We start from the raw sequence: 115,343 nt of genomic DNA, 5'->3' as shown, positions 1-115,343 counted from the left end.
CCTATTGAAGGTTTAATCATTGCTAAGGGTTTGACTAAAGATAAGGACGACAACACCTACGAAGGAGGCACTATTTTTGACCCAGAAAAAGGAAAGGAGTATAAATGTAAAATGTGGATTGATCCAGCGGAACCCAATATGTTAAACGTGCGCGGCTACGTTGCATTTTTTTACAGAACCCAAAAATGGTATCGTGTAACAGATTGATCTGGCGTTAGCGGTTAAAAACAAAGTCACTTCATAATATTGAAGTGCTTTATGAATAAATGCTAATGTGATTGAAATTCTAAGGTTTCAACACTTGAAGACTGCAACAGCAATTTCCTCAAAATCCCTTGAACTTCCGTAGTTTCTTTCTGAGGAATTAGGAAGGTTTCCAGATCTTCGGTATTTACAATCTGCTCTGATTTCTCAATAAACCCATAGCCAAGATAGAGTCCGTTTTTGATGAGCACAAAAGCCTCTTCTTCGACATGACGCCCTTTTTCCTTTAAAACCAAATTCTGATTGGAATTGGCCATATAATCAATTGCCAAGCCCACCCTTTCATTATAGGCCATAACCGATTCTTCATCTCTACAGACGCCTTTGCAAGTGGTCAATTTGTAATGTGAGCAGGTCCAGACATTTTCCTGCAAATGGCAATATTTTGGGCACAGTTCAAATTGTTCGCATACTTGCTCCAAATACAATCGGCAGTCCCGAATACTATGGAAAATCTGTAACGGATTGGGTGTTGCCTTCAGCGTATTGAATGCCAAATGTTGAATTCCTTGTCGATCTTCATAACTAAACACGGCATACGGTTTTGGCACGCGCTTGGCCGCTTGATTATATATTGGAAAATGATGTTTAATGGCTGCATCTTCCATCAGTCGCGCCACGAGATCACTTCCCGAAAGTTCAAAATCAATATGGGCCGTTTCCCGGCAAAGATTGAGTTCCTTTTCCTTTTTATCGTAGAAATGTCCTAAGACCCGTTTTTTAAGGTTGATGGCCTTTCCGACATAAATGATCTTTCCCTTTTTATTTTTGAAATAATAAATCCCCGGACCATTGGGAATACCTTCAAAAATCGCACTTGGCAAATGTGAAGGTAGCGTCGCTTCTTTAGAACCTTTTTTGAGGAAATCGGCAAAAACGGTATCCGAATGTTCATGGCCCAATAATTTCTCAAACAACGTCACGGTTGCTTCAGCATCGCCTCGTGCACGATGTCTATCCACCAAAGTAATTTCTAAGGAATTGCACAATTTCCCCAAACTATACGATCGAAACCCTGGAAACAAGGTTCGGGATAATCGTACTGTGCACAATTTCCGCCGCCTGAAATCACCACCAATCGCTTTGAATTCATTACGGATCACGTTATAGTCAAAATTGACATTATGTGCCACAAAAATACTGTCTTCAGTAATGGAAAGAATGGCTTCTGAAATCTCTGCAAAAGTTGGCGCATCAGCAACCAACGCATTATCAATTCCCGTCAATGCCGTAATATAATCTGGAATTAATGCTTGCGGATTAACGAGCGAGGTGAACTCCTCAAGAACCTTTTCGCCATCATGTTTAAAAATGGAAATTTCAGTAATCTTGTTGCCACGCCCAGTGGTTTCCACGTCAATAATGGTATAGGTCGTTTTGGGTTTTGCCATTATGCCATTTTTTGAACTGCCTCCAATTCCACCTTCAATTCTTGGAACATCGCCATAATACTGCTCATTTTTAGTTCTTTTTCGTCGTATTCCTGAGTGTTGATACAACAGGTAAATTCCCAAAGCTCCAATACATTTTCAATAGGAACCTCATAAGGTTGATATACTTTATTGTCGCTGCTCAATAACAAAACCTTCTTATCCTCTATCAAATTATAAACACGTTTATACACTAGGCCATCATCTTTGGTCAATACAACATAGGTACGTCCACTTTTCACATCTTGGATATCTTCCACAAACTTCGCAACCACAAAAGAACCGTCTTTCACGGGCAACATCGAATCGCCTTTGATAGGAAAAGCCCGATGGGTTCCGGTGGGAAGGAAGGGCAATTTAATTTTTTGTAACTGTTCAATATATTCCGGATCATCATATCCAGACAAATACCCTGCCGAAGCTTTTGCCGGGATAATCTCAATAAGGTCTTCATTATCTTCATTGACCGTAATCGGAAAGAGGACACGCTTACTGCCAATGTCAATAAAGGAGGTGTCCTTGGCTTTGCGCAAATCATTTCTAACCAAAATGTCAATCGGAATTTTAAAGTAATTTGATAAATCGATCAATCGATCAATGGGCGGCTCGGAACGTCCTTCTTCATAAGATCCTACGATGGATCGCGACCAGCCCAACTCATCGGCAAAACGTTCTTGCGAGAGCTGCCTTAAAGAACGCAGGTGTTTGATATTTGCTTGGATATGTTTCATTTCTTATTTCTTATTTCCCCCCTCCGCTTTGCTACGGACGGTCAGGCTTATTTCCTGAATCTTGAATCCTGAATCCTGAATCCTGAATCCTGAATCTTGAATCTTGAATCTTGAATCTTGAATCTTGAATTTACTACAAATGTAAGCAATCAATACTACATATAATAGCTAACTTTGAAAAATATCAATAAATAAGAAAAAATGTACCTCAACTGCCACACTTACTATAGCCTTCGCTACGGCACTATTAAGCCCGAGCAGTTGCTTGCCATTGCTTCAGAAAACGGCTTGCAGACCTTAGCGTTGACGGATATCAACAGCACTTCCGCCTGCTTGGATTTTGTGAGATTATCCTCAAAATATAAGATCAAACCCGTTTTGGGCATTGATTTCAGGAATGGAGTGCAACAGCAATTTATCCTCATTGCCAAAAACAACAATGGGTTTAAGAACATCAACGATTACCTATCAGAATTCTTACATAACCCTGAATTGGAAATCCCTGAAATTGCTCCCGAATTGGAAGACGTCTTTGTGATTTATCCGTACATCCATAAAAAAACATACCAACTCAAAGAGAACGAATTCCTGGGCATCAAACCAAAGGATTTGAACCATCTCAAATTTTCCAAATGGAATACCTTACGGAACAAATTGGTCGTGTTAAAAACCGTGTCATTTCAGAATAAAAAGGATTTTAATACCCACCGTTTATTACGCGCTATTGACAATAACACCTTGTTGAGCAAACTTGCCAAAAGTGAGCAGGGAGAGGAGACGGACAGAATGTTGCCCTATCAGGAATTATGCGACACTTATAATGAATTTCCAGAGCTTTTAAAAAATACAGCATCCATTCTCGAAAAATGCCAGATCGATTTTGATTTTTCACATGAAAACCCCAATAACCAACGTTGTTACACCAACAATGAGGCATTGGATTTTAGACTGCTTAAAAAGCTCACCTACGACGGCATCCATTACCGCTATAAAAACCCTGGGGAGCGCATTTTCAAACGTATCGAAAAAGAACTGTCCATCATTGAACAAAAAGGATTCGTGTCTTATTTTTTGATCAACTGGAAGATTTTAAAATATGCCCGCAGCAAGAATTATTTCTACGTTGGTCGTGGCAGTGGCGCCAATAGCATTGTGGCTTATTTGCTTCGGATAACGGATGTGGATCCCGTGGAACTCGATCTCTATTTTGAGCGGTTTATTAATGTGTTTAGACAAAATCCACCCGATTTTGATCTTGATTTCTCGTGGAAAGACCGCGATGATATTACCGATTTTATTTTCAACCGATTTAAAAACACCGCTTTGATTGCCGTTTACAATACCTTCAAGTTTAAAGCCTCCGTTCGGGAATTGGGAAAAGTGTTTGGTTTACCAAAATCGGAAATGGACATGCTCTCCAGAGGAAAATACCATATTAACCAATTAGACAACCTGTCTCAACTCGTCATTAAATACAGTACGTATATTCAAGGTTTTCCGAATTATTTGGGTATTCATGCCGGTGGTATTATCATTTCCGAAAAACCCATTCATTACTATGGCGCTACTTTTATGCCCCCAAAAGGCTATGCCACCACTCAATTTGATATGGTCGTGGCAGAAGATATCGGTCTCTATAAGTTTGATATTTTAAGCCAACGCGGTCTTGGTAAAATCAAGGAAGCTACAGAGATTGTCGCTTATAACCATCCCGAAAAACCACCCATTGACATCCATGACATCAAAAGGTTCAAACAAGATGCACGCATCAAATATTTGCTTAAAAACGCCAAAGCCATCGGCTGTTTTTATGTGGAGTCTCCAGCCATGCGCATGCTGATGCGAAAGTTACAAGTGGATAGCTATTTGGGCTTGGTGGCGGCAAGTTCCGTAATTCGTCCTGGCGTCGCCAAAAGTGGCATGATGCGCGAATATATACTGCGGTATCGCAATCCACAACGCCGCAAGGATGCCCCAAAAGTATTGCTTGAAATTATGCCAGAAACCTTTGGCGTGATGGTCTATCAGGAAGACGTTATAAAAGTAGCACACTATTTTGGCGGCCTCACGCTTGGAGAAGCCGATATGCTACGTCGTGGCATGTCCGGAAAATTTCGATCGCGTGATGAGTTCCTAAAAGTGAAACAACAATTTTTTGACAACTGTAAAAAATCAGGAAAACCTGATGGTTTGGTATCCGATATTTGGCGACAGATTGAAAGTTTTGCCGGATATGCGTTTGCAAAGGGCCATTCGGCGTCCTACGCGGTGGAAAGTTACCAAAGTTTGTTTTTGAAAGCCTATTTCCCATTGGAATATATGGTGGCGACCATCAATAATTTTGGCGGATTTTACAGCACAGAACTCTATGTCCATGAAGCACGGATGGATGGCGGCCTCATAGAAGCGCCTTGTATCAACACGAGCTTTACGCAAACGGTCATTCAGGGTAAAACCATTTACCTCGGATTTATGTTCCTACAGTCCTTGGAGTCAAAAACCATCCAGCGCATCGTGAAAGAACGCCAGATGCACGGCAATTTTTTAAGCTTGGATGACTTTATTGAACGGATTCCGATTTCCATAGAACAGGTTTCGATCTTGATAAAAATCAATGCCTTCCGATTTACCGGAAACAACAAACGCGAACTACTCTGGGAAGCCCATTTAAAAATCAGCAAGCATGCGGCACAAGAGCAGGTGGTCACTTTATTTAAGACTGAACGTATCCATTATAAAACTCCAGAATTGCCAAGTACAGCCTTGGAAAATGCTTTTGACGAAATTGAATTGTTAGGTTTTCCACTTTGTAACCCGTTTCATCTCTTGGAAAAACGTTCGGCAAATCCGTTACGAGCAACAGATTTGCAAGCCCTGGAAGGAAAGACGGTCACCATTGAAGGTTACCTTATCACCCTCAAAAACACCAAGACCAACAATGGCAAAATCATGCATTTCGGGAATTTCCTGGATCGTGATGGCGATTTTATAGATACCGTCCATTTTCCACCGGTGGCCGCCAGGTTCCCCTTTAGAGGCAAGGGCATTTATAGCATTACGGGCAAAGTGGTGATTGAATTTGATTGTGTCACCATTGAAGTGAGCAGTATGGAACACTTGGCGGTGATTGAAGATCCGAGGTATAAAATCCCATCCTCTAAATCCCTTTCCCGAGAGGAAGAGGATTTTCAGAACGGAATGATGCCGAGAGTGAGATTAAAACCTAAAAGATCACCTATTCAAATATCCGCTTCCCGATAGGTAGACAACCATTAAGAATACGTATAAATATATTAAATAATACACGTGCATCTATTTTTTTATTATCTTTATAAAAAACAACAAGTTATGAGTACGAAATTGACATTGACAATCGAAAAGGAAGTCATAGAAAAGGCAAAAAAATATGCAAAAGAGAAAAATCGTAGCCTATCCGATATTATTGAAAATTATCTCAAAATATTAACCATGGAAGAACGTCAACAAAGCGAGAAAACTCTTCATTCAATTGTAAAATCCCTAAAAGGCTCTTTTAAAACATCTAAAAAAATAGATTACAAGAAAGAATTAACGAAACGATTAGAAGAAAAATATTTATAGAATGGACCATGTACTTATAGACACCGATGTCATATTGGATTTTTTCTTTGATCGAGAACCCTATTCCGAATATGCCGCAAAAGTTTTGAACGTATGTGAAGAACAAAAAATAAAAGGATTTATAACTCCTGTAGCAATTTCAAATATTTATTATTTATTGAGAAAAATTGGAAAGCATGACATTATTATTGAAAGATTAAAACAGCTTCTAACCATTATCGACATTGCTGAGATGGATAAAACCGTCGTCTTAAATGCGTTAAATTCTCAATTCAAGGATTTTGAAGATGCTTTACAAAATTTCTCTGCTATAGGAAAAGGAAAAATTAAAGTCATTTTAACAAGGAATATAAAAGATTTTAAAAAAAGCACATTAGCCATAATGACCCCTGAAATGTATTTGAAAGGCAACTCTAACATCAAATAAAATATCTAAAAACGTTATTCATTAATGAGTCGAAAGCAAATCTTGATTTCCTTTCGTAAAAGCACCCTTCTTAGAAACAGTCTCGATTCTTTGTTCCTTGTTCTTGATTCTTAATTCTTAATTCTCAATTCTTTAAAGAAAAAATGCCCCACCAACGCTCCATAGTCCACATGGATTTAGACACTTTTTTCGTGTCCTGCGAACGCCTGCTCGATAGTCGCCTGATTGGGAAACCTGTTCTGATTGGCGGCACGAGCGATAGAGGTGTTGTGGCCTCCTGTAGCTATGAGGCACGGAAATTTGGCATCCATTCCGCAATGCCCATGCGCATGGCAAAACAATTATGTCCCGAAGCCATTATTCTTCGCGGCGACGCCGGCACTTATACTAAGTTTTCACAAAATGTTACAGATGTGATCAAAGACAGCGTTCCGCTTTATGAAAAAACATCGGTTGATGAATTTTATATCGATTTGACGGGGATGGACAAGTTTTTCGGTTGCCACAAATTGGCTTCTGAATTGCGTCAACGCATCATCAAAGAAACCGGATTGCCCATTTCGTTTGGATTGTCGCTCAACAAAACCGTATCAAAAATTGCCACTGGAGAAGCCAAACCCAATAATGAAATCCGTATTCTCTCAGGCGATGAAAAACCTTTTTTGGCACCTTTGTCCATTAAGAAAATCCCTATGGTTGGTGATGTCACCTATAAATCTCTATGCGACTTGGGCATCAAACAAATCAGGACCGTTCAGGAAATGCCCATGGAACTCATGTACAAAGTCCTTGGAAAAAACGGCTTGAGCATTTGGAACAAAGCCAACGGTATCGACAATTCGCCAGTGGTTCAATACCAAGAGCGCAAATCCATCTCCACAGAACGCACTTTCAATAAAGACACTACAGACGTGACCAGATTGAAAGGTATTATCATTGCCATGGCTGAAAATCTGGCGTACCAATTGCGCCGTGGCAATAAACTGTCGGCATGCATCACCTTTAAAATCCGCTATTCTGATTTTCAAACCTATACACAACAGCAACGCATTCCGTACAGCGCCATGGATCACAATATCATTCCAGTCGTGCTCGATCTATTCGAAAAACTTTATAACCGGCGACTTTTGGTACGGTTGATAGGCGTTAAATTCAGCCATTTGGTAGAAGGCGGACATCAGGTCAATTTGTTTGACGACGACACCAAATTCCTCAACTTAAACACCGCTATCGACAAAATGCGCGAACGTTATGGTGACAGAGCGGTAATCAGCGCTGCCGGAATGGAAGCCCGCACCATCGGCCGATGGAACCCATTTAACGGCGAACCGCCTCCGCTGTTACCGCATCGGAAGTCCTAGTTAAGTTTCAGGTTCAAAGTTCCTTGTTTCCCCACTTCAACTTCAACTTCAATTTCCCATCTTCGCTTCGCTGCGATCGGGCAGGCAATTTGAGTTTAGGAGTTTAGGAGTTTAGGAGTTTAGGAGTTTAGGAAAAATAAATTTTTGAAATACCATACGCTATTAAATAGTGAAGAAGAAATTTAGCATTCAAATACCGCATCAAACCACCAATCCCTCTGTACTCTCTATTCCTCCGTGGAACTCTGCAAAACTCCGTGTAATATTCACATTAAGCACATCCCAACGCCCAAATCAAATTATCTTTTGTAATTTTATGAACTTCAAAAAAACACATCCATGTCAGAAAAAAAACGACTGTTTTTAGTCGATGCCTATGCCTTAATTTTTAGAGGCTATTACGCCTTTATCAAGAACCCACAAATCAATTCCAAGGGTGAAGACACCTCAGCCATCATGGGGTTTATGAACTCTTTGTTGGATGTCATCAAAAGAGAGCGCCCGGACCATTTGGCCGTATGTTTTGACAAAGGTGGCAGTGTGGATCGGGTAGAAATGTTTGAAGACTACAAGGCCAATAGAGACGAAACGCCTGAAGCCATTAGAACTGCCATTCCGCATATTTATAATATACTTAAGGCCATGCACATTCCTATTATGGTCAAGGAAGGATTTGAAGCTGATGATGTGATTGGAACGCTCTCCCGACAAGCAGAAGCTCAAGGCTACACCACCTACATGGTCACACCAGATAAGGACTTTGCTCAATTGGTCACAGAAAACATATTCATGTACCGACCAAAATCTTTTGGTGGTGGCTATGAAACCTGGGGCGTTGAAGAGGTGAAGAAAAAATTTGAAGTTGAAACGCCATTACAAGTCATCGATTTTTTAGGAATGATGGGCGATTCTTCCGATAATATTCCTGGATTACCGGGCGTTGGCGAAAAGACCGCAAAGAAGTTTATTAAGCAATTTGGAAGTATGGAAAACCTTTTGGCAAGCACAGATCAGCTGAAGGGTAAAATGAAAGAAAAGATCGAAGCCAATAAAGAATTGGGAATGCTCTCCAAAACTTTGGCCACCATTATGCTTGATGTGCCTGTGGAATTTAATGAGGCAGACTTTGAAATGTCGGAACCCGATATTGAAGCGGTCAAAAACATTTTTCAAGAATTGGAATTTAGACGTCTCACCGATAATTTCCTAAAGGCCTTTACCGCAGAGGCGATGGCTAACGGAGGTACGGAACGCAACAAAGTAGCAGGCGCTGGCATTTCGCAAAACACGTCTATAGGGAAAGCTCCCGCCGAGCCAAAAGGATCAGCTGGATCTGGACAGTTCTCTTTATTTGGCGGGACGCCCTCTGAAGATAACAACCAATCTGAAACCGTTTCAGAATTTACCCGTAAAACCGCAGCAACCTCCTCACATTTTTATCAAAGTGTGGCGAGTGGAATGGCCACAAAATTATTCATCCAAAATCTGATGAAACAAACCAGCGTTTGTTTTGATACGGAAACCACTGGCTTAGATCCGATCACTGCCGAATTGGTCGGGATTGCATTTTCGTGGGAAGTAGGCAAAGGTTTCTACATCCCATTTCCAGAAGACCAAGAGGAAGCACAAACGCTCATTGAGGAACTACGTCCGTTTTTTGAGTCAGAGAGTATCGAAAAAGTGGGACAAAATTTAAAATATGATATTAAAGTTCTTCATAAATATAATATTCAGGTCAAAGGCAAATTGTTTGATACCATGCTCGCCCATTATCTGATCAATCCCGATATGCGCCACAATATGGATGTCTTGGCGGAAACCTATTTGAATTATACGCCAATGCCCATCGAGGCGTTGATTGGCAAAAAAGGCAAAAACCAATTGTCCATGCGAACGGTTCCTTTGGAAAAACAAACCGAATACGCCGTTGAAGATGCCGATATCACCTTACAGCTCAAAGAACATTTTGAAAAAGAACTGGGCGAAGCCAACACCCAAAAATTATTTGATGAGATTGAAATTCCATTGTTGCGAGTACTTGCCGCTATGGAATTGGAAGGCATCAATTTGGATGAGAAATTCCTGAATTCCTTATCTGAAAAATTAGACAACGACATCAAAACTTTGGAAGCTAATATTTTCAAGGAAGCGGGCGAAGAATTCAATATAGCATCGCCGAAGCAGTTGGGGGATATTTTATTCGACAAACTTAAATTGGTCGAGAAACCTAAAAAAACCAAAACCGGTCAATATGCCACTGGCGAAGAGATTTTATCTGTTTTGGCTAAAGATCATGATATTATTCAACATATATTGGACTATCGCGGACTGGCAAAACTGAAAAGCACTTATGTTGATGCCCTACCAACCCAGGTAGAACCAACTACAGGCCGTGTTCATACCGACTATATGCAAACCGTGGCCGCTACGGGACGTTTGAGCAGTAACAACCCGAACCTTCAGAACATTCCTATTCGTACAGAGCGTGGCCGTCAAGTGCGTAAAGCCTTTGTGCCAAGAGATGAAAACTATGTGTTATTAGCCGCGGATTACTCCCAAATTGAATTACGCATTATTGCAGCCCTGAGTCAAGAAGACAATATGATCAATGCCTTTAAGAAAGGCGAGGACATTCACGCCTCTACCGCCTCAAAAGTGTTTGGCGTGCCCTTGGAAGAAGTATCCCGTGAGCAACGTAGTAATGCCAAAACGGTCAATTTCGGAATTATTTATGGGGTCTCTGCCTTTGGACTGAGCAATCAAACTGATTTATCGCGAAGTGAAGCCAAAGATCTGATTGACACCTATTACGCTACCTATCCAAAACTGCGTAATTATATTAGCGATCAAATAGAAATTGCACGAGAGAATGGTTATGTACAAACGGTTTTAGGCCGTCGCCGCTATTTAAAGGATATCAATTCCAGAAACGCCGTGGTGAGAGGTGCTGCGGAACGTAATGCCGTGAACGCGCCGATCCAAGGCAGTGCTGCGGACATTATCAAAGTGGCGATGATCAACATCCACAAGAAATTACAGGAAGGACAATTTAAATCCAAGATGCTCCTTCAAGTGCATGATGAGCTTGTCTTTGATGTGTACAAATCGGAATTGGAAGCCATCAAAAAAATGGTCAAATCGGAAATGGAAAGCGCTTATGAATTAGCGGTGCCTTTAGTGGTCGATTTGGGTGTTGGCCAGGATTGGTTGGAGGCGCATTAACGTTTCTAAATTATCGAATTGGGGAGAAAAATAAGAGAATCAAGACCGCTTCGCTTTTAGAATCAAGTATCAAGATTTAGTGGCGTCATATAATTACTTAAAAAAGTTAGTTTAACCTAAAACCTATGTTGTAAGCAATTTGACGCAACCATTTAGAATTTCAGCATCTATAAAGAAACCTCAATTATGAAAAAATTAATATTTACTTTAATTACAGCTGGAATTTTATTTTCCTGTAATAATGATGATGATTCAAATCCAAATACCGACTTAATTGGAAATTGGCAATTAATAGAAGTTTTATCAGACCCTGGAGATGGAAGCGGAACTTTCACTTCTGTTGAAAGCGACAAAACTATAACTTTTAAAAGTGGAGGAATAATAGCCTCAAATGGAAATTTATGTGATATGGGGATAAATTCGGGTAACCCGACTTCTGGAACCTACTCTACCTCTAAATGGACTTTTAATTCACCTGACTGTGACAATCCAGAATATGATTTCACATTTGAACAAAATGGAAACATACTAATTATTAATTATCCATGTATTGAACCTTGTAAAGTGAAATATAAAAAGAAATAAAAGCTGCTTACAACAAAGTATAAGCAATGGCTCGTCCTTACCTACTTGGAAAACCCTTCGGATTTCCCCCTGGCAAGTACCTGTTTGCAATTGTTCGTGACGAACCACGCCACTGCCCATACACGAAACAAAAAAGCACTTAAATTTTTCAAAACAGACTAAAGCTCAGTGTTACTTGTGAAACTAAAAATCTACCACCAACCACTATGTTTATAAAAAACCTCGGGGTATTTAAATCCACTGTTGGAAATAAAAATAATTGGGCAGTCAACTTTTAACTGTCCTAAAAATCAAAAAATTAGAGGTCAGTACTTAAATACATATCTTTAAAGTCAATAAAAATAGGAGTAATATGGATATTTTCAAGGGGCAAAACCTTCTAGAGTTCTCTGATCGGTTTAAAACGGACACAGATTGCAAGAAATACTTAGCCGACATTAAGTGGAAAGACGGTTTTGAGTGCATTAGATGCGGGCATAAGAAAGCCCAGACACGAAAGGATTACTCTCGCACTTGTAATATATGTTCCCATCAAGAATCTGCGACTTCCAACACTTTATTCCATAAAGTAAAGTTTGGTGTTCGCAAAGCGTTTTTCATCACATTTGAAATGGGAACAAGCACTAAGAGTCTTTCTGCCAGTTATATGGGAGTTCGTTATGGTGTGACTGAAAAGACAGCTCGATTGTGGATGCACAAGGTAAGAGAAGCCATGGAATCCAGTGGCAATAATCCAATGCAAGGAAATGTCCACGTAGATGAATTTGTACTGGGCGGACGAGAAAAGGAAAAAGTTGGTAGGAGTTACAACGCCAAGAAAAAGAAAGCCATTACTGCCGTTGAGCTCACGGAAGAAGGTAAAGTAAAAAGAATGTATGCAATGCGCATTGAAGATTTTTCAGCGCAATCCTTACAATATATTTTTATAAACCATATAAGTCGAGATGCAAAAGTAACCACTGATAAATGGCGAGGTTATAGACCCATTGCCAAAGCCTATAATATAACGCAGATTGAAAGTAACTCTGGCTTAAATTTTAAAGCGTTGCACACAATGATTCATCAAGTAAAATCTTGGATAAGAACAACATATTCCTGGGTCAGCGATTTCAACATAAACAGATATTTTAATGAATTCTGTTTTAGGATAAACCGTTCACAGAGCAAGGCAACAATCTTTAATAATCTAATAACTAAGATGGTCAACAAGGAAAAAGTATATCACAATCAAATTATATGCAACTAACTACTGACCTCTACAAAAAATAATAAAAAAATGAAGTTCAAGAAACTTGTTGGAATAGAGCCGTTGGAATTGATCCCTTCGGCTAATAAAAAATTAGAATCTTTTGCGGAAACGCTTATTTTACATGAAGACCAGCCCTCAACCGCTGAAGAAATCGTTAAGCGCATTGGCGATGCCGATGGCGTGTTGGTCAGTCATAGAAGTACCATAGGCAAGGATATCTTAGAGCAATGTCCAAATATCAAATACATTGGGATGTGCTGCTCCCTATATTCTCCGGAAAGTGCTAACGTCGATATCCTTTATGCCAATTCACAAGGCATTACGGTCAAAGGCGTCCGCGATTATGGCGATGAAGGCGTGGTGGAATACGTGATCAGTGAATTGGTGCGGTGTCTGCACGGCTTTGGCACCACTTCTGATGGCAAACCGAGACAGCCTTGGAGTACGATTCCACGTGAGATCACTGGATTGAAAGCCGGTATCGTCGGCTTGGGCAAGTCGGGTGGCATGATAGCCGATGCGCTAAGCTTTTTTGGTGCTGACATCACCTATTTCGCACGAAGTGAAAAAGAAGATGCCAAGGCCAAAGGCTATCAGTTTTTACCCTTAAAAGAAGTATTGGCCACAAGTGAGGTTGTCATTACCTGTTTGAACAAAAACACCGTTTTGCTGCACGAAGCCGAGTTTGAAGCTTTTGGTAACCGAAAGATATTATTCAACACAGGATTGTCCCCTTCCTGGGATGCCGAACCTTTTGAAAAATGGCTGACTGCGGGCGATAATGTCGTGTATTGCGATACGCTCATTGCATTGGGCGACAAACGCTTTTTAAAATACCCCAACGTCAATTGCCTGCAAGTGTCTACCGGTAGAACCCAACAAGCATTTAAGCGACTGAGCGATAAAGTATTGGCGAATTTAACAGACTATACTAAAATACAATAGGCGAAACAATATTCCGCAAGGTATTCACCACGCTCCAACCTGCAATTTTTGCATTTTTGCTATAGACATCCACCACCGCGTGGATGTTTTCACTTTTGACCTCAATACGGTGATCGTCACCTACAAAACCTGGGATGGAATTGATAGATACTTTTATATTTTCAGGACCCACCGAAGCCAAAGCAGCAGCCACCGATACATTGACGTGGGTTGGAAAAAGAGCAATGGCACCTATGGCATCACCATTAAAAACCTCACGTTTTTCGGTTTGAAGTGCCTCGTCATAAACCGAGGTTTTTCTTAGCGAGTTAGGACTTTTTTCGGTCGTAAAGGTCACCTCACTTTCTTCCATCAGGGCGACGGTTCGCATGACATCAAAACCACCAATTGCACCAGATGCCAAATGGACTCGGGTGCCATTTTCGTAAGCTGTTTTTTGTACGGCTTTATAAAAGTCAGCATCAGCCAGTGCACCAATAGACAAGGTCACGATGTTGGATCCGTTTTTTAGGGCAGGCAAGGCCAATTCCTTAAATCCGGTTGGAGAAGCGGTCTCCACGATATAATCCGGTTTTAGTTGCAACAGTTCCTGAATACTATGGCATGGGGTACAGGTGTAGCCCGAATTTGAAGTGTCAATAATTTTGGCAATTTCCTCAGCTTTTTCAAAAGTTCTGGAGTAGGCACCAATCAGTTTATAATTTGGCAATAAGTCTTTCAATAAAGCTTCCACAACAATATGGGCCAGTTTTCCGCAGCCAGCAATGGCAAGTGTGTATGATTTCATAGGAGCTAATTTAAGGAATATTTTGGGGATTGAGGGCGGGAAACTCGAAACCTCGTAAAGCATTTGAATCTATATGTTCTTATAAAGTTATTATAACTTCTATTGATATTTTTTCAATTATGTGGTAAATCTTAATTTTCCGGGAGTATTAATTTAATTCACCTCCTATGTCAAATGTTAACCAACACGCAGTTTTGCACTTTCCTTCCAGAGATAGTGAGGAATGGGTTCATGAAGTTCCCATTTTACGGACATTGGTTTTGAACCTTCGTGTTCCACATATCTTGCAGGGCCAATGAACACATATCCCTGCGTAAAGCCATCTGCATCGCGATTGCTTTCGCGAACAAACAATAAAATAGTTTTATTGTCTTTTTCTTGATTAATGTATGAGAGACCTTTTGGACTTTCGGACGAAGTCTGATTTTGAGACTGCCAGTGAAATAGAGTTTCATTGATGGCATAATCATCGTACATGGTAGTGGGTGAAAAATCTTCCTCCGATTTATGTAGGTTGATAAACAAGGCTTCTGTATTGGTTTCTTTATTCAAAGCGGCTCCTTCGCGATTCGGGTTTTTCTTGTCTATGGTACTCAATCCCATAGCAACTAAAATTTGATCACGAGTATATCTTGAATGAATTTGTAAGGGAAAAAGCGAACCATCATCCAAAGTGAATGGAATTTCTTCAAAGCCAATTTTATCAATTTTAATCGATAAAAAAGATTTCAACTCCTTATTCATCTCTTTGTTTTTACCAATCCTTTTTAAACCTTCTTTTAAAGACAATTCTGAGATCGCATCTTTATAAAAATCGTAATATAACATCAAAGCCATTTTCTCATTCTGTTGTGAAGTCGGTAACGCGTCTAACTCAAAATCGACATTGATTAATTCCAGAAGGAATTTAAAATAAGTCAAAGATTCCGTCACCATCCATTTTTTACCCATCATTGATTTGAAGTTATCAAAATACAGAGTGTCAAATTTCTTATTAAAAGCTTCAGAATATAGAGAGTTAAATGTGTGGTGTTTGTAAATATGTTTTAGTTCGAGATTGTAAATATGTAGAAAGTTTTCAAGGTTTAAAGGAAGATGGGTGTGGTTTCCATAGTTTTCCAATAAGTTGATCAACTTCCGTTTATTCATATCAGTCGCCTGACGTATATTTTCTAAAATATGTTCCTTTGCTTGTTTCTCCAAGACAATGGCGCTGCCGAGTGGTAGATTGGGAAAGTCCTTTTCTATTTCATTTTGGACAGTGGTATTAGTTTTACCAATTAAAGCACGAAATTTATTCTCATAATCATATTCCTTTCTTGCGTGACCCACAAAATCCAATACAGTGAGTACATCCTTTCCTTGGTGGAGTCGAAGACCCCGGCCTAATTGCTGTAAAAAGATGGTCAAACTTTCTGTTGGTCTTAAAAATAAAACCGTATCAATTTCAGGTATATCAATGCCTTCATTAAAAATATCAACAACAAAAAGATAATTGATTTCCTTTGATTTGAATTTATGAATAATATCAACCCGATCTCTGGTATTTTCCGAAGTCAGGCACTCGGATTTTAGACCTGCCTCCGAAAATTTCTGCTGCATATATTTTGCGTGGAGGATACTTGCACAGAATCCAATGGCACTCACAGAGTTTATGTCTTTTGTGTAATTTTTTAAATTGCGTATAATATCTCCTACACGAATGTCATTTGCCGTTAACAAGTGCGTTAATTCACTTATATCATATCTTCCGTTATTCCACTTAATTCTTGAATAATCCACTGAATCTGAAATTCCAAAATATTGAAAAGGGCACAAAAGCTTGTTGTTTAACGCGTCTGGTAATCGAATTTCCGCCGCCGTTCGAAAATTGAAATCTTTTAAAATGCTCTTTCCATCCATTCGTTCCGGAGTAGCCGTTAAACCTAATAGCACTTTTGGGCGATAATAATTAATGATTTTTTGATATGAATCGGCCGCCGCGTGATGGACTTCGTCTAAAATTATATAATCATAATATTCAGGTGAGGAAAAAGAATTTAGTTGGTTGGCCAAAGTTTGAATGGTAGCAAAAACGGCATTCTTTTGTGTGGGAACGTAACTATCACCAAATAACTCTCCAAAATTTTGATCTTTTAGAACATTTCGAAACGCATGAAGCGATTGTCGTAGAATTTCAATCCGATGTGCAATAAAAATAAATTTTGTTCTCGGGTTTTCCTGTTTATAAGCGTTGAAATCAAAAGCAGAAATCATTGTTTTTCCTGTTCCTGTTGCAGCTACAATTAAATTTTTCCAGGAATCATGAACGTTTCGTTCAACCTTTAATTTTTCCAAAATCTCAGATTGGAAATGGTAAGGTTTTAGATCGAAAAAGTTCACGATTTCTTCCGTTCTCTTCCCAAATTGACTTTGCAAAAGGATTTTTCCGAGATTATCAAATTGACTGGAATCATACAATTCAAATTCTGGATCATTCCAATAGCTTTCAAAGGTTTTTTGAAACTTATCGATAATATGAGGTATCTCCTTGGTGGTCACTTTTACATTCCATTCCAATCCATCAGTTAATGCAGAGCGAGAAAAATTGGAAGAGCCAATATAACCTGTGTGGTATCCGGTATTGCGGTAAAAAAGATAAGCTTTGGCGTGAAGCCTTTCATTTGAATTGTTGTAGGAAACTTTAACCTGCGTATTTGGCAGATGGCTTAAAAAATCAATAGCTTTTGCATCCGATGCGCCCATATAGGTGGTAGTAATAACTCTTAATTTTCCTCCACGAGCCGTAAATTCTTGAAAAGCCTCTTGTAAAATAACAATAGCTTTCCATTTAATAAAAGAAACTAATAAGTTAATTCGATCTGCAGAACGAATTTCCTTCTTAAGTTCAGAGTCAAGAGAAACCCCCTGATTGCCTCCTACGAAAAGCTCGCTTTGGACAAGACGAGTAGTAGGCATTATTTCTTTTAATTGCAAAGAGACATCTTTATAATCGGAATTTAATTTATCCAAAATGCCCTCAAGAATAAAACCTCCATCCGCGATAAGGTCTTCTGAAAATTCATAATCAGAAATATTTTCTGATAAATAGCCTAAGAGTTTATTCGTAATCTCAATCTGACGTGAAACAAATTTTTTCTTGTCGGCTTTAATCAGATTTAAAGCATTTTTCAAAGCCTTGGTAAAATGAATTGTCAGAAAATGAATAGCCTCTTCTTTATCCAATTGCTTCTCATCGGCTACAAAAAATTGATTTCGATCTAAGGAAGACAACTTTTCTTTTAAAGTTTCTGTGATCAGACTTTCGTAAACTCCCTCAACCATTACATTTTATTTATTTCTGTTATTAATTTTTTCACCACTGGGACATCCGCCGCCGCCCAGTCATACTTCTTTAGATTCTCAATCTTTTCCCAGCGGATTTCCCGATGCTCACGTTTTATAAATTCTTTAGTTAAGGCACCACAGACATACGGATAGAGTGTTATGGAAAAGTCTTGATAATGATAGATTACAGGCTCTAAGGCTTTCCCAACTTCAATCTCCATAGCTAATTCCTCTTTTATTTCGCGTCGTAGGGCCGTTTTTTTATCCTCGCCTTTTTCTACCTTTCCTCCAGGAAACTCCCACTTAAGAGGCAAAGCCATTTTGTCGTTGCGTTGAGCTATAAGAATCTCATCATCGTTATAGATGATGGCACAAACTACGTGAAGCATTTTCATATTATCGCATTTTATAACAACATTTTTTTATCACACCTGATTTTTGTCAGCAACTAAGTCTTTAGCAAAGTCAATATATAATTTATAAGCTTTGGTAAATGAATAATTACCGTTTGTATGTTTAACAGCTATGTTCCTTTTTACCATTGTAGAACTAACTAATCTTTTGATATTAAACATCTTTTTGTCACACCAGGTTTCTTTGTCATGCTATATGTTGTTTTATAATGCCTATTATAGTAAAATCACATTTCTGTTTACCTAGAGTAACTCCCGTACTCCGCACCGAAAATCCTCAACATTATCAGACCAATATTGTTCTCACCTTCTCTATCCATCAATCGGAAATTGGCAAGTCGTTCTCATATTTTTCCTTTTCAAATATACTCAATTTTCCAGGTGTTAAAAATCTACAAAATGACCGAAACTGCCTTCTTATACTTTAACTGTACAGCAAGCTAACTATGCGGTTATTATAAGCTTTGAATTAGTGTGATAAATTCACCTCACCCAAAAACCCATCCAGCTCCAGCTCCGTTCCAAACTCATAATCGGCTTCAGCCTTATCCTGAAAGAACAGTATCAAATCCAAATGATTTTTAAAAACTCTAAAAGAGTTTCCTTCATAATTATAAACAAAGAATACTTGACTTAATTTTTCATTCGATACGAGAACTGTCTCAATAGTTCTTGACGGTCTCAAATATTCTGTATGAACGGCTTTAAATGTATTCATGAGAAGTATAATTTTATGGAAAGATACTATAAAAATCAATTCTCATTTACTTGTTTTGATGCCAAATTCCCATTAGCACACATATCCAGTTTTATTTTCACACATAAGAATTCATGATACGCATCGCTAAGTCGAAATTACCACTACCACAGTGCTATTAGCGACATCTCATTGCTAAATTGGTTTTAAACACTTCTTAAATACAGCTTCGCAACGTGAAAATTTAGCAAACAAAAAATTTCAAGTTTTAGAAAAATGATACCCCTAATGAAATTACTGAACCAATTCCTGAGTATTTAAATGATGATAATACACAGGCCCAATATAATTGGATTTCAAAAAATGGAACGTATAATTTCCGAATGGATTAAGGTCGGGAATCTTTAGTTTTAGACAAAGAAACAGTTTCAGCAAAATATCTTCTTCTTCGCACTCATAAATCAAGCGGTTCATATGATTTATGGAAAATTGTCAGCAGAGGTCCACAAGTATATAATAGATTAAATTTAGAAAAAACAGGTTATCCAAAATCAAAAAGTACCTCTGATTTAAAGAAAAACTACTTGGTCATTAAAATAGAAAAGTTGATAAGAATCTTTTTGGGAACAATACATGGGATTTTAATAAATTACCGAATTACAAAACTGGGAATGCTTCTGCATTTCCATTCACTTGCACACTGAGTGAGTTGATGAGCACAAAAATTTCTTGAGTTGAAGTTAATCAATATACATTGGGTTTTCCACTATACACAAATGGCAGATAATATGATATATTGGGTATAAATCAATTAAAAGATGAGAAGAACAGGCGCTTTTAACCTGAATAATTTTAATTCGTCACCTATTTATCTGTCATATTTTAGGTAGATTACGAGTAATTTCGTTAACTCAAGAAAAGTTGGATCCATTTTTTTTAAATAAATCAAATCATGAAGACGCTAACCAACAACCCTTTAAGAATTATAATCACTGGATTGTTTTTATTTATATCCTTTCTTGGAAGCTCAAAAGAGTTGAATGCTATATATGTCAAAAATTATGAGCAGTCTAAAAGCCTAATGGTAGAGATGAATCCTTTGATGCCTAATTGTCAATTGGCAGATCATTTGATTTCAATGCATGATGTTATGAAGATTACCTCAGATTTATATGAGGTGATTTTATCTCCCGTGGGGCATGGAAAATCAGAAATTACGCAATTTTTAATAAACTATTTAGGAGAGGGAAAAATAGAACAGATAAACAAATTAGTAAACTATGGCGGCATCGTAAAAACTGATCTAAAAATTAATGAGGCAAATGTTCTCGCCAATCAACTTAAAAAATTGGGTGCGAAGGTTAAGATCAATGTACTCCAACCTAATTTGTCCGATGACAAGTATTTGGTAAGGTTATTAAGTGTAGGAACCAATAAAACAAGAGTAATTAAAGTTGTACGAGAAATTAGAGGCGGCGGATTGAAAGAAGCAGAACAAATTGTGAATCAACTTGATGTCGTTCAAGAAGACATCGATTTAAGAACTGTCGAAAGAATAAAAAGAATGTTAGAATCGGTCGGAGCAAGCGCAAAAATTGAAAAAATGACTTCTCCAAACCTTCAAAATTCCAGTGTGAATTTATATGAAAAGCTACCGGACAGTCCTATCAAACCAGCTATATCCAATAACAACCAAGAAATATCCGATGGAGACTATTCAGTCAAATTAACGAGTGCAGGAATTAATAAAACAGGAGTAATTAAAGCTGTACGAGAAATTAGAGGCGGCGGATTGAAAGAAGCAGAACGAATTGTGAATCAACTTGACGTCGTTCAAGAAGACATCGATTTAAGAACTGCCGAAAGAATAAAAAGAATGTTAGAATCAGTCGGAGCAAGCGCAAAAATTAATAAAATGACTTCTCCAAACCTTCAAAATTCCCGTGTGAATTTATATGAAATGCTACCGAACAGTCCTATCAATCCAGCTATATCCAATAACAACCAAGAAATATCCGATGGAAACTATTCAGTCAAATTAACGAGTGCTGGAATTAATAAAACAGGAGTAATTAAAGCTGTACGAGAAATTAGAGGCGGAGGATTGAAAGAAGCAGAACAAATTGTGAATGAACTTGACGTCGTTCAAGAAAACATGGATTTAAGAGCTTCTGAAAGAATAAAAAAACTATTAGAATCAGTTGGGGCCAGCGCAAAAATTCAGAAAAAGACAACGAAGCTGAATAAAAGAAATCATAAGATTAAGAGTAAATCTAAAAGGACCATTAAGAAAAGGTCAAACTAACACAACTACCAACATAGGATATTGAGCATATATGTATAGCAGAACTCTTACTGCAAGTAAAAACGTAAAATTAACTCATGTTTCTAATCGTAAGATGATTTGTAAAAGCATGTTGAAACATTAATTTATAATTCCTTTAGAGTCATAATAATCTCTACTACATCAACGCTATGCAATAGACTCTACTTTAATAATTTTGCAAGATTTTATTACCATAGTGCAAATCAAAAAACAAAACCTCCTCATCCTCATTCTGGGCCTGCGCTCTGAATTGAAACCATTATCAATAGAACTATACTTGCCAGGATTTCCCGAGATAGCGCATGGTCTTAATAGTTTGGGAAGGTTTTTAGGTATTCTTCGTGGATGGCTTTGAAAGTATTGATTTCAAAATGTAAAAATATAAACGTGACTGTTTCTGTTCTCAGCGTGATACTATTGTTATTTTTTGGAATTCATGATACCGCATCGCTAAGTTGCACTGAAAGCGCTCGCATTTCGACCTTTGCGATTCTCTTTTATATACTGTGTCATAGCCCTATCAAAATTAGATATCACCTATTTTCTGAAATGCTTTTCCGTAGGTCATTTGGATAAAGCTTAATCAAATAGTAATACAGGCCAATAACAAATCCGTCTTTTGTAATTTTGCAAACTGTTATAAGCAAAATGCAAAAGAAAAAACGAAATCTTATCATTCTCATTTTAGGCCTGCTCTCAGCCCTTGGACCATTTTCGATTGACCTCTATTTACCAGGATTCCCAGAGATAGCGCGCGATCTAAACTCTACTACGGGACGCGTGGCGCTTTCTTTATCCAGTTATTTCGTTGGTGTGAGCCTTGGACAAATGATCTATGGGCCCTTGCTGGATAGGTTCGGGAGGCGGACCCCGCTCTTGGTTGGGCTGTTTATCTATTTATTTGCATCTGTTTATATTGTGTATGTGACTTCAGTAGATTCCCTGATTCTCGCCCGATTTATACAAGCATTGGGGGGATGCGCCGGGATGGTGGCTGCCCGAGCTTTGGTCCGCGACCTCTTTCCGGTAACTGAAACCGCAAAAATATTCAGTCTGCTGATGTTGGTGATTGCTGTTTCGCCAATTGTTGCCCCTACTCTGGGTGGTTTCGCCACAGCTCATTGGGGCTGGCATTCCATATTTATAATTTTGGCGGTGCTCGTGGCACTTAATATTCTTCTCGTTTACTTCTGGCTTCCTTTAGGAGCACCACCTGACACAACGATGTCATTAAAACCGAAACCAATCATGACCAAGTTTTGGAATGTATTGAAAACACCTCAATTTTATACGTACACCCTAACGGGATCTTTTGCCGCCAGTGGCCTATATGCTTATATAGCCGGTTCACCTCACGTATTTATGGAACTTTACGGAGTTTCTGAAAAACAATACGGATGGATTTTTGGGATTATTGCCATGGGTTTGGTGACCGCCAGCCAGGTAAACACGTTTATGCTAAAAAAATACACAAGCCAACAAATTGTAAAAGTCACCCTGTTATGCCAAGTCGTAGCTGGGGCACTGTTATTTTTCGGCACCATATTTCAGCTTATTGAAATGTATTCCATGATCGTTTTGGTGTTTCTATTCTTGAGCACCCAAGGTTTTGCCTTCCCAAACACTTCAGCCTTGTCGCTTGCACCCTTTGAAAAGAGTGCAGGAACGGCTTCTGCTCTTATGGGCGCGCTACAGTTAGGAATCGGTGCCATAATTACTGCACTAGTCTCCACACTTAGTAACGAAACGCCGCTTCCCATGACAGGAATTATGTTTTTATGTGCTAGCGTTTCTGTAATCATACTCTATTGGGGCAACCGAAAGATTAAGACCTTAGAGCGGGTAAGCACTCCCTAATCGAAATTTTGGGTTGATCTATTTCAAAGGAGAGGCTTAAGGATTTTTTTTATGAGGTCTTTTGTGTGAAGAAGTCAATTGTACCTATTCAGGTTAATCAGGTCTATATTTTGATTTTAAAAAAAATGAGTGGAAAGGTCTTCGACCAATTCGAATGATCGCATCCAATGAGTTTTAGGTTGAAGAATCACTTTTTGACGGGATTTAGATGTTAATAACTCAGATAAAAAACAATTTTTATGTGGAGATTAGGTTATAAAACGCTTCACTAAATTCTTCTCATTTAGATCTTAAGTAACCCAATCATTCATAAAGCATTAGGCACATTTAAATCGCTTCCTGCATTTTAAAATAGCGAAAAACTATCCCACGAATAAGACAAACCCAAAACCGCGAAATTTTATCAACAAATTTCGCATCATACTATTTGGTAATCACATAGATTATCGTAAATTTGCAAACTCTTTTTAAGAGAGGAATGTTTAACTCGTCACGCCAACAACGTGACAAATAAAAATTAATTAGTGTGAATACATTAAGCTACAAAACGATTTCAGCTAACAAAGCTACTGTGGATAAGCAGTGGGTTTTGGTGGACGCTGAAGGGCAATCACTAGGTCGTTTAGCTTCAAAAGTTGCAAAACTTTTAAGAGGCAAACACAAACCTAACTTCACACCACACGTTGATTGCGGAGATAACGTCATTGTTATCAACTCTGAAAAAATCAACTTAACAGGAAACAAGTGGAACGATAAAACTTACATTCGTCACACAGGGTATCCAGGTGGTCAGAAATTTTTAACTGCTATGGAACTATTCGGAAAGGATCCGTCTAGAGTAGTAGAGAAATCAGTAAAAGGGATGCTCCCTAAAAACAAATTAGGTGCAGAATTATTCCGTAACCTAACCGTTGTGGTTGGTACTGAGCACACACATGCTGCTCAAAAGCCAAAAACAATTAACTTAAACGAATTCAAGTAAATGGAAGTAATTCACAAAATTGGCCGTAGAAAGACGGCTGTTGCTCGCGCGTATGTTGCCTCAGGAAAAGGGAACATCACAATTAATAAAAAAGACATGCCGGTCTACTTTCCAAGTGCTGCACTACAGTACAAAGTAAACCAACCTTTGGTCATGACTAACAATGAAAGCAACTTTGATATTACAGTAAATGTATATGGAGGTGGTATTACTGGTCAAGCAGAAGCAATCCGTTTAGCATTATCTCGCGTTATGTGTGAGATTGATCCTGAAAACAGATTGATCCTGAAACCAGAAGGATTGTTAACAAGAGACCCAAGAATGGTTGAACGTAAGAAATTCGGTCAGAAGAAAGCACGTAAGAAATTCCAATTCTCTAAACGTTAATCTTATTATTACCATCTTGATTGGGAATAGTATCAAACGTATTTCCAATCGAGTTTTTTAAAAAAAACAAACAAAATAACCAGTTAATGTTGTCTATCACGTTACCTCGTGAGGATTTAGTTTAGCATCTAAATGGTAAAGGCGCTCCGCCACGGTGGAAACCACTTTATCATTGCTAATTCAACAGAACGTAAACTATTACAAAATGGAAAGTATAGAAGTTAAAGAATTACTTGAAGCAGGTGTACACTTTGGTCACTTGACAAGAAAATGGGATCCAAATATGGCTCCTTACATTTATATGGAGCGTAATGGCATCCATATCATCAATCTTTACAAAACAGCCGCAAAAATTAAAGAATCGTCTGAGGCGCTTCATAAAATTGCAGCTTCAGGAAAGAAGATTTTATTTGTAGCTACAAAAAAACAAGCTAAAGACATCGTTGCTGAGAAAGCAGGTGCTGTAAGCATGCCTTACATTACTGAAAGATGGCCAGGCGGAATGTTGACCAACTTTGTAACTATCAGAAAAGCCGTTAAGAAAATGGCTATGATTGATAGAATGAAGAAAGATGGTACATTCTTGACATTGTCTAAAAAAGAACGTTTACAAGTTGACCGTTTAAGAGCTAAGTTAGAGAAAAACTTAGGTTCAATTTCAGAGATGACCCGTTTGCCAGGTGCTTTATTTGTAGTGGATATTAAACGTGAAAGCATTGCTATTAGAGAAGCCCAGAAATTAAACATTCCAATCTTTGCAATGGTGGACACGAATTCTGATCCACGTCAGGTAGAATACGTAATTCCTTCAAATGATGATGCTTCAAAATCTATTGATAAAGTTTTAACGCTTATCACCTCTGCTATCGCTGATGGTTTATCTGAACGTAAATCAGAGAAAACCGACAAAGAAGGCAAAGAAGAAAAAGTTGTAAAAGCTGAGAAAAAAGAAAAAGTAGAGAAAGCAGACAAGGAAGAGAAAAAAGAAAAGAAAGCAGTTGCAAAGAAGGTAGCCGCTGACGAAGAAGAATAAACATATTAATATAACATCTTAAAGTCGTTTGGTTCTTTTCTTTGTTGAAAATTAATTGAACGACTTTTTTAATAAAATACACTTAGAAATTATGACAAAAATAACAGCTGCAGAAGTTAATAAACTTAGACAAACTACAGGTGCCGGAATGATGGATTGTAAAAAAGCTTTGGTTGAGGCTGAAGGAGATTTTGACAAAGCAATTAGCATATTGCGTAAAAAAGGTCAAAAGGTTGCCGATCAAAGAGCTGACAGAGATTCTACTGAAGGTGCTGCTGTTGCTAAAATAAATGATGACAACACTGTTGGTGTAGCCATTGTGGTTGGATGTGAAACTGATTTTGTTGGTAAAAACGAATCTTTTATTGCCTTGGCAAATGAGATTGCTGATATTGCTATCAACTATAATTCTAAAGAAGAAGTACTTGCTGCTGACTTTGGTGGAATGACTGTTGCCGACAAATTGATTGAGCAAACAGGTGTGATTGGTGAAAAAATCGACTTGAATGCATTTGAGAAATTGGAAGCGCCTTATGTTGGGGCTTATGTTCACATTAATAAAATTGCTGCTCTTGTTGGCTTCTCTGCTAAAGTTGATAAAGCTGACGAATTAGCGAAAGATATCGCCATGCAAGTGGCTTCTATGGGTGCTACAACATTATCTTACAAAGATTTTGATCCTGCATTCATTGCTGCAGAAACCGATGCGAGAATTGCTGTTATTGAAAAAGATAATGAAGAGCGCGCGCGTATGAACAAAACTCCTAAAAACGTACCTCAATACATTTCTATGGCTCAATTGACCCCAGAAGTATTGACAAAAGCTGAAGAAGACGCGAAAGCTGAATTGAAAGCTGAAGGGAAACCAGAGCAAATCTGGGACAGAATCCTTCCAGGTAAAATGGAGCGTTTTATTTCAGACAACACCACATTAGATCAAGAAAAATGTTTGTTGGACCAAACGTTCATTAAGGATGAAAAAATAAATGTTGCTAAATATGTGGAATCTTATGGCGATGTTAAAGTAACAGACTTTAAACGTGTGTCTTTAGGGTAGCCCCATTCCTGCGAAGGCAGGAATCTCATACTATAAAAGCCTCTACTTCTTTCCAAAAGAGGTAGGGACTTTTTTTTGGGTTATGTGTTTAGGATCTGTTACCATTGCATTGTCGTTGAAAAACACCAACAACGACGTTAATTTTAGTCTGAAAACATCTTGCCCTGAGAAAGATGTCGCCCTCCTGGGGCTATAGATTTACGCACCCTGTTTCTACTAATATTTCGCCCCGCTGGGGCTCTGATTATATATTCTCATTAGTTCTTTAGGACAGCCCAATTCCTGCGAAGGCAGGAATCTCATACTATAAAAGCCATTTTATCTTTATAAAAAGATATGGTGGCTTTTTTTATTGGTTCTCATTTTTAACGTTCACATTTAATTAGATTTTTCGGTGAATTGTAGGTGAAAAACACCAACAATAGCGTTTGTTTTCGTCAAAAATAAAGCACTATCAATATGTCGCCCCTACGGAGCTTTGAAACTAACTATTGATCATTTCTACTAAGATGACGCCCCGCTGGGGCTGTGGTAATTAATTCCTGCGAAGACAGTAATCTCATACTATATATAAAAGCCCCGACTTCTTTCCAAAAGAGTTAGGGGCTTTTTTTTGGTTTATGTGTTTAGGATCTGTTACCATTGGATTGTCGTTGAGAAACACCAACAACGGCGTTAATTTTCATCAAAAAAATGTCGTTCCGATAAAGATGTCGCCCCTATGGGGCTTTGGCTATGTATTTACCTAGGTGCTATCAAGATATCGCCCCCTACGGGGCTCTTGGAATTAATACAGGGGACTTCTTGAGAATGTGCCCTAGGAAGCTCCGTCAAATTCTATTGATCAAAATTAAATAGAGAAGCTCAAAAAACCCTTCAATATAAAACAAGTACATAGTGTGAGGCACTACTTTACACTCTACGGCTAACAAAGCCTTGTAACAGGCCGATTACAGTCAAATTGACGAAGAGCTGCCGAACCTCAAATTACAACCTTAGAAGTGTTTAAAATCCTTTAACACAGATGCTATTTGATTTAGATTTCATATCCTATGGGCATCAAGAAATCTATTGAACATTATCCATAAAAAAAGCGTCCATCAATTTGATGGACGCTTTGGTATAAGTCAACAACGGGTAAACGTTGCTATCTTTTGAACTATGTGATTAGAATGAATATTTAACACCTACTTGAAGTTTCCATGTTTCACCATAGAAATAGTTATAATCAAATGAATCAGTTATATAATCACCGCTAGATTTTGCAAAAGAATACGAAGGGACGTTATTGGCATCTTTTCCTTCATACTTCAGAATTTGGCCTCTATTCGCGATATTGTTTCTTTGACTAACACCCCATTTTGAATTAATAAGGTTCCCTACATTCAAGAAATCCAAACTAAACTGTAATGTATTTCTAGTATCTAAAACGTTGAAATAATACTCACGTGTTAACCTCAAATCGAAAGTGTGAACCCACGGCGTGCGAACGGCATTGGCTTCAGCATATTTACCTTTATTGTTTTTAAGGTATTTATCTTGTGCCATAAAATTAAAGAACGCATCTTCATCAGCAGTACTGACAAACTGAATATCTCCTCTACCTTTAGGAATATAAATTAAATCTGTATTATTTCCATCGCCATTCATATCATTTGAATAGGTATAGCTATATCCGTTAGACGAAGAACCTGAATAGAACACATTGATGAAAGTAGCCGATTCCAATAGGTTGTTAGACCAAGGAAGTTTGTACCCCGCTGATCCAATTACTCTACTTGGCACAACATATTGTGAACGTTGAAGTTCTGGTAAGTGTGGTCCGTTAACACCAATCAATCCACCGTAAGCAGATCCGGCATTACTACCAGGCATGCCTGTAATTTCTTGTGACTCGGTATAGGTATATGCAGCCATTAATCGCAAATCTTCAACAGGCTCTGCGTTTACTGTAATATTACCAATAGCACCCCATCCTTCACTGGTATTTGTCAATACGTAAGCATCTCTACCAACATGGGTCAAATCACTTCTATCAGGATAAATATATCTGTTGTCAGACCCTGAGAAACGTTCCCATGAGCCATCTACTTCTTTCAAGTCATAGTTTTTAAGCATGACACCATTAATGTTTTTTGTGTATATCCCTTCCAATGTAACTGACAATGGGAAAGAAACAGGAATGTCATAATCAAATGCTAAAGACGTTTTCCAAACTTGTGGCATTTTGAAATTAGGATCTACACCATTAACGTCACCAGGCAACTCTCCATCTTCTGGTCTAATTGTACTTGGTAGACCCAATCTATCAATCATTTCAGCTACATCAGTAATCATTGGTCCAGCTAATCTATCTAAAACAGCTAAATCAGAACCTGCTGTATTTACTGTACCATCGGTGTTATATCTTGTAACGGCAGCATAACTTCCTTGTACCATTCCTGAGTTGGTTGGCATGTTTGTGAAGAATACCAATGGCAACCTTCCTGAGAAGATACCTGTTCCACCACGAAGTTTCATCGATTGGTCACCTTTAATATCCCATGAGAATCCAACTCTTGGAGACACTTGAACGTTAGCATCTGGCCATTTGCCGGTATCAACACGTTTCCCACCAAAATCTATATCATAGATGGCGTTGTTTCTTAAGATATTGTCCTCATATTTCAAATAATCAGCACGGATACCATAAGATAATTTGAAATTAGCATTCACATCCCAGTCATCCTGAAGGTAAATTCCAAACTGATTAAAAGCAACTTCAGCGGTTGGATTTTTCTCACCATCGTAACCATAAGTTAGTGCAAAATCAGTAGGAGCGGCTTGATTAAGGAAGTCATCAATACTGGCATAACGATAGTACCCAGTACCATTTCTCATATAAGAGTTGTTTGCCAATTGGTGCTCATAACTTAAGCCTCCAGTTATTTTATGATTGTCTAAATAATAGGTCAAATTATTAGTAATCGTGAATGTATTATTGTTGACCGCATTATTCCAGGTGAATAACTCATAACCTGCAGACATATAAGGCTCTTGACTTTGCGTTCCACTTGGTGTAGTACCATTCAATATATCAATAAATGGGAAAGGTGAGGAATTTGTTCCACGTGCATCTTCTATTTTTGAAGAGGTAACAAGCAACTGATTTGAAAGCTTGTCTGAAATTCTACTGTTTAAATCCAAAGACAATGAATTCACAATATTATCCATGGAGTACGTAGAGTTTGAGAATGCCATAGAATGTTCTGAAATACGGTTCATCCCTCTGTTACGAAAACCTGCATTATTTGAGTTGCCGTTGGTTGCATTCCATCCTTGGTTTTTAGCGTAGTTATAACGTACACTCAATTTGTTGGTAGGATTGATGTTCCAGTCCAAACGTACAAGGAATTTTTTATTGCTTTCATCGGAAGGATAATTACTGTACGATCCTGGATTGTAACCGTAATTGGTAATTAAATGTTGTTTTACGCGTTCCATATCAGCAATACTGGTACGGGAAAGTGACAAATCAAGGTCGGCTACACCATCTTCAGATGGTCTCCAACTTACAACCTGTCCTGGACGTACTTCTTTTTCAGCATTCACAAAAAAGAACAACTTATTTTTAATGATCGGACCACCTAAAGTCATACCATAAATTGTTTTTGACTCATCGTCACGATCACCAAACTGAACATCACCAATGCGGTTACCTCGCATATCTTGGTTGTTGAAATAGGTGTAAGCAGAACCTTTAAATCTGTTGGTTCCTGATTTAGTAATTGCGTTAATACCACCGCCAATAAAATTCGTTTGACGCACATCAAATGGCGCAACGACCACTTGAACTTCTTCAATAGCATCCAATGAAATTGGACTTCCACCAGCAGGCAGACTTGAACTCAATCCAAAGTTGTTGTTAAAGTTTGCACCATCTACCGTAAAGTTAGTAGAACGACCGTCACCACCAGCAATACTCATCCCATTTGAATAAGGAGAAAGTTTGGCAATATCAGTAATACTTCTGTTAATGGTTGGCATTGCAGTCAACTGTGCATTTGAGATGTTGGTTACTGCACCAGTTTTCTCTGTTGAAAACCTTGTTCTTTTGGCAGAAATGACCACCTGACTTAAAGAAACACTTTCTTCACTTAAAACCACGTCATGAAGATAACCGGCACCCAAGCCAATTACAATATCACTCGTTGTGTTTGTCCCATATCCAATATATGACACTTCTACAGTGTATGGTCCGCCAACACGCATCCCAGGTAAATTGAATCGACCATCATCATTGGTAATCGATCCGTAAGTCGTTCCTGAAGGTACGTGGGTAGCAATGACTGTTGCCCCCATAACTGGACCTTCAGCATCTGTAACCCGACCACTCATACTGGAAGAAGTTACTTGAGCCGTCATGACTGCAGTAGTTAGTAATGCTACAGCCATCATTAAGAATTGAGTAAGTTTTTTCATTTTTAATGTTTAAAATTAGATTTTAAATTTTGCGCAAAATTAAGCCATTATTATGATTTAATATTACTAAAACGTTAAGAAATTTTAACAGTGCGAAGTTAATAGATTTATAGGATACAATGCATGCATAATAAAATAAGTTTTACAAAAGTTTTAAACAAACTTTAACTAAAATTCTTATAATGCTCTAATAAATTGCGTGTAGAACTATCATGATTCACAATAGTCTCGGTTGTTGAGATCTCTTTTAGAATATTAGTGGCCAATTGCTTTCCGAGCTCAACCCCAAATTGATCATAACTATAAACGTTCCAAATCACCCCTTGCACGAAGATCTTGTGCTCATAAAGGGCTATCAGCTTCCCTAAACTTTCAGGTGTCAACTGATCAATCAATAAAGTATTGGTTGGCTTGTTACCTTCAAATACTTTAAAGGGCATCAACTGTTGTATGGTGTCTTCGGAAGTGTTTTGACTTTTTAACTCAGAAACGACCTCATTTTTTGATTTTCCATTTAAAAGCGCTTCAGTCTGCGCGATAAAATTGGACATCAATTTATCCTGATGGTCCTTATTGCCATGCAACGATTTCCCAAACCCGATAAAATCGGCCGGAATGAGTTTGGTGCCTTGGTGAATCAATTGAAAAAAGGCATGTTGCGAGTTTGTGCCTGGCTCTCCCCATACAATATTGCCTGTTTGATAGGTGACCTTGTCGCCATTTCTATCCACACTTTTGCCATTACTTTCCATATTGGCCTGTTGTAAATAGGTGGCAAACTGATTTAAATATTGTGAATACCCAATGACGGCTTCACTTTCAGATTTAAAGAAGTTGGTGTACCAAATGCCGATCAATGCCAAAACAACTGGTAGATTCGTATTAAAATCTGCCGATTTGAAATGCTCATCCATGTCATGGGCACCAGCTAACAACTTATCAAAATTGTCATAACCTGCGCCCAGACTTATTGATAATCCAACGGCGCTCCACAACGAAAAACGACCGCCAACCCAATTCCACATCGGGAAAATATTATTTTCATCAATGCCAAAGTTTTTGACATTTTCAATATTTGTAGATACGGCCACAAAGTGTTTGGCAACATCATTTTCTGACGCCGATTTTAAGAACCAGTCTTTTATGGTGTTGGCGTTGGATAAGGTTTCTTGTGTGGTAAATGTTTTGGAAACTATGACAAACAACGTGGTTTCTGGATTGAGCTTTTTTAAAACCTCGTTGACGTGATCGCCATCCACATTGCTCACAAAATGCGTAGTCAAGTGATTTTTATAATACTGAAGCGCATCCACCACCATGGCAGGCCCTAAATCAGAACCACCAATGCCAATGTTCACCACATCTGTAAATGCTTTATTGGTATACCCTTTTCTTTTTCCATCGACAATGTCAGTCGTAAAGTCTTTGATTTTTAATTTTACCTCATGGATCTCAGGCATAATATCCTGACCTTCCACCGTTACTTTAGCAGATTTTGGACTTCTTAAAGCGGTGTGCAAAACTTCCCTACCCTCTGTTTCATTGATGATATCGCCTTGAAACTGCTTATCAATTGCAGTTCTCAACTGGGTTTCATCAGCGAGCTCCAATAGCAACTCCATGGTTTTAGCGTCCATTCTATTTTTAGAATAGTCCACATAAAAATCTTCCCATCTGATGGTCATATCAGAGGCACGGTTTTTATCTTCAGAAAACCATTGCATCATGTGCACATCTTTTATGCCTTTAAAATGTTCCTGAAGCTTTACCCACGCTTTAGTATGGGTTGGGTTGATTTTTGGTAATGCCATGAGTTAGTTTTTAGTGATCGAATAGCCTTGTTCTATCGTCGTTTCGTTCTGATATTCGTAAGGGATCTTATCCAAACGCTCTCTTAAAGGTATTATGAAGTCTTGGTATTTAACCACCAGATGATTTGGGATGGACTCAGCGGTTGGCAGTTTTTCCTTAAAAGGATCCACTTGTTGCCCGTTTTTCCAAAAGCGATAGCAGACATGTGGTCCACCGGTATTTCCGGTCATGCCCACATAGCCAATCACATCGCCTTGCTTCACATATTGCCCTTTTTTCACGGCTTGGTTACGCATGTGCAAATATTGGGTGCTATAGGTGTCACTGTGTTTGATCTTCACGTATTTTCCATTGCCACCTCTTTGAGTGGATTCCGTGACCGTGCCGTTGGCCGTTGCCAAAATGGGCGTTCCAATGGGCGCTGCAAAGTCGGTACCTTTATGTGGCCGCAGAGCATATCCATAATAGGCAATCCGTCGATTTAAATTATAGCGCGATGAAATACGGCTAAACTGAACGGGCGCTTTTAAGAAGGCACGCTTTAAACTTTTGGCCTTTTCATCAAAGAAATCGGCGTTTTTTGTAAGGGAGTCCGTTTCAAATTTAAAGGCGTAAAAGTCTTCATCCTTATGTTGAAAATAGGCGGCATCAATACCTTCCAGCCCTGCGTAGATTGAATCTTCAATAAAACGTTGTCTGTAAATGATCTTAAACTTATCGCCTTTTTGCAGTTTCCAGAAGTTGATGGTCCATGCATAAATATCCGCCATTTCGCCAATCAATGCTTGTGGTAAGCCTTGAGAATCCATGGTTACTGATAAATTATTGTTGATCACGCCAGAAGCTTCTTTGGTCACAATAGTTACCGGTTTTTTCTCTTTGTAGGTTACAATCGAATCCGCAAAATGGATCACGACATAGTCTATATTATTCTCCTGATAAATAAAACATTGCGGGGTTTGCAGACTGTCCTTTGACAACAGCAAGGTGTAAGGTTTTCCTATTTGAAGTTTTCTGATATCGTAAGAATCCTTAGCACTTTCGGCAATTTGATAGATTTTGGGATAGTTCATGTTATTTCTTTGCAAGATGGTCCCAAAACTATCTCCTGACCTAATGGTGTCCCGTTTGACCACATAGTCATTCAGGTTAAATCCAAATTCTCTTAACTCAACAGGCGCTATATAGGTTTGAAAAGGCTCTGGATTGATTTTTTCAACATCCTCTTTGCACGACCACATCACCAATCCCAATAAAACTGCTACTACTAAACTTTTTTGATACATTAACTCTTTCAATTTTATAATTCCGTTCCCCAATTTTCCAATTCCTTTTCCGTCCAAAGTTGAGGAAAAAATATGCGTCTTTGGTATTTTGGATGCATGTATTTTTTCCAATCACTTCCTCCAGTAGCTTCACCATCACCAGAACCACTTTCAATATAGTGTTTGGCTGCATTGTAATGCGCAAATACCCATGTTATATTGACGGTATGGTCATAATGACGCATGGCTTTCACCAAATCTTCATTCTCTTGATCAGCTTTCGGAAGTTCTTTAAATCTGGTCCATAGATTTTTAGTGTTGTGAGCTTCCATGAATCTTAAGAATTCCTCTTTATAGCGTTTTTCAAAATTGATCAATAAAATCGATTTTTTTCCAGTTTGGTAATCTTTACCCGCAGCTTGCCAGTACAAATGTTCAAAAGCGTGTGTATAAGGCGTATTGCGGTCAATGTCTTTACGGAAGCGATAGTCGATAAGATTGATCAGTTCTGTAGATGCAAATTCGATCAATCGGTATTGGGCACTTTGAAAGCCACTCGCTGGTGTTAAGGTGCTTCTGAATTTCATGTACTGATCTACATCCATACCTTCTCTCATGATGTTGAAAGAGGTGGTCAGCATGTCAAAATACCTACTGACCCGCATCAATTTTGAGGCGAAGAATTTTGCAGTCAGTGCAGTGCTTTCAGAAACCTGTTCTATTTCCCAAAGAATCATTTTAAAAAGTAATTCGTTGATTTGGTGGTATCCGATAAACACCATTTCATCAGGAAGCGTCGTTCTTTGGATTTGTAAATTTAATAAGGCATCCGTTTGGATATAATCCCAATACGTAATAGGCTTACTGTAGAGTAAGCCTTCTAAATACGTGTGGGTATCCTGCTCAATTGCAGTGTATTTTTTCTGAAGTTCCTTTAGGATAGGATCTAATTTTTCTGGATTGGACATGCGTTCTAAAACTGTACTTTAAATGAATGTTTTAAGCCTTTGAAGGCTTCTAAATCTGCTCTCAAGGAGCCCACAGCCAAATCGGCCTGGATTCGCAACGGAATTTTATTGTCGTCAGCACTGACCCATAAAGTCAAACTTTCTTTTTCTTTAAACACACGTCCAGCCATAACATAAGGTCTGAACTTAAGGGTCTTGATGGTGCCAAATGTTGTTTTCAGTTCCTCTCTTCCTAAAAACTTGAGCTTGAAATTATAGTTTTCTTCATCAAAAAACATGTTTAAGCTCACCACATCACCTTCACTGATCGTATTTGTATTGTAATTGTTTCTTAAATAATAAAACGCCGAAACCATGTCTTGAACATTCTCTTCAATGGTGAAGGAGGCTTTCTTTTTTTCCTTTTTATTGTTGACATGCGCCTTTGAAGCAACGTGGTCAAATTCTATTTCAATATCCTTGGTGTAGCCACCTTCATCAATATTCCTGATAAACTTATACGGCATCCCTGTTTGTTTATCAAAATAGGATTCATACCGGTCTTTCACTTTGAAAAACCATCTGATCGCTCCTGTGGTCCAGCCCTTGCCCACAACATGAAAGACATCTCTTCCGTTCAACCGAGATTCCTTGACTTCCAAAGTAGCATTCCCAGCTTTTAAGAATCCACTGTAACTCATCCGGAACTTGAACCACTCCCCTTCCTGAAAGGCGTGTTTTTCTTGAGCAGTGACGCTGAGGATTACGAAGAATAGTGCTATAACTAATTTTACTTTTTTCATAATTTAAATAATTGTAAGTATAACCTTAATTACTAAGATTTCGTATATATCCTCAAGAATTACAATTAGCGTTCCAAAAGTATTAAAACAATAAAACTCCGTCAAATTAATGCGGAGTTTTAATAGTTAAATATTTGTTAGCGTTTGGCTTATAATGTGCCTCGCAATTCCTGTTCTCTTTCAATCGATTCAAAGAGCGCCTTAAAATTTCCTGCTCCAAAGCCTTTTGCTCCCATTCGCTGAATGATTTCAAAAAATAAGGTTGGCCTATCCTCCACAGGTTTTGTGAAAATCTGCAACAAATACCCTTCTTCATCGGCATCAATCATAATGCCCAGGTTTTTCAGTTTTTCAATATCTTCGCGTAATTCATGGCTATACGTTTCCAATCGTCCCGGCACTGCATTATAATATTCCTCTGGTGGTGTGGACAAAAATTCAACACCTCGAGACTTCAATTGCGCAACCGTCGTTATGATATCATCGGTTGCAACGGCGATGTGCTGCACTCCCGGACTTTCATAAAAATCGAGGTATTCTTCAATTTGGGAACGTTTTTTACCCTCAGCAGGCTCATTGATCGGGAATTTGATACGGCCGTTGCCATTGCTCATCACCTTACTCATCAAGGCTGAATATTCGGTATGGATCTGCTTGTCATCAAAAGATAAAAAATTAACAAAGCCCATGACCTCTTCATACCATTTGACCCAAGTATCCATTTCACCCCAACCGACATTGCCGACCATGTGATCAATAAATTTTAATCCCGTAGGCTCTGGATTGTAATCCGATTTCCATTCTCTAAACCCAGGCATAAAAGTGCCCTTATAGTTTTTACGCTCCACAAACATGTGAACGGTTTCGCCATAAGTATAAATACCCGCCGTGACCACTTCACCATGCTCATCTTTTTCAACTTTAGGTTCCATATAGGATTTGGCACCGCGCTTGGTGGTTTCCTCATAGGCACTTCGGGCATCGTCCACCCAAAGGGCAACAACTTTGACGCCGTCGCCATGTTTGACGATATGGTCATTGATTGGCGATTTGCTATTTAACGGTGTAGTCAATACCAATCGGATCTTATCCTGTTTGAGCACATAACTCACCTTATCTCTGGATCCCGTCTCCAAACCTTTATAGGCATAGGATTGAAATCCGAAAGCCGTTTTATAAAAATGTGCCGCTTGTTTCGCATTTCCTACGTAAAACTCTACGTAGTCTGTTCCAAGAAGAGGCAAAAAATCTTCTGCACCTTCAAAAATTTTTTCTAGTCCGTATTCTACGGAAGATATGTCTTTACTCATGATTGTTTTTTTAGACCATAGAAAAAAGAGAATAGAAAAGAGACCTACCTGATCTTTATTCTATGTTTCGATTTCTTCTAATGGTTGTTAGTTTAAAATATATGCGGCAATGGCCTCACTTTTTGTTTTAGTTTGATTCTTGTTGAACTTATCTGATAATTCCACCTTTTGGTTTTGGCTGTCTTGACTCTTGACTCTTAAATCATGGATCTTTTTTTTATTTATGAATATTAGTTTAAACTATTGACGACACTAGCCTGATTTTTTCCATTTTAGTGCTGACTTTTATTGAGCTTCCCTAATAATGCCATCTATTAGTTTTCCCTGTCTTGGCTCTTGAATCATGACTCTTGACTCATTATCAATTCTCTATATTCTTTTCTCTATGCTCTATTTTCTTAATTCTTATTTAAAGCCACGACTTAAAATACTCCTCATCCGCTATCTTTAAAGCCTCTTCCGTAATTTTCAAAGGCTTGAACGTATCGACCATCACGGCCAATTCATCGGTTTTGGTTTTCCCGATGCTGCGCTCTACCGATCCAGGGTGTGGTCCATGTGGAATGCCCGCAGGATGCAACGAAATATGACCTGCTGCAACGTCATTTCTACTCATAAAATCGCCATCCACATAATACAGCACCTCATCACTATCAATATTACTGTGATTGTAGGGTGCAGGAATGCTCAACGGATGGTAATCATACAAACGTGGCACAAAACTGCACACCACAAAAGCATCGGTTTCAAAAGTTTGATGCACTGGTGGCGGTTGATGGATGCGTCCCGTTATCGGCTCAAAATCATGGATTGAAAACGCATAAGGATAATTGTAGCCGTCATAGCCCACCACATCAAAAGGATGTGAGGCATAGACCATCTCAAAAATATCGTCCTGTTTTTTAACCTTGATCAAGAAGTCTCCGGTTTCATTATAGGTTTCCAGCTCCTCTGGCTTTCGGATATCGCGTTCGCAATAGGGTGAATGTTCCAACAATTGACCAAACCAGTTTCTGTAACGTTTGGGCGTGTAAATTGGTCGGCGCGATTCGACGATAAACAAGCGGTTGTCTTCGGTATCAAATTCCATTTTATAGATGATGCCTCTTGGTATTAACAGATAATCGCCGTATTTGAAGTCGAGGTTCCCCAAATGTGTCCTTAACTTTCCACTGCCTTTATGGATGAAGATCAATTCATCGGCATCGGTGTTTTTGTAGAAATAGTTCTTTGTGGACTGTTTTGGTGCGGCCAAAATGATGCTGCAATCGGAATTGGTGAGAACGGTTTTTCGGCTTTCCAAATAATCATTTTCGGGTTTGACCTCAAAGCCGCGCAAACGATACGATTGGATGTGATTGGCCTTGGCAATCTTTGGCGCCACATTATATTGCTTTTGAATGGCTTTTACCTGTGTTGGGCGCTGTTCGTGATAGGAGTTGGTGTACATCCCATCAAAACCGATCGTCCCGAACAACTGTTCAGCATACAAAGTCCCATCCGGTTTACGGAATTGGGTATGTCTTTTTGGGGGAATTTTCCCGAGTTTATGATAAAATGGCATTTTTTCTTGGGTTATGGAGTTATCAGTTCAGAGTTATAAGTTAATCATTTGAGCATTCAAAGTTCAAGGTTCAAAATTCAAGGTTATACTTTGAATTCTCCCGATACCTTTTGGAATTCAATTTCAACTTTAATTTCAACTTCAATTTCCCCTTTTGGGGACATGCTTAGTTAAAAGGCAATTGAATGTTCACTTATAAAGATACGAAATTGATGAGATTAGCTTTCGCTGAACCTAAAAGGTTTCCTGCCTGCGCAGGAATAAAAAAAGACGTGCTTATTCAGGATTCCTTTTCATAAGGAACTGAAGATAAAGAAGTAAACCATTCCAGGATTGTGTGGTCATGTCACAAATATAGAAAAAAGAATTTGAATTGTAATGTATATTATTTAACAAAGAATCATCACGTTGAATGCTGGTTATACAATCAAAAAGATTCAAATTAAAAATTCCAAATTCCAATTTGTTACACTAATACGTTGTGAAAGTGGCAAATTCCATATATTATATACAATTGGTACCTATCTAAAAATCCATGTTTAAAAGAGCTTAGACAATACCACATAACCATTAAAACCCATTTTCTCTCCGTGTACTTTTAGATTAGAAAAGTAATAGATAAATAGATATTACATACGGATTTCCACAGATTCAATAAATTCATCAATTCTATCTTATATCAGCAAAATCTCTCCGTGTGTCCTATGTGCTTCCTCTGTGAAACTCTGGGCAATTCTATATAACTACGCGAAAAAACTTTCGAGTACAGGCTTCCTATTTCAAAAGTAGCAATGCTGAACCCGAAGGCTTCCTGCCTCCCCATCTGCCGACGAGGCATGCGCAGGAAAATGTTAAAACCAAAACCCCAAATTAAACAGCCAAATACTTTCACCAAGTTCAGGCGAATAGGTGTATTTTGCTTCCAATGGTCCTAAAAAGGTTTCCAGTCCATAACCAAGCGCATACCCCGAATAATTAGGCGATGAGAACCAAGTGCCTGAATCAAAAAGACCATATCCAATATTGGCATAATTGGCAGCAAAGGTAATATGGTGCTTTTTAAAAAGCTCGTAATCCAAACTCAAAGTGCCTTTTACAAAACTATCTCCAGTGATGCTTATATAGTCATAGCCATAAAAGGAAATGAAGTTATTAATGAAGTTATTACCATAACCGCCCAAAGCAAAATCAAGTGACTGTGTACTATTATCGCCAATTTTAAATCCGCCCTGGGTAAAAATATTGGTAGACAATTTATCAGAAAACTTAAAAGCATAGCCTATATCTGCCTTAGCTATAGAGAATTTTTCGAACTCTTTATTGAAGTGGGATGCGTGCAGATACAAATGAAAATCACCACTGAAATAAATCCCGGTTTTTGGATAGTATTTATTATCATAGGTATCGAATCTTAAAGTTCCAAAAAGGGATAAATAATCGGTATTTTCAAAATATTGTTTCTTGCCTGGAACATTGACAAGAACAGTTTCTGATTTTATTTTCAAACGTTTATGTTCTCCACCTAAACCTAGCGCAAAATCCTTTCTAAACATGGTTTGTAAATAAATCTGGTTGGTTTGATCCTGAAGATCAACGCCAATCTTGTTCAGTCCCGTTAGCGATTGCTCATAATCATCCAAAAACAACTTGACATTTACATTTCTGCTAAATTGATTAAATCGCGAACGCAGGCCTATACTCCAATAAAAACCCTTGTCAATATAATATTCAAAATTATAACGTACATGGTCTCCCAATATCAAATCTAAAGAAACCACATCATCATCCAACAAGGCTCGTTTTTTAGTAAAGTTTACCAATGCCGCACTTTTGTACAGATCATCATAATGTAATCCAAATTTTAAAAAACTGGTAACGTCACTTTCATCAACCGTAGCCAATATATTATAAACATTTGGTCTTTCGGTCTTTTCGAATTCATAATAAAAAGTGGTGAAATTATTGGTGGCAACCAGATTGTTCACACCTTCATTAAAATCGGGATAACTCACTTTAGAATCTTCAACAAGCTTCATTTTTCCTAAAATGTAGGCACGTGTATATCTGTTATTTCCATAGATTTTCACCTCGTTGATAGCAATACTATCTTTAGAGGTGAGGTCCAACTCTATGCCTCTTGAGCTCTTATATTTTGGAAGTTGTTCCAAATCATCAAGTTTCACGAGTGCTGCTCTTAATCCACTTTCAATAATTTTTCTTCCTTCGCTAAAGGAGACCACTGTATAATCCGTAATATCTGGTTTAATGTAGATGTCGGTTTTTTCGACTTTCTCGATCATATCATTAATCGTACGATAGTTATTGATCTGGAGTAAAATTGAGGGTGCTGAATTCAAGTCTTCCCTTTTGGCCAATCCATCTTGCACATCCACGCCAATAATCACATCCATTCCCTTGGCCTTGAGCTCGTCAATAGGATAATTATTGATAACACCGCCGTCAATAAGCACTTGGTCGTTAATAATCACCGGCTGAAATAAAGAAGGAAATGCACCACTTGCAGTAACGGCTTGAGCTAAATTTCCTTGATCCAAAATAATAGCTTTGCCCGTTTCAACATCGGTAGCCACACAAAAGAAAGGAATTGGCAACTTGTCAAAATCAGGAATATCGGTGACATGCAGGGTCAGTTTTGATAACAGATTAAATACATTCTGACCTCTGGACAAGGCAGAAGGCAGCTTCAACTTAAAATTAGTGAATGGCAAGGTCACGGCGTACCGTTCTGAATTGTCCCGTTCATAAAATGTTTTGGCAGACCTTGGAAGATTATCGTTTATAACGTCATCAAAATAGAGCGAACTAAAGATGGAATCCAATTGTTTGCCCGAATACCCAGAGGCATACAATGAACCTATGATAGCGCCCATACTGGTTCCTGCAATATAATCGACCTTAATATTCAAGCTGTCAATCACTTTTAACACCCCAATATGCGCAAACCCCTTGGCCCCACCGCCACTCAACACCAATCCTATTTTAGGTGTTTTTTGAGGCTTCAGCGGAATGGTGTCCTGACCGTTCATTGACAGAGAAATAAACAGCGTAAGAACGATGATATAAGTGAATTTTTTCAAATTTTCTTGTTATTTAAACCTACAAGTCCAAATGCTTTGAACTGAGAATCTTGTAGATTAATTTCCCTCCCGATATTTCGGGATTTGTAGGCTACTTATTATAAAAACCGAGTATTTTTTTTGCTCTTGATGCACCGACAACTGGCTCCAGCTCTTCAAAGTTCGCTTTACTGATTCTTTTGACCGTTTTAAAATGTGTCATCAATTGCACTATGGATTGTTCTCCAATGCCTGGTATCAACTCCAACTCAGTGGTCAAAGCGCCTTTGCTGCGTCTGTTACGGTGGTGCTCGATCCCGAAACGATGCGCTTCATTCCGCAATTGCTGAATGATTTTTAAGGTTTCGCTTTTTTTATCTAAATATAGCGGAATTGGATCATCTGGATAAAATAATTCTTCCAAACGTTTCGCAATTCCGATAATCGCAATTTTCCCTCTTAAACTTAAAAGCTCCAGACTTTTTAAGGCGGAAGACAATTGGCCTTTGCCACCATCAATAATTATGAGTTGCGGTAAGGGCTGCTCTTCTTCCAACAAGCGCTTATAACGACGGTACACCACTTCTTCCATGGAGGCAAAATCATCTGGCCCGTCTACGGTTTTGATATTGAAATGTCGGTAATCCTTTTTACTCGGTTTTCCGTTTTTAAACACTACACAGGCCGCCACTGGATTGGTGCCCTGAATATTGGAGTTGTCAAAACATTCAATATGCCGTGGCTCTTCCTTGAGACGCAAATCGACTTTCATTTGCGCCATAATCCGATTGGTATGACGATCGGGATCAATAATTTTGACTTGCTTGAAACGTTCCATCCGGTAGTATTTGGCGTTGCGCTCTGATAGGTCTAAAATTCGTTTTTTATCGCCCAATTTCGGAACGGTGACTTTAAGCTCTTCACCTAAATCAACTTCAAAAGGCACATAAACCTCTTTACAAATAGAGTGGAACCGCTGTCTGATTTCAGTAATGGCCAATTGCAACAATTCTTTATCAGTTTCATCCAGTTTCTTTTTGATTTCCATAGTATGCGAACGAATTATGGAACCGTAAGACAGCTGCAAGAAGTTAATATAAGCATAGCCTTCATCAGAAACTATTGAAAATACGTCAACATTGCTAATTTTGGGATTGACCACTGTAGACTTTGCCTGATAATTCTCAAGAATATCTATTTTATCCTTGATGCGTTGTGCTTCTTCAAACTCCATAGCCTCAGCATGCGTCCTCATTTGTTGTTTGAATTGTGACAATGAATCTTTAAAATTTCCTTTTAAAATTTCTCTGATTGCTGCAATATCTTCTTGGTAATCAGCTTCAGATTGATACCCTTCACATGGACCTTTGCAATTGCCCAAATGGTATTCCAAACACACTTTAAATTTACCGGTATGTATTTTATCCGGAGCCAAGTCATAATTACAGGTTCTTAACATATACACCCCTTTGATCAGTTCGAGAAGCGTTTTTACCGTTTTCATGCTGGTATAGGGTCCAAAATACTCAGAACCATCCTTAATCATTCGACGTGTCGAAAACACACGCGGAAAGCGTTCTTTTTTGATACAGATCCACGGATAGGATTTATCATCTTTTAGCAAGACGTTATATCGTGGCTGATACTTTTTAATGAGATTGTTTTCTAAGAGCAGTGCATCCGTTTCAGTCTCGACCACAATATGTTTGATGGTGACAATTTTTTTGACCAGTACTTTGGTCTTGCCATCCCGATAGTTATCGGGATGATTTTTGGTGAAATAAGAACTGACCCGTTTCTTCAAGTCCTTTGCCTTGCCTACATATAAAATCTTATCGTTGGCATCAAAATATTGATACACTCCAGGTTGATGGGGCAATGTCTGCAATTGGATTTCTAAAGTAGGCTTACTCATAAATCAAAGATACTATATCTTCAAAACTTTTCAATAGAAAGCAATTTAAGACTTTATATAAAGGCATGATTTTTTATTATCTTGCGACCCAATTGTAATTTACACCGATGCCCAAAAAGACTATAGGCAGAATTGACAAAGCAGATTTCCCGTTGCTTGATCTTTTTGATATTGACATCAAAATAGATACAGGTGCCTATACCTCTTCCATCCATACGCATAAAGTATGGATAGACAATGAAGAGTTGGTGTGTTTGTTTTATGATAAAGGCCATCCTCATTATAACGGAAAGGAAATCAGATTTAAAGAATACACCTTGGCAAAAGTCAAAAGCAGCAATGGCCTTGTCCAAGAACGGTATAAAGTAAAGACTACCATTATTCTATTTGAGAAAAAATACCGAATCTCGCTTACTTTAAGCACGAGAGAAGACATGAGATTCCCGATTTTAATTGGTCGGAAATTCATAAGTAAAAAATTTATCGTGGATGTAACCCAAAAAAACATATCTTATAACAACAAAAATAAATAAGCATTGGGTGAGCACTTTTATGTTTTCACATTAATTCTTATCGACTAATAATTTAAAGCAAATTAGACCCAATGAACATTATTATTTTATCCAGAAACCCTCATTTATATTCTACCCAACGCCTTGTGGAGGCAGCCAGACAGCGCAAGCACACTTGCGAGGTGATAGATCCTTTAAAATGTGATATCATTATTGAAAAGAAAAACCCTGCCATTTTATATAAAGGCCGTATTTTAGAGAATGTTGACGCTATCATTCCCAGAATTGGTGCCTCGGTTACTTTTTATGGCACAGCTGTAGTGCGACAGTTTGAGATGATGAAAGTGTTTTCGGTAGTAGAATCTCAAGCCTTGGTAAGATCACGCGACAAATTGAGAAGTCTTCAAGTGCTTTCACGCGCAGGTTTGGGAATGCCTAAAACGGTCTTTTCAAATTACACTAAAGATGTGTCTGAAGTCATCGCTTCGGTTGGAGGAGCCCCCTTAGTCATTAAGCTATTGGAAGGCACGCAAGGTCTCGGCGTTGTTTTGGCAGAAACTAATAATGCGGCAGAATCCGTAATTGAGGCCTTTCATGGGTTACAGGCACGTGTCATTATCCAAGAGTTTATCAAGGAGGCCAAAGGTGCAGACATCCGAGCCTTTATCGTAGATGGGAATATTGTAGGTGCCATGAAACGCCAAGGTAAAGACGGGGAGTTCAGATCCAATCTTCACAGAGGGGGCAGTGCAGAAATCATTCAGTTGACTGACGAAGAAGAAAACGCAGCCTTGAAAGCTGCAAAGGCACTTGGATTGGGTGTTTGTGGAGTGGACATGTTACAATCTGCCCGTGGACCACTTATTTTAGAGGTTAACTCCTCTCCAGGACTTGAAGGCATTGAAGCGGCCACCAAAAAAGATATCGCCAAAAGCATCATAAGATATATTGAACGTAACGTTTAACTTTAATTATGCTGAAAGAAAATAAAGAAGTAATCACCATTTTAGGGGAGGAAATTCCATTGGGCGCATCGCGGGAAATCAATTTTAATATTGCTAAACTCCATACCGCTACAAAGATCGAAATTCCGATAATTATCGAACGCTCCAAAATTCCGGGACCGACCATTTTATTTTCTGCAGGTATCCATGGTGATGAAATTAATGGTGTTGATATTGTCAGACAACTAATTGCCAGACGTATTAATAGACCAAAACGAGGCACCATAATTTGTATGCCCATTTTGAACATTTTCGGATTCTTAAACAGCAATCGTGCATTTCCAGATGGTCGAGATTTGAATAGAATGTTTCCAGGATCTTCTAATGGATCCTTGGCAAGCAGAGTGGCCCACCGGCTCATGCATGAGATTATTCCAGATGTGGATTTGATCATCGATTTCCATACAGGCGGGGCCAGCCGATTTAATGCCGCACAGATAAGAATTGTTAAAAATCACCCAGAGCTTGATAGTTTGGCGCGTATTTTTGGAGCGCCATTCGTGTTGTATTCCAACCATATTGCGAAATCCTTTAGAAATGCCTGTTTTCAATTGGGGAAACCGATTTTACTTTATGAAGGTGGAAAATCATTTTTTGTGGATGACAACATCTCTAAAGTTGGCGTGGAAGGTGTGAAGCGCATTTTGGCACATTATGGCATGTTGCACCATCGCATTAAAGCCAATGCGCCAAAGCTGCCCACTGTATTTATTGAAGAAAGTAAATGGATCAGAGCTAAACAATCTGGGATGTTCAAATCGGTAGTCTCCGTAAACACCAAAGTTAAAGTTGATGATGTTTTGGGTCAAATTACTGATCCTTACGGCAAAGTGTACCATGAAGTCAAAGCGACCCTTGATGGCTACATTATTAATGTAAACGAAGCTTCATTGGTCTATCAAGGCGATGCACTTTTTCACATAACCAAGGTGGTTAGCAATTAATACAATGACCATGACGAAGCAAGAATTAAGACGTCTCTATAAACAAAAGCGAAATGAACTTTCTTCAGAAGCCATTGAAACCAATAGTTTGGCTATTTCTAACCAATTGCTGCAACTGCCAATTTGGGATTTTTCGTTTTATCATGTTTTTCTGAGCATTACGGAACACAAAGAAATTAACACTGATTATATTCTGAATATTTTATCGGGGAAAGATAAGAACATTGTGATTTCAAAGACCCATTTTGAAAGTTTGAGCATGATTCATTATCTCTTATTGGATAATACTGTGATCAAAAAAAACTCTTGGAACATTCCTGAACCGGTTGATGGTATTGAAATTGGTTCTGATAAAATAGATGTGGTATTTGTGCCGCTTTTAGCCTTTGACAAACGAGGACATCGCGTTGGTTATGGAAAGGGCTTTTACGATAAATTCCTTTCAGAATGCAAACCTCAAACCTTAAAAATAGGGCTTTCACTATTTGAAGCGGAAGATAAAATTGAAGGTGTTTTGGACAGTGATGTGGCTTTAGATTATTGCGTGACCCCAAATACGGTTTATTCTTTCTCCAATTAAGCAGCGTCCGTGATTTCCTCTTCTTCTTGATGGAATGCTTTTTTATTGAAGACGATCAACATTCCAATTCCTGTACTAATGGCCATATCGGCCACATTGAATACGGGTTCAAAAAAGGTAAAATAATCACCTCCAAAAAATGGAATCCAATCTGGTAGAACGCCCTTCCAAATTGGAAAGTGAAGCATATCTACTACCTTTCCGTGAAATAAAGTGTCATAACCCAATTTTGGAAGAAACGACGCCACCTGACTATAGCTATCGTCGAATACAATGCCATAAAAAACCGAATCAATGATATTGCCCAAGGCACCGGCAAAAATCAGGGCGATGGCCACAATTAGAATATTGGGACCTTTTTTCCTTACTGAATCAACCAACCAGTAGCCAATTCCTATCACCGCCACAATCCGGAAAATCGTCAGTGTCAATTTTGCCGTACGATCGGATATACCAGTAATAAAATCACTTAGTTTTGTGCCCCAAGCCATCCCATCATTTTCCACAAATAAGATGTGGAACCAATCGAACACTTCAACCCTATGGTGTAAGGCAAAATGGGTTTTAATGTAAAATTTACTAATTTGATCAATCAATAAAATGATGATAATTATAAGGGTCGCTTTTTTTAAGGACATAATAGTTCCCACGCAAGTGGGCGTCTTTTTTAATGATGATTATTCTTGAAATTTTTATAATTCCAATTCTGGCGCTCTAATTCCAAACAAAGTGTAAAAATAATATTATAATCGAAACCCTCACATTAATAACAAAATCAACAAAAAAAAAACACTCCTGTTTAAGAAGTGTTGTTTGTTTAAAAGTCATCTAAATGTTTTCTTGGAACGAACCAAGCTGCATCCTTGATTTCCCATTTTCGGGAGATTAACTGCGTTGAATCTCCGATTTACCATTTTCATGGGAATTTTACTGTTGCATATTTTTTGCTTCAATACTCAAGGTAGCGTGAGGCACAAGCTTTAAACGTTCCTTACCGATTAACTTACCGGTCACTCGACACACGCCATAGGTTTTGTTCTCTATTCGTATCAAAGCATTTTTGAGGTCACGAATAAATTTCTCTTGACGGATTGCCAATTGCGAATTAGCTTCCTTACTCATCGTTTCACTGCCCTCTTCAAAAGCCTTAAAGGTAGGCGACGTATCATCAGTACCATTATTTAGGTCATTCATATACGCACTTTTGATCAGGTCTAAATCTCGTACTGCTTTTTCAATTTTTTCTTGAATCAATACTTTAAATTCTGCTAAATCTTTATCAGAATATCTAACATTTGCATCTACAGCCATAATTTTAAAATTTTTTAATAAACAACTTGGTATTTACATCGTCAAAAGCAATTTCTATACCGTCATTTAAGTGTTCCAAAATTTCCAACTTTTCGGTTAAGGTTTCGGTTTTTATGTAATCTAAGTTCTTGTTTATTGCGTTAATAATATGTTCATCTTTCTGGAAGTGAACTACAATCCGATCAGTAAGCTCATATCCCGAATCCTTTCTTAAATTTTGGATGCGGTTTACCAATTCTCTTGCAATCCCTTCTTTTCTTAATTCATCTGTAATAGTCACATCTAAAGCAACGGTTAATGGACCTGAGCTTGCAACAAGCCAACCTTCAATATCTTGTGAGGTAATTTCTACATCAGAAAGCTCCAATTTAATACTTTTTCCATTAACTTCCATATCGAAAGTACCGTTTTGTTCGATTTCTCGGATATTTTCGGCGTCAAAACCTGCAATTGCCTGAGCTACTGCCTTCATGTCCTGTCCAAAACGAGGTCCAAGCACTTTAAAGTTAGGTTTTATCTGCTTCACCAAAATATCGGAAGCATCTTCCAATACTTCAATTTCCTTGATATTAACCTCAGATTTTATTAAATCTGACACGGCTAAAATTTCGTTTTTCTGAGCTTCATTTGATATTGGAATCATAATTTTTTGCAGAGGCTGTCGTACCTTGATTTTTTCTTTAGCTCTTAACGATAGTACTAAAGAAGAAATGCTTTGTGCAGCTTCCATTTTCCGCTCCAACTCCTTATCAACAAGTGTCTCATCATAGATGGGGAAATCTGACAAATGAATGCTTTCAAAAGTCTCCTTTTTAGTCACTGCATTTAAATCGAGATAAAGCCTGTCCATATAGAACGGTGCAATGGGGGCGCCCAGTTTTGCGATGGTCACCAAACAAGTGTACAAGGTTTGATAAGCCGAAACTTTATCTTGTTGATAATCGCCCTTCCAAAAGCGTCTTCTGCTCAATCGCACATACCAATTGCTTAAATGGTCCTGTGTGAAGTCTGAAATAGCACGAGCAGCTCTTGTCGGTTCGTAATCTGCATAATATTCATCAACTTTTTGAATCAATGTATGTAGTTCCGATAGAATCCAACGATCAATCTCTGGCCGATCTTCCAAAGGTATTTCAGCTTCAGAATAATTGAAATTATCGAGATTGGTATACAATGAGAAGAAGGAATACGTATTGTAAAGCGTTCCAAAAAACTTGCGCTTCACCTCTTCAATGCCTTCCAAATCAAATTTTAGGTTATCCCACGGATTGGCGTTAGAAATCATATACCAGCGCGTCGCATCTGCACCGTAATCATCTAAAGTGGTAAAAGGATCTACAGCATTCCCCAAACGTTTGGACATTTTCTGTCCGTTTTTGTCCAACACCAAGCCGTTAGAAACTACGTTTTTATACGCTACCGAGTCAAAAACCATGGTAGCAATAGCGTGTAGTGTATAAAACCAGCCACGGGTTTGGTCAACACCTTCTGCGATGAAATCAGCAGGGAAAGCCCCTTTTAATTTCCCCAAAGGGGAAAAACTCATACGCAAGGCTTCTTTAATTTTATTTAATACGGATTCAATGTCACCAATAACTTCTTCATTTGAAAATCGGATGACCTTATATCCCAAATCATTTAGGATTTCAGTTCGTAACTGATCGGATTTTTGAACCTCGGGATCGTTATGGTATCCACCATCAACTTCTACTATCAGACGTTTTGATAAGCAAATGAAATCGACGATAAACTCATCGATGATATGCTCTCTTCTAAATTTATTTCCGTCTAATTGTTTTGTTTTTAAACAATCCCAAAGAATTTTCTCTGCTTCTGTAGGATGTTTTAATCTATCCTTTTTAAGTTCATTGATTAAATGATACGATGATTTACGCGCCATTTGATATCCAGGAGTAGCTGAAAGTCCTCCTTTGGAGGATTTAGGAGGCAATTCAAAAGGATAATGCCACTGCGCATACGGCATCGCGCCAGAATCAAACCACACATCAATCAAGTCGGCTTCACGCTGCATTGGTTTCCCTGATGGGGACACCAAAATGATGTCATCGACAATATTTTTATGTAAATCTATTTTTGCATAGTTTTCTTCCGATTGGTTTCCAACTTCAAAATCTTCAAAAATGTCAGATGGCATATATGCCATCTCTACGGCTTTTTTCATTTCATCTTTCAATTCTTCAACCGATCCAATACAGATTTCCTCCTTGCCATCTTCGGTTCTCCAAATTGGTAATGGGATACCCCAATAACGTGAACGTGATAAATTCCAATCGTTCGCATTGGCCAACCAATTTCCAAAACGGCCTGTTCCCGTAGATTTGGGTTTCCAATTGATGGTTTCATTCAGTTCAAACATTCTATCCTTGACATCGGTCACTTTAATGAACCAAGAATCCAATGGATAATACAGAATTGGTTTGTCCGTACGCCAGCAATTTGGGTAGCTGTGCTTATATTTCTCGACCTTAAAGGCCTTGTTTTCATTTTTTAATTTGAGTGCCAAACGTTCATCTACACTTAAATACTCCTTAAGATTGGAGATCACAGATTGTAGACTCACTTTCTGCTTTTCGTATTCAGAAACTAATTCGTCATCATTTAAGTATTCTGATTTGACGTACTCTCCAGCAAAACCGTAAAGTTCATCCTTGACCTCTTTTCTAAATCGTCCTTGGAGATCTACAAGTGGCACCAAATTTCCGTTTTCATCCTTTACCAACATTGGCGGCACTTCAGGAACAGCCTGTTTGGCGACCAAGGCATCGTCTGCACCAAAAGTTGGGGCGGTATGGACAATTCCAGTACCGTCCTCTGTGGTTACGAAATCGCCAGAAATCACTCTAAAGGCATTTTCTGGATGGTCGTTCGGAAGTGCGTAAGGCAATAATTGCTCGTAGGTAATTCCGACTAAGTCTTTTCCTTTGAATTCCTTGACAATGAAATATGGGATTTTTTTATCGCCTGAAGTATACTCCAACAACTCTGGTTTCGTTTCAACCTTTTTGAACTTCCCATCAAATTGATTGTTCACCAAAGGCTTGGCAAGGATGACATTTAGTGGCTCAAACGTATATTGGTTATAGGTTTCCACCAATACATAATCAATTTTTGGCCCAACGGTCAATGCGGTATTACTTGGTAATGTCCAAGGCGTGGTTGTCCAAGCTAAAAAGTAGATATCACCTTCATCTCGTAAAAAATCTGGAAGTGAATCTGCGTTGGCCTTAAATTGGGCTACAGCAGTTGTATCAGTCACATCTTGATAAGTGCCTGGTTGATTGAGCTCATGACTGCTTAATCCAGTACCTGCTTTTGGTGAATAAGGCTGGATGGTGTACCCTTTGTAAATAAGTTTTTTATCATAGATTTGTTTGAGCAACCACCAAACGCTCTCCATGTATTTTGGCTCATAAGTAATGTACGGATTGTCCATATCTACCCAATAACCCATTTTTTCAGTAAGATCATTCCAAACATCAGTGTAACGCATCACCGCTTTACGGCAGGCAGCGTTATAATCTTCTATGGAAATGGTTTTACCGATATCTTCCTTGGTAATACCAAGTTCCTTTTCCACACCAAGTTCAATTGGCAAACCGTGCGTGTCCCACCCTGCTTTTCGTTTTACTTGAAAGCCTTTCATGGTTTTGTAACGTGGAAAAATATCTTTAATGGCGCGTGCCAAAACATGGTGTACTCCAGGTAGTCCGTTCGCCGAAGGAGGTCCTTCAAAAAACACAAATGGCGTTTTGCCTTCCCTTGTGGTCACACTCTTATCAAAAATGTCGTTTTCTTTCCAATAATTGCCGATTTCCTCTGCAACTTTTGATAAGTCAAGTCCTTTATACTCAGTAAATCTCATTATTTCCTTAATTCTAATCGAAGTGCGAAATTAATGATTTTTGAGAAATTAGAAGTCCTAAATGTCGGAAAAAGAAGTCCGAGAGATTTGATATTAAAAAGTAGCTATCGAGGCTTTAGGTTGGTTGGTGGAAAACATCAACAATGGCAGTTCATTAATGCTCATTATTAAAATTTTTATGAAAACGTTTCGCCTTTTCCAACAATAACTTTTGAGTTTCGGCATCTGTTTTGGTATCGGAAATGACTTTGTCCTTCTGAACATACATTTTATGTGAAGTACCGCTAAGATTGGTAGTGATAAGCACGACATCCCTATCTTTAAAATAATACGTCTCAGAAATGGCTTTATCGGTGGTTTCAATGTTCTTGATTTTATAGAGTTGATTGGATTGCCCATCGAAATACACAGTATACTTGAATTTTCCAATATCTTTAAAACCTTCGTTATCCGTTAACGCACCCTCGATGGTCTCTTCTTTCAAGTTGGAATTGGCATCAATTGTTGAACTGTACGTATCGATTTCTGTTATAATCTCAGCAACGGATTTGCTTGGCTTTGGTCCGCAGGAAGCGACTAAGAAGAATGCACATAAGATTTGAATGGCTTTGATTTTCATTTAGTGGATGTTTAATAGTTTTTTTGAAATTTGAATTTTATTCTTGATTGTGATAAAAAAGGATCCAATGAGTTTTTTGATTATGGTTTTAATTTCCTAAACCAAAAAACTCACCAAATCTTCAATTTTAGAGATCAATTGGATCTTGATTCCCGTGTTTTTAAGAGATATTTTATTGTATTTTGAGACAAAAATGGTTGAAAAGCCCAATTTCTCTGCTTCTAAAATCCGTTGTTCAACACGTTGTACAGGTCTTATTTCACCAGAAAGGCCAACCTCAGCGGCAAAACAATAATCTTTAGGAATGGCCACATCTTCATTGGATGATAATACTGAAGCAACCACGGCCAAATCGATAGCGGGATCATCTACCGAAATGCCTCCGGTAATATTCAAGAAGACGTCTTTTGCGCCCAATCTGAATCCAGCGCGCTTTTCTAAAACTGCCAAAAGCATATTTAACCGTTTGGCATTAAATCCTGTCGCCGATCGTTGCGGTGTCCCGTAGACTGCTGTACTGACCAAGGCCTGAACTTCAATCATCAGCGGACGCATCCCTTCCAGAGTGGATGCCACGGCGTTGCCGGAAAGCTCCTCGTCTTTCTTGGAAATTAAAATTTCGGAGGGGTTGGACACTTCTCGCAATCCCGAGCCTTGCATTTCATAAATACCCAGTTCATTGGTCGATCCGAAACGGTTTTTATGCGCTCTTAAAATCCGAAAGACATGGTTGCGGTCGCCTTCAAATTGCAGGACGGTATCGACCATGTGCTCCAAAATTTTTGGTCCGGCGATATTGCCATCCTTTGTAATATGTCCGATTAAAATAACGGGGGTCGCGGTTTCCTTAGCAAATTTTATGAGTTCCGTAGTACATTCCTTGATTTGTGAAATACTCCCAGAAGACGATTCTATATATTCCGTATGAAGGGTTTGAATGGAATCAATCACCACAATATCCGGCTCCAAAGCTTCAATTTGCTTGAAGATATTTTGGGTCTTTGTTTCGGTCAGAATATAGCAATTGGCACTGTTGGGATTGATGCGTTCTGCCCGCATCTTGATTTGCTGCTGGCTTTCTTCACCAGAAACATACAAGGTTTTATAAGGTAATTTTAAGGAGATTTGAAGTAGAAGCGTACTCTTTCCTATTCCTGGTTCACCTCCGAGCAAAATCAAGGATCCTGGAACAATGCCGCCACCAAGCACCCGGTTGAATTCCTGATCTTCGGTATTCATCCGTGCTTCTTGCGAAACGTCAATTTCATTGATCCGTAAAGGTTTGGAGGCCCGTTTTACTGCTGAGGTAGGCATTTTCCAACTGGACTTCTCTTCCTTTTGGATGACTTCCTCAACAATGGTATTCCATTCTTTACAGGCTGTACATTGACCTTGCCATTTAGAATATTGACTGCCACAGTTTTGACAGAAAAAAGTTGTTTTAATTTTAGCCATCCTTTAAAGTTTGAGCTAAATTAAAACTATTTGCGGTATTAGTTCTTATTATAAATCGTAATTACAAGGATATTTAGTCAATATCACTTTCTTTATCATCACCAGCCACAGTAAGTCCTTCTACTTTTAAAAGAATAAGATCTTTGTTGATATGCGGTGTCGATTCCAAGTCTAATGCAGATTCATATAACTTTTTAGCACGTTTGGTTTTTCCAATCCGTTCAGCATGAAGCGCCATATAGTAGGTGCCATAAGATGTTGTTGGATCTTGTTTGTTGGCCAATTTTCCAATTTTCTCAAGAGACGCAACATCATCACGTTGTTCGGCAGCTTTTATGATTTTCTCGAATTCATCCTCTGAAATAGGTTTGTGGATCCCAAATAAATCTTCGATTTTTTTGTAACGCTTGCTGATGTAGGTATCTAATGTGCCTTCGTAAGTAAGAATGTCCTCTTTAAATTCCCGATCACTGATCGGCTTATAAAGCTCAAATATTTTATCCAGGGCTTGAGATAAACCCCCTGTAACCAAAGTGTAATGAGAATGGCCCTCAAAATCATCGAAATAGTATTTCAAGGCTTTATTCTCTATTTGATTCAGTTTTTCATTGGCATCAAGAATACCATTACGAAGCGGCGCAACATCATCACTACTGGTTACCATATAGTAAAACACATCTTCTTTTAACCATTTTAATCGGCTGCTGACATTATCATCCATTTCTCCTTTAAAATCAGGACTCAAATTTACATAGGCCTTAAAGATTGGATCATCTTTTAATAAGAAGGCATTCATGAAATTAGCCATAAGATCATGACCAACAGCCACTTTAAACTTGCTGGTTTTATAATTCCTATCAATATGTGGAATTAGCTCTGTACTGATAAATTGATAAAACCGTGCTCCCAACTCTATAGGCAATCCTGTTACCTCATCGTGATAACTGTCATAAAATCGATCTTTCCCTTGTATCAATCCGACGACAATGGATTCAGGCATTTTGTCAAAATAAGTTTGAAAAGCGACCTGCCCAACGACAGGCTCGAACAAATAATCACCATCAAAAACGATAATCACAGGGTACTTTAAATTGGATTCAGGATCGTAGTTATTCGGAAGTCGGATTTTTAAATCTCTAGTAGTATTTAGTTTTCGGGATTCGAAACTTTCATAAATTGTTTGTGCATTAATAGACATAGCGCACAGCATGATGAAGAGAAAAAGTAGGGCTTTTTTCATCGTAAGTAGGTTTAAGGTTTGGGATGGTAAATATATACAAATATAGTTGATCTGTATAAATTATTCGATGAAATGCACAATTGTGCTAATTTTTATCCTTTATAGAATAGATTTTGTCCAATAGCATATCCTTATCGATAAAATCAGAAGCATTCAATAGCAGCCCAGATTGATAGTTGTGCAAGGCTCTTTTCAGATTGTTTTCATTTTCATAATACATGCCAGTGTAATAAGCACTGATCATGGAATCTGGAAATTCCTTTCTTGTCAATCTTGACAAATCTCTCAAGGCGTCACCATCATCATTCTTCATAGCAGCAGCAGCCACGGCTCTTATATCGTTCTCCACAATCTTCTTTTCAAATCCGTAAAAGAACTTAATGTCGGCATACTTCTTTTCGAGATATTTAAATGGGCCTTCAGGATAGGTCAAAACATGGTCTGTATATTCTTGCTTGTTGATGGGCTTGTATAAAGAAAATATATCGTTCAATGCTTTTGGAATGCCCAATCCCACCAATGAATAATGGTCGGCACCCTCAAAGTTATTAAACGTGTAATGTGCTTTCGGATTATTAAGCATTGCCAGTTGTGCATTATGCCCATTAATCCGTTCCTTTAAACTATCAATATCATTATCGGCGGTTGCTACATAATAGAAGGTGTCGGTTTTGATAGTCGAAAGACGCTCTTGAACTCTAACTGTCATTTCTGGAGCCAAGTCTGGGCTTAGCAAAATAAACGCCCTAAAAATGGGATGGTCCTTAAATAAATAGTAATTGATAAAATTTGCGCTTAGATCATGGCCTGCGACAATCCTGAAGTTTGAAACATTATACTTGCTTTCAATATATGGAATGAGCTCCATCCCTATAAACTCAAAAAAGGAAGCCCCTTCATGTGCAGGAAAATAAATTTCCTTGTCGTAAAAAAGGTCTTTCTCACGACTGTTTTTTTGATTGACACCTACCACTACTGCTTTAGGCATTTCCCCCCAATACGCTTGATAATCTGCATTGCCTGCAAAAGGCTCAAACAGATAGTCGCCGTCCAAAACAATAATCAAAGGGTATTGCGATTTATCTTCAGGATTATAATTTCTAGGCAACTGAATCTTAAGTTCTCTCCTTTCGCCTAATTTTTCGGAATCAAAAGGTTGATAAATAACCTGAGCCCCCATTGAGGTACTGATGAGAAACACGAGTATAAGCGTAATCTTTTGCATATAATTAGGGATTAATATTAGCCATGGCAAGGTAAAAAATAATTCGGATTGTTCCACCACGCCTTTTTAAATGTTTAATAAAGACCTAATCCTTCTGTTTTACCTTTTGCTTAGTATTATAGATAGGCAAAAACAAGAAAGAAAGACTCCCAAGAACAATAATCATGAGGGTTTGGGAAGCCCACATAATCCATCCAAAAGCAATGCTCGGATTTTCTGGAATATCAAAAATAGAAAAAGCAGCTCCAATGGCCAATGGATATACAAAAATACCACCATTTGTAGCCGCTATGGTAAAACTACCTGCAATAAAGGCGATTAGTAACGCTCCTATAGACACGCCATTTAAATCATCTACCGCTAATGTGGTGACATAAAACATCAACACGTACATGGTCCAGATAAAAAAGGTATGGAAAATAAACAGCCATTTATGCTCCATCTTAAAAATACTCAGAATTCCTTCTAATAAACCACGAACAAAATCTCTTACTTTTAAGGCTATCTTAGATTGGCTTTTTTTAAGATATAAAAAAATAAGAACTGAAAAGATGATACCAATAGCCCCAAACAGAATAAGCTTATTTGGTTGAAAGGAAGTCTGTAAAAGTTCAAAAATAAAATCAAACTGGATCAAAAGTGTGATGGCAACAATACTGAGAAGTATAATCATATCTGCCATCCGCTCTGCTATAATAGTACCAAAACCCTTCTGAAATGGGACATCCTCATAATTTGTTAAAACTGCAGCTCTTAGGACTTCTCCAGATCTTGGGATCCCATAATTAGCTAAATAAGTTATAAAAACAGCCATGATGCTGTTAGGAAATCTTACGCTGTAACCCATAGGTGCCAGCAAATACTTCCATCGATAAGCTCGAGATAAATTACTGAGCAAACCAAGGAACATCCCTAAACCAATCCAACCATAATTGGCTGATTTGAAATATGGAATGATTTTATCAATGGGTAATTTTGAAAAGGTGTACCAACCAAAAAAAGCGGCCAATAAAACCGGAAGCCCGATCCTTAATATCTTTTTGGTCTTGGCGTTCAATACTACTTGAGTAAGTTGGTCGCTTCATCAGGAAAAACCAATGAAGGCTTAAAGGTTTTAGCCTCTTCCAATTCCATAAAAGCATAGGTAATCAGAATCAGGGTGTCTCCAACAGCTACTTTTCTTGCAGCGGCTCCATTTAGCGTTATTTCACCAGAATTTCTTGGTCCAGGAATCACATAAGTGTCCAAACGTTCACCATTGTCATTATTGACAATTTGCACTTTTTCGCCTTGAATGATATTGGCCGCATCCATTAAATCTTCATCAATGGTAATGCTTCCTATATAATTTAGCTCAGCACCTGTACATTTGACACGGTGTATTTTTGATTTTACAACTTGTATTTGCATTTGGCAAAGGTAATTAATTAAGCGCTATATTATCTATAAGTCGGATATCTCCCGCAAATACAGCAATAAACGCTCTGTATGATTTAGTTTTAGTTTTTCTTTGAACGGTTTGTAAGCTTGCTTCATCAGCAATGGTGAAATATTCCAACTTCAGCAAATCGTGCTGAGCAAACTGTTTTTCAACCCATTCTATTACTTTATTCGCACTTTCCGTGCCAAAACGATTTTTGGCAGCTTTTAGTGTTTTGTATATGAATGGCGCTGCTTCTCGCTGAGCTTTACTCAAGCGTTCGTTTCTTGAACTCAGGGCCAAACCGTCTTTGTCTCTAAAAATCTCAACACCTTTCACCTCAACAGAAAGTTGATGCTTTCTTATTAACTCTTGAATGATTCGAAGTTGTTGAAAATCCTTCTTTCCAAAGTAAGCAGTATCCGGCTGTACAATTTCAAACAGTCGCTTTACAACAGTACCAACGCCATCAAAGTGGCCTTTGCGAAATCGACCTTCCATCTGATCTTCCAACCCGTCGAAATCAAAACGTTCTGATGAGACGGTGCCTCCATAAATATCATCTGCTGCTGGTGCATAAACGATCAAATCTTTTGATAGCGTTTGTAATAGTTCCAAGTCACTTTCTATGGTTCTTGGATATTTTTCCAGGTCTGAGGTATTGTCAAATTGCGTCGGATTAACAAAAATACTGACCACCATTCGAGAGTTTTCCTCCAGTCCCTTTCTAATTAATGACAAATGCCCATCATGCAATGCACCCATTGTAGGCACAAAACCAATGGTTTGGTTTTTAAGCCTCAGCCCATCTACAACCCGTCTTAAATCTTCTTTTTTATGGCAAATTATCATTATATAACAAAAAATTAACAGCGTGCAAACTTAAGATTTTACTATCAATCTGCATAAAATTTTGTACTTTTGCGTGTTTTAATTTTAATTTTTTTTAAACTCCGTGATTTATGAAAGATAAGAGGATATTGTACGTGTCTTCCGAGGTTGTACCTTATTTACCTGAAACTGAAATTTCTTCAATGTCATTTGAAGCTCCGAGAATGGTGAATAAACAAGGTGGACAAATACGGATATTCATGCCTAGGTATGGAAACATAAATGAGCGTAGACACCAATTGCATGAAGTCATTAGACTATCAGGAATTAATTTGGTCATCAATGACTTGGATATGCCTTTGATTATAAAAGTGGCCTCTATTCCCAAAGAAAGAATTCAGGTATACTTTATTGACAACGAAGAATATTTTAAGAGAAAAGCAACATTGACAGATGAAGATGGAAGTCTCTATCCTGACAATGATGAACGTGCCATATTTTTCGCCAAAGGGGTGATTGAAACTGTAAAAAAACTTAATTGGGCACCAGATATCATACATGTCAACGGCTGGTTAGCGTCCCTATTGCCGGTTTATCTCAAAGAGTATTATAAAAACGAGCCTTTGTTCACCGATAGCAAAATTGTGACTTCCATATACAATCAAAGCTTCGAAGGAACGTTAAATACGGACATGATCAAGAAAGTGAAATTTGACAATATTGATGAGTCAGCAATCAAGATTTTAGAAAAGCCTAGTTTCATCAACATGATGAAGATTGCGATTGATTACTCCGATGCGCTTATAAAAGGCTCTTATGAGCTGGACCCAGAATTGGAAGATTATTTAAAAGCATCAGAAAAACCGGTTTTGGATTATTTTTCACAAGAAGATTTTGCTGAGCCTTACGCTGAATTCTATAACACCAAAGTGCTCAAGTAATACAAAAACATACTATTCGCTTCTAAATCCACTTACACATAGTAATGAAAAACAAAAAATTCGCCTTGAAAAACCTATTTATCCTTGCCATATTGATGACAGCATTCATTGCATGTGATAAGGATTTTGTGTCTCTTGATTCAGATATTTCTGGTCTAAATAATTTTGGTGTGGCTGACGCCAAGTATGATGTCATCGCATATACCAACAAGCTAAAGCCTATTCAGACCAACAATTTACCATCCAATTTATTTGGTTTTTATAAAGACCTGATTTACGGAAATAGCACTGCTAGTTTGGTCACACAACTCTCGCCAAATACATTGGACCCAACATTTCCCGATGATGTCAGATTGGATTCCGTAGTCCTGACTATTCCCTATTTCAGTAGAGCTACGGGTATTGAAAATGAAGTTACCTCTTATAAATTAGACTCTATTTATGGCGATGGAATTATTAACTTTAAACTTTATGAGAACAATTATTTTCTAAGAAATTTTGATCCAAATTCAGGTTTTGACCAACCTCAAAAGTATTATTCTGACCGTTCGGTATCTGCTTCAAGTCAAATACCTTTAGCTTCTTTGCAAGGCACAGTTTTGAAAGCCGTTGATAGCTTTAAGCCAAGTAACAAAGAAATCATTCTTAAAAAAGGTGAAGAAATCACACGATTAGCTCCAGCATTGCGCTTTAAAATGGACACTACATTTTGGAAAAATAAAATCATGCTTAAAGAAGGTGATCCGGTATTGAGCAACGTGAATACCTTTCAAAACTATTTTAGAGGCATCTATTTTGAAGCTGAAGGCATCAACGACAATGGCACTATGATGTTGCTTAATTTAGGATCCACCAATGCCAATATTACCATACACTACAGTTCTCCTCCTACAGGAACAGCAACTGATGCTGAGCGTATTGCTGGAACCTACATGTTGAAATTTCCAAGTTATAATCCCAGTACAATTAGTGCATCAAGCAATATCATCAACTTTTTAGATAATGATTTCACATTAACAATTCCTGATGGCAACCCAACTACTGGCGATGAGAGATTATATCTTAAAGGTGGACAAGGTGCCACGGCTGTAATAGATCTATTTGGAGGCACTGATATTGATACGGATGAAGGTACAATGACCGCTTTTGAAGCGTTCAAAAACGACTATGTCCAAACGGATGCTTCGGGGAAATTCGTAAAAGCGAAAAGATTGATCAATGAAGCCAATTTGATCTTTTATGTAGATCAAAGCCTTACACAAGGTCAAGAACCTGATAGAGTCTATATCTACGATGCCAAAAACAATAGGACCTTGTTAGATTATGACTTCGACTCTGCTGATAATTCAAGAATTAATCATCTTGGAAAATTACAACATGTCAGCGACGACGACAATTCAAAAGGTGTCAAATACAAAATCAAAATTACTGAACATATTAAGAATCTTTTAATGAACGATTCCACAAATGTCAGTTTAGGATTGGCTGTGTCCTCAAATGTTAATGTGGAAGGTTCTGTTGCGCAAGGTTCGATTTTAAACTCAGGAAGTAATGCAGTTAAAAAATTGCCTGTAAGCTCCATTTTATCTCCAAAAGGCACTGTCCTATACGGAAATAACACATCGGCTACAGATGAAAATAAAAAGTTATATTTAGAGATATTTTATACTGAACCAAATAATTAGTACTCAACTTAAAACCTAATACAACATGTGCGGAATTGTCGGATACATAGGCCATAGAGAGGCTTATCCTATTGTTTTAAAAGGATTGCAACGCTTAGAATACAGAGGTTATGACAGTGCTGGCATTGCTCTATATGATGGCAAAGATCTCAATTTATGCAAAACAAAGGGCAAGGTTGCTGACTTAAAGGAACTCTTGGAAAAAGAAATGTCCACCAGCGGAAAGCTAGGTATTGGACATACGCGTTGGGCTACCCATGGTGTTCCCAATGATGTGAATTCGCATCCTCATTATTCCAATTCAGGTAATTTGGTGATCATTCATAACGGGATCATTGAAAATTACGATTCTCTAAAAAAAGAGCTCATAAAACGCGGCTATACCTTTCAATCAGATACAGATACTGAAGTATTGATCAATTTGATTGAAGATGTCATGACCAATGAAAAGATCAAACTTGGAAAAGCAGTTCAGTTAGCTTTAAACCAAGTCATCGGAGCCTACGCAATTGCAGTATTTGACAAAAACAAACCCAACGAAATTGTTGTAGCTAAGTTAGGAAGTCCTTTGGCGATAGGCATTGGCGAAGGCGAGTTTTTTATCGCTAGTGACGCCTCTCCTTTTATTGAATTTACTGACAATGCCATCTATCTTGAAGATCATGAAATGGCAATCATCAGATTGGATAAAGACATCAAAATCAGAAAAATAGAAGATGACTCCTTGGTCAATCCTTATATTCAAAAACTTCAGCTCAATTTAGAACAAATTGAAAAAGGTGGCTACCCTCATTTTATGTTAAAGGAAATCTACGAACAACCTTTAGCCATAAAAGACACCTATAGAGGCCGATTATTAGCCGATGAGGGCATCATCAAAATGGCTGGGATTGAAGACAACATGAAGCGGTTTTTAAATGCGGACCGCATTATAATTGTAGCTTGTGGTACCTCATGGCACGCGGGATTGGTTGCTGAATATATCTTTGAAGATTTAGCAAGAATACCTGTTGAAGTAGAGTATGCATCAGAATTTAGATACAGAAACCCAGTCATTACTGAAAAGGATGTTGTGATTTCAATTTCTCAATCTGGTGAAACCGCAGACACCTTGGCAGCTATTAAATTGGCAAAGTCAAAAGGAGCGTTTGTATTTGGCGTTTGCAATGTTGTAGGATCATCCATAGCAAGAGAGACAGATGCTGGAGCTTATACGCACGCAGGACCAGAAATTGGGGTCGCTTCTACAAAAGCGTTCACCACCCAAATTACAGTTCTAACCTTGATAGCCTTGCGATTAGCAAGAGCGAAAGGCACCATGTCCAGTTCGGATTATCGTAGGCATTTGCATGAATTGGAACTCATCCCTGAAAAAGTAGCAGAAGCTTTAAAAGCAGATAAACACATCCAAGCGATATCCAAATTGTATAAAGACTCACGCAACATGCTTTATTTGGGTAGAGGTTACAATTTCCCTGTAGCGCTAGAAGGCGCCTTAAAACTAAAGGAAATCTCTTATATCCATGCCGAAGGCTACCCAGCCGCAGAAATGAAGCATGGTCCTATTGCCCTAATCGATGAAAACATGCCTGTCATTATCATCGCCACCAAAAAAGGACACTACGAAAAAGTAGTCAGTAATATTCAAGAAATTAAAGCCAGAAAAGGTAAGATTATTGGTATTGTAACCGAAGGTGATGTCAGTGTAAGAGAACTCGCTGATCACGTGATCGAAGTTCCTGAGACTTTAGAAAACTTATCTCCTTTATTAACTACCATTCCATTGCAACTATTATCTTACCATATTGCAGTCATGTTAGGAAAAAATGTAGATCAACCAAGAAATCTCGCAAAATCAGTCACTGTAGAGTAAAATTTCACAAACGTGACTTTTACAGTTATCCCATGATTCAAGAGGCTAAAAACTACTTAAAAGTAGATTTTAGCCTCTTTTATATTGAATTACACAAATAACCATACCATTTTTTGTCAAATAATACTATGCATGCATAATTTTTTATAAAAAACAATTCAAAGTATCATTTTATTATTTATATTGGTAACCAAAATTAACTAATCTCCTAAAATGAAAACAATTCTTAAGATTATGATGCTGTTAAGTGTTACGCTCACTTATTCGCAAACCACAGTATCCGGAAAAGTAACCGATGGAACTGGTCAACCCTTACCAGGGGCCAATGTTATTATTGTAGGCACTTCCACTGGGACTATTTCAGACTTTGATGGAAACTACACCCTAACTTCTTCTCAAGCCCCACCATTTTCTATTCAAGTAAGTAGTGTTGGTTTTGAATCGGTAACAAAACAAGTGACCTCAACACCTCAAACCCTCGATTTTATGCTCCGTGAAGGAACGTCTCTGGATGAAGTGATTATTTCAGCCTCCAGAACACCTGAACGCGTTTTTGAATCGCCGGTAACTGTTGAAAGATTTGGTCTTAAAGAAATTAAGAACACCGCATCTGCTGGATTTTATGATGGACTGGAGAATTTAAAAGGCGTTGATGTCAACACCAATAGTTTAACGTTTAAATCTATTAATACCAGAGGCTTCGCAACCTTTGCCAATACACGTTTTATGCAACTTGTGGATGGCATGGACAATTCCTCTCCTGCTCTGAATTTCCCAATCGGAAACTTAGTTGGTATGAATGAGACCGATGTATTGAGCGTTGAGTTGTTGCCAGGTGCAGCATCTGCTTTGTATGGCGCGAATGCATTTAACGGTATTCTTTTTATGCGAAGTAAAAATCCTTTCGATTTTCAAGGGATCAGCGGCTACCACAAACAAGGTATCACTTCTCAAGATGCCAGTGGAGATAACACCTATAGAGATTCGGGGCTAAGAATGGCTTACAAATTCAGCGATCATTTTGCTGCAAAAGTAAACTTTGGATGGTTAAAAGGAACCGATTGGACCGCCAATAACTATGGTGGAAAACCTAGCGGTGGTGCCACTAGAGCCAGTATAGATTACGATGGTTACAATATTTATGGTGATGAAGTGTCTACCAATATAAGAGCTGCTTCTGGAGGATTAGGAGTCATTCCAGATGTTATAGTGAGCAGAACAGGATACGAAGAACGCGATCTAACCGATTATAATGCGGAAAGTGTCAAAGCAGACTGGGGATTATATTTCAGACCTTGGGCCAACGATTTTGAAATCCAATATGTAGGTAAAATTGGTACAGGTTCTACTATTTACCAAGGAACCAATAGATATGCTATTACTAACTTCACACAGCAACAACACAAAATTGAAGTAAGGAATGACAATTTCTTCGTAAGAGGTTATGTTGTTGCCGATAGTGCTGGTGATTCTTATGACATGGTTTTTACTGGAATTAATATTAACCGTGCCTGGAAACCAGATGCACAATGGTTTGGAGAATACATTCAAACGTATGCCGGTGCAACTTTTAGCGGTGCAACGGAAGCAGAAGCACATGCCGCAGCAAGAGCAGTTGCAGAAACAGGAAGATTGGTACCAGGCACTCCTGCCTTCCAATCAACTTTCGACAGAATTATTAAAGACCCTGATTTTGCTACCGGTTCTCAATTTAAAGATCAATCCAAATATTATCACGCTGATGGTAACTACAACTTCAGCCACTTATGGGATGCCATTGACATCCAAGTAGGCGGATCTTACAGAAAATATGAATTGAATTCCTCAGGAACTATCTACACAGATTTCGACGGCTCTATTCCTTATTCAGAATTTGGTATCTATACCCAATTGCAAAAAGAATTTGACTTAGGCGCAGAAATGAAATTGAAATTGACAGGTTCGGCACGTTATGACAAATCTGAATTTTTTGATGGATTCCTTTCACCAAGAATCTCAGCAGGTTTTACAGTGAACCCAAATCATAATATTAGAGCATCTGTACAAACAGGTTTTAGAAACCCAACGACCCAAGATTTATTTATTGGACTGGATGCCGGTCGTGCCATTTTAGTTGGATCTGCGCCAAGTAACTTAGATCGTTACGTCAGAGATTATGATATTAGCGCTGCAGGTCAGATAGGATTTGGACAACCTGCTCAAATAACCCAAACTGGAGGTGCAGCCTATACGAATTCATATTTAGCATCCTCGGTGACTGCTTTTGCACAATCTGAAAATCCAGCGGATTTAAAAATTGGAAATTCAGCACTTGTAACTCCAGAAAAGATTACCACTGCAGAAGTTGGATATAGAGGTAAACTCAATAGTGTAATCGTTGACATGAGCGTTTACTACAACAAGTACCAGGATTTCATTTCCGGTGAAGTTGTGGTAGCACCTTTCTACGGAACTGCTGGCGACAATGCCTTATCGATAGCCGCTATTGCCAATGGAGATTATCAAGTTTATCAAACTTACACCAATTCCAAGGCCGATGTAAACTCCTATGGTGGATCTATTGGGATATCAACAAAGGTTTTTGGAAATTTTGATTTGGGAGGTAGCTATACTTATACAAAACAAGATTTCGATCAGGCTGCATTCCCTGATTTTAAAACAAGCTTTAACACCCCAGAGCACAAAACTAAAATCAATTTCGGAAATACGGAGTTGTTTAAGAACTTTGGATTTAATACAGCTTGGAGATGGAGTGACGATTACTACTGGCAAGCTACCTTTGGAGATGGTGCAATCCCAGCTTTCCACTCTCTTGACGCACAGATTAACTTTACCGTTCCTTCGTTGAAATCTACATTTAAGGCAGGTGCAACCAACGTTCTTGGTAAGGAGTACTTTACGGCTATTGGTACGGGGTCTATCGGATCGATGTATTATGTATCATGGACTATCAACAACCTATAAAAAACTATATAATGAAAAATATAAAATATTTACTACTGTCCGCTATCCTAGTTGCTTTTACAGCCTGTAGTGATGATGACTATGATTACAACCCAGCGCCCGAACCATTACCGGAGTTAACCGCTGGTTCTGTTGACTTTTCAAAATATGTAGCGGTAGGGGCATCTTTCTCTGCCGGATATACAGACAATGCTCTTTTTATCAAAGCGCAGGAAAACTCCTTCCCTAATATTCTGTCTGGAATATTTGAAAATGTTGGTGGTGGTGCATTTGCACAACCATTAATGAAAGATAATATTGGAGGATTTGTTTTAGGTTCTAATGTTGCGGTACCACCGAGATTATATTTAGACTTATCAGGAGCCAGTCCAGCGCCAAAATTGCTTAATGCTGTACCAACAACTCAATTAACAGATGTTTTATCCGGTCCGTTTAACAATTATGGTATCCCTGGAGCAAAAAGCTTTCATTTAGGAATCCCTGGATATGGTGCTTTAAATCCTTATTTTGGACGTATGGCGTCAAGCGCAACCGCCACAGTTCTTGGTGATGCTGTCGCACAAAACCCAACCTTTTTCACACTTTCAGAAATCGGTGGAAATGACGTCTTGGCTTATGCTACTTCTGGAGGGACTGGAGTCTATCAATTGGGCAACTTAGATCCTTCAACTTATGGCAGTAACGACATTACAGACCCAAATGTATTCGCTGCTTCATTTTCAGCGGCAGTCAACGCATTAACAAGTAATGGCGCAAAAGGTGTCGTGACTAATGTACCATACATCACTAACTTAGCGCATTTTACGACAGTGCCACATAATCCATTAAGCCCTGCGAATCCTGCTTTTGGCCCTCAAATTCCAATGTTAAATAGCATTTTTGGAGCTCTGAATCAAATTTTCACGGCCATTGATCCATCTAGAGTGATTATCTTTTCAGAAACAGCCGCAAGTGCTGTGGTCATTAATGATGAAAGTTTAACTAATATTGCGCCACAAATTGCAGGCGCATTAAATGCCAGCCCAACCTTTCCTGCATTTATCGCACAGTTTGGTTTGCCTGCTCAAGCAGCACCATTAGTAGCTAATTTATTAGCGACGACTTATGGACAAGCTAGACAAGCTACTGCTGATGATCTTTTGGTTTTACCAAGTAGCAGTGTTATTGGAACTGTAAATATGGCATCTGTAGCTGCTTTAATGGGTCAAGGACTACCTCAAGAACTTGCAGGACAGTTTTCTGTAGAAGGTGTTACCTTGCCTTTAGCTGACAAATGGGTGCTTATCCCAAGTGAACAAGCAGAGATCAAAGCCGCTACTGATTTATACAACCAATCTATTGCCGCTATCGCTGACCAAAAGGATTTAGCTTTGGTAGATTTTAAAGGTATTTTACAAACCGCAACAGAAACTGGTTTTTCTGACGGTGACTTTATTTTCACTACAGCATTAGTTACTGGTGGATTAATAAGTTTAGATGGCGTCCACTTGACATCAAGAGGTTATTCGCTCATGGCAAACGAATTTTTAAAAGCTATTGACGCCAAATATGGCTCCAATTTTGTTGCAGCTGGCTATAAAGCGAAACCAGGAGAATATCCTACAAACTATAACCAAGCATTAAGATAATTCAGACATAGAGTCAGAGATTAAAACACCTTTCCAAAGAAGGTGTTTTTTTTGCTTAAAAAAGCTCAAAAAGCACTTTATAATTAGTTAAATAATCATATCTTTGCAGCGCGAAAAACGAAGTACTCAACTTGATTAGAGGACAATGTTTTCGTATTATATTTAATTCAACATTAAACAGATAAGTAATGTCAAAAGTTACAGGTAAAGTTGCACAAATCGTTGGCCCAGTAATCGACGTAGCGTTTGAAGCGGGTTCAGAGCTTCCAAAAATCTATGATTCCTTAGAAATTAAAAGACCTGATGGTTCTTTATTGGTATTGGAAGTCCAGTCTCACATTGGTGAAGATACAGTTAGAACCATTGCGATGGATTCTTCCGACGGACTAAGTAGAGGTACTGAAGTTCATGCTACCGGTGCTCCTATTCAAATGCCAATTGGCGAAGATGTTTACGGTCGTTTGTTTAATGTTATTGGTGATGCTATTGATGGTTTAGGTGATTTACCTAAAGCTGGTAATGCTGGTTTACCTATCCATAGACAGGCACCTAAATTTGAAGATCTATCAACTTCAACAGAAGTTTTATTCACAGGTATCAAAGTTATCGATTTGATTGAGCCTTATGCAAAAGGTGGTAAGATTGGTTTATTTGGTGGTGCTGGTGTTGGTAAAACGGTTTTGATCCAGGAGTTGATTAACAATATTGCAAAAGGTCACGGTGGACTTTCAGTTTTTGCTGGAGTTGGAGAAAGAACTCGTGAAGGAAATGACCTTTTGAGAGAGATGTTAGAATCTGGCATTATAAGATATGGTGATGACTTTATGCAATCTATGGAAGATGGCGGATGGGATTTATCCAAGGTGGATAAAAACATCATGAAAGAATCTAAAGCAACTTTCGTATTTGGACAAATGAACGAACCTCCTGGGGCTCGTGCTCGTGTAGCATTATCAGGATTGACCATTGCTGAGTATTTCCGTGATGGTGCTGGTGAAGCGCAAGGAAAAGACGTGTTGTTCTTCGTTGATAATATATTCCGTTTTACACAAGCGGGTTCTGAAGTATCCGCATTATTAGGTCGTATGCCATCTGCAGTAGGTTACCAACCAACATTGGCAACTGAAATGGGTGCCATGCAAGAGCGTATTACTTCCACAAAGAGAGGTTCCATTACATCTGTACAAGCGGTCTACGTTCCTGCGGATGATTTAACGGATCCTGCACCTGCAACAACCTTTGCCCACTTAGATGCAACCACTGTATTATCTCGTAAAATTGCTGAGTTAGGTATTTATCCTGCTGTGGATCCATTGGATTCTACATCACGAATCTTAACCGCTGAAATCTTAGGCAATGAGCACTACACATGTGCACAAAACGTAAAAGAGTTATTGCAACGCTATAAAGAATTACAGGATATTATTGCTATTCTAGGAATGGAAGAGCTTTCTGAAGAAGATAAAATGGCTGTTGGACGCGCAAGACGTGTGCAACGTTTCCTATCACAACCATTCCACGTTGCTGAGCAATTTACAGGAATTCCTGGAGTGTTGGTTGATATTAAAGAAACGATCAAAGGATTCAACATGATTATGGAAGGTAAATTAGACCACCTACCAGAAGCTGCTTTCAACCTTAAAGGAACAATTGAAGAAGCGATCGAATCTGGAGAGAAAATGCTTGCTGACGCCTAAAAATAAGTTCAGAGTTATGAGTTATGAGTTCAAAGTTGACTCATAACTCATAACTTATAACTCATAACTATAAAAAATGTATTTAGAAATTGTATCCCCGGAAGCCTCACTTGTTAGTGGTAATGTTGAAAGCGTTACTGTACCAGGGATTGAGGGTGAATTCCAAATGTTGAACAATCACGCTGCTATTGTCTCTATACTTGGAAAAGGGCCAGTGAAGTTCAAAGGCAACGCAACAATTGCGCAAGGCCAAGAATCAAACTTCACACAAGAAGACGGAAGTTGGGTGATGTACATCAATAGTGGTACTGTAGAAATGAAAGATAATAAAGTGATTGTATTGGTTGACTAACCAAAACTCACTTCTTTTGAATAAAGAAAATCACGCCCGAAAGCGTGATTTTTTTGTTTTACATCCATTATATTTTAGAATTTAACCAACTCCTGCGGTTATCTTTTATCTTTTTGTCCAATTCCTTAGAGTTTTCTTCCATCAGTTTCAGATCATAAGATACATCGGTTGCAACGGTGAGCATTCTTTCGTTTTGCGATCCGAAACGCTCGTATATTACAGTAATCTCCACTCCTGCTTTAAAAGTACTTAGTACCGAATTGATGCTTACATTCCCGTCCAGCGCGATCTCTCCTATTTTGTGTATCTTATCGCCCTTTTGAAAACCAGCTTTATAGGCAGAAGATCCTATTTTAGGATTATTCACTATTCTCTGATTTCTGACCGACGCACCAAAATCAATGTCGTTTTTGGTTACAAGAGTCACGCCTACCAGTTTCAATAATTGCTGGTAATCTGGCATTCCACTTTTAAAAATATAATTGTTGAAAAAATGATCGCCAAATTCCCTTCCCGCATAGGTGTTCAAACTTTGGTGCAGATCTTCTACCGTATATGGAATCTCCGTTCTACCATAAGCTTTCCAAACTATGGTCATATAGTCATCAAGATTTAAATTCTTTTCTCTTAAGGATAGATCCAAGGCCAATCCTAACATACTTCCATAAGAATAGTAGGAAATAAAAGTGTTTTCTCTATTTGTGTCATCCACCGATCTCGCGGCATCTACGAAAGGCGCTTGGTAGCTCATTTCTATAGGCGTGAAGTACTGTCTTCCAGGAGACGTCCATACATAGTTAAAAGTTCTTGTAAGTCCTTCAATATACTTCTCTTGACTCATAATCCCGGATCTTACCAAAGACAAATCATCATAATAACTCGTGAATCCTTCGGCAAACCACAAATCGCCACTCACATTGGCTCTCGAAAAATCAAAAGGTTCCAAGGATTTTGGACGCAGGCGTTCCACATTCCAAATATGGAAAAACTCATGGGCTACCGTACCAATATTTAGTTCAAGACCGCCTTTGGATAAACTCCTTGAACTCGGAATGGACGTAGAGTTTCGATGCTCCATCCCATCGCCAGTAGCATTTGGCATATAACAGGCCAAGAAAATATACTCGCCATAATCAAAACTTGGCAGTTCGCCAAAAACCTGGATTTGCTCTAAAACCACTTTTTTGACTTTTTGAAAATACGCATCCAATTGTTCTTCGCTAGCCGCATCGTCGTGCAATGCAAAGATTATCTTTTGGTCCTTGACCATAAAAGAACGTTTTCTGAAATCCGCAACCTCCACCGGACTGTCCATGAAATATTGAAAATCCTTTGCATAATAAGTGTTGTCATGGTGGTGTTTAAGTTGGGTGGCAACCTTCCAATCCAAATCCTCCCGAACATCAAACGTCACCTCTATTTCTTGTTCCTCAAGTTCTGGAACATAGATAAAAGTCGCTGGTAAATTCAAATGGGCGTGGGTTTCGTCAATCTGTGCATACGTACCATCGCCGTGGTTGGCAAATAATGTATAGCTGACGTGTATGGTGCCGTCATGACCTTTAACCCTCCAGGAATATGGATCTGGTCGCGTGGCAATAAGTTCGTTTCCTTTTCCGTCGGTTACCTTTACATTGTAAACATTTTTCGCAAACTCATGTAAGGCATATCGTCCTGGAGAAGAACGGCTCATGGCAAATTCAGCCTCAGCCGCTTTTAGATTGGTGAATGTGGCGTTGATAGTGGCTTCGTGATGAATGGCATTTTCAAATGAAATGTTATATTTTGAAGAGATTTGGGCCTGAAAAACGAAAGAGCACAGAAAAAAAGTCAGAGAGAAAACAATTCGGATCATGGGTTTAAGATTTTGATTCGTAAATATACGATGATTTTAAAAAATTTTAAGATCTAACAATTCCTATGTTTTATATACAAAATATTTCAGCCTATAATAGACCTCACAGGTTTCTAAAACTTGTGAGGTCTTCGTATATTTACGAAATGATTCCTATAAAACAGTAAATAATATAGATATCCAATAACTTGACATACGTGTCTTTTATTAGGTAGGCTTCATGAATTTGTAGATTATACTACCCTTGCCTTATGAAAACCGAAACCTTTACAACTGTTGCCGTATTTCAATATTCTACAGAGGCTCAGATTATTAAAGGCCGACTGGAATCTGATGGTATTGAAGTTTTTCTGTCTGACAATCTTACGATTGATACAGATCCATTAGTGAGTAAAGCTATTGGTGGGATCAAACTGAAAGTACTCTCCTATCAGGCGGTAGAAGCCCAAATGATTCTAAGTTCCATTCAAAAATATTCTTTAGATGATGCAGGGAATTCCATCCGTTGTCCCAATTGCAAGAGTACTTACATCGAATTATTCTCCACAATCAAAGATCTGAAATCACTATTTTGGTTTCTTTTTGGAGTCCTGTTTTCTTCACTCCCATTTTATACAAAACATAAATATCGGTGTGAAATGTGCGACACAGAATTTGATTTAAAATAAGGCCCCTATCTTTCATCCCGACATTTGGAATAGAAAAACAATATATTTTGTAACAAAAACCTTCATTTGCCTACAAATAATTAAAAGGTTGACCACAATCTTATATCATTATACTTAATGCGTATTATATATTCGTTTTAATGCAACAACCTTTTATCTAAAAAAATGGTCTAAGATTTTTAAAGGTCTTATATTTCGTTTTTAAACTATAAATTATCCGATTATGATGGAGTGGTTTTCAGATTTAGAATTGTTTGCCAAATTTTATTGGGTGATTGCCCTTATTGGCTCGCTCGTGTTTCTGATCATTGTCATAATGACACTTATAGGCATTGAAGGTGGTGAGGACTTTGATGATGTTGACACCTCGATTGATGCCGATACGGGCATTGAATTTCAATTCATTTCACTTAAAAACCTCATCGGCTTTTTTACGATTTTTGGATGGGCGGGAATTGCGTGCATAGGCGAAGGTCTTTCCAAACCAATCACCGTTTTAATTTCAGTAATATCCGGTATGGCCATGATGACCATTATGGCGGCCATGTTCCATTATATGAAAAAACTCACCGATAGTGGCACACTCGATTATAAAAATGCCATCGGCGCCATTGGCGAAGTCTATTTGACCATTGGCGAAAACCGTTCAAGAATGGGCAAGGTGAGCGTGCGTGTTCAAGGCACATTGCGAGAGCTCGACGCCCTTTCAGATTCTTTTACAGAATTAAAGTCTGGAACCATTATTAAAGTTGTAGATGTCACCAGCAACGGCATTCTAATTGTCGATCAAACCATTAAACCAATAGAACCCTTTAAACCAATAACCTATGAGATCCCTGCTGACACAAGAGACGTTTAATTTAGGGCTGCCCATTGCAGTCATTGTTGCGATCCTCTTTATTTTTGTATTTTTAATTATCCTTATCAAACGCTACAAACGCTGTCCTTCCGACAGAATTCTGGTAGTTTACGGTAAAGTTGGCGGTGGCCAATCAGCCAAATGCATCCATGGTGGTGCTGCCTTTATTTTTCCAGTGATCCAAGACTATTCATTTTTGACCTTGACACCAATGTCCATTGAGGTCAACTTGGTCAATGCACTTTCAAAACAAAACATTCGGGTCAACGTGCCTTCCAGATTTACAATTGGTATTTCAACAGAGCCAGGAGTGATGCAAAATGCGGCTGAACGTTTGTTAGGTTTAGCGATGGGCGACATTCAAGAATTGGCAAAAGAAATCATTTTCGGTCAATTGCGTTTGGTTGTAGCTTCCATGGACATTGAGGAAATCAACAACGATAGAGATAAATTCTTGACAAACATTTCACAAAGTGTGGAGTCAGAACTGAAAAAAGTAGGTCTAAAATTGATCAACGTCAATATTACGGATATTGTTGACGAATCTGGATATATCGAGGCCTTAGGTAAAGAAGCTGCTGCACATGCAATCAATGCCGCCCGTAAGTCGGTTGCTGAAAAAGTTAGAGACGGTTCCATCGGTGAGGCCAATGCGGTGCAAGATCAAAGGTCGCAAGTAGCTGCTGCCAATGCACAAGCGGTTGAAGGAGAAAACACAGCCAAAATTGCGGTTGCAAACTCCGATTCCTTAAGACGTCAACGCGAAGCGGAAGCAGAACGTGTGGCTACGGCATCAGAAAAAGTGCAAACAGCAAAAGGTTTGGAAGAATCTTATGCTGCCGAAAAAGAAGCAGAAATAGCAAGAGCTGAACGAGTGCGTTCCTCACAAATGGCCGACATCATCGTGCCTGCAGAAATCGACAAACAAAAAGTAGAAATCGATGCTGAAGCGGAAGCCGAACGCATCCGTAGAAGAGCAAAAGGTGAAGCCGATGCAATTCTATTTAAGGCACAAGCAGAAGCGCAAGGCCTTTATGAAGTCTTGACCAAACAAGCAGCAGGTTTAGACCAAATTGTGAAAGCTGCCGGTAACAATTCAAAAGATGCGGTATTGCTGTTGATTGCAGATAAACTACCAGAATTGGTGAAAACACAGGCAGAAGCCATTAAAAATATCAAAATTGATAAAGTAACCGTGTGGGAAAACGGCGGCACTGGTGATGGGAAATCATCAACGGCCAATTTTCTGTCTGGAATGTATAAATCTGTACCACCGTTACAGGACATGTTCAACATGGCCGGAATGGACCTACCAGAATATCTAAAAGGTAAGGATACTGCAGCGATTCAAAAGGATAGCTCCCAAACTAAGAGTGCTCCGAAAAAGGATGACTAGTCATTCCCGTATTTTTGAGGAATGAAGTCTTAGGTCATGATAGGATTATTTAATTCTTTGGGATGTAACATTATGAATCCAGTTAAAACGCATTGTCCATTGATGATGTCAAAATAAATAAAGTAATGAAAGACCTGCCTTCGCATGAAGTGCAGGTTTTTCTATTTGTATTAATGATAACAACTTTTGGCATGTACTCAAGACAAGTACTAATCTATAGTACAGCCCCACCGAACCTATCGTTGGGACAGTCAAACATTTAACATTCCTTTTAAAACATTTAATTCCGATTGCTTAACTTTGCAGGCTAAATCTTAATGTATTGGCACTAGATCTACAAGACATCCCTCGTGTAAAAACCATTACCAAAGAGGATTTTATAAAGCATTATTTCAAACCACAAAAACCGGTTGTAATTGAGCGATTTATTGAAGATTGGCCCGCTTATGAAAAGTGGCGATTAGATTACATTAAAGACATTGCAGGAGATAAGGTTGTGCCACTCTATGACGATCGGCCTGTCCATCATAAGGACGGGTTTAATGAGCCTCATGCCAAAATGAAAATGGCAGATTATATCGATCTTTTGAAACGTGAACCGACTAAATTTCGGATTTTCTTATGGAATGCACTCAAGGAAGTACCACAATTGCAGAACGATTATTCCTATCCTGATTTTGGTCTAAAACTGATGAAGGGTCTGCCAATGCTATTTTTTGGCGGCGAGAATTCACATACATTTATGCATTATGATATTGATTTGGCCAACATTTTCCATTTTCACTTTGAAGGAAAAAAACTATGTATTTTATTTGATCAGAAGCAAAATGATTATCTCTATAAAATCCCACATTCTTTGATTACCCGTGAGGATATTGATTTTTCAAATCCAGATTTGGAAAAATGGCCAGCACTTAAAAAAGCAAAAGGCTACAAAACAGAATTGAACCATGGCGAAGTGTTGTATATGCCAGAAGGTTATTGGCATTATATGAAATACCTAACTCCAGGATTTTCAATGAGTTTACGCGCTATTGCCAGAAATCCAAAAAACTTTGGGAAAGCTGTTTATAATATTGTTGTCATGCGGCATTTTGATACTTTTATGCGCAAGATAAAGGGCCAAAAATGGATTGATTGGAAAAATGAAAAAGCTATTAGCAGAACCCTAAAGAGTTTAGACTAAATACTTAGCGCGTTATTAAAAAACATAGTTATCTTTGCACGAAAATTAAACACAAATCTTTTATCATGAAAAAACTGATTGTAATCTTATGCGTCTTAAGCGTTTCTTTTGCAAATGCACAGGCTTTTATAGGTGAAACCGATAATAAATTTCAAATTGGAGCCAACTTCCAAGATAATGCAACAGGAATTAATGTGAGCTTTGATTATGGCCTTGGTGAAAACATCTCTGTAGGCGTTACAGGTGCGTATGCTTTAGGTGTGAGAGAAGAGTTAGATGCGAGTTTTGGTGACCGTTTTGACATCAAAGGTCGATTCAATGCCCATTTGGGAAGCGTTCTGAATGTCGATGAAAATTTTGATGTTTATCCAGGTTTGAACTTGAGTTTAAAGAACTTTGGTGGTCATGTTGGGGCTCGTTATTTTTTCTCAGATGGATTTGGAGTTTTTACAGAAGCGGTTTTCCCAATTGCAAAATACAAAACCAATATCACCAATCCAGCGCATTACATCTATAATCAATTTGTAGTTAATATTGGCGCGTCATTTAACTTATAAACGACAATTTAATTGATAGATAAAACTGTATGGTTCTTAGGAATGGTACGGTTTTTTTGTTGTCTGTTGTCAAAAATCAAAATTCTTCAATCGTTAATCGTAAACCCCGTCTCCGCAAGAGCTTCGGACGGGCAGATGTTAATCAAACTTCGCGATTTTCTCATCACTCATATCTTTAAATTTAGAATTATTTCCCGCGGATCGTACAGATTTTCGCAGACACTTTCCGAACTATGTGAAACTTCCTGATTAGTGTGGATAATTAAAAAAACTTCGTTATTCGTTATTCAAAAATCAAAATTCTTCAATCGTTAATCGTTAATCGTTAATTAAACTTCACAATTTTTCACACATCTCTCACCACTCACCTCTAATCCCTAACCCGCCCGTACCGAAAAGGCACGTTCGGGCGGGTCCCTATCCCTAAAACACCTCATTCACCTTCTCATACACCAAATGGCTTTCCCATCCTCTATAAAACAGATAATCTGCCAATTTTTTCTTTTTCTTTAAAACGTTCGTTTCTTTGATACTTTCTGCCTTCTTTTCAGCCATCGCATGGAAGGTTTCCAAATATTCTTGATCGGTTATGGTTTGAAGTGCCATGGTGATCAGAGTTTTTCCGATGTCCTTTTGCTTAAGCTCACGCGTTAATCGTACTTTCCCCCATTTTTTAATTCTGAATTTTCCACTGACGAAAGCTTTGGCGTAGCGCTCTTCATTCAAGAAGTTGTCCTGCATCAATTTCACCACAATATGGTCAATGGCATCAGGAATCATGTACATGCCACGAAGTTTTTGGATGACCTCCTTATGACAGCGCTCTTGATAACTGCAGTAGCGTTCCATTCTCTTTAAGGCTTCATCGACGGTATAGGTTTTTTTCGAAAACATATGCAAAAATAGCAACTATTTTATAATTACTCATAAATCATAACATGTTGAACATAAGACATTTTAGCTTATATTTGATAAGCTGTGTTAGCAATAAGTATTAATTAATTTTCTCATGATTAAAAAATACGTCCTCTTATTGGTAGCATTTTTATGCTTTGGTCTGTTCGGGTATGGGCAGGGCTCGGAGAGTTTTACGAATAGTAACGCCACCGCCAGTTATACTAATGGATCTTATCTTGGAGACAACGGTATAACCTGGACCTACGTAGAGTCTCGCAACCAAGGGGATTTTCCTATCACAGGGAGTAGCTTGATGTTGAGACGTGTTTCTGACCAAAGCAGAGTCACTTCTTCTCCAATACCAAATGGCATTGGGAGCTTTACATGCCGTCTCTTAAAAGGATTTACAGGAGCCGGAAACAGACAAGTTGAATTGTTTGTCAACGGCGTTTCCCAAGGCACTTCTATTGCTTGGGACAACACGACAGTCCAGACCTTCACAGTAAACACAATCAATATCACTGGTGATGTCATCATAGAAATAAGAAACATCACTCCATATCAAGTTGTCATTGATGACATTGTATGGACCGCAGCTTCAACAACCACCGTGGATAATTGCAATCTGCAATTTCCTCAAAATGGAAATATCGCAGTAGGAGACGGGTTTGATGTCTATGCCCAAGTTTACAAAGCAGGCGTTACGGAAGCTGCGGGACCAGATTCTGGAATGGCAGCCTGGATTGGCTATAACACCATTGACAATAACCCAAATTCATCTGGATGGACATGGCTTCCTGCAGCTTATAACGCCCAAGCAGCTAATAACCATGAATATGTCGCCAACATCGGACCAGCATTAGCTTCTGGCAATTATTATTACGCCAGCCGATTCCAATTGGATGATGGACCCTACAGATATGGTGGTTATAGCGGATTGGGTGGTGGCTTTTGGAATGGAACTTCCAACCGAAGCGGTGAATTAAGTGTGGATACCGTCGATTTCTGCAACCTCCAATTCCCGGGTTTTGGAAGCATCAATTTAGGTGATGATTTTGATATTTACGGACAAGTTTATGAAGAAGGCGTCACTCCCGGTGTTGGACAAGGCCATGGAATTATTGCAGAGATAGGTTTTAGTCTTACCAATTCCAATCCAAATACTTGGACCAATTGGATCCCTGCAACTTATAACATTAATTGTTTAGATTGTAATAATGGACAAAATGATGAATATAGTGCCAATTTAGGCGCTGTCATCACCAGTCCTGGAACTTACTACTACGCCACCCGTTTTCGGCTGAATGGTGGGATCTGGTCCTACGGCGGTATTCTGGCTGATGGTTCGGCGGGGAACTTTTGGGATGGCACCACCTATATTTCAGGGGTATTAAATGTTATGGCTCCTGAAATTAGAGTGGAGGCCAACGTCCATCCTTATCTTGAGATTGCCAATGGAGAAATGTCTCCTTTTAGTTTAAGAAATACGTTGTTTGCCGCACAATACGTAGGGGCATCACAGTCCAAAACCTACCGTATTCTAAACCTTGGGAATTTGGATCTAACCGTATCAAGCGTGATTATCATGGGCCTCAATCCTGGGGATTTTACCATCACAGTGCATCCGGCAACGACCATCCTTCCTGGAACATTTTCAATTTTAGAAATTGAATTTTCTCCCTTGGTAGCTGGTGTAAGAAACGCAATGGTCTCCATAGTCAACAACGACAATGATGAAAACCCTTACACTTTCGCAATCCGAGGGACAGGACTTTGTGTCGCTACGAGCACTATGATAGCTCCAACAAATGGACCTGCAGGAACCATCGCGACCGTTACCGGAACCAATTTCGACAGCTCAACTTCCGGAAGCATGAACGGCATTGCCATGGCAACCGCATTTATTAATTCGACCACAATTGAAGTGACCATTCCAGAACAAGCATCTACAGGTCAGATTGTGGTTGTGAACAATATTGGATGTACAAGCACAATTCCCTTTACCGTTATAGACAGCCAAATTGGAGGCTGCGAAGGAATTCCTGCGCTTTCCGACCTATTTATCAGCGAGATTACTGACGCCACGGTAGGCGGATTAAGTTATATAGAAATCTATAACGGTACGGGTGCAACAGTCTTTTTGGGAGCATATTCTTTAGCCATCTATAACAACGGATCAAGTGCTCCTACCAATACGTTTTCACTTCAAGATGTCCCTCTAGCAAACAATTCAACCTATGTCGTAGCCATTGGGGTTGCGGCAAATCCGACCAATTCAAACTCCTGTCCACAAGATGGCGGAAATGGTCAATTTGCGGCTCTAACAAACACGCTTATAAGCGGCATCAACAAAAAGGATAATGAACATGATGCGATCCGTTTATTAAAGTCCAACGGAACAGAAGTTGTCGATGAGTTTGGAGTCTATATGGACAACTCTTGGATGGATGCTACCATAATTACCGGTGACCGTGGCTTTAACTTTAGACGCTTAAATATAGCCTCACTGCTTCCGAATCCTATTTTTAATCTTAGCGACTGGAATGTCATTGACTGGGTAGGTTCAGGCCCCAGCTCTTGCCATACAAACGATTATTCTGATATTGGCCATTTCGATTTTTCAGGCGGGGCATCGCCTACGCTCACCCTACACCCTGTGGCACCAAGCTCAGGTTGTGTTTTAAATGCCTCACTGACAGTATCGGGTACGGAAGGGGTTCCAGGTGGGTATTCCTTAATGTATCAATGGTATTATAATGCCCCTGGGACAACGAATTGGATAGAAATATTAGAGACAAATCTTGACTACTCCGGTCAACAAACTGACCACTTAAATATCTTAAGCACACTTGATTTGGACGGTTATCAATATTATGCACAAATCCGTGAGAACAATGCCACCTGCTTTTCAGCGAGCAATGTGGTAAGATTAGAAATCAATCAGACGACCTGGGATGGCTTCAATTGGCATCCGTCAATTCCAGACGATCAGACAACTGCAATTATTAACGGGCATTATACCACAAGTCCTACATCTGGAAGTTTTACGGCCTGTAGCCTTGTTGTCAATTCCGGATTTACCTTAAATATCACGGAAAATTATTACGTGGAAGTCATTACGGATGTGATTGTCAACGGAAATTCGCCAATGGACTTTGGAGACATCTTTGTCGATAGTAATGCAGCATTTGTGCAACGCGGTGATGATGCAAATGCGGGTACCTTTACTTTGGAAATCCCAGCTGCCGCACGGGTGAGAAAACACACAGCCCAAAAACAAAATTGGTATGACTACACTTATTGGAGTTCACCTGTAACCAATGAAACCGTCGAATCTGCGTTAAGCATGGCTTCTCCCAACAGACGGTTTTATTTTGAGGCGGCAAATTATGAAGACACCAATGGTGACGATGTAGATGATAATGGTGACGATTGGCAGTTGGCTACAGGACGGATGATTCCGGGTGTAGGTTATGCATCTACTTCCAACAACTCTGGAACATTTCCACGAAGTGATACAACGACATTTAGTGGCGAATTCAATAACGGAAACATTTCTTTAACCATTCATACAAATAACATTGAGACCGACAATGACTGGAATTTTATTGGCAATCCATACGCATCTGCTATCGATTTCAAACTCGTTCATAGTCACAATTCGGATGTCATATCCGGCGCCGCTTATCTATGGTCTCAGGCCAGTCCTCCTTTAGCCAGTAATCCCGGCAATCAAGTGCTTAACTTTAATAGAAATGATTACGCCATCATTACGGTGGGAAGTGGAAATACAGCTGGTGGAACGGCGGAAATCCCTTCTGATTACATTCCATCAGGGCAAGGTTTCTTTGTTATTGGAATCCATGACGGTGGCACATTGACCTTCAAAAATTCCATGAGGATGGCGGATGCCACTAGTAATTCTCAGTTTTTTAGGAATGCTACTTCAGAAGTACCAAATAAATTCTGGATCAACCTCACTTCAGATAATGGCATCTTCAATCAAATTTTGGTGGCTTATGTGGAAGGTGCAACCGATGGGGTTGATGGATTTGCCTATGATGCTGAACGCAATCTTTCAACGGGCTTAAGTGCTATCATCTACACAGAAATCCCAGAAAGCATTAAGAAATATGCTATTCAAGGAAAAGCTATAAACAGTTTAAATTTAGATGAAGCAGTCGCTTTAGGGTTTAAAACTTCTATTTCACAACCTACCTTATATAAATTGTCCATCGCCCAATTACAAGGTGAATTTTTTGATGAAAACAATCTGTTTATAAAAGATAATTTACTGGATATTGAGCATAATTTGTCGGTCTCCGATTATAACTTTACTTCAGCAACTGGCGAATTCAATGATCGTTTCGTTATTTCTTTTAAAAATCAAACCTTATCCGCAGCTGAATACATTTTGGACACCACTGAGGTGTCGATTATCGGACTCAGTAACGGGCAAGTTGAATTCTCTGTCGGACAAAATCTGAGCATCAAATCCGTTGAAATTATGGATGTATTGGGCAGTACGCTACATCATCTAAAAGGCAGCAATGCCAAGGAAGTTTATAGTCTCAATCATTTGAGTCAAGCCGCTTATATCGCCCGTGTAGAACTCTCCAACGGACAAATAATTTCCAAACGGTTTGTTCTTAATTCTGGGTTCTGAGTTTCAGGTTTCGAGTTTTGCAATCTAAATTTGATTATTCAATATTCTATGCAGCTCTTAATTCAACAATCTTAAATCCTCAATCAACAATCAACAATCCTAAAGCGTATATTTTAAAGCCACAATCAAATTTCGCCCTGGGGCTGCGATCCCTGAAGAGTATGGTTTATAGCGCTGATCGGTAATATTTTCCAAGCTTGCCGTTAGAGATATCGCATCACTAAACTCATATTGGGTTCTTAAATTCAGCGTGTACCATGACGGTGAATAGGGATTGCTATTGCCATCCAACGCGTAGATATAATCCTTGTTCTGTTCGGAAGGTGCTAATTGATGGTAAGGTAATTCAGCGTTATATTTAACAAATCCATCGATCTGGAGCCTGTTATTTTGCCATAATAGATGCGTGGCACCAAACTGTGGAGCGGCGTGCCGCAACGGTTTTTTTTCTCCGTTATTACCCTCTTCTTCACCTCCAATAATATTGTAATGAGATTTCAATTTTAAGGCTTTCGTAAAATTGACCTGCATGCCCAACTCAAAACCATAAATGCGTGATTCTGCGGCATTCTGAATGGCCTGAACAGTGCTCATCTCGCCATCATAGACAATTTCGGAGGCACCATTTAATCTAAAATCCCGACGGACTAATGTATTGTCCAAATGCGTATAGTAAGTGGCCATATCCAAAATAAACACATTTTCAAAATTCAGTTTGACACCAAATTCAAGACCGTAGGCATATTCAGGTTTCAAATCATCATTTGGCACGACTACTGAACCAGGTTCGGAATCGAAAACTTTTCCAATATCATCAATATTCGGTGCTCTAAAGGCCGATGACACATTCAACCTCAGACCTAGTGTCTGATTCGGATTCCAGTTGGCTCCTGCTGTTCCCGTAAAAGCACCGGTATTGATCTTAGTTGTGGTAAATGGCAATTCGAGATAGGCATTGTTTTCTGTAAAATCAGCATTGATCATCACGTGATTGTAACGAACACCCGTTTGCAACACAAACTTTGGATTGGGTTTAAACTTAAGGCTTGTGTAAGCAGCCACAGATTGCCAATCGGATCCGTTGGGATAACGTGATACTGTCGGCATAGTAATTCCTGTTTGGACGTCTTCTATCATCCCATTGGAGATGACCTGATTGTAGATGTATTCCAAGCCATAGAAGAACTCCATTCTTTTGCCCAATTGCTTTTCAAGATCTATATTAAAGGAAATGGCATCCACTGCTTCTTCCCTAATTGTTCGATCAGTTTTATTGAAATCTCTATCCATTCTACTTTCCTGAAAATTTTGATAGGCTACTGTAGATTGAATTTTATCATAAAGATTGGAATTACTACTCAACTTCGTTACTTGCAAATTTCCCATAAACCAACGCTGTGGCCCGTAATTCCATTCTGCAGAACGCAAATTCTCTTTTTTATAACGAATCAATCTGTCATATCTTGAGTACTCTGATGTTGTGGTATAATATAAACCCAGATCAAAGCTCCAGTCTTCCTTGGGCTCATACCTGACCTTCTGCAAAAAATTAATTTGGTCATAGCCTGTAGGGGTTTGTACTTGATCATTCTCATTTTGGACGACACTATCAACACCTCCAGAAGTGTGTACATATTCAGGTCTGATATAATCTATAGGGCCATGGCTGCCCATTCTCAAATCGTCAAAATCAGTATAGCTCACACTGGTTAAAAAGGCCCATTTTTTCAATCCGAAATTCAAATCCAGATGCCCTGTTTTCTCTTTATTGGCCGTGGCATATCTTCCTACAACATGTCCTTTAAAATAGAGGGAATCAGAATAAGAAAGTTGTGGCGTTTGGGTATAGAAGCTCATCACCCCACCAATGGCATCACTACCATAAACCACAGAGCCCGCACCTAAAGTAACTTCTGTATTCTGAATGGTAAAAGGATCTATGGAAATTACATTTTGCAAATTACCTCCTCTAAAAATGGCGTTGTTCATGCGTACACCATCTACCGTCATCAAAAGACGGTTGGTAGACAAACCTCTTATCATCGGACTTCCGCCACCCATCTGACTTTTTTGAATAAATACATTGCCGCTATTCTCCAATACATCTGCGCTGGTCTGAGGGTTTGCGAAAGCGATGGACTTCGCATTGAGATTAATAATCTTTTGAGGGATGTCACGTTTACTTTGTTGAAATTTTGATGCTGAGACCACAATTTCATCCAAACCTTCAATTTTAGGTTTTAAATACACTGTTCTATTGGTAATGTCTGAGACTATATAACTGCCACTTATATAAAGCAAGTGTTCTATAAAAATCAATTCATCTACTGAAAATCGACTTAAATTGGCAACACCATCAATATCAGAAGTTGTAGATTTACTTTTTGAAGCATTGTAAATTGCCGCTCCAGAAATCGGAAGGTTGGTGGATTCTTCTAAGATTTTAATATTCTGTGATTGTCCCGAACCAACTACGAGGAGGAAAGCACTTATCAAAAATAAAAATCTCATAGTGTAAAAGTTGGTTTTAGTGAAATACTTCATTAAATACTTGAAGTGATTTTGGTTTTCTAAAATCTGATAGATGCAATTCAAAATAAAGCAGTAATAAATTCAGAAAGGATTGCCGTTGTTTTGAATGCAGCTTTAAAGCATTCAAACTATCAAATTTTATGCCCAACAGCTGTTTCATGAGCACTAAATTTTCCCCTGTAATGGTATAAGGCATTTGCGGTTTGAGTTCAAAACTTCCTGAGCGCAAATTAAAGAATGGGAAGGTAGATTGTGAGGTGTCTGGATAAAACCCCAAGTGTTTGGAAAGTTCCAATAAAAACAATAAATGAAAATTTGCAAAGTCGGTTTCATGATCCAACCACTGAAGTGTGGTTTCCAAAAATTCATATAAGGATGGATTGGCTTCTTCTTCTTTTAAAGTAGACGTCAAAACTTCTGACAAAAACATAACAATAGCTCCTTTTAATATATTGGTGTGCATACTATGGTAGGGCACACTCAATCTAACATCTGTAATATAATGAAGGGATTGATTGGCACGGTAATTTTCTTCAATTTCCAATTGCGATAAGGGCTGGTAATACGCAATTTTGGAGTTGCTCTTTTTGCTTCTTAAAACCCCACGCAATAAATAACTGACGATTCCCCTGTTTTTGGTGTAGCATTTTACAATCACATCATGGTCTCCATATTTTATCTTGGAAAGAACAATGGCGTTGGTTTTAACTAACATAGTCTGTTTAAATGAGTGGCTTACCTGATAATCAATAATTTCAATACCTTGGTTTCGAAAGAATCCAAATCAGAAATCAAAATCAAATAAACTCCAGAAGCCACAATATTATTGGCTAAATTTTTACCATTCCAAATAGCGGTTCCTCCATCAATTGCAAAATTGTAACTGGAGCGTGCAGCTCTTAAATTGACTCTTGATTGCGCTTCAGCAACGAGATTACCTTCAATATCAGTGATTTTTATATTGACATTTTCAGTGATGCCTCTAATTTTGACCCCTTTATTAATATCATTTAAATTGCTGGCACCAAGAATATCATATTCTGGTCTTACAGGATTCGGATAAACAAAAGCACTTGATAATTCCTCTTCTGGTTTGGATCCACCGGAAGAAAAAGACACCAATCCTTTAGTCGTTGCAATATAAACTTTACCGTTTTGCGCATCAATAGAGATATCTTTTATGGAATTGGAAGGCAATGGGGAGTTCTTTGTGGTAAAGTGATATATGGTTTGTTGTCCGTCAGGAGAGAAATAAAAAACTCCGGCATCTAAAGTTCCAATCCACTTATTATTGGAGCCATCAACTTTGATATCTGTGATGAATTGGTTGGACAATAGTTCCTGAGGGATACCATCATCAAGTACTATAATTTCCTTCACGCTTGGGTTGGGGGCATCAAAAAAATTACCTGTATTATAAAGTACCCTCAATCCCTTTCGAGTACCGATCCACAGTTGATTATTGTTATCAATGGCAACTGCAGATACTATATTATCAGGCATGTTCTGCTCTTCAGAATTCAAGTATCTAATCTTGTTTCCGTTTTCAGTATAACCAATGACACCTTTCTTATAAGATGCCATCCATTTGGTACCATTTCTATCAATCACCAGATCACCAAAGCCAAATTCGTCATTAATAGGATCTTGAATAATTTCACTGAAACTATAACCCCGCCATTGTCCAGTGCTTGGATTGTAAGATTTCAACGGCTTATCCACGCGACAGGTTAAGGTCCATAATAATCCATTTCGATCAAATTGAGACCCAGTTTGTCTTATTGAAGGGTCATTGGCGGCAATTGTTTCCAGTCCACTGTTATTCTGATTGTACAATACAGTTGGCACATCATCATTAAGTTCCAAAATGCCTTGTTGACAAGCACTTATAAATACCTGTGATGGCTTGAAGGGATTAACAGCAACATAATTCAAGTTTTGGGCAGCTAAAAGACTACTAAAAGGCGTATTGATCCAATTTCCCTCAACTAAGTGGCTAAGCCCAAAATTGCGCAAAGGATAAGGATTGTATTCAACAGTATAATCTCCGTAGGTTACCCATAAATTATCATTACCAGCTTCAATTTTAAAAGCATCATTCATAAGTGGACCTTCAGGACCGATCACTTCATAAGCTGTTGGATTTGATAAGTTGGTTTTCAACATACCAATACTACTGGTTCCTATATAAATATGATTTTCAATAACTGTCGCGGCAGTAAATTTTGTGTTCAACTCAGATTGAAGCGTTGCTGTAGCCAAAGTACCAAAGCTACTATTGTACACGTAAACATTGCTTTCAGTGGTAATTATTAGATTTTTATTAACTGCCTTTGCATCCAGAGGCAAATTTGAATAAGTGAATAACGCTGTGAACCCACCATTGGAAATTTCGTAGATCACACGATTGGATTGGATGGCATACAGACGATTTCCAACGCTTTCAACCGAAAGAAAACTTCCATTCCCTAAGGTTTGCCACTGCTGATAGTCTATGAGGTTTGAATTTGATAATTCTGCTCGTTTTATAGCGTTATTATTCCCACAAGCTGCATAAATTGCATTATTCAATACCGTGGTTTGATTCACAGTAATTTGACTCCCTCCATTTCCGATAAAATAAGAATCTCCAAACTCCAGACGTTCTAAATTATAAACCGAAATTCCAAAGTCTGTAGAAACATAAGCCAAACCATCAAAAACATTAAAATGGTTAATGCGTTTAAGGTTTGGAGGAATGGTTTGCTTGTCGAGAATGTCTACCACCGATAATATTTCATTTTCGGGACCTGAAACAATTTCGATAAGGCCATTTTCATAGCCAATCAATAAGGTTTCATAAGCTTGACTATAGGCAATTGTTGAAATGGTCTCCCCAGACAAACCTTCTATTGTGGTTATGGTTTCTATTTCATCCGATGACAAATCAAAGGTGAAAATTGCATTTTCAGAAGCACCGTACACTTTATTATCACCAATAGCAACGTCCTTAATATTATAAAAGGAAAAATAACCTTGCCATAATGTTGAAAAATCCTGTGCCTGTGATGAAAGCACAAGGAAAAATAAAAAAACGGATGTTATCAGTTTTATCATAGAATACCAATAGATGCCAAAGATATTTATTACTAACGACATTTTTGGGCTATTCATATATTAAGAACATAAATAAGGCTTCAATAAGAATTTATTGAAGCCTTAAATCATTATTCTCTTGATAAATTATACGACGCCTTGTGACAACATAGCATCTGCTACTTTAACAAAACCGGCAATGTTTGCCCCTTTTACATAATCAACAAAACCATCTTCCTGCTTTCCGTAGGTCACACAAGATTGATGGATATCTTCCATTATGGTCACTAATTTCCCATCTATTTTCTCTCTATCCCAAGAAAGTTTTAAAGCATTCTGGCTCATTTCCAGCCCGGACGTTGCCACCCCACCTGCGTTGGCAGCTTTTCCTGGTCCAAATAAAACCCTCGCTTTTTGAAAGGCTTCAATGGCTTCTGGTGTACATGGCATATTAGCACCTTCGGCTACGACCATGATTTTGTTTTTTATAAGTATTTCAGCCTCTTCCTCATTCAGCTCATTTTGTGTGGCTGATGGCAAAGCAATATCCGCTTTTACCGACCAAGGTCTTCCTTCATGGAATGTTGCCGTTTTATATTTATCTACATACTCGCTTATTCTTCCACGCCTTACGTTTTTCAAATCCATAATAAATGCCAATTTATCAGCGTCTATACCGTCCCGATCATAAATATATCCTGAAGAATCAGACATTGTCAGTACTTTTGCACCAAATTCCGTTGCTTTTTCACAAGCATATTGTGCTACGTTTCCAGCTCCAGAAATAGATACTGTTTTATCCTTCATAGTGTCACCTTGCAGAGCCAACATGCTTCTTACAAAATACACACAGCCATACCCTGTCGATTCTGGCCTAATCAATGACCCGCCATAAGACAAGCCTTTACCAGTCAAAATTCCTGTAAATTCATTGCGGATTTTTTTGTATTGCCCAAACATGTAACCAATTTCTCGAAAACCAATACCAATATCGCCAGCCGGAATATCCGTGCTTTCACCAATATGACGGTACAACTCATTCATGAAAGATTGACAAAAGCGCATCACTTCGTTGTCGCTTTTCCCTTTTGGATCAAAATCAGACCCTCCTTTTCCACCTCCCAAAGGAAGTGTTGTAAGGGAATTTTTAAAGGTTTGTTCAAACCCTAAAAACTTTAGAATACTCAGATTTACGGTTGGATGAAAGCGCAGGCCCCCTTTATATGGACCCAAAGCCGAATTGAATTCAACTCTTATACCTCTATTTACCTGAATCTTACCATGATCATCAACCCATGGAACCCTGAAGATTATGGTACGCTCTGGTTCAACCATGCGCTCCAATAACATTTTATCTTGGTATTTGGGGTTGTCATCTATATAAGGTAGGATAGTTTCTGCTACTTCGTGAACTGCTTGTAGGAATTCCGGTTCATTGGGATTGTTTCTTTGTACATAGTCTAAAAAAGATACTAATTTCTCTGTCATTTATTAACTTATTATCAGCTTTTACTGCATTTAACCTCACAAATATAGGTAAATTAAAAATTTTGATGAATTTTTCTCAATAAAATATTATATCAATAATCAAAAATTGCGATATCTGTAATTTAATTAAGATTCATTAGTCTATTAATATTATTTTGCTGGAAATAGGGCTTAAAAAAACCGATATCACAACAGATGAAAATAAATTCTTAACCATAATCTTCACGTTGCTAATGTTTTGTTTGGAAGTTAAATCAGTTTTCATATATTTGTTAATACCAATTCCGTTAAATAAACAACACTATATGGCGCTTAGTTTGAAACAGTTATCCATAGTATCTGTATTTATTATGGGTATTTCATCAGGCTTTGCTCAAATCAGGTTCTCAAACGAATTAGGTATTATAGTTGGCCCTGTAGCTTTTCAATCGGATTTTGGTGAACGACGTGATTTTGAAAGCTCTACAGGCAATACAGGTTTTGGTATTGGTATTGTCCATTTCATGAATTTTGAGGACACTCCTGGTTATAAGCCTTTCGCCTATTTCAATGATCATTTCAAGTTACGTAGTGAGCTTTCTTATAATACAGCCAAACTTAAACATTTTGGCAAATGGGCAGACCCCGCCCGGCCAGGAGTAAATGCCGATAAGTTAAGGGCACATACTGGCGAAACCCAGAATTTCGATATTGGAGTGCAATTGGATTACTTTCCTTTCAGCCTTAGAGAGTTTTCCTATGCGACAAACTCTTTCACACCATTCGTGAGTTTTGGTGTCCATTTTACAGCATATAACCCCAAGGTTTATACAACCTATAATGACGGAAACCCAAAGAATTTAGATAATTTTTATGGTCCCTGGCATCGCTATTCCGATGGAACAATTAGGGATACTGAATTTGTAAACGCAGAAAAAGGAACCACTTTCTCACTGGTGGGAAGTATTGGGACACGGTACAAAGTATCCTACTACTCAGATTTAATGCTCGATTTAAGATGGCAACACTATTTCAGTGACGATGTTGATGGTTTAAACCATAAACTACCTTCTAACAAATCCAATGATTATATGCTATGGTTAAATATTGGGTATATTCATTACTTTGATTAACATTGAGTTACCCAACAAGAAAATTATTTTTTATATAGTTGTTTTTTTAAGTTATTCAAGTAGTATTCTAGCCTATCGCCTGTTTTAAATCGGCAATCAAATCTTCTTCATCTTCAATACCAACACTCAATCTTATTAAGGAGTCAACAATTCCGATTTTTTCCCGTTCCTCTTTGGGTATGCTGGCATGCGTCATACTTGCTGGATGTCCCGCAAGCGACTCTACACCTCCTAAAGACTCTGCCAAGGTGAAAATTTTCAAGTTTTCAACAATTTTGATGGCTTCTTTGTAATTGTTTCCTTTTGTGGTAAAAGATACCATTCCGCCAAAGTCTTTCATTTGCGCTTTTGCAATAGCATGATTCGGATGGTTTTCAAAACCTGGCCAATACACGTTTTCGATTTTCGGATGCTTGTTTAAATACTCCGCTACGGCCTTTCCATTTTCACAATGGCGCTGCATCCTTATGTGCAGGGTTTTAATCCCTCGCAACACTAAAAAACTATCTTGAGGGCCACACACCGCACCGCTTGCATTTTGGATGAAATACAATCTATCTGCAAGGTCTTTCTCTTTTACAATTAGTGCTCCCATAACCACATCACTATGGCCTCCCAAGTACTTTGTGGCCGAATGCATCACGATGTCAGCGCCCAAATCCAAAGGTTGCTGCAAATAAGGCGTTGCGAAGGTATTATCGACTGCCAATATAATCTTGTGTTTTTTTGACACCGCGGCCGTGGCTTTAATGTCAATAATATTCATCATGGGATTTGTGGGTGTTTCCACCCAGATCAACTTGGTATTTTTGTTGATATAAGATTCAATCTTAGCGGCATTCTCCATCCCAACAAAATGGAATTTAATTCCAAAACCTTCAAATATCTTGGTAAACAAACGATAAGTTCCGCCATAAAGATCATTTGTTGAAATGACCTCATCGCCAGGTTTGAGAAGTTTCATAATTGCATCAATGGCCGCCAAACCAGATGCAAAAGCCAAACCATGGGTTCCGTTTTCAATACTAGCAAATGAGTTTTCCAATGCCGTTCGGGTTGGATTACCACTTCTTGAGTATTCATATCCTTTATGACCTCCAGGAGTGGATTGCGCATAGGTTGTTGTTTGATATATCGGCGGCATCACAGCACCATAAGCCTTGTCATGCTCCTGATTGCCGTGAATGGTTTTTGTGTTGAATTTCATAACATCTGATTTTGTTCACAACAAATTTAACCTTTAAGTGGTTGGTTACAAAAGGATGTAATACCTTTATTGATTGTTTAACAAAACCTCAAATACCTTGAAAAAACTAAGCCTCTTTCTGATCGCTGCCTTGCTGTTATCAGCTTGTAATAAAGACGTCAAGTTATCATTCGAAACACAGCATATCGAAAAATCAACTGATGCAACAATTGTTATTGACTATCCAAAAGCCATCGGAACAAAATCTGTTGCCAATAAAATAAACCAACAGATAGAGCATGTCATTGCCAATGAGATGAATATGGCCGACACACCAGAGAATGACATCTCTGTTTCTGACGCTGTTTCGCAATTTGACAAGGAGTTTAGATCGTTTAAAGAAGATTTTCAAGACAGCAGCCAAAAATGGGAAGTCAAGGTGGACGGTGAAGTGTTATATGAATCGCCAGAGATTATTTGTATAAGTCTTCTAACCTATACTGATACCGGTGGAGCCCATGGGAACAGCAGAACGACCTATTTGAATTTCAATCCAGAAACTGGCACTCTTTTAGAACAAAAGGACCTTATCAAGAATTTAGACCAATTTAAAATAATTGCGGAGAAAGCCTTTAGAGAACAAACAAAACCAAAGAATAACGATGAGCCCATGGAAGACTTTTTCTTTGGTGAAGATTTTCAGTTACCATCCAATATAGGATTTGCCAACGACGGCTTGGTGCTACTCTACAATAATTACGAAGTAGCTTCTTACGTACAGGGTATAACAAAAATCGTTCTGCCCTATGATCAAATCAAGGAGCATTTAAAAGTGAATCCATAGTATCCCACTTTAGAACCATCTTAAAGCACTCGAAATCGCCTATATTCTAAGTAATTTAAGACGCTTGCATTGTAATTATAATTGCTTTATTTTGACGAATTATTTTTAACTACTAAATCCCCTATTTTGAAAAAAATATACCATTTAAAATCGTGTAGCACTTGTGTCAGGATCATCAAAACACTTGAATTGCCTTCTGATTTCATTTTTCAAGATATTAAGAGCGAGGAGATCACTGCTGAACAACTGGAAGAACTTCACAAACTATCCGGCAGCTACGAAGCGTTATTCAGCAAAAGAGCGCAACGCTATAAAGCATTGGGACTAAAGGACAAACAGTTGACAGAAAATGATTTCAAAAATTATATTCTTGACCATTACACCTTCTTGAGCAGACCCGTTGTGGTTTATAACAATCAGATATTCATAGGCAACAGTGCCAAAACCGTTGAAGCTGCGAAAAAAGCAATTCATGAAGGTTAGAACATTTGCATTCATTGCTGCTTTTATTGTGCAGTTAATGTATGGATTAAATTACACCTTTGCCAAAGATGTGATGGTAGGCGGCTATGTCAAACCATTTGCATTTATAGTGCTTAGGGTAGGCGGCGCCACTGTATTATTCTGGTTATTTAGCTTTATAGGCCCAAAGGAAAAGATTGATAAAAAAGATTATATCCATTTTTTTATAGCCGCTCTTTTCGGAATTGCCATAAACATGCTTATGTTTTTCAAAGGGCTAGAACATACCACGCCTATCCATGCCTCTGTGATTTCAACAATTTCCCCGATTTTAGTACTGATCATGTCTGCCATTTTCCTCAATGAAAAGCTCACTTCAATGAAGATTCTGGGAGTGTTTATCGGATTTGCCGGCGCTATAATTCTGACGGTTTACGGGAAATCACTGCGTAGCGATGACAATGTTCTTTTGGGAAATACGCTGATATTTATAAACGCTACCTCCTTTGCGATTTACCTCATCTTAGTGAAGAAATTGACTGCCAAATACCATCCGTTGACTTTTCTCAAATGGTTGTTTCTCTTTTCATTTTTCATGGTCGTCCCGTTCGGATATTCTGAATTAATGGAAATTGATTTGCCAAGTTTCAGTCCGTATGTGTTCTTTGCAGTCGCATTTGTCATCATTGGTGCCACGTATATAGCAAATTTGCTAAATCCACTGGCATTGGTGCACTTACGGGCTTCTACCGTGAGCATCTTCATTTATATCCAACCGGTTATTGCAGGGCTGTTTGCAATCATAATGGGAAGTGACAATTTAACTACCGTAAAAGTCGTTGCCTCCACCTTGATATTTTTAGGCATTTATTTAGTCACCAAAAAACCGAAAGTCTCAACCTAAATTTACTGGTTTTTTACCAAATTTACGGGTATCTTCCTTGGTCAAAATTTTAAAATCCTTTGATTTTGGAAAGGAATCCATCTCTTCTAGGAATTCTGCCGGCAACCCTGTCAATTGACGGGTTTTTAAATTAATCCAAGCTCCTAACAACTCACAATTTGCCAAATTTTCTCCCTTATCATTATAGACATTATGTTCTATCCTAAAAAACATACCGTCCTCACTCAACCCAGTAACTTCAAGACTCACTCGTAATGGTGTGCCCAAGAAGGCTTCCTTAAAATAAAAGATATGCTCATAAAAAACCACGGGACTGATTTGAAATTTTGCGAGATTAGTCAAAGAAAACCCATGGTCTTCAAAAAAAGCCACACGCGTATGGCTCATAAAATTCACATAAGCAGAATTGGCCAAATGCCTATTGGCATCAACATCACTCCAACGGATTTCAAAATTCTTTAGATACATATTTTTTGGAATATCAAGAACAGGTTTTAGAGCATCGTTCCGATTTTAAGAAAAAATCACCACAAATCCAATAATCCTATCTTTTGGTTACAAATTAAATAATGCAAATTTAGAATTTTTAAATGTCTCGACCACAATTCCATCAACTTATTAACTCAAGAAAACTGATGATTTTCACTACCTTTGTGCAACTTTTAAAATAAGTACATGATACAATCCATGACCGGGTACGGAAAATCTGTGATTCAGCTTCCTACTAAAAAAATATCTATAGAGATCAAGTCGCTAAATAGCAAAAACCTCGACCTGAATACCAGAATGCCTTCACTATACCGAGAAAAAGAATTGGATGTTCGCAAATTGATCGCATCAAAATTGGAACGTGGCAAAGTTGATTTTTCATTGTTTATGGAGATAACTGGCGAAGAAACCTCAACACAAATCAATAAGACCGTTGTAAAACAATACATCAAGCAATTGAAGGACGTGGTGGATGGCGATGAAACCGAATTGCTCAAAATGGCCATTCGTTTGCCAGATGCCGTAACTACGGAACGTGATGAGATGGATGAAGACGAATGGGGTGAAATTGCAGCAGAAATCAATACGGCATTGGAGAAAATTCAGCAATACCGTTTGGATGAAGGCAAAAGCTTGGAATCCGAGTTTTTTGATCGGGTTAAAAATATATCGGATTTATTAGATGAAGTTATTGCTATGGATCCTGATCGTATTGAAGCGGTGAGAGAACGACTGCACAAAGGTGTTGCAGAGCTGAAGGAAAAAGTAGACGAAAATCGCTTTGAACAGGAATTGGTTTTTTATATCGAAAAATTTGATATTACGGAAGAAAAAGTACGGTTAAAAAACCATTTGGATTATTTCATTAAAGCACTTAATAGTGATGATTCCAATGGTAAGAAGCTTGGCTTTATCAGTCAGGAATTGGGACGTGAAATCAATACTATCGGTTCAAAAAGTAACCATGCACCCATGCAAAAACTGGTCGTTCAAATGAAGGACGAATTGGAAAAAATTAAGGAACAGTTACTGAATGTTCTATAGTAAGTAAAATAATGAACTTTCCCGTATTTGGAAAGCTTTGTATCAAAAAACAATTAATTAGTGACAAAACTAAAAGACATCCCAAGTCAAGGGAAACTTATCGTATTCTCAGCGCCATCTGGCTCAGGCAAAACAACACTTGTGAGACATTTACTCCAACAAGAAGAACTCAATTTGGAATTCTCAATTTCGGCAACTTCCAGAGAAAAGAGAAACAATGAAACCGATGGAAAGGATTACTACTTTTTAGACGCGCAAGCCTTTAAAAACCGAATTAAAAACGACGAGTTCTTAGAATGGGAAGAAGTTTATCGCGATAACTTTTACGGCACTTTAAAAACCGAAGTGAAGCGCATCTGGGCCAAAGGAAAAAATGTCATTTTTGACATTGATGTTTCTGGAGGTTTACGTATCAAACGTAAATTCCCTGACCAAACGATTGCCATTTTTGTAAAACCACCAAGTATTGATGAATTAAAAATCCGTCTTAAAAAACGTCAGACCGAAAGCAATGACAAAATCAATATGCGAATTGCAAAGGCTTCGGCAGAATTAGCGACGGCACCTTTGTTTGATGTTATCGTGATCAATGATGACCTTGACAAGGCCATTGCTGAATCTTACAAACTCGTGTCCGATTTTGTAAAGGCGCCAAATCAAGTAAAATAACTACACACAGATGAAAATTGGACTTTATTTTGGCACGTTTAATCCTATTCATATTGGCCATCTCATTATTGCCAACCATATGGCCGAACACAGTGATCTTGACCAAATTTGGTTTGTGGTCACACCCCAAAGCCCCTTTAAAGTGAAAGCGTCACTACTTGATAATCATGATCGTTTTGAGATGGTGTATCGGGCTACAGCAGACTATCCTAAATTACGGGCTAACGATATTGAATTTAGGATGCCACAGCCCAACTATACTATCAATACACTCACCTATTTACAAGAGAAATATCCAATGCACGAATTTGCATTGATCATGGGTGAAGACAACTTGAAAAGTCTTCACAAATGGAAAAACTACGAACTGATCTTGGCCAATCATCATATTTATGTGTATCCAAGATTATCAGAAGGCAAGGTCGAATCGCAATTTAACCAACATCCACAAATCCATCATGTTGACGCACCTATTATGGAATTATCCTCCACGTTTATCAGAAAATCCATCAAAGCGGGCAAAAACATCAAACCGATGTTACCAGAGCATGTATGGGAATATGTGGATGAAATGAATTTTTATAGGTAACCAAATCGCTGCTAAGGCAGGGATCCCAAATAAATTCGAAATAAGCAAAAACCTCTCAGGTTTTAAAAACCTGAGAGGTTTCCCAATTAAATCACAGGAATTTCAATGGATTCTATCTCATTCTTAAAAAGAATAATATTAGATTGAATCTCACTTTTATTAAGATGAAAAGTTCTATTAAATAAATTTTGGTAGTAGGCAATTCCATCCAATAAATTACTTTTAAACGCCAACCATTTCTTTATGTTCTTCGCAGTTAACTCATCCGTAAACATCGCGATATCATTTTTCAAATAATCTACGTACATTTTCAATTCTTTTACAAACATATTCGGTCTATAAGCTTCAGAAAGTACAGAAGCGCCTCCATAAATGTGCTGTATCATTTGAGATAATGAGACTTCTTTATCAAAATACGCCAAATTGGGGCCTGGGCAAATTACCACACCTTGTTGTTGTCCTTTTATAGGAATCTCGTTTTCAAGATAAGAGGCATTCGCTAAGCCAACACAAAGACATGCCTTCTCAGTAATTTTGTTTTTAGCGATGTTATAATGGGAAGATGTCATAGTTTCCTTTTTGGAATCAAGTTCTGACAGTTTCACATCTTGATATTTCTTTGATGCAGTACAGATACCTTCTGGCCCAAACTCTTTACTTAAGGCCAAAAACTTTTTAGGGCAAGAACTCCCCGCTTTATTATTATCAATACGAGCTTGCTTATAAAACTCATTGGAGGTGCCTTTAAGCGTATTGAAAGGCACACCTAATGGTGAAATATTACTTAAATATAAATCGGCCTCCTTAGCGTCTGCCATGAGTTTTCGCGTTTCATTATCTACCGACGTCGCTTCTGGAACCAATAAGAAAGGTGTTCCCCAGCCTACAGAATCCACCTGATAATTATCTATTAAAAAATCATGTTCAGCTGCGGTGCCAACACCTCCCTGAACCGTAATTTTTATATCTAAGGGATGTGCAGGTGCAAGAATCTGTTTATCACCTAAAGCTTTTACAAAAACATCATGGGTATCTTGTAGTAGTTCCGCTTTTTTGGTTTTAAATTCCTCCAAAATAGGTCCCAATAAAAATCCTTCGGTAGCAAATGCATGACCCCCACAATTCAAGCCAGATTCCACACGATATTCCGAAACCCAAAGCCCTTTTTTTGCTAAATATTTTCCTTGGATCAAAGCGGAACGAAAATCGCTCACCTTTAAAATAATTTTCTTTTTTAATTGACCTTCCAGGTCCGGATAAAAATCCTTGAAATTCTCAAAATAGCTGTATAATCTTGGATTCATTCCTGCGGAAAGCACCACGGATGAAGATAAATTACTATTTACAAAACCACGAAGGGACGCATGGGCATCATTGAATTCGACCGGTAATTGTTCAGATCCCTTAAAGTTATCTTTATCAATTTTGGTCATGATATTCACATCAATCTCTCCAGCAGACAAATGTGTATCAATATAGTTCTTAATCGTTTCTTTAATGAGCATCCCTTCTTCCAACATCTTTGAAAGTCCTTCTTTTATGCTCGATTTATTAGGAAGCATCCCTACAAAGTTTTCCAGGGCAGATTTACTCTCTGATAATTCCTCCTTGAATTTTCCAAACTTGTCCTTAACGATGGTGTCCACTAAATTCAAATATGCCGTGATGCGTTTGGCGCGATAATCTTCTACTTTCTTCGAGATTTCTTGATATGGCAAACTGAATTTCTGACTATAAAAAGCGTTCATTTTTTCTATAAGGTCATCGTCAATAATAGAAATGACGGACGAAATACCGAATTGCGCAACACGAATGGGACTATCTATAGTGTAAGCTAAACCCATGACAGGAATATGAAAACTATGGGCTTGTTTGTTGGCTATCATAATACAATTTTCTTAAAAAATTAAGCCCCAAATGTAAATAACAAGGAGAGTGGAAAACATGACAATTGTCATGTGTTAATCCGTTTTAATTTCCTTATTTTCAGAAAGATGAACCTTGATTCAGATTATGTAATATCTTTATAACTTGGAACTTATTAAAGGATCTGGGTATAATCCAAATTTTTTAATGCACAGAGTTAAGAATATAGAGAAGAAAGATTTAAAAATATTGAACAAAGAATTCCTTACCTTATTTCAAGAGAAGATGGATTTTAAACCAGTAAAGGGATAAAAGACGGAAGGGTTAAAAATAGCAAAGCACTTTAAATAAACGATAAAAACTTGAGAGATTTCCGCAACTGCTCTTCCAAGAGACACCTGCCTTCGCAGGTGTTTAAAAGTGATAAAATGCATTTTCGTAATGCGTCAATTCTTCTTTCGTTTTATTTTTCAAAATGGCGATAATATCAAATCGTGATTCCAAATCAATATCATTTTCAACAATAAAGGCATCCATTGCTTTGACCAATAGTTTGATTTTACTCGGCGTAACAAAATCTTGGGGATCACCGAAAAAATCGGAATTCCGGGTTTTGACCTCCACACAAACCATGATATTATTATGCTTTGCAATAATATCAATTTCAGCTTTTTGGTAGAAGTAGTTTTTGCACACAATCTCGTAACCTTTTGAGAGCAGGTATTCCGCAGCGAGCTTCTCGCCTATTTTCCCGAGTTCGTTGTGGTGTGCCATACTTCCTGAGAAGGCAGGAATCTTATCCTGCAATTTGAATTAATTTAAAAGCCATGTTCAGTTTGCAATTTGCAGTCAGCAGTCGGCTGCTTAAGACAAAACCTACTTGTCAAATTTGACCGTTGACACCTCTTTCCCCACTGAAAGTTCAATATTTCGCCCAAAAATCATTGCTCGATTATCATCTTCATGGCCTGCCGGCATTTTAAAGGCAATTGGAAAATCATAATCAGACAATACATCCAAAATCAATTGTTCAAAAGAGCTTCCCCAAGGGGTTGTGTTTTCTCTCATTTTGGAAAAATCACCCACAATCACACCTTTACAATTGTCAAAATAGCCTGCACGTTTTAAACTTTGAAGCATCCTATCGATATGATAAGCATACTCCCCAATTTCTTCAATGAAAAGAATCTTCCCTGTAGTGTCAATGCTCGTTTTAGAACCTAACATGGTATGCAATAAAGTTAAATTACCACCTACCAATTCGCCAGAGGCCGTTCCTACTTTGTTGTACGCTGAACCTTCTAAAGTATAAGCTAAAGGCTTCCCGAAAATAGCATCCTTAAAGGTGGCAACAGTCTCTTTGATATCGTTCAAATCTTGCGTTACTCCTGCAGCCATCATGGCATGCATGGATTCAAATCCTTCATTGTGCAATTGGTTATGTAATGCTGTAATGTCAGAATAGCCAATCACCCATTTTGGTTTCTTTTTAAATTTGGTATAATCCAATTTATCCAAAATTCTGACCGTTCCGTAACCACCACGTCCTGCCCAAATAGCGCTAATGGTTGGATCATCCATAGCCCGTTGAAAATCGGCGCAACGCTGGTCATCAGTTCCTGCAAAATGATTGGCTACAGAAAACAAATGGTCTCCCAAAACAGTATGCAAACCCCAACTCTTCATTAACTCTTGGGCACGTTGGATATCCGCATTTCTATTCTTAAGAATTCCTGCAGGAGCAACAATGGCAACCGTGTCTCCAACTTTTAAATATGGAGGACGCACCAGCGTTTGCTCTTTCATGGATGATGATTTTTCTTGTGCCGAGAAGTCTTGAATTCCTAAAATCAAAACAAGGCAACTTAATACGAGGGTAAATGATATTTTCGACATAATGTAAAAATACATTTTTTTTCCAAATCGAGGTCAAAATGTGTACTTTTGTGGCTTCTAAAAATAACGCGTCAATGCGAGTAAAACGAAGCCATCTGTAAGTTCAAAACTGAAGTTTGATTTTTCGTCTTGTTCCTTGCTATAAAGTACCATTAAATTACTAGTTGATGAATCAACCTAAAAGATATACCATTACCGCAGCATTGCCTTACACTAACGGCGCCATTCATATTGGGCATTTGGCTGGAGTTTATGTGCCTGCCGATATTTACGCCCGATATTTAAGACTCATCGGAAAAGACGTCATCTTTATCTGCGGAAGCGATGAACACGGCGTTCCCATTACCATAAAAGCAAAAAAGGAAGGCGTGACGCCACAGGATATTGTTGATAAATACCACGCCATTATCAAAACTTCCTTTGAGGATTTCGGAATCAGTTTTGACAACTATTCACGTACCTCGGCTAAAGTCCATCATGAAACAGCTCAAGAATTCTTCAAAACCTTATATGATAAAGGTGAATTTATTGAAGAAATCACCGAGCAACTTTACGATGAGGAAGCCGATCAGTTCTTAGCCGACCGATTTGTAACGGGAACCTGCCCAAAATGTGGCAATGAGGAAGCCTACGGCGACCAATGTGAAAAGTGTGGAAGCAGTTTAAATGCAACAGATTTAATCAATCCAAAATCGGCTATAAGCGGCAACGTGCCAACGTTAAAAGAGACCAAACACTGGTTTTTACCTTTAGACAAGCACGAGGCGTTTTTGAGAGAATGGATTTTAGAAGGCCATAAAAAGGATTGGAAATCCAATGTTTACGGACAAGTAAAATCATGGATCGACGATGGCCTACGTCCAAGAGCGGTCACCAGAGATTTAGATTGGGGCATTCCTGTGCCACTTGAGGGTGCGGAAGGTAAAGTCTTATATGTGTGGTTTGACGCTCCTATTGGCTACATCTCCTCCACCAAAGAATGGGCCCAGCGTGTTGGAAAAGATTGGGAACCGTATTGGAAGGATAAAGACACCAAATTGGTGCATTTTATTGGAAAAGATAATATTGTATTTCACTGTATCATTTTCCCTGCGATGTTGAAAGCAGAAGGTTCTTATATTTTACCGGACAATGTACCGGCAAATGAATTTCTGAATTTAGAAGGCAACAAACTATCCACTTCAAAAAATTGGGCGGTCTGGCTGCCAGAATATTTGGAAGATTTTCCGAATCAACAAGATGTCCTGCGTTATGCATTGACGGCTAATGCACCAGAAACCAAGGACAACGATTTTACATGGAAAGATTTTCAGGCAAGAAATAATAATGAATTGGTGGCTATTTTTGGGAATTTCATCAACCGTGTGGTGGTACTGACCGATAAATATTATGGTGGCGTTGCCCCTGAACCATCAGAATTCAGTGCTGTTGATGAAGAAACCTTGGCAGCGGTAAAAGCCTATCCAGATGTGATTGCGAGCTCCATTGAACGCTACCGATTTAGGGAAGCAAGTCAGGAACTCATCAATTTGGCCAGATTGGGCAATAAATATTTGGCAGATGAAGAGCCTTGGAAATTGGTTAAAACTGATGAAGCACGTACCAAAACCATCATGTTTGTGGCGCTTCAAATAGCATCGGCATTGGCAACTTTGAGTGAGCCATTTTTGCCTTTTACGGCTAACAAATTGAAAACCATTCTAAACATCACTTCTGGCGATGTCGAAAATTCATGGACTGATATTTCCTCCAAGAATGTATTGCTTCCTACAGGACATAAAATAGGGAAAGCAGAACTTTTATTTTCAAAAATTGAAGACGAGGCCATTCAAGGCCAATTGGATAAGCTTATTGCCAGTAAATTAGCAAATGAAGCCGCCAACAAAAAAGTAGAGCCACAAAAAGAAACCATTTCTTTTGAAGATTTTTCAAAGTTGGATATGCGAGTAGGGACCATTTTGGAAGCCGAAAAGATGCCAAAAGCCAATAAGTTATTGGTTTTAAAAATCGACACTGGAATTGATGTGAGAACGATAGTTTCTGGGATTGCAGAGAGCTTTAATGCTGAAGAAATCATTGGAAAACGCGTGACCGTTTTGGTCAATTTAGCGCCGAGAACTCTAAGAGGTGTTGAGAGTCAAGGGATGATATTGATGACAGAGTCTGAAGATGGGAAATTGGTATTTGTAAATCCTGATATATCCACAGAAGCGAAAGTGCCTAACGGCTTGCAGATTAGCTAAATTATCGGTTTTGAGCAAAACAGCTATTTTATTTTGTATATGACTTAAAATAGTTCCTTAACTTTGATAAACACGATATTAAAATTGTCCGTCATGAAATATATTTATAGTTTATCAGTATTGGTTTGTCTTTTGCTTTTTAATTGCAAATCGCAAGTGGCCCCAAAAGAGTCTTCAAACAAGTCAGAAACCTCTTTTATTGAAACAAAATGGGTATTGACCAAACTCAATGGAGACGTCTTGAATCTGAGCAAAACAGAATTGGAACAACCTTTTATAAAACTTACGGCAAAAGATAATGGCGTAGGCGGTAATGGCGGCTGTAATTCATTTGGCGGCACTTATACCTTAAAAGACAATCAACAAATAGAATTCTCCCAAATGATGGCCACCATGAGATATTGTGAAGGAAGCAGCATCGAAAACGTTTTTATGGGCAATTTGCAAAAGGCCAGAAGTTATATTTTAACTGATGGCGAATTGACCTTTAAGGACGAAAATGGCTATGTGTTGGCATCATTCGAGCCTTCTACAGAAAAAGTCACCAATTAACCAGCCTGTTAAAGCTTACTTAAATCATTTCCCTTTTTATCAAATTTCAATAGATTAACTCATATTAAAAACACTAAAAATGAAAACCACTATTATCAATTCCCTATGTATTGCCCTTGTTTTATTTGTTACAAGCTGTAATTCTGGAAAGAAAAAAGAGACACAAACTATCGAGGAGCCTCAAATAGAAGAAGTGGACATGGGGGTCACGGGAGACAACAGCATGACTTCTTTAGATTGGAACGGCGTATATGAAGGCGAAGTACCTTGTGCCGATTGTGAGGGGATCAAAACCGTAGTTACAATTAACAGTGACAAGACCTATACCATCCAAGAAACTTATTTAGGGAAGGAAACGACGCCAATCGAAACGAAAGGCAGCTTTGAATGGGATGACCAAGGACAAAGAATCTTATTATCCAATGACAGAAACCCTTATTTTGTGGGTGAAAACACATTGACTCTTTTGGACAGTGAAGGCAATAAAAACACTGGAGACCTCGAAGCGCTGTACGTTTTGAGAAAAGTGATGGATTAAGCCAAAACCTCAAATATCAAATTAAGAACTGCTTGAAACCTCAAGCAGTTTTTTTTATCTTCTTATCTTTACAACTCATTCTTTTAAAGTCTACATATGTCCTTGATTTCATATATTATTTCACAAACAAAACTTCCAGAAAACTCTGTAAAAAACACGGTCGAATTATTAAACGAAGATGCCACCATCCCGTTTATTTCTCGATATCGAAAAGAACGCACTGGCAATTTGGATGAAGTGCAGATTGGTGATATTGTAAAATATAAGGAGCAATTTGAAGCTCTCGAAAAGCGTAAAACAGCCATTTTAAAAGCGATTGAAGAGCAAGATGCCTTAACGCCAGAATTAAATCAAAAGATTGAAGCGGCCCAAGATTTGACTGCTCTTGAAGATTTATATCTGCCTTTCAAAAAAAGCAGAAAGACCAAGGCCGAAACGGCGCGACAAAATGGATTGGAGCCTTTGGCTAAAATTATTATGAGCCAAAATGCTTCGGATTTGGAATCGATTGCTTTTAAATATATTAAAGGTGATATCGCTTCGGCGGACGACGCACTCGAAGGCGCACGCCATATTATTGCGGAATGGATCAACGAACGCACCGATATCCGAAACAACATCCGTCATCAATTGGAACGTTTTGCGATGATTTCAACAAAAGTTGTTAAATCAAAAGCAGATGATGAGAACGCACAAAAATTCCGTGATTATTTTGATTGGGAAGAGTCACTGAGTCGAATACCATCGCATCGTTTGTTAGCTATTCTAAGAGCCGAAACCGAAGGCTTTATCAAATCCAAAATTACCATTGATGATGACAAGGCTCTGGCAAAAATTGAAGACCGAGTCATTCGCTCAAATAATGAAAGCACTGAACAGATTCAAATCGCTATTCAGGATGCTTATAAGAGATTATTGCTTCCTTCACTTTCCAATGAAGCCCTTCAAAATGCGAAGTTAAAAGCCGATGAAGCTGCCATTTCAGTGTTTGCAAAGAATTTAAAACAATTGCTATTGGGTTCGCCTTTAGGCGAAAAGCGGATTCTCGCCATCGATCCTGGATTTAGATCGGGTTGTAAAGTCGTGTGCCTCGACGCTCAAGGCGGATTACTGTACAACGAAACCATTTATCCGCATCCACCAAAAAATGACACCCTTGGTGCGATGAAGAAAATCAGTTCGCTTTCTGAAGCCTACCAAATTGAAGCGATTGCTATCGGAAACGGCACTGCATCAAGAGAAACCGAAGCTTTTATCCGAAAAATCAGATTTAAAAACGACATTCAAGTTTTTGTAGTCAGTGAAGCTGGTGCCAGTATTTATTCGGCTTCAAAAATTGCCCGTGATGAATTTCCAAATTATGATGTGACCGTTCGTGGATCGGTTTCCATTGGAAGACGATTACAAGATCCGTTGGCTGAATTGGTCAAAATTGACGCTAAGTCCATTGGTGTTGGGCAATATCAACATGATGTAGATCAAACCAAGCTTAAAAAAGAATTGGATGTTGTGGTTGAAAGTTGCGTGAATGCGGTAGGCGTGAATCTCAATACCGCAAGTGCAAGTTTATTGAGCTATGTGTCTGGCATCGGTCCAAAATTAGCAGATAATATTGTGAATTACCGCGATGAACATGGTGCGTTTTTATCAAGAAAAGACATTAAGAAAGTACCCCGCTTAGGTGCCAAAGCTTTTGAACAAGGTGCAGGGTTTTTAAGAGTGAAATCGGCCAAAAATCCATTGGATGATTCTGCAGTACATCCTGAAAGCTATGCGATAGTTGAAAGCATGGCAAAGGATTTAGGTAAAAAAGTATCTGATTTAATTGGCAACAAAACCGAACTTCAAAAACTGGATTTAGAGAAATACTGTACAGATACCGTTGGATTGCCAACGCTTCAGGACATCATCGAAGAATTGGAAAAACCAGGATTGGACATTCGCGAGCAAGCCAAAGTGTTTACGTTTAACCAAAATATCAAAACTATTAATGATTTGGAGGAAGGTCAATTATTACCTGGAATTGTCAACAACGTGACCAATTTTGGTGCTTTTGTAGATATCGGCATCAAAGAAAGTGGCTTGATCCACATATCCAACCTATCGGATACTTTCGTTTCTGATGTAAATGCGCATGTGTCCCTACACCAACAGGTCATCGTTAAGGTTTTGGATGTGGATATTCCGCGGAAGCGCATCCAACTCAAATTGCATAAATAGGATTTTACTGCAGCTCCTTACCCACAAGATAAGTGGTGTATCCTATAAAAACCAACAAGAGAACGCCGGCTTCCCATCGGTCCAATGTTTTCTTTTTACCAGTAAACATAGCCACGAACAAGAATAAAGTTCCGCCCAACAACAAGTAAATATCGGTATTGAAAACTGAACTGAAAGTAATGGGGCGCACCAGTGAACTCACTGAAAGGATTAGGAAAACATTAAAGATATTGGAACCGATAATATTTCCGATGGCAATATCACTATTTTTCTTCATGGCCGCGACTACGGAGGTCATCAACTCTGGTAACGAAGTTCCAGCGGCAATAATGGTAAGTCCAATAATTTTCTCGCTCACTCCTAAATCGTTGGTGATGGTAACCGCATTGTCCACGATCAATTTCCCGCCAATTACCAGTCCGATCAATCCTAAAGCAATCAATCCCCAAATCTTATAATTGGAAGCTGTTATTTCAATGGCTTCAGAACTTGAATCATCACCTTTCATCTGTTTATAGATATAGAACAAGAAGAGTAAAAACATTAAGAGCAAGATGATCCCGTCAATTCTTGACAATCCGAAATCAGAAAATAAATAGCCATTGGCTAATACCAAAAATACTAAAGCCGCAAAAAATGAAATCGGGATTTCCTTCCATACCGTTGACGATTGGACAGCAATTGGAAAAATAAGTCCCACAATACCCAAGATCATAAACAGGTTAAAGTTATTGCTCCCAATAACATTTCCCAAAACAATATCTGAATGGTTTTCATAAGATGCTACTGTATTTACAACCAATTCGGGGGCAGAAGTCCCAAAAGCTACGATGGTCAACCCTATGGCCAAATCTGGAATTTTATTCTTCTTGGCCAACAACGTGGAGCCACTGACCATCCAGTCCGCGCCTTTTATCAAAAGAACAAACCCTACAATAATAAGAAAACCAGCGAGCAACATAGCCTATTTATTTCTGTCAAAAGTAGACGATTAATTGACACGAAATTTCGTGTTGAAATTTTTTTTATAAAAGATAAAAACTATCGGATAAAAGAAACAGGACTGCTGCGCTAAAAGAATCAAGAGTCAAGACTTTAAGTTTAAACATGGACTACACGTTATTTAAATCTCTATAGAAAATCAAGAAGCACGAAACAAGTCCACGAGGCAAACCTCGAGGCACAAAAACCCACTGGTGGGCATAAAACAAAAATAGAGGTCATTTTAAACTAAATTCTGGGAAATCCATATAGTTCCAACTTTTACCTAATGATTTTAATTTAAAGGAGATAATAATGATAAAAAAACCATCTCCGTAATTCTTCCAGTTTGACAATGATCAAAAGGTCGAAAAGAGATGGTTCTTTTATGCGTCAGCGCTGTTTATGCCGCTACGATATTATTCTTATTGTATTTATGTTTATCAACAAACGCCAACCATTTTTCGGCACGGGCCAATTCTTGGTTTTGTGAAAAATTATCGTCCACATTAAATAGCGTAATTGACATTGGTGGTTTATTGGACACAAAGGTGAATTCTAAATCGAGACGCATCATTTCAGAATAATGTTTATCACCATTTTTATAATCTTTGTTTGTTTTATTGATGACACACTTTCTGACATCCTCCAACTCTACTTTTTTAAATTCAGAATCTGGCGTACTTAAATTGTTATATAATAAGATGTTTTCTTGGTCATCATAACCTAAACAGTGATTGTTCCAATATTCAACCATCGATAATTTTAAATTTTGTGCCTGGGCAATTTTTTGGAATGTTTTCTTCTTTTTAGAAACGGCACTTTTTTCTGCCCAGATAAACCAGGCGAAAGGAACTATAACGATGAGTACCACGACGAGCATCACCATATTTAATGATATATCCATTGTTTTATGTTTTTAAATTATACTATAGACTTGAAGAGGTGCGATCTGGCACCTTTTAGATTTTAAACGAGAAAAAAATAAGTCTATGTAAAACAATGAAAAGGGAAAATCATGTCCTTTATAGTGAAGTTGACCACAATTTGTTGGCCAATGCTATAATAGGAAAGGGAATAAGAAGATGCAGCAGTTGCGCTTTGATATGCGTCACTTGGCTGCGAAAAAGTTTTTACTGATGGCGTTTCATGCGTAGACGCCTGATTGACTTCAAAAACAGCATCAAAAAATAAAGGATTATGATCTTGATCGTCTGAGGCAGCAATAGTGTCTACAGGCGCATAAGACGCGCTTGGCAATGTTGTGAGATCTGCAGATCCGAACAACACAAACCACCCAAAAAAATAGAGTATGGCAGCTTTTAACGCAAACATCATGGTAATTTTATATTACAAAGATAAACGATTATGATGTTAAAAAAATAATAATTTTTAACGCCATAAAAACTTACTCAGCTCAGACTAAAAACACTAATTAGCAAAACCTCTATGGTTCTATCCGTGCATTCGATCCAAGATCTCGATCACTTCCGCTTTTTTTCGAACGGACACTGGTACGGTCTCCTTATTTTTTAATAATAAATAACCACCATCCGATTTAATGAATGCACTGATGAATTGAATGTTGACCAAATGACTCTGATGAACACGTAAAAACTCATAATTGCTCAGCATATCGGCAAAATATTTGAGCGTTTTGGTCACAAAAACTTTAGGATTGTCTTTCAGGTAAAAGATTGTATTATTGTTATCGGCTTCACATCGTACGATATCATCAAGATTGACAATAATTATTTTATCCAAGGTGTGCAACGAAATTTTATCGGGTTTGGCCTCCGGAGCTGCCAAGGTTTCCTTTAAGATATTGAGTCGTTCCTTGTTGGGTTGCAATTGTGCTTTGGCCCGTTGAATGGCCTTGTTTAAATCGTCTTCAGAGTAGGGTTTCAAAACATAGTCGATGGCGGCAAACTTGAATGCGCGAATGGCATATTCGTCACTTGCAGTTACAAAGATGAGTTTGCTTGACAGGTCTGGAAAAATCTCTAAAACATCAAACCCAGTGCCATCACCCAACATGATATCCAAGAACAAAATATCTGGTTGTGATTTTCGAAGAATCTTAGCCGCTTCCACGACACTTTGGGCAGTGTCGATAACCTCAATTTCGGGATGATGCATTTCAATGTCGCTTTTGAGCAATTGGAGTGCGTCTGGATTGTCTTCTATAATAATGGCTGTTAGCATAGTGATTAAAAGTCTGTTTTAAGTGGAATTTGAAAGCTAATTCTCGTTCCTAAAATTTGGTTATTTGATGTGATCTCTTCCATTTTCAAAGTGTCTTTCCCAGAAAGTGATTGGATGCGCTCTTTTGTAACGGTCAACGCCATGGATTGATGGTCGGTTGCAGTTTTATTGTTTTGCGAATTAAAAATACCACCTCCGTTATCGACGATTGTGCAAGTTAAAAAGTCGTTTTCCGTCTTGAATAGTATCTTTAACTCGCCATCTCTCGGTCCTTTCAAAATCCCGTGTCTGATGGCATTTTCAACAAATGGTTGAATCAACATGGGCGGAATCAAAATTTCTTCCGGATCAATATCGGATTCCACTTGAATGTCATAAACAAAAGCTTTCGGTGACATCAATTGCTCCACTTCAATATAATGGGTCAATGTTTTTATTTCCTGCGCTAAAGTAATACTATCCTTTCGTGAATTGTTCAAAACATCACGCAACAGCGTTGCAAAAGTATTGACCGTAGTGTTCATTTTCTGGGGATTGGTGCTTCCCATTGCTTTGATTCCGTTGAGCACATTAAAAATAAAATGCGGATTCATTTGCAGTTGCAGCGCTTTGTGTTCTAAGGTCAACAAATTGTTTTGGATTTGTAAGCGTTCTTGTGCTTCAATATTTCTCCGTTTTAAGCGACGCAAATACATCCAACCAAACATTAAAATCAAAACTAAAACCACTCCAATTACCATCCACTGAAACCATGATTTTTCATGTAAAGGTGTTTCAATATTGAACGGAAAAGCTATAACCTCACTATTTTGCCAGCGATAATCCCGTGATTGAGCGTAAAAAATATGGGGACCATAGCTCAAGCCTACTAAGTTTTGTTGATTGCTTTTAGACCATGGGCTCCATGAATCATCATTCAGTTTAAACCGATATTGAATATCTTTTGGATGGGTCAAATCGACCGTTCGATAGGTAAATGATATTTGATTTTGGTCAGGATTCAACTGCAAGACCAAGGCGTTTCTGTTCGATGTATAATAGGCTATGGAATCAATAGGTTGATAATCCACTTCTACAGCTTCAAAATCGATATTGGGTTTGATGTTTATTGCTTCAAGATCCTGACCCACTTCATATTTGGTAAGCCCATAAATGGCACCAAACCACAAATTGCCATTATGGTCCATATCCACGGCATTTAAAGTGGTTTCGATACCCAAAAAGCCATCGTTTCTTCCAAAATGAAAAACATCTACAATCTTGTTTTCCTGATTTAAAACCACCTTATCAACACCTCTTTCAGAACCAACCCAAAGATTGTCTTCGCTATCAAATATAAGTTGGTTGCAATTGCTTGAGGTCAATTGTTTATCACCAACCAATTTTTTGAATACCATACTTTCATTAATGTCTGTAAACCACACACCATTTCCAGCGGTTCCCAGATACATTGTGTTGCCTCGAAATAACGTAGAATTGATAGCCGTTTTATCATCTAAAACCTGACCCAAATCCTTGACAAGATCATTTTCAATAAAACCAACATGTCCAGTTTGTGTGCCATACCAAATACGTCCTTGAGCATCTGATTTCAAGTCTTTTAGCAAAAGATCCTCAAGGCCATCTTCTTTACCATAGATTTTTATAATTTCAGGGTTTTCCATGGCCGAATCAAATTGTATTTTCACAATCCCATCACTATAGGTAGCTACCCAAACTGTATCTTTTTCAATATGTAATTGCCTAATCCAATCGGAAGGGAATCCATTAGAAGTATTAAGAAGATGGTTTTTAACTTCGGGGATTTGGACGGTATGAAATTTCAGGTTATTAAAATCTGAAAGATTTAAAATCAGACTATCACGCGTGGTGTTCTCTCGAAACAGTAAGCCTTTTCCATCGGAACCAGCCCAAATATTACCATTCCCATCATGGTTAATCGTTTTGATTTTTACATGATCAAAACCTCTGATTTTTGGAACAGAATGAAGACCCAAAGAGTCAATTCTCTTCAAACCAGCTTCTGAATTGGATAGCCATAATTCTTTACCGACGTTGTGAACCGCATAGATATGATTGCCCTGCAAGCCACTTTCACTATCAAAATGGGTGAATTTATCCTCAAAATATTTGTAAAATCCGCCACCACTTGTCGCAATCCAAATAGTGCCCTGTCGATCCATCATACAGTCGCGAATGTGTGACACCGAAAGCCCTGAACGACTATCGATGTACTTTTGAATTTGAAAACTCTCCAGGTCCAAAACGGTCACGCCATCACCGTCTGCTCCAACCCAAAGTTGGTCCTTGATAATGGATAACCTGTTGATGCGCTGCAATTCTTCAATCCATTCGTCATTACCATTTTCGAGATTTTTTATCAGAATTCCGTGGGTAAACGTTGAAGCAATCAACTTGGATTTATATTGAACAAGAGATGTGAAGTTGTATTTTTCAACCCTCTCAAAATTTGAGTTTTGAATTAGCGACTTAGTTTTGAAAAGTCCTTTGTCGGTCGCTATCCAAAAGTAAGAGCCATCATAGTGAATCGCATTGACTTGGTTGGCATCAATAATGGGATTCAATTTTAACTTTTGAATTGTTTTTGATTTGGTATAGCGATAGACACCATTTTTCGTTCCCAAATAGGTGTTGTTCTGATCTCGAAAAACATGCATGACTTGCGGGCATTCGTAATTCTTAAAACCGGATTTTGTTTTTATTGAAAGTCCGCGTCTGCTGCCAATAAATAAAGTGTCGTTGGCAAATTTTAAGGCATTGATATAGTTGGAAGCAAGACCATCATTTTCGTTGAAGGTTTTAAAGGTGTCTCCATCAAAACGCGCCAGTCCTCCGCCTTGTGTCCCCAACCATAAATACCCAATGGCATCCTGTTCAATGGCATAAACTTGCGATTGTGGCAAACCATCTTCCAAGGTATACGAACGCAATTGGTTGTTCTGTCCAAAGCTAATTCCTATTGAAATCAGGAACAAAAAAACAAAAAAGATTCTGGAAATGGGTAATCTCATAGTTGTGAAATGATACAAACAAATATAAACAAAGTAGTCTTGGAAGTTCTTTCTATTATCGTATTCTAAAGGTTTTAGTATAACGTGTTTTTGAAAGTTGTTTTTGAATATTTAAAAAACTCCTCCTCCTCTATGCGTACCTCTGTGGTATAACATCCTAAAATTGAGAATACAAACGTGCATGCATAATATCTGGAGCCGTATATTCTGCAGGTTCATAAGTATTCATCACTGGCATAAGCGCCGTGAGGACTGTTGTTTTTCCCTGTATTTTTAAAATTGGTCCCTCGCTGCTGCTGGTCCATCGGAATTTTTCCATCGGAATTCCCAATTCATATAAGGCAAAAGCAAATTCGTCATTTTCTAAAATATAATCCATTATGCTGTCAGCGCTATCCAATTCTGGGATTTTGGATGCATCCTCAAAAACAATCTCCCAGTCAACAGGAATATTAAAACGATAAGAATAGATTGCTCCTGACGTTGTTTCTTCACGTGTACCCAAAGCGGTCAACCAATCGAGGTTTGCGTTTGGATATTTCTGAGCTATTTCTCTGGAAAGCGTCTTATTTCCTGGGGAATTTGCTGTAGGGTAAAACACATAAAATGGTTGCGCCAAATAATGCGAAGCGTACTTACCTCCAAAAATGTTGAAATATTCAGAAGCATAAAGACTTGGTGAAACACCTGATGAAAATGCCAATTTTAAGCCTTTCATCAAGTCTTTATTAGCACCCAATCCACAAGAATGGAAGATGATTTTCGTGTTTTCAGTGATGCCGCCATTCGGTTTTGGCAATGTACTATTTTTAAGAGATGTTGCGGTTATTCGCGCGCCATCTTCAGAAGTTAGCAATGCCATCCCCCGCCATGGATTACTATGGCTCACAATATGGATTTGGTCATAAACTTTATCGTCAGCATTCTTATTGAGCCATGAAATAATAGCATCAAGAGCATGGAGATCTTCCACAACAATTATGTTTTGCTGACTAAAATGTGCTTTCGCATTCTTATAAAAGGAATTGTCATCTTCATCGATTCCAGCGATAAAAACCACCGATTGTTTTTGGATAATTTTTGTAGGCTCTTCCAAATGATCGGTTGAAGAATCGCCGCAGGACATGATGGTAAAACATGATAATAAAAGGATTATAAGTGATTTCATACGTGTTGGGTTTTTATAATTAATACAGTGCAGAAACTTGATGCGATGTATCAAAATTATCTTGCCATGCAAATGCCTTTATAACTTCAATGTTTTCAATTGAAAACGCATCAGAATAAGTAATTTCCAAGGTGATGATTTTATTGATTTGTCCCAGTGCTTGATTTGGGAACACATAAGTTGTTTCCATTTTCGGGTAATTATCTTTCATATTTACAATAGCTGGCAAATCGATGTAGGCACCATTTTCTTTTACCAGAACGTATTTTGAAATGGTGCAGGCTTGAGGTTCAAAATAGGTCAATTCCATTTTTATAATTTCTTCGACATCGAGCAAATTAGGTTGCTTAAGACTTTGTATGGAAATCTTTTTTATGCTTTCTGGCGACATGACTTTAAAGTTGGTTACAACTGTTTCCGGTCGATCGGTGAGAACAACACTTACATTGAAAAGCGTGTGTTCTTTGTCATTGACTATTGGATGTATGGAAACTTGGTAGGCATCGGTTTTTTGGAATTCCTGTGCGTTTGCAATAGAAATGCCAATCAACAAAACGAGAAATAGAAGGAGATTTTTCATGATAAATAGTTTTAATGGTTTGATTTATAGTACCAATGTAGTAGCGTTTTGAGGTAAAATTGGGAGTGTTTTAGGATTCGTAGGCGATGAATTAGAATTCGTAAAAACCTGCAAAGTTTGAATAAAGATGGTGTCGTAAAAAGACCTGAAAGCCCCGATAGCTGCCAGGTCTGGAATGGAACTTAACGGCTCACAACAATAGAAGTAGGCAAGATGAGCGCTAATCTCTTATTTGGACGACATCATCTGAACCATCTATTTTAGATTGATCAGTAATACAATTCCATTGGAAAGGATTAAGACTTCATTAAAGTATACGCTTAGGTTGGTATTTATTCTTTAATGTAGATCTCAAGCTTTGCTATTTTAGAGTGGTTTTAGGATTCGCAACAACAGTACTTTTGAAATGCACTTATGCCTCCATGAAGAAGTCTTATCTTTGACAAATAACTTAGATTATTTAATGCTCAAAATCGCTTTTCACCCCATTTATAAGCATCCATTACCCGCAGGTCACAGATTTCCGATGCTCAAATATGAATTATTGCCAGAGCAATTGTTATATGAAGGCACTTGCACGAAGGCCAATTTTTTTGAACCCACAATTCCTGATGCTTCCCACATTCTAAAAGTTCATACCGAAGCCTATTATAACGATTTGCTCAATTTAACTTTAAGCCCGAAAGAAATTAGGAGAATCGGGTTTCCGCTAAGTGAGGTTTTGGTGGAGCGTGAAATCACCATCGTCGGCGGCACCATAATAGCAAGTGAATTGGCCATAGAACACGGGGTCGCGATGAATATCGCTGGAGGCACACACCACGCTTATTCCGATCGTGGGGAAGGATTTTGTATGCTTAATGATCAAGCCGTTGCAGCGCGCTATCTACAAGAAAAAAAGTTGGCAAGAAAAATTCTAATTGTTGATTTAGACGTACATCAAGGCAATGGAACCGCTGAAATTTTCCAGAATGACCCGTCAGTTTTCACCTTTTCCATGCATGGGAAAAGTAATTACCCCTTTAAAAAAGAAGTCAGCGATTTGGACATTGCACTTGAAGATGGTTGTGATGATGACACCTATCTTGTTATCTTAAAAGATATTCTACCAAAATTAATTCAATCGGAAAACCCAGATTTCATTTACTATTTATCTGGAGTGGATGTCATTGCTTCTGATAAATTGGGAAAATTGAGCCTATCCATTGTCGGCTGCAAAGAGCGCGATCGATTTGTCCTGCAATCTTGTAAAGACTATAAAATTCCAGTGATGTGCAGTATGGGCGGCGGTTATTCACCAGAAATCAAAACCATTATTGACGCACATGCCAATACGTTTAGATTGGCGCAAAGCATATTTTTTTGAAGTTCCAATAATAACCTCAAGACGAGCCAACAAAATATAGAACAGTAAAATCTTTTTCCATTGCTAACCAACCTTCGCAGTCCCCGATTGATGGCAGGCCAGTTAAACCTGAAATCCCGCTTTTTAGCGCATAGGCGTCAACTTAAGAGATGTTAAAATAGATTGTTTCCATAGCATTTATGCGATCTTTCCTCGATTCATACATCGCATAATATTTTAT

Annotated in this window: 87 protein-coding genes (1 of these 87 running past the window's edge); 44 read left to right on the top strand and 43 right to left on the bottom strand. The window is 38.3% G+C overall.

Features of this window, described 5'->3' with window-relative positions:
• A protein-coding gene (locus J4051_RS02130) for a DUF2147 domain-containing protein (protein ID WP_236027165.1) crosses the window boundary here: on the top strand, positions 1–207 show its 3' end. Its footprint begins 240 nt before the window's first position; 207 of the gene's 447 nt are visible here — the last part of the coding sequence; its start codon lies beyond the left edge, outside the window; it ends in the stop codon at positions 205–207.
• Positions 208–269: 62 nt separating this feature from the next.
• Here the strand turns inward: J4051_RS02130 and J4051_RS02125 are convergent, their stop codons facing one another.
• Together J4051_RS02125 and J4051_RS02120 are read right to left on the bottom strand one after the other, a co-directional pair.
• Positions 270–1,655: an exonuclease domain-containing protein gene (locus J4051_RS02125; protein WP_208232097.1), complete on the bottom strand. Its 1,386-nt coding sequence runs from the start codon at positions 1,653–1,655 to the stop codon at positions 270–272.
• Positions 1,655–2,425 (bottom strand): XRE family transcriptional regulator, encoded by a 771-nt coding sequence (locus J4051_RS02120; RefSeq protein ID WP_208232096.1) that lies wholly within the window; start codon positions 2,423–2,425, stop codon positions 1,655–1,657. The genes J4051_RS02125 and J4051_RS02120 overlap by 1 nt, the downstream gene beginning before the upstream one ends.
• 201 nt (positions 2,426–2,626) lie before the next feature.
• Here J4051_RS02120 and J4051_RS02115 point away from each other — a divergent pair, with 201 nt between their 5' ends.
• The 8 genes from J4051_RS02115 to J4051_RS02080 all read left to right on the top strand — a co-directional run bounded on the left by J4051_RS02115 (position 2,627) and on the right by J4051_RS02080 (position 13,814).
• Positions 2,627–5,686 carry a DNA polymerase III subunit alpha gene (locus tag J4051_RS02115; RefSeq protein ID WP_208232095.1) on the top strand — a complete coding sequence of 1,020 codons (3,060 nt, stop codon included), beginning with the start codon at positions 2,627–2,629 and terminating at the stop codon, positions 5,684–5,686.
• 87 nt (positions 5,687–5,773) lie between these two features.
• Complete coding sequence (locus tag J4051_RS02110) at positions 5,774–6,025, top strand: DUF6364 family protein (RefSeq protein WP_182203414.1); 252 nt, start codon at positions 5,774–5,776, stop codon at positions 6,023–6,025.
• A 1-nt stretch (position 6,026) separates the two neighbouring features.
• A complete protein-coding gene (locus J4051_RS02105) occupies positions 6,027–6,452 on the top strand; it encodes a type II toxin-antitoxin system VapC family toxin (protein WP_208232094.1) in 426 nt (141 codons plus the stop codon).
• A gap of 143 nt (positions 6,453–6,595) precedes the next feature.
• On the top strand, positions 6,596–7,813 hold the full coding sequence (gene dinB / locus J4051_RS02100) for a DNA polymerase IV (RefSeq protein ID WP_208232093.1): 1,218 nt from the start codon (positions 6,596–6,598) through the stop codon (positions 7,811–7,813).
• A 339-nt stretch (positions 7,814–8,152) separates the two neighbouring features.
• On the top strand, positions 8,153–11,035 hold the full coding sequence (gene polA, locus J4051_RS02095) for a DNA polymerase I (RefSeq protein ID WP_208232092.1): 2,883 nt from the start codon (positions 8,153–8,155) through the stop codon (positions 11,033–11,035).
• 186 nt (positions 11,036–11,221) lie between these two features.
• Entirely contained in the window at positions 11,222–11,620 is a 399-nt protein-coding gene (locus tag J4051_RS02090; protein ID WP_208232091.1) for a lipocalin family protein, read from the top strand.
• 352 nt (positions 11,621–11,972) lie between these two features.
• The gene (locus J4051_RS02085) at positions 11,973–12,866 is read left to right on the top strand and encodes an IS1595 family transposase (protein ID WP_208232090.1); all 894 of its coding nucleotides are present in this window, start codon (positions 11,973–11,975) and stop codon (positions 12,864–12,866) included.
• A gap of 30 nt (positions 12,867–12,896) precedes the next feature.
• Positions 12,897–13,814, top strand: coding sequence for an NAD(P)-dependent oxidoreductase (locus tag J4051_RS02080; RefSeq protein WP_208232089.1), 918 nt, complete (start codon positions 12,897–12,899; stop codon positions 13,812–13,814).
• Here the strand turns inward: J4051_RS02080 and J4051_RS02075 are convergent.
• The 4 genes from J4051_RS02075 to J4051_RS02060 all read right to left on the bottom strand — a co-directional run bounded on the left by J4051_RS02075 (position 13,801) and on the right by J4051_RS02060 (position 19,059).
• Entirely contained in the window at positions 13,801–14,601 is an 801-nt protein-coding gene (locus J4051_RS02075; protein WP_208232088.1) for an aspartate dehydrogenase domain-containing protein, read from the bottom strand. The two genes, J4051_RS02080 and J4051_RS02075, sit on opposite strands and share 14 nt — an antisense overlap.
• A gap of 177 nt (positions 14,602–14,778) precedes the next feature.
• A complete protein-coding gene (locus J4051_RS02070; RefSeq protein ID WP_208232086.1) occupies positions 14,779–17,925 on the bottom strand; it encodes a DUF3427 domain-containing protein in 3,147 nt (1,048 codons plus the stop codon).
• Positions 17,925–18,323 (bottom strand): (deoxy)nucleoside triphosphate pyrophosphohydrolase, encoded by a 399-nt coding sequence (locus J4051_RS02065; RefSeq protein ID WP_236027164.1) that lies wholly within the window; start codon positions 18,321–18,323, stop codon positions 17,925–17,927. Before J4051_RS02065 ends, J4051_RS02070 begins: the two co-directional genes overlap by 1 nt.
• Positions 18,324–18,810: 487 nt before the next feature.
• Positions 18,811–19,059 (bottom strand): hypothetical protein, encoded by a 249-nt coding sequence (locus J4051_RS02060; protein ID WP_182203394.1) that lies wholly within the window; start codon positions 19,057–19,059, stop codon positions 18,811–18,813.
• A 976-nt stretch (positions 19,060–20,035) separates the two neighbouring features.
• On the opposite strand from J4051_RS02060, the gene J4051_RS02055 reads away from it, so the two are divergent.
• The 6 genes from J4051_RS02055 to tsf all read left to right on the top strand — a co-directional run bounded on the left by J4051_RS02055 (position 20,036) and on the right by tsf (position 26,680).
• A complete protein-coding gene (locus tag J4051_RS02055; protein WP_208232084.1) occupies positions 20,036–21,343 on the top strand; it encodes a ribosomal protein L7/L12 in 1,308 nt (435 codons plus the stop codon).
• A 669-nt stretch (positions 21,344–22,012) separates the two neighbouring features.
• Positions 22,013–23,221 carry a Bcr/CflA family multidrug efflux MFS transporter gene (locus J4051_RS02050; RefSeq protein ID WP_208232082.1) on the top strand — a complete coding sequence of 403 codons (1,209 nt, stop codon included), beginning with the start codon at positions 22,013–22,015 and terminating at the stop codon, positions 23,219–23,221.
• A 526-nt stretch (positions 23,222–23,747) separates the two neighbouring features.
• Positions 23,748–24,203, top strand: a complete 456-nt coding sequence (gene rplM, locus J4051_RS02045) for a 50S ribosomal protein L13 (protein ID WP_208232080.1) — start codon at positions 23,748–23,750, stop codon at positions 24,201–24,203.
• A complete protein-coding gene (rpsI, locus tag J4051_RS02040) occupies positions 24,204–24,590 on the top strand; it encodes a 30S ribosomal protein S9 (protein ID WP_208232078.1) in 387 nt (128 codons plus the stop codon).
• A 205-nt stretch (positions 24,591–24,795) separates the two neighbouring features.
• Positions 24,796–25,623 (top strand): 30S ribosomal protein S2, encoded by an 828-nt coding sequence (gene rpsB / locus J4051_RS02035; RefSeq protein WP_208232076.1) that lies wholly within the window; start codon positions 24,796–24,798, stop codon positions 25,621–25,623.
• A gap of 91 nt (positions 25,624–25,714) precedes the next feature.
• Positions 25,715–26,680, top strand: a complete 966-nt coding sequence (gene tsf, locus J4051_RS02030) for a translation elongation factor Ts (RefSeq protein WP_208232074.1) — start codon at positions 25,715–25,717, stop codon at positions 26,678–26,680.
• Between the two features lie 1,167 nt (positions 26,681–27,847).
• Here tsf and J4051_RS02025 read toward each other — a convergent pair.
• The 9 genes from J4051_RS02025 to uvrC all read right to left on the bottom strand — a co-directional run bounded on the left by J4051_RS02025 (position 27,848) and on the right by uvrC (position 43,834).
• A complete protein-coding gene (locus J4051_RS02025; RefSeq protein WP_208232072.1) occupies positions 27,848–31,141 on the bottom strand; it encodes a TonB-dependent receptor in 3,294 nt (1,097 codons plus the stop codon).
• Between the two features lie 164 nt (positions 31,142–31,305).
• Positions 31,306–32,952, bottom strand: a complete 1,647-nt coding sequence (pgi, locus tag J4051_RS02020) for a glucose-6-phosphate isomerase (RefSeq protein WP_208232070.1) — start codon at positions 32,950–32,952, stop codon at positions 31,306–31,308.
• Positions 32,953–32,955: 3 nt separating this feature from the next.
• Entirely contained in the window at positions 32,956–34,239 is a 1,284-nt protein-coding gene (locus J4051_RS02015; RefSeq protein WP_208232069.1) for a peptidoglycan DD-metalloendopeptidase family protein, read from the bottom strand.
• Positions 34,240–34,253: 14 nt separating this feature from the next.
• Positions 34,254–35,186: a tryptophan 2,3-dioxygenase family protein gene (locus J4051_RS02010; RefSeq protein WP_208232068.1), complete on the bottom strand. Its 933-nt coding sequence runs from the start codon at positions 35,184–35,186 to the stop codon at positions 34,254–34,256.
• 5 nt (positions 35,187–35,191) lie between these two features.
• Positions 35,192–35,968: a DUF3108 domain-containing protein gene (locus J4051_RS02005; RefSeq protein ID WP_208232067.1), complete on the bottom strand. Its 777-nt coding sequence runs from the start codon at positions 35,966–35,968 to the stop codon at positions 35,192–35,194.
• A gap of 149 nt (positions 35,969–36,117) precedes the next feature.
• The gene (hppD, locus tag J4051_RS02000) at positions 36,118–37,278 is read right to left on the bottom strand and encodes a 4-hydroxyphenylpyruvate dioxygenase (protein WP_208232066.1); all 1,161 of its coding nucleotides are present in this window, start codon (positions 37,276–37,278) and stop codon (positions 36,118–36,120) included.
• Between the two features lie 409 nt (positions 37,279–37,687).
• A complete protein-coding gene (locus J4051_RS01995) occupies positions 37,688–38,842 on the bottom strand; it encodes a homogentisate 1,2-dioxygenase (RefSeq protein ID WP_208232065.1) in 1,155 nt (384 codons plus the stop codon).
• 851 nt (positions 38,843–39,693) lie between these two features.
• Positions 39,694–41,940, bottom strand: coding sequence for a patatin-like phospholipase family protein (locus J4051_RS01990; protein ID WP_317192688.1), 2,247 nt, complete (start codon positions 41,938–41,940; stop codon positions 39,694–39,696).
• A gap of 91 nt (positions 41,941–42,031) precedes the next feature.
• Positions 42,032–43,834: an excinuclease ABC subunit UvrC gene (gene uvrC / locus J4051_RS01985; RefSeq protein ID WP_208232064.1), complete on the bottom strand. Its 1,803-nt coding sequence runs from the start codon at positions 43,832–43,834 to the stop codon at positions 42,032–42,034.
• A 107-nt stretch (positions 43,835–43,941) separates the two neighbouring features.
• On the opposite strand from uvrC, the gene J4051_RS01980 reads away from it, so the two are divergent.
• The 4 genes from J4051_RS01980 to J4051_RS01965 all read left to right on the top strand — a co-directional run bounded on the left by J4051_RS01980 (position 43,942) and on the right by J4051_RS01965 (position 46,874).
• On the top strand, positions 43,942–44,367 hold the full coding sequence (locus J4051_RS01980; protein ID WP_208232063.1) for an ATP-dependent zinc protease family protein: 426 nt from the start codon (positions 43,942–43,944) through the stop codon (positions 44,365–44,367).
• 71 nt (positions 44,368–44,438) lie between these two features.
• Complete coding sequence (rimK, locus tag J4051_RS01975; RefSeq protein WP_208232061.1) at positions 44,439–45,311, top strand: 30S ribosomal protein S6--L-glutamate ligase; 873 nt, start codon at positions 44,439–44,441, stop codon at positions 45,309–45,311.
• 8 nt (positions 45,312–45,319) lie between these two features.
• Positions 45,320–46,294 carry a succinylglutamate desuccinylase/aspartoacylase family protein gene (locus J4051_RS01970; protein ID WP_208232059.1) on the top strand — a complete coding sequence of 325 codons (975 nt, stop codon included), beginning with the start codon at positions 45,320–45,322 and terminating at the stop codon, positions 46,292–46,294.
• A 10-nt stretch (positions 46,295–46,304) separates the two neighbouring features.
• Positions 46,305–46,874, top strand: coding sequence for a 5-formyltetrahydrofolate cyclo-ligase (locus tag J4051_RS01965; RefSeq protein WP_208232057.1), 570 nt, complete (start codon positions 46,305–46,307; stop codon positions 46,872–46,874).
• Here J4051_RS01965 and J4051_RS01960 read toward each other — a convergent pair.
• The 10 genes from J4051_RS01960 to panC all read right to left on the bottom strand — a co-directional run bounded on the left by J4051_RS01960 (position 46,871) and on the right by panC (position 58,879).
• Complete coding sequence (locus J4051_RS01960) at positions 46,871–47,512, bottom strand: lipoprotein signal peptidase (RefSeq protein WP_208232055.1); 642 nt, start codon at positions 47,510–47,512, stop codon at positions 46,871–46,873. The genes J4051_RS01965 and J4051_RS01960 overlap by 4 nt on opposite strands.
• Before the next feature lie 289 nt (positions 47,513–47,801).
• Positions 47,802–48,185 carry a TraR/DksA family transcriptional regulator gene (locus J4051_RS01955; protein WP_208232053.1) on the bottom strand — a complete coding sequence of 128 codons (384 nt, stop codon included), beginning with the start codon at positions 48,183–48,185 and terminating at the stop codon, positions 47,802–47,804.
• A gap of 4 nt (positions 48,186–48,189) precedes the next feature.
• Complete coding sequence (gene ileS, locus J4051_RS01950) at positions 48,190–52,068, bottom strand: isoleucine--tRNA ligase (protein WP_208232051.1); 3,879 nt, start codon at positions 52,066–52,068, stop codon at positions 48,190–48,192.
• Between the two features lie 154 nt (positions 52,069–52,222).
• Complete coding sequence (locus J4051_RS01945; protein WP_208232049.1) at positions 52,223–52,687, bottom strand: hypothetical protein; 465 nt, start codon at positions 52,685–52,687, stop codon at positions 52,223–52,225.
• A gap of 96 nt (positions 52,688–52,783) precedes the next feature.
• Positions 52,784–54,142 carry a DNA repair protein RadA gene (gene radA, locus J4051_RS01940; RefSeq protein ID WP_208232047.1) on the bottom strand — a complete coding sequence of 453 codons (1,359 nt, stop codon included), beginning with the start codon at positions 54,140–54,142 and terminating at the stop codon, positions 52,784–52,786.
• A 73-nt stretch (positions 54,143–54,215) separates the two neighbouring features.
• The gene (locus J4051_RS01935) at positions 54,216–55,382 is read right to left on the bottom strand and encodes an alpha/beta hydrolase (protein WP_208232045.1); all 1,167 of its coding nucleotides are present in this window, start codon (positions 55,380–55,382) and stop codon (positions 54,216–54,218) included.
• 85 nt (positions 55,383–55,467) lie between these two features.
• Positions 55,468–56,607, bottom strand: coding sequence for an alpha/beta hydrolase (locus J4051_RS01930; RefSeq protein ID WP_208232043.1), 1,140 nt, complete (start codon positions 56,605–56,607; stop codon positions 55,468–55,470).
• An 85-nt stretch (positions 56,608–56,692) separates the two neighbouring features.
• Entirely contained in the window at positions 56,693–57,664 is a 972-nt protein-coding gene (locus J4051_RS01925; protein WP_208232041.1) for a lysylphosphatidylglycerol synthase transmembrane domain-containing protein, read from the bottom strand.
• A 2-nt stretch (positions 57,665–57,666) separates the two neighbouring features.
• Positions 57,667–58,017, bottom strand: a complete 351-nt coding sequence (gene panD, locus J4051_RS01920; RefSeq protein WP_066438671.1) for an aspartate 1-decarboxylase — start codon at positions 58,015–58,017, stop codon at positions 57,667–57,669.
• A gap of 13 nt (positions 58,018–58,030) precedes the next feature.
• Positions 58,031–58,879, bottom strand: a complete 849-nt coding sequence (gene panC / locus J4051_RS01915; protein ID WP_208232040.1) for a pantoate--beta-alanine ligase — start codon at positions 58,877–58,879, stop codon at positions 58,031–58,033.
• Between the two features lie 110 nt (positions 58,880–58,989).
• On the opposite strand from panC, the gene J4051_RS01910 reads away from it, so the two are divergent.
• The 7 genes from J4051_RS01910 to J4051_RS01880 all read left to right on the top strand — a co-directional run bounded on the left by J4051_RS01910 (position 58,990) and on the right by J4051_RS01880 (position 69,998).
• Positions 58,990–59,799 carry a glycogen/starch synthase gene (locus J4051_RS01910; protein ID WP_208232039.1) on the top strand — a complete coding sequence of 270 codons (810 nt, stop codon included), beginning with the start codon at positions 58,990–58,992 and terminating at the stop codon, positions 59,797–59,799.
• Positions 59,800–59,843: 44 nt separating this feature from the next.
• Complete coding sequence (locus tag J4051_RS01905) at positions 59,844–61,484, top strand: DUF4270 domain-containing protein (protein WP_208232038.1); 1,641 nt, start codon at positions 59,844–59,846, stop codon at positions 61,482–61,484.
• A gap of 25 nt (positions 61,485–61,509) precedes the next feature.
• Positions 61,510–63,357 carry a glutamine--fructose-6-phosphate transaminase (isomerizing) gene (glmS, locus tag J4051_RS01900; RefSeq protein WP_208232037.1) on the top strand — a complete coding sequence of 616 codons (1,848 nt, stop codon included), beginning with the start codon at positions 61,510–61,512 and terminating at the stop codon, positions 63,355–63,357.
• Positions 63,358–63,570: 213 nt separating this feature from the next.
• On the top strand, positions 63,571–66,321 hold the full coding sequence (locus J4051_RS01895; RefSeq protein WP_208232036.1) for a TonB-dependent receptor: 2,751 nt from the start codon (positions 63,571–63,573) through the stop codon (positions 66,319–66,321).
• Between the two features lie 11 nt (positions 66,322–66,332).
• Positions 66,333–67,949 (top strand): SGNH/GDSL hydrolase family protein, encoded by a 1,617-nt coding sequence (locus tag J4051_RS01890; RefSeq protein WP_208232035.1) that lies wholly within the window; start codon positions 66,333–66,335, stop codon positions 67,947–67,949.
• Positions 67,950–68,137: 188 nt separating this feature from the next.
• Positions 68,138–69,646 (top strand): F0F1 ATP synthase subunit beta, encoded by a 1,509-nt coding sequence (gene atpD / locus J4051_RS01885; RefSeq protein WP_208232033.1) that lies wholly within the window; start codon positions 68,138–68,140, stop codon positions 69,644–69,646.
• 76 nt (positions 69,647–69,722) lie between these two features.
• Complete coding sequence (locus tag J4051_RS01880) at positions 69,723–69,998, top strand: F0F1 ATP synthase subunit epsilon (protein WP_208232031.1); 276 nt, start codon at positions 69,723–69,725, stop codon at positions 69,996–69,998.
• 67 nt (positions 69,999–70,065) lie between these two features.
• Here the strand turns inward: J4051_RS01880 and J4051_RS01875 are convergent, their stop codons facing one another.
• A complete protein-coding gene (locus tag J4051_RS01875; protein ID WP_208232029.1) occupies positions 70,066–71,853 on the bottom strand; it encodes a M61 family metallopeptidase in 1,788 nt (595 codons plus the stop codon).
• A 251-nt stretch (positions 71,854–72,104) separates the two neighbouring features.
• Between J4051_RS01875 and J4051_RS01870 the strand changes: the two genes are divergently transcribed.
• From J4051_RS01870 to J4051_RS01850, 5 genes are all read left to right on the top strand, one after another.
• On the top strand, positions 72,105–72,521 hold the full coding sequence (locus J4051_RS01870) for a DUF2007 domain-containing protein (protein WP_208232027.1): 417 nt from the start codon (positions 72,105–72,107) through the stop codon (positions 72,519–72,521).
• Positions 72,522–72,744: 223 nt separating this feature from the next.
• Positions 72,745–73,380: a hypothetical protein gene (locus J4051_RS01865; protein WP_208232026.1), complete on the top strand. Its 636-nt coding sequence runs from the start codon at positions 72,745–72,747 to the stop codon at positions 73,378–73,380.
• Positions 73,349–74,776, top strand: coding sequence for a flotillin family protein (locus J4051_RS01860; protein ID WP_208232025.1), 1,428 nt, complete (start codon positions 73,349–73,351; stop codon positions 74,774–74,776). Before J4051_RS01865 ends, J4051_RS01860 begins: the two co-directional genes overlap by 32 nt.
• A 322-nt stretch (positions 74,777–75,098) precedes the next feature.
• Positions 75,099–75,962: a cupin-like domain-containing protein gene (locus J4051_RS01855; protein ID WP_208232024.1), complete on the top strand. Its 864-nt coding sequence runs from the start codon at positions 75,099–75,101 to the stop codon at positions 75,960–75,962.
• Positions 75,963–76,027: 65 nt separating this feature from the next.
• A complete protein-coding gene (locus J4051_RS01850; protein ID WP_208232023.1) occupies positions 76,028–76,519 on the top strand; it encodes a DUF6646 family protein in 492 nt (163 codons plus the stop codon).
• Between the two features lie 423 nt (positions 76,520–76,942).
• Here the strand turns inward: J4051_RS01850 and J4051_RS01845 are convergent, their stop codons facing one another.
• Positions 76,943–77,413 carry a regulatory protein RecX gene (locus tag J4051_RS01845; RefSeq protein WP_208232022.1) on the bottom strand — a complete coding sequence of 157 codons (471 nt, stop codon included), beginning with the start codon at positions 77,411–77,413 and terminating at the stop codon, positions 76,943–76,945.
• A gap of 115 nt (positions 77,414–77,528) precedes the next feature.
• Between J4051_RS01845 and J4051_RS01840 the strand changes: the two genes are divergently transcribed.
• Positions 77,529–82,082 carry a choice-of-anchor D domain-containing protein gene (locus J4051_RS01840; RefSeq protein ID WP_208232021.1) on the top strand — a complete coding sequence of 1,518 codons (4,554 nt, stop codon included), beginning with the start codon at positions 77,529–77,531 and terminating at the stop codon, positions 82,080–82,082.
• A 99-nt stretch (positions 82,083–82,181) separates the two neighbouring features.
• Here the strand turns inward: J4051_RS01840 and J4051_RS01835 are convergent, their stop codons facing one another.
• From J4051_RS01835 to gdhA, 4 genes are all read right to left on the bottom strand, one after another.
• Entirely contained in the window at positions 82,182–84,593 is a 2,412-nt protein-coding gene (locus tag J4051_RS01835) for a TonB-dependent receptor plug domain-containing protein (RefSeq protein WP_208232019.1), read from the bottom strand.
• A 16-nt stretch (positions 84,594–84,609) separates the two neighbouring features.
• Positions 84,610–85,329: a DNA repair protein RecO gene (gene recO, locus J4051_RS01830; RefSeq protein WP_208232018.1), complete on the bottom strand. Its 720-nt coding sequence runs from the start codon at positions 85,327–85,329 to the stop codon at positions 84,610–84,612.
• Between the two features lie 20 nt (positions 85,330–85,349).
• The gene (gene porZ, locus J4051_RS01825) at positions 85,350–87,710 is read right to left on the bottom strand and encodes a type IX secretion system anionic LPS delivery protein PorZ (RefSeq protein WP_208232017.1); all 2,361 of its coding nucleotides are present in this window, start codon (positions 87,708–87,710) and stop codon (positions 85,350–85,352) included.
• 126 nt (positions 87,711–87,836) lie between these two features.
• Positions 87,837–89,177, bottom strand: coding sequence for an NADP-specific glutamate dehydrogenase (gdhA, locus tag J4051_RS01820; protein WP_208232016.1), 1,341 nt, complete (start codon positions 89,175–89,177; stop codon positions 87,837–87,839).
• 305 nt (positions 89,178–89,482) lie between these two features.
• Here gdhA and J4051_RS01815 point away from each other — a divergent pair, with 305 nt between their 5' ends.
• Positions 89,483–90,289 (top strand): THC0290_0291 family protein, encoded by an 807-nt coding sequence (locus J4051_RS01815; RefSeq protein WP_208232015.1) that lies wholly within the window; start codon positions 89,483–89,485, stop codon positions 90,287–90,289.
• Positions 90,290–90,356: 67 nt separating this feature from the next.
• Here the strand turns inward: J4051_RS01815 and J4051_RS01810 are convergent, their stop codons facing one another.
• Positions 90,357–91,496, bottom strand: a complete 1,140-nt coding sequence (locus tag J4051_RS01810) for a cystathionine gamma-synthase (protein WP_208232014.1) — start codon at positions 91,494–91,496, stop codon at positions 90,357–90,359.
• Between the two features lie 97 nt (positions 91,497–91,593).
• Between J4051_RS01810 and J4051_RS01805 the strand changes: the two genes are divergently transcribed.
• The 3 genes from J4051_RS01805 (at position 91,594) to J4051_RS01795 (ending at position 93,685) form a co-directional block, all read left to right on the top strand.
• Positions 91,594–92,319, top strand: coding sequence for a DUF3298 and DUF4163 domain-containing protein (locus J4051_RS01805; RefSeq protein WP_208232013.1), 726 nt, complete (start codon positions 91,594–91,596; stop codon positions 92,317–92,319).
• Between the two features lie 126 nt (positions 92,320–92,445).
• On the top strand, positions 92,446–92,802 hold the full coding sequence (locus tag J4051_RS01800; protein WP_208232011.1) for an arsenate reductase family protein: 357 nt from the start codon (positions 92,446–92,448) through the stop codon (positions 92,800–92,802).
• Positions 92,792–93,685, top strand: coding sequence for a DMT family transporter (locus tag J4051_RS01795; protein WP_208232009.1), 894 nt, complete (start codon positions 92,792–92,794; stop codon positions 93,683–93,685). The genes J4051_RS01800 and J4051_RS01795 overlap by 11 nt, the downstream gene beginning before the upstream one ends.
• Here J4051_RS01795 and J4051_RS01790 read toward each other — a convergent pair.
• Complete coding sequence (locus tag J4051_RS01790; protein ID WP_208232006.1) at positions 93,677–94,153, bottom strand: acyl-CoA thioesterase; 477 nt, start codon at positions 94,151–94,153, stop codon at positions 93,677–93,679. The genes J4051_RS01795 and J4051_RS01790 overlap by 9 nt on opposite strands.
• 207 nt (positions 94,154–94,360) lie before the next feature.
• On the opposite strand from J4051_RS01790, the gene J4051_RS01785 reads away from it, so the two are divergent.
• From J4051_RS01785 to nadD, 3 genes are read left to right on the top strand one after another with little or no spacing between them, the layout of a single operon-like run.
• Entirely contained in the window at positions 94,361–95,218 is an 858-nt protein-coding gene (locus tag J4051_RS01785) for a YicC/YloC family endoribonuclease (RefSeq protein ID WP_208232004.1), read from the top strand.
• Positions 95,219–95,278: 60 nt separating this feature from the next.
• The gene (gene gmk / locus J4051_RS01780; RefSeq protein WP_317192687.1) at positions 95,279–95,887 is read left to right on the top strand and encodes a guanylate kinase; all 609 of its coding nucleotides are present in this window, start codon (positions 95,279–95,281) and stop codon (positions 95,885–95,887) included.
• Positions 95,888–95,897: 10 nt separating this feature from the next.
• On the top strand, positions 95,898–96,476 hold the full coding sequence (nadD, locus tag J4051_RS01775) for a nicotinate (nicotinamide) nucleotide adenylyltransferase (RefSeq protein ID WP_208232002.1): 579 nt from the start codon (positions 95,898–95,900) through the stop codon (positions 96,474–96,476).
• A gap of 86 nt (positions 96,477–96,562) precedes the next feature.
• On the opposite strand, the gene J4051_RS01770 is transcribed toward nadD, so the two are convergent.
• The 3 genes from J4051_RS01770 to J4051_RS01760 form a co-directional block, all read right to left on the bottom strand.
• Positions 96,563–98,362 (bottom strand): hypothetical protein, encoded by a 1,800-nt coding sequence (locus tag J4051_RS01770; protein ID WP_208232000.1) that lies wholly within the window; start codon positions 98,360–98,362, stop codon positions 96,563–96,565.
• Positions 98,363–98,756: 394 nt separating this feature from the next.
• Positions 98,757–99,116: a YraN family protein gene (locus tag J4051_RS01765; protein ID WP_208232346.1), complete on the bottom strand. Its 360-nt coding sequence runs from the start codon at positions 99,114–99,116 to the stop codon at positions 98,757–98,759.
• Positions 99,117–99,218: 102 nt separating this feature from the next.
• The gene (locus tag J4051_RS01760) at positions 99,219–100,238 is read right to left on the bottom strand and encodes a S66 peptidase family protein (protein WP_208231998.1); all 1,020 of its coding nucleotides are present in this window, start codon (positions 100,236–100,238) and stop codon (positions 99,219–99,221) included.
• 167 nt (positions 100,239–100,405) lie between these two features.
• On the opposite strand from J4051_RS01760, the gene metG reads away from it, so the two are divergent.
• The 4 genes from metG to J4051_RS01740 all read left to right on the top strand — a co-directional run bounded on the left by metG (position 100,406) and on the right by J4051_RS01740 (position 105,791).
• Positions 100,406–102,481 carry a methionine--tRNA ligase gene (gene metG / locus J4051_RS01755; RefSeq protein ID WP_208231996.1) on the top strand — a complete coding sequence of 692 codons (2,076 nt, stop codon included), beginning with the start codon at positions 100,406–100,408 and terminating at the stop codon, positions 102,479–102,481.
• A 93-nt stretch (positions 102,482–102,574) separates the two neighbouring features.
• Positions 102,575–103,033 carry an META domain-containing protein gene (locus J4051_RS01750; protein ID WP_208231994.1) on the top strand — a complete coding sequence of 153 codons (459 nt, stop codon included), beginning with the start codon at positions 102,575–102,577 and terminating at the stop codon, positions 103,031–103,033.
• Positions 103,034–103,112: 79 nt separating this feature from the next.
• Positions 103,113–103,571, top strand: a complete 459-nt coding sequence (locus J4051_RS01745) for a copper resistance protein NlpE (protein WP_208231992.1) — start codon at positions 103,113–103,115, stop codon at positions 103,569–103,571.
• A gap of 96 nt (positions 103,572–103,667) precedes the next feature.
• The gene (locus J4051_RS01740; protein ID WP_208231990.1) at positions 103,668–105,791 is read left to right on the top strand and encodes a Tex family protein; all 2,124 of its coding nucleotides are present in this window, start codon (positions 103,668–103,670) and stop codon (positions 105,789–105,791) included.
• A gap of 4 nt (positions 105,792–105,795) precedes the next feature.
• Here J4051_RS01740 and J4051_RS01735 read toward each other — a convergent pair whose 3' ends face one another.
• The 7 genes from J4051_RS01735 to J4051_RS01705 form a co-directional block, all read right to left on the bottom strand.
• Positions 105,796–106,752, bottom strand: a complete 957-nt coding sequence (locus J4051_RS01735; protein WP_208231988.1) for a calcium/sodium antiporter — start codon at positions 106,750–106,752, stop codon at positions 105,796–105,798.
• A gap of 423 nt (positions 106,753–107,175) precedes the next feature.
• On the bottom strand, positions 107,176–107,679 hold the full coding sequence (locus tag J4051_RS01730) for a hypothetical protein (RefSeq protein ID WP_208231986.1): 504 nt from the start codon (positions 107,677–107,679) through the stop codon (positions 107,176–107,178).
• 83 nt (positions 107,680–107,762) lie between these two features.
• Complete coding sequence (locus tag J4051_RS01725) at positions 107,763–108,110, bottom strand: hypothetical protein (RefSeq protein WP_208231984.1); 348 nt, start codon at positions 108,108–108,110, stop codon at positions 107,763–107,765.
• A gap of 117 nt (positions 108,111–108,227) precedes the next feature.
• Positions 108,228–108,977, bottom strand: coding sequence for a LytR/AlgR family response regulator transcription factor (locus J4051_RS01720; RefSeq protein ID WP_208231982.1), 750 nt, complete (start codon positions 108,975–108,977; stop codon positions 108,228–108,230).
• 5 nt (positions 108,978–108,982) lie between these two features.
• Entirely contained in the window at positions 108,983–112,009 is a 3,027-nt protein-coding gene (locus J4051_RS01715) for a sensor histidine kinase (protein WP_208231980.1), read from the bottom strand.
• Positions 112,010–112,166: 157 nt separating this feature from the next.
• Complete coding sequence (locus tag J4051_RS01710) at positions 112,167–113,177, bottom strand: hypothetical protein (protein WP_208231978.1); 1,011 nt, start codon at positions 113,175–113,177, stop codon at positions 112,167–112,169.
• Between the two features lie 19 nt (positions 113,178–113,196).
• Entirely contained in the window at positions 113,197–113,757 is a 561-nt protein-coding gene (locus J4051_RS01705) for a hypothetical protein (protein WP_208231976.1), read from the bottom strand.
• Between the two features lie 463 nt (positions 113,758–114,220).
• On the opposite strand from J4051_RS01705, the gene J4051_RS01700 reads away from it, so the two are divergent.
• Positions 114,221–115,123 (top strand): histone deacetylase family protein, encoded by a 903-nt coding sequence (locus J4051_RS01700; protein WP_208232345.1) that lies wholly within the window; start codon positions 114,221–114,223, stop codon positions 115,121–115,123.
• The last annotated feature ends 220 nt before the right edge of the window (positions 115,124–115,343 follow it).

It is taken from the genome of Gelidibacter pelagius (genome assembly GCF_017581925.1).
In the GTDB taxonomy this organism is placed as follows: domain Bacteria; phylum Bacteroidota; class Bacteroidia; order Flavobacteriales; family Flavobacteriaceae; genus Gelidibacter; species Gelidibacter pelagius.
This window is presented reverse-complemented; position numbering and strand designations above follow the sequence as displayed.

Coding starts and splice junctions, on each gene's coding strand:
- J4051_RS01890 (WP_208232035.1), top strand. CDS start 66,333: ATGAAAAATATAAAATATTTACTACTGTCCGCTATCCTAGTTGCTTTT.
- atpD (WP_208232033.1), top strand. CDS start 68,138: ATGTCAAAAGTTACAGGTAAAGTTGCACAAATCGTTGGCCCAGTAATC.
- J4051_RS01740 (WP_208231990.1), top strand. CDS start 103,668: ATGTCCTTGATTTCATATATTATTTCACAAACAAAACTTCCAGAAAAC.
- J4051_RS01945 (WP_208232049.1), bottom strand. CDS start 52,687: ATGAAAATCAAAGCCATTCAAATCTTATGTGCATTCTTCTTAGTCGCT.
- J4051_RS01785 (WP_208232004.1), top strand. CDS start 94,361: ATGATACAATCCATGACCGGGTACGGAAAATCTGTGATTCAGCTTCCT.
- J4051_RS01730 (WP_208231986.1), bottom strand. CDS start 107,679: ATGGATATATCATTAAATATGGTGATGCTCGTCGTGGTACTCATCGTT.
- J4051_RS01815 (WP_208232015.1), top strand. CDS start 89,483: ATGGCGCTTAGTTTGAAACAGTTATCCATAGTATCTGTATTTATTATG.
- rpsI (WP_208232078.1), top strand. CDS start 24,204: ATGGAAGTAATTCACAAAATTGGCCGTAGAAAGACGGCTGTTGCTCGC.
- J4051_RS01700 (WP_208232345.1), top strand. CDS start 114,221: ATGCTCAAAATCGCTTTTCACCCCATTTATAAGCATCCATTACCCGCA.
- J4051_RS02015 (WP_208232069.1), bottom strand. CDS start 34,239: ATGTATCAAAAAAGTTTAGTAGTAGCAGTTTTATTGGGATTGGTGATG.
- J4051_RS01860 (WP_208232025.1), top strand. CDS start 73,349: ATGAGATCCCTGCTGACACAAGAGACGTTTAATTTAGGGCTGCCCATT.
- J4051_RS01840 (WP_208232021.1), top strand. CDS start 77,529: ATGATTAAAAAATACGTCCTCTTATTGGTAGCATTTTTATGCTTTGGT.
- J4051_RS01725 (WP_208231984.1), bottom strand. CDS start 108,110: ATGATGTTTGCGTTAAAAGCTGCCATACTCTATTTTTTTGGGTGGTTT.
- J4051_RS02050 (WP_208232082.1), top strand. CDS start 22,013: ATGCAAAAGAAAAAACGAAATCTTATCATTCTCATTTTAGGCCTGCTC.
- J4051_RS01980 (WP_208232063.1), top strand. CDS start 43,942: ATGCCCAAAAAGACTATAGGCAGAATTGACAAAGCAGATTTCCCGTTG.
- recO (WP_208232018.1), bottom strand. CDS start 85,329: ATGTTAGTTAAAACCAACGCCATTGTTCTTTCCAAGATAAAATATGGA.
- J4051_RS01960 (WP_208232055.1), bottom strand. CDS start 47,512: ATGTCCTTAAAAAAAGCGACCCTTATAATTATCATCATTTTATTGATT.
- J4051_RS01845 (WP_208232022.1), bottom strand. CDS start 77,413: ATGTTTTCGAAAAAAACCTATACCGTCGATGAAGCCTTAAAGAGAATG.
- J4051_RS01760 (WP_208231998.1), bottom strand. CDS start 100,238: ATGTCGAAAATATCATTTACCCTCGTATTAAGTTGCCTTGTTTTGATT.
- hppD (WP_208232066.1), bottom strand. CDS start 37,278: ATGAGTAAAGACATATCTTCCGTAGAATACGGACTAGAAAAAATTTTT.
- J4051_RS01910 (WP_208232039.1), top strand. CDS start 58,990: ATGAAAGATAAGAGGATATTGTACGTGTCTTCCGAGGTTGTACCTTAT.
- J4051_RS02075 (WP_208232088.1), bottom strand. CDS start 14,601: ATGAAATCATACACACTTGCCATTGCTGGCTGCGGAAAACTGGCCCAT.
- tsf (WP_208232074.1), top strand. CDS start 25,715: ATGACAAAAATAACAGCTGCAGAAGTTAATAAACTTAGACAAACTACA.
- J4051_RS01765 (WP_208232346.1), bottom strand. CDS start 99,116: ATGGCACACCACAACGAACTCGGGAAAATAGGCGAGAAGCTCGCTGCG.
- panC (WP_208232040.1), bottom strand. CDS start 58,879: ATGATAATTTGCCATAAAAAAGAAGATTTAAGACGGGTTGTAGATGGG.
- radA (WP_208232047.1), bottom strand. CDS start 54,142: ATGGCTAAAATTAAAACAACTTTTTTCTGTCAAAACTGTGGCAGTCAA.
- J4051_RS01720 (WP_208231982.1), bottom strand. CDS start 108,977: ATGCTAACAGCCATTATTATAGAAGACAATCCAGACGCACTCCAATTG.
- J4051_RS01750 (WP_208231994.1), top strand. CDS start 102,575: ATGAAATATATTTATAGTTTATCAGTATTGGTTTGTCTTTTGCTTTTT.
- gdhA (WP_208232016.1), bottom strand. CDS start 89,177: ATGACAGAGAAATTAGTATCTTTTTTAGACTATGTACAAAGAAACAAT.
- J4051_RS01935 (WP_208232045.1), bottom strand. CDS start 55,382: ATGAAAAAAGCCCTACTTTTTCTCTTCATCATGCTGTGCGCTATGTCT.
- rimK (WP_208232061.1), top strand. CDS start 44,439: ATGAACATTATTATTTTATCCAGAAACCCTCATTTATATTCTACCCAA.
- J4051_RS01880 (WP_208232031.1), top strand. CDS start 69,723: ATGTATTTAGAAATTGTATCCCCGGAAGCCTCACTTGTTAGTGGTAAT.
- J4051_RS01970 (WP_208232059.1), top strand. CDS start 45,320: ATGCTGAAAGAAAATAAAGAAGTAATCACCATTTTAGGGGAGGAAATT.
- J4051_RS02110 (WP_182203414.1), top strand. CDS start 5,774: ATGAGTACGAAATTGACATTGACAATCGAAAAGGAAGTCATAGAAAAG.
- J4051_RS01870 (WP_208232027.1), top strand. CDS start 72,105: ATGAAAACCGAAACCTTTACAACTGTTGCCGTATTTCAATATTCTACA.
- J4051_RS02070 (WP_208232086.1), bottom strand. CDS start 17,925: ATGGTTGAGGGAGTTTACGAAAGTCTGATCACAGAAACTTTAAAAGAA.
- J4051_RS01835 (WP_208232019.1), bottom strand. CDS start 84,593: ATGAGATTTTTATTTTTGATAAGTGCTTTCCTCCTCGTAGTTGGTTCG.
- J4051_RS01705 (WP_208231976.1), bottom strand. CDS start 113,757: ATGAAAAATCTCCTTCTATTTCTCGTTTTGTTGATTGGCATTTCTATT.
- rpsB (WP_208232076.1), top strand. CDS start 24,796: ATGGAAAGTATAGAAGTTAAAGAATTACTTGAAGCAGGTGTACACTTT.
- J4051_RS01865 (WP_208232026.1), top strand. CDS start 72,745: ATGATGGAGTGGTTTTCAGATTTAGAATTGTTTGCCAAATTTTATTGG.
- polA (WP_208232092.1), top strand. CDS start 8,153: ATGTCAGAAAAAAAACGACTGTTTTTAGTCGATGCCTATGCCTTAATT.
- pgi (WP_208232070.1), bottom strand. CDS start 32,952: ATGGCATTACCAAAAATCAACCCAACCCATACTAAAGCGTGGGTAAAG.
- J4051_RS01930 (WP_208232043.1), bottom strand. CDS start 56,607: ATGCAAAAGATTACGCTTATACTCGTGTTTCTCATCAGTACCTCAATG.
- J4051_RS02005 (WP_208232067.1), bottom strand. CDS start 35,968: ATGAAAAAAGTAAAATTAGTTATAGCACTATTCTTCGTAATCCTCAGC.
- nadD (WP_208232002.1), top strand. CDS start 95,898: ATGAAAATTGGACTTTATTTTGGCACGTTTAATCCTATTCATATTGGC.
- J4051_RS02105 (WP_208232094.1), top strand. CDS start 6,027: ATGGACCATGTACTTATAGACACCGATGTCATATTGGATTTTTTCTTT.
- metG (WP_208231996.1), top strand. CDS start 100,406: ATGAATCAACCTAAAAGATATACCATTACCGCAGCATTGCCTTACACT.
- J4051_RS01905 (WP_208232038.1), top strand. CDS start 59,844: ATGAAAAACAAAAAATTCGCCTTGAAAAACCTATTTATCCTTGCCATA.
- J4051_RS01790 (WP_208232006.1), bottom strand. CDS start 94,153: ATGTATCTAAAGAATTTTGAAATCCGTTGGAGTGATGTTGATGCCAAT.
- J4051_RS01795 (WP_208232009.1), top strand. CDS start 92,792: ATGAAGGTTAGAACATTTGCATTCATTGCTGCTTTTATTGTGCAGTTA.
- J4051_RS02125 (WP_208232097.1), bottom strand. CDS start 1,655: ATGGCAAAACCCAAAACGACCTATACCATTATTGACGTGGAAACCACT.
- ileS (WP_208232051.1), bottom strand. CDS start 52,068: ATGAGATTTACTGAGTATAAAGGACTTGACTTATCAAAAGTTGCAGAG.
- glmS (WP_208232037.1), top strand. CDS start 61,510: ATGTGCGGAATTGTCGGATACATAGGCCATAGAGAGGCTTATCCTATT.
- J4051_RS01710 (WP_208231978.1), bottom strand. CDS start 113,177: ATGAAATCACTTATAATCCTTTTATTATCATGTTTTACCATCATGTCC.
- J4051_RS02085 (WP_208232090.1), top strand. CDS start 11,973: ATGGATATTTTCAAGGGGCAAAACCTTCTAGAGTTCTCTGATCGGTTT.
- J4051_RS02120 (WP_208232096.1), bottom strand. CDS start 2,425: ATGAAACATATCCAAGCAAATATCAAACACCTGCGTTCTTTAAGGCAG.
- J4051_RS01715 (WP_208231980.1), bottom strand. CDS start 112,009: ATGAGATTACCCATTTCCAGAATCTTTTTTGTTTTTTTGTTCCTGATT.
- J4051_RS01810 (WP_208232014.1), bottom strand. CDS start 91,496: ATGAAATTCAACACAAAAACCATTCACGGCAATCAGGAGCATGACAAG.
- J4051_RS02010 (WP_208232068.1), bottom strand. CDS start 35,186: ATGTCCAATCCAGAAAAATTAGATCCTATCCTAAAGGAACTTCAGAAA.
- J4051_RS01875 (WP_208232029.1), bottom strand. CDS start 71,853: ATGATCCGAATTGTTTTCTCTCTGACTTTTTTTCTGTGCTCTTTCGTT.
- J4051_RS02060 (WP_182203394.1), bottom strand. CDS start 19,059: ATGAATACATTTAAAGCCGTTCATACAGAATATTTGAGACCGTCAAGA.
- J4051_RS01745 (WP_208231992.1), top strand. CDS start 103,113: ATGAAAACCACTATTATCAATTCCCTATGTATTGCCCTTGTTTTATTT.
- J4051_RS02090 (WP_208232091.1), top strand. CDS start 11,222: ATGAAAAAATTAATATTTACTTTAATTACAGCTGGAATTTTATTTTCC.
- J4051_RS01955 (WP_208232053.1), bottom strand. CDS start 48,185: ATGGCTGTAGATGCAAATGTTAGATATTCTGATAAAGATTTAGCAGAA.
- porZ (WP_208232017.1), bottom strand. CDS start 87,710: ATGATAAAACTGATAACATCCGTTTTTTTATTTTTCCTTGTGCTTTCA.
- J4051_RS02080 (WP_208232089.1), top strand. CDS start 12,897: ATGAAGTTCAAGAAACTTGTTGGAATAGAGCCGTTGGAATTGATCCCT.
- J4051_RS01850 (WP_208232023.1), top strand. CDS start 76,028: ATGAAAAAACTGATTGTAATCTTATGCGTCTTAAGCGTTTCTTTTGCA.
- J4051_RS01770 (WP_208232000.1), bottom strand. CDS start 98,362: ATGATAGCCAACAAACAAGCCCATAGTTTTCATATTCCTGTCATGGGT.
- J4051_RS02025 (WP_208232072.1), bottom strand. CDS start 31,141: ATGAAAAAACTTACTCAATTCTTAATGATGGCTGTAGCATTACTAACT.
- J4051_RS01895 (WP_208232036.1), top strand. CDS start 63,571: ATGAAAACAATTCTTAAGATTATGATGCTGTTAAGTGTTACGCTCACT.
- J4051_RS01965 (WP_208232057.1), top strand. CDS start 46,305: ATGACGAAGCAAGAATTAAGACGTCTCTATAAACAAAAGCGAAATGAA.
- panD (WP_066438671.1), bottom strand. CDS start 58,017: ATGCAAATACAAGTTGTAAAATCAAAAATACACCGTGTCAAATGTACA.
- uvrC (WP_208232064.1), bottom strand. CDS start 43,834: ATGAGTAAGCCTACTTTAGAAATCCAATTGCAGACATTGCCCCATCAA.
- J4051_RS02115 (WP_208232095.1), top strand. CDS start 2,627: ATGTACCTCAACTGCCACACTTACTATAGCCTTCGCTACGGCACTATT.
- dinB (WP_208232093.1), top strand. CDS start 6,596: ATGCCCCACCAACGCTCCATAGTCCACATGGATTTAGACACTTTTTTC.
- J4051_RS01735 (WP_208231988.1), bottom strand. CDS start 106,752: ATGTTGCTCGCTGGTTTTCTTATTATTGTAGGGTTTGTTCTTTTGATA.
- J4051_RS01995 (WP_208232065.1), bottom strand. CDS start 38,842: ATGCCATTTTATCATAAACTCGGGAAAATTCCCCCAAAAAGACATACC.
- J4051_RS02065 (WP_236027164.1), bottom strand. CDS start 18,323: ATGAAAATGCTTCACGTAGTTTGTGCCATCATCTATAACGATGATGAG.